The organism is Streptomyces sp. NRRL F-5135 (assembly GCF_000719775.1).
Taxonomy (GTDB): domain Bacteria; phylum Actinomycetota; class Actinomycetes; order Streptomycetales; family Streptomycetaceae; genus Streptomyces; species Streptomyces hebeiensis.
In genome coordinates this window covers 281916-397258 of record NZ_JOHR01000008.1, presented here as the reverse complement: position 1 = coordinate 397258, position 115343 = coordinate 281916, and the positions used below count along the sequence as shown (strand labels likewise).

General features: G+C 71.5%; 92 protein-coding genes, 2 tRNA genes, 2 pseudogenes and 1 riboswitch (1 of these 97 only partly in view). Of the genes and pseudogenes, 53 read left to right on the top strand and 43 right to left on the bottom strand.

Annotation, left to right across the window (positions count from 1 at the left end; all coding sequences use genetic code 11):
* Window positions 1-109 precede the first annotated feature (109 nt).
* Window positions 110-2437, top strand: a complete 2328-nt coding sequence (locus IG02_RS0116850; RefSeq protein WP_030747923.1) for an MMPL family transporter — start codon at window positions 110-112, stop codon at window positions 2435-2437.
* Between the two features lie 83 nt (window positions 2438-2520).
* Here the strand turns inward: IG02_RS0116850 and IG02_RS0116845 are convergent, their stop codons facing one another.
* Window positions 2521-3024: an SsgA family sporulation/cell division regulator gene (locus IG02_RS0116845; protein ID WP_063756791.1), complete on the bottom strand. Its 504-nt coding sequence runs from the start codon at window positions 3022-3024 to the stop codon at window positions 2521-2523.
* A gap of 316 nt (window positions 3025-3340) precedes the next feature.
* On the opposite strand from IG02_RS0116845, the gene IG02_RS0116840 reads away from it, so the two are divergent.
* The 4 genes from IG02_RS0116840 (at window position 3341) to IG02_RS0116825 (ending at window position 7613) form a co-directional block, all read left to right on the top strand.
* Window positions 3341-4609 (top strand): energy-coupling factor ABC transporter permease, encoded by a 1269-nt coding sequence (locus tag IG02_RS0116840; RefSeq protein ID WP_078854529.1) that lies wholly within the window; start codon window positions 3341-3343, stop codon window positions 4607-4609.
* Between the two features lies 1 nt (window position 4610).
* Window positions 4611-5372, top strand: a complete 762-nt coding sequence (gene cbiQ / locus IG02_RS0116835; protein ID WP_030747917.1) for a cobalt ECF transporter T component CbiQ — start codon at window positions 4611-4613, stop codon at window positions 5370-5372.
* Window positions 5369-6172, top strand: a complete 804-nt coding sequence (locus tag IG02_RS0116830; RefSeq protein WP_030747915.1) for an energy-coupling factor ABC transporter ATP-binding protein — start codon at window positions 5369-5371, stop codon at window positions 6170-6172. Before cbiQ ends, IG02_RS0116830 begins: the two co-directional genes overlap by 4 nt.
* Window positions 6173-6284: 112 nt before the next feature.
* The gene (locus tag IG02_RS0116825; protein WP_030747913.1) at window positions 6285-7613 is read left to right on the top strand and encodes a serine hydrolase domain-containing protein; all 1329 of its coding nucleotides are present in this window, start codon (window positions 6285-6287) and stop codon (window positions 7611-7613) included.
* Between the two features lie 236 nt (window positions 7614-7849).
* On the opposite strand, the gene IG02_RS0116820 is transcribed toward IG02_RS0116825, so the two are convergent.
* Entirely contained in the window at window positions 7850-9532 is a 1683-nt protein-coding gene (locus tag IG02_RS0116820; RefSeq protein ID WP_030747911.1) for a penicillin-binding transpeptidase domain-containing protein, read from the bottom strand.
* A gap of 229 nt (window positions 9533-9761) precedes the next feature.
* Window positions 9762-11483, bottom strand: coding sequence for a dolichyl-phosphate-mannose--protein mannosyltransferase (locus tag IG02_RS0116815; RefSeq protein WP_030747905.1), 1722 nt, complete (start codon window positions 11481-11483; stop codon window positions 9762-9764).
* A gap of 311 nt (window positions 11484-11794) precedes the next feature.
* Here IG02_RS0116815 and rsmI point away from each other — a divergent pair, with 311 nt between their 5' ends.
* The 9 genes from rsmI (at window position 11795) to IG02_RS0116770 (ending at window position 22412) form a co-directional block, all read left to right on the top strand.
* Window positions 11795-12682, top strand: a complete 888-nt coding sequence (gene rsmI, locus IG02_RS0116810; RefSeq protein WP_030747904.1) for a 16S rRNA (cytidine(1402)-2'-O)-methyltransferase — start codon at window positions 11795-11797, stop codon at window positions 12680-12682.
* A gap of 129 nt (window positions 12683-12811) precedes the next feature.
* Complete coding sequence (locus tag IG02_RS43895; RefSeq protein ID WP_420707755.1) at window positions 12812-13444, top strand: hypothetical protein; 633 nt, start codon at window positions 12812-12814, stop codon at window positions 13442-13444.
* A 164-nt stretch (window positions 13445-13608) separates the two neighbouring features.
* Entirely contained in the window at window positions 13609-14496 is an 888-nt protein-coding gene (locus IG02_RS0116800) for a TatD family hydrolase (RefSeq protein ID WP_030747900.1), read from the top strand.
* Between the two features lie 440 nt (window positions 14497-14936).
* A complete protein-coding gene (locus IG02_RS0116795; RefSeq protein ID WP_420707757.1) occupies window positions 14937-16568 on the top strand; it encodes a ubiquitin-like domain-containing protein in 1632 nt (543 codons plus the stop codon).
* Between the two features lie 125 nt (window positions 16569-16693).
* On the top strand, window positions 16694-17560 hold the full coding sequence (gene rsmA / locus IG02_RS0116790; RefSeq protein WP_030747894.1) for a 16S rRNA (adenine(1518)-N(6)/adenine(1519)-N(6))-dimethyltransferase RsmA: 867 nt from the start codon (window positions 16694-16696) through the stop codon (window positions 17558-17560).
* 149 nt (window positions 17561-17709) lie between these two features.
* Window positions 17710-18606 carry a 4-(cytidine 5'-diphospho)-2-C-methyl-D-erythritol kinase gene (locus IG02_RS0116785; RefSeq protein WP_030747891.1) on the top strand — a complete coding sequence of 299 codons (897 nt, stop codon included), beginning with the start codon at window positions 17710-17712 and terminating at the stop codon, window positions 18604-18606.
* Between the two features lie 280 nt (window positions 18607-18886).
* Window positions 18887-20167, top strand: coding sequence for a hypothetical protein (locus tag IG02_RS36490; protein ID WP_037803070.1), 1281 nt, complete (start codon window positions 18887-18889; stop codon window positions 20165-20167).
* Window positions 20168-20327: 160 nt separating this feature from the next.
* Window positions 20328-21704 (top strand): hypothetical protein, encoded by a 1377-nt coding sequence (locus IG02_RS0116775; protein ID WP_199814030.1) that lies wholly within the window; start codon window positions 20328-20330, stop codon window positions 21702-21704.
* A gap of 270 nt (window positions 21705-21974) precedes the next feature.
* Window positions 21975-22412: an ATP-binding protein gene (locus tag IG02_RS0116770; protein WP_030747883.1), complete on the top strand. Its 438-nt coding sequence runs from the start codon at window positions 21975-21977 to the stop codon at window positions 22410-22412.
* Window positions 22413-22644: 232 nt separating this feature from the next.
* On the opposite strand, the gene IG02_RS0116765 is transcribed toward IG02_RS0116770, so the two are convergent.
* From IG02_RS0116765 to IG02_RS0116755, 3 genes are all read right to left on the bottom strand, one after another.
* On the bottom strand, window positions 22645-23073 hold the full coding sequence (locus IG02_RS0116765) for a hypothetical protein (RefSeq protein ID WP_234314770.1): 429 nt from the start codon (window positions 23071-23073) through the stop codon (window positions 22645-22647).
* Between the two features lie 116 nt (window positions 23074-23189).
* Complete coding sequence (locus IG02_RS0116760) at window positions 23190-24815, bottom strand: alpha/beta hydrolase (protein WP_030747866.1); 1626 nt, start codon at window positions 24813-24815, stop codon at window positions 23190-23192.
* A gap of 9 nt (window positions 24816-24824) precedes the next feature.
* Entirely contained in the window at window positions 24825-25124 is a 300-nt protein-coding gene (locus IG02_RS0116755; RefSeq protein WP_030747855.1) for a hypothetical protein, read from the bottom strand.
* 196 nt (window positions 25125-25320) lie between these two features.
* On the opposite strand from IG02_RS0116755, the gene IG02_RS0116750 reads away from it, so the two are divergent.
* The 9 genes and pseudogenes from IG02_RS0116750 to IG02_RS43885 all read left to right on the top strand — a co-directional run.
* Window positions 25321-27228 carry an ABC-F family ATP-binding cassette domain-containing protein gene (locus tag IG02_RS0116750; protein WP_030747852.1) on the top strand — a complete coding sequence of 636 codons (1908 nt, stop codon included), beginning with the start codon at window positions 25321-25323 and terminating at the stop codon, window positions 27226-27228.
* 242 nt (window positions 27229-27470) lie between these two features.
* Window positions 27471-29390, top strand: a complete 1920-nt coding sequence (locus tag IG02_RS0116745; RefSeq protein WP_030747850.1) for a PQQ-binding-like beta-propeller repeat protein — start codon at window positions 27471-27473, stop codon at window positions 29388-29390.
* A gap of 149 nt (window positions 29391-29539) precedes the next feature.
* Window positions 29540-31492, top strand: a complete 1953-nt coding sequence (locus tag IG02_RS0116740) for a PQQ-binding-like beta-propeller repeat protein (RefSeq protein ID WP_030747847.1) — start codon at window positions 29540-29542, stop codon at window positions 31490-31492.
* 344 nt (window positions 31493-31836) lie between these two features.
* Window positions 31837-32598 carry a response regulator transcription factor gene (locus IG02_RS0116735; protein WP_078854527.1) on the top strand — a complete coding sequence of 254 codons (762 nt, stop codon included), beginning with the start codon at window positions 31837-31839 and terminating at the stop codon, window positions 32596-32598.
* A 306-nt stretch (window positions 32599-32904) separates the two neighbouring features.
* Entirely contained in the window at window positions 32905-33948 is a 1044-nt protein-coding gene (galT, locus tag IG02_RS0116730) for a galactose-1-phosphate uridylyltransferase (protein ID WP_030747841.1), read from the top strand.
* Window positions 33945-34931: a UDP-glucose 4-epimerase GalE gene (gene galE, locus IG02_RS0116725; RefSeq protein WP_030747838.1), complete on the top strand. Its 987-nt coding sequence runs from the start codon at window positions 33945-33947 to the stop codon at window positions 34929-34931. Before galT ends, galE begins: the two co-directional genes overlap by 4 nt.
* A gap of 111 nt (window positions 34932-35042) precedes the next feature.
* Window positions 35043-36254 carry a galactokinase gene (gene galK, locus IG02_RS0116720; protein ID WP_078854551.1) on the top strand — a complete coding sequence of 404 codons (1212 nt, stop codon included), beginning with the start codon at window positions 35043-35045 and terminating at the stop codon, window positions 36252-36254.
* A gap of 334 nt (window positions 36255-36588) precedes the next feature.
* A pseudogene (locus tag IG02_RS43890) lies at window positions 36589-36816 on the top strand (response regulator); the annotation flags it as partial.
* Between the two features lie 318 nt (window positions 36817-37134).
* A pseudogene (locus tag IG02_RS43885) lies at window positions 37135-37680 on the top strand (LuxR C-terminal-related transcriptional regulator); the annotation flags it as partial.
* Between the two features lie 68 nt (window positions 37681-37748).
* Here the strand turns inward: IG02_RS43885 and IG02_RS0116710 are convergent.
* Complete coding sequence (locus tag IG02_RS0116710) at window positions 37749-38246, bottom strand: MarR family winged helix-turn-helix transcriptional regulator (protein WP_030747828.1); 498 nt, start codon at window positions 38244-38246, stop codon at window positions 37749-37751.
* A gap of 120 nt (window positions 38247-38366) precedes the next feature.
* On the opposite strand from IG02_RS0116710, the gene IG02_RS0116705 reads away from it, so the two are divergent.
* Both IG02_RS0116705 and IG02_RS0116700 read left to right on the top strand, forming a co-directional pair.
* On the top strand, window positions 38367-39320 hold the full coding sequence (locus IG02_RS0116705) for a trans-aconitate 2-methyltransferase (protein WP_078854526.1): 954 nt from the start codon (window positions 38367-38369) through the stop codon (window positions 39318-39320).
* Window positions 39321-39458: 138 nt separating this feature from the next.
* The gene (locus tag IG02_RS0116700; RefSeq protein ID WP_030747822.1) at window positions 39459-40088 is read left to right on the top strand and encodes a Uma2 family endonuclease; all 630 of its coding nucleotides are present in this window, start codon (window positions 39459-39461) and stop codon (window positions 40086-40088) included.
* 22 nt (window positions 40089-40110) lie between these two features.
* Here IG02_RS0116700 and IG02_RS0116695 read toward each other — a convergent pair whose 3' ends face one another.
* Together IG02_RS0116695 and IG02_RS0116690 are read right to left on the bottom strand one after the other, a co-directional pair.
* Window positions 40111-40806 carry a TetR/AcrR family transcriptional regulator gene (locus IG02_RS0116695; protein ID WP_030747819.1) on the bottom strand — a complete coding sequence of 232 codons (696 nt, stop codon included), beginning with the start codon at window positions 40804-40806 and terminating at the stop codon, window positions 40111-40113.
* Window positions 40806-41798: an acyl-CoA desaturase gene (locus IG02_RS0116690; RefSeq protein WP_030747814.1), complete on the bottom strand. Its 993-nt coding sequence runs from the start codon at window positions 41796-41798 to the stop codon at window positions 40806-40808. The genes IG02_RS0116695 and IG02_RS0116690 overlap by 1 nt, the downstream gene beginning before the upstream one ends.
* Before the next feature lie 331 nt (window positions 41799-42129).
* Here IG02_RS0116690 and ppc point away from each other — a divergent pair, with 331 nt between their 5' ends.
* The gene (gene ppc / locus IG02_RS0116685; protein ID WP_030747811.1) at window positions 42130-44859 is read left to right on the top strand and encodes a phosphoenolpyruvate carboxylase; all 2730 of its coding nucleotides are present in this window, start codon (window positions 42130-42132) and stop codon (window positions 44857-44859) included.
* A gap of 163 nt (window positions 44860-45022) precedes the next feature.
* On the opposite strand, the gene IG02_RS0116680 is transcribed toward ppc, so the two are convergent.
* The 7 genes from IG02_RS0116680 to IG02_RS0116645 form a co-directional block, all read right to left on the bottom strand.
* On the bottom strand, window positions 45023-45508 hold the full coding sequence (locus IG02_RS0116680) for a hypothetical protein (protein WP_420707754.1): 486 nt from the start codon (window positions 45506-45508) through the stop codon (window positions 45023-45025).
* Between the two features lie 163 nt (window positions 45509-45671).
* Window positions 45672-46268, bottom strand: a complete 597-nt coding sequence (pth, locus tag IG02_RS0116675) for an aminoacyl-tRNA hydrolase (RefSeq protein ID WP_030747807.1) — start codon at window positions 46266-46268, stop codon at window positions 45672-45674.
* Window positions 46269-46485: 217 nt separating this feature from the next.
* On the bottom strand, window positions 46486-47070 hold the full coding sequence (locus IG02_RS0116665) for a 50S ribosomal protein L25/general stress protein Ctc (protein WP_030747805.1): 585 nt from the start codon (window positions 47068-47070) through the stop codon (window positions 46486-46488).
* A 242-nt stretch (window positions 47071-47312) separates the two neighbouring features.
* Entirely contained in the window at window positions 47313-48290 is a 978-nt protein-coding gene (locus IG02_RS0116660) for a ribose-phosphate diphosphokinase (RefSeq protein WP_030747803.1), read from the bottom strand.
* A gap of 109 nt (window positions 48291-48399) precedes the next feature.
* Window positions 48400-49869, bottom strand: a complete 1470-nt coding sequence (glmU, locus tag IG02_RS0116655; RefSeq protein WP_030747801.1) for a bifunctional UDP-N-acetylglucosamine diphosphorylase/glucosamine-1-phosphate N-acetyltransferase GlmU — start codon at window positions 49867-49869, stop codon at window positions 48400-48402.
* 109 nt (window positions 49870-49978) lie between these two features.
* Window positions 49979-50050, bottom strand: a tRNA-Gln gene (locus tag IG02_RS0116650).
* A gap of 26 nt (window positions 50051-50076) precedes the next feature.
* Window positions 50077-50934 carry a hypothetical protein gene (locus tag IG02_RS0116645; RefSeq protein WP_030747800.1) on the bottom strand — a complete coding sequence of 286 codons (858 nt, stop codon included), beginning with the start codon at window positions 50932-50934 and terminating at the stop codon, window positions 50077-50079.
* Between the two features lie 176 nt (window positions 50935-51110).
* Between IG02_RS0116645 and IG02_RS0116640 the strand changes: the two genes are divergently transcribed.
* Window positions 51111-52547 (top strand): sensor histidine kinase, encoded by a 1437-nt coding sequence (locus IG02_RS0116640; protein ID WP_030747798.1) that lies wholly within the window; start codon window positions 51111-51113, stop codon window positions 52545-52547.
* Between the two features lie 174 nt (window positions 52548-52721).
* Here the strand turns inward: IG02_RS0116640 and IG02_RS0116635 are convergent, their stop codons facing one another.
* Both IG02_RS0116635 and IG02_RS0116630 read right to left on the bottom strand, forming a co-directional pair.
* Window positions 52722-53225, bottom strand: a complete 504-nt coding sequence (locus IG02_RS0116635) for an SUKH-3 domain-containing protein (RefSeq protein ID WP_030747795.1) — start codon at window positions 53223-53225, stop codon at window positions 52722-52724.
* Between the two features lie 3 nt (window positions 53226-53228).
* Entirely contained in the window at window positions 53229-53729 is a 501-nt protein-coding gene (locus IG02_RS0116630; protein WP_030747792.1) for a YwqJ-related putative deaminase, read from the bottom strand.
* Between the two features lie 500 nt (window positions 53730-54229).
* Here IG02_RS0116630 and IG02_RS0116625 point away from each other — a divergent pair, with 500 nt between their 5' ends.
* The 3 genes from IG02_RS0116625 to IG02_RS0116615 all read left to right on the top strand — a co-directional run bounded on the left by IG02_RS0116625 (window position 54230) and on the right by IG02_RS0116615 (window position 59159).
* A complete protein-coding gene (locus IG02_RS0116625) occupies window positions 54230-55207 on the top strand; it encodes an SMI1/KNR4 family protein (protein WP_030747789.1) in 978 nt (325 codons plus the stop codon).
* 5 nt (window positions 55208-55212) lie between these two features.
* Window positions 55213-57981, top strand: a complete 2769-nt coding sequence (locus IG02_RS0116620) for an SUKH-4 family immunity protein (protein WP_030747786.1) — start codon at window positions 55213-55215, stop codon at window positions 57979-57981.
* A gap of 284 nt (window positions 57982-58265) precedes the next feature.
* Window positions 58266-59159 carry a hypothetical protein gene (locus IG02_RS0116615; protein WP_030747783.1) on the top strand — a complete coding sequence of 298 codons (894 nt, stop codon included), beginning with the start codon at window positions 58266-58268 and terminating at the stop codon, window positions 59157-59159.
* Between the two features lie 65 nt (window positions 59160-59224).
* Here the strand turns inward: IG02_RS0116615 and IG02_RS0116610 are convergent, their stop codons facing one another.
* On the bottom strand, window positions 59225-60787 hold the full coding sequence (locus IG02_RS0116610; protein ID WP_078854550.1) for an MFS transporter: 1563 nt from the start codon (window positions 60785-60787) through the stop codon (window positions 59225-59227).
* Between the two features lie 811 nt (window positions 60788-61598).
* Here IG02_RS0116610 and IG02_RS0116605 point away from each other — a divergent pair.
* A complete protein-coding gene (locus tag IG02_RS0116605; protein WP_037803064.1) occupies window positions 61599-62279 on the top strand; it encodes a class I SAM-dependent methyltransferase in 681 nt (226 codons plus the stop codon).
* Between the two features lie 77 nt (window positions 62280-62356).
* On the opposite strand, the gene IG02_RS0116600 is transcribed toward IG02_RS0116605, so the two are convergent.
* Both IG02_RS0116600 and IG02_RS0116595 read right to left on the bottom strand, forming a co-directional pair.
* Window positions 62357-62581: a DUF397 domain-containing protein gene (locus tag IG02_RS0116600; RefSeq protein WP_037803062.1), complete on the bottom strand. Its 225-nt coding sequence runs from the start codon at window positions 62579-62581 to the stop codon at window positions 62357-62359.
* A gap of 14 nt (window positions 62582-62595) precedes the next feature.
* Window positions 62596-63450 (bottom strand): helix-turn-helix domain-containing protein, encoded by an 855-nt coding sequence (locus IG02_RS0116595; RefSeq protein WP_030747770.1) that lies wholly within the window; start codon window positions 63448-63450, stop codon window positions 62596-62598.
* A 173-nt stretch (window positions 63451-63623) separates the two neighbouring features.
* On the opposite strand from IG02_RS0116595, the gene IG02_RS0116590 reads away from it, so the two are divergent.
* Window positions 63624-64013, top strand: coding sequence for a hypothetical protein (locus IG02_RS0116590; RefSeq protein ID WP_051765147.1), 390 nt, complete (start codon window positions 63624-63626; stop codon window positions 64011-64013).
* A gap of 81 nt (window positions 64014-64094) precedes the next feature.
* On the opposite strand, the gene IG02_RS0116585 is transcribed toward IG02_RS0116590, so the two are convergent.
* Window positions 64095-64541, bottom strand: coding sequence for a nitroreductase family deazaflavin-dependent oxidoreductase (locus tag IG02_RS0116585; protein WP_030747765.1), 447 nt, complete (start codon window positions 64539-64541; stop codon window positions 64095-64097).
* Between the two features lie 358 nt (window positions 64542-64899).
* On the opposite strand from IG02_RS0116585, the gene mfd reads away from it, so the two are divergent.
* The 4 genes from mfd (at window position 64900) to IG02_RS0116560 (ending at window position 73174) form a co-directional block, all read left to right on the top strand.
* Complete coding sequence (mfd, locus tag IG02_RS0116580) at window positions 64900-68451, top strand: transcription-repair coupling factor (RefSeq protein WP_030747762.1); 3552 nt, start codon at window positions 64900-64902, stop codon at window positions 68449-68451.
* A 246-nt stretch (window positions 68452-68697) separates the two neighbouring features.
* The gene (locus IG02_RS37855) at window positions 68698-70056 is read left to right on the top strand and encodes a mannose-binding protein (RefSeq protein WP_158712321.1); all 1359 of its coding nucleotides are present in this window, start codon (window positions 68698-68700) and stop codon (window positions 70054-70056) included.
* A gap of 131 nt (window positions 70057-70187) precedes the next feature.
* Window positions 70188-70991, top strand: coding sequence for an HNH endonuclease family protein (locus IG02_RS0116570; protein ID WP_234314769.1), 804 nt, complete (start codon window positions 70188-70190; stop codon window positions 70989-70991).
* Between the two features lie 464 nt (window positions 70992-71455).
* Window positions 71456-73174: a serine/threonine-protein kinase gene (locus IG02_RS0116560; RefSeq protein ID WP_030747753.1), complete on the top strand. Its 1719-nt coding sequence runs from the start codon at window positions 71456-71458 to the stop codon at window positions 73172-73174.
* Window positions 73175-73278: 104 nt separating this feature from the next.
* On the opposite strand, the gene IG02_RS0116555 is transcribed toward IG02_RS0116560, so the two are convergent.
* The gene (locus IG02_RS0116555) at window positions 73279-74211 is read right to left on the bottom strand and encodes a class I SAM-dependent methyltransferase (RefSeq protein WP_030747750.1); all 933 of its coding nucleotides are present in this window, start codon (window positions 74209-74211) and stop codon (window positions 73279-73281) included.
* A gap of 172 nt (window positions 74212-74383) precedes the next feature.
* Here IG02_RS0116555 and IG02_RS0116550 point away from each other — a divergent pair, with 172 nt between their 5' ends.
* The 13 genes from IG02_RS0116550 (at window position 74384) to IG02_RS0116490 (ending at window position 90235) form a co-directional block, all read left to right on the top strand.
* A complete protein-coding gene (locus tag IG02_RS0116550; protein WP_107055614.1) occupies window positions 74384-74875 on the top strand; it encodes a GtrA family protein in 492 nt (163 codons plus the stop codon).
* A gap of 99 nt (window positions 74876-74974) precedes the next feature.
* On the top strand, window positions 74975-75631 hold the full coding sequence (locus IG02_RS0116545) for a SurA N-terminal domain-containing protein (protein ID WP_030747744.1): 657 nt from the start codon (window positions 74975-74977) through the stop codon (window positions 75629-75631).
* A 114-nt stretch (window positions 75632-75745) separates the two neighbouring features.
* The gene (locus IG02_RS0116540; RefSeq protein ID WP_030747741.1) at window positions 75746-76756 is read left to right on the top strand and encodes a nucleoside triphosphate pyrophosphohydrolase; all 1011 of its coding nucleotides are present in this window, start codon (window positions 75746-75748) and stop codon (window positions 76754-76756) included.
* Window positions 76757-76943: 187 nt separating this feature from the next.
* Window positions 76944-78188: a cytochrome P450 family protein gene (locus IG02_RS0116535; protein WP_030747738.1), complete on the top strand. Its 1245-nt coding sequence runs from the start codon at window positions 76944-76946 to the stop codon at window positions 78186-78188.
* 193 nt (window positions 78189-78381) lie between these two features.
* Window positions 78382-79254: a transglycosylase family protein gene (locus tag IG02_RS39395; protein WP_078854525.1), complete on the top strand. Its 873-nt coding sequence runs from the start codon at window positions 78382-78384 to the stop codon at window positions 79252-79254.
* 764 nt (window positions 79255-80018) lie between these two features.
* A riboswitch (cyclic di-AMP (ydaO/yuaA leader) is annotated at window positions 80019-80191 on the top strand.
* A 3-nt stretch (window positions 80192-80194) separates the two neighbouring features.
* Window positions 80195-80935 carry a transglycosylase family protein gene (locus IG02_RS0116525; protein ID WP_030747730.1) on the top strand — a complete coding sequence of 247 codons (741 nt, stop codon included), beginning with the start codon at window positions 80195-80197 and terminating at the stop codon, window positions 80933-80935.
* A gap of 344 nt (window positions 80936-81279) precedes the next feature.
* Window positions 81280-82566 carry a phosphopyruvate hydratase gene (gene eno / locus IG02_RS0116520; protein ID WP_030747727.1) on the top strand — a complete coding sequence of 429 codons (1287 nt, stop codon included), beginning with the start codon at window positions 81280-81282 and terminating at the stop codon, window positions 82564-82566.
* Window positions 82567-82772: 206 nt separating this feature from the next.
* Window positions 82773-83246, top strand: a complete 474-nt coding sequence (locus IG02_RS0116515) for an FtsB family cell division protein (RefSeq protein ID WP_030747724.1) — start codon at window positions 82773-82775, stop codon at window positions 83244-83246.
* 52 nt (window positions 83247-83298) lie between these two features.
* Window positions 83299-83880: a DUF501 domain-containing protein gene (locus IG02_RS0116510; RefSeq protein ID WP_030747721.1), complete on the top strand. Its 582-nt coding sequence runs from the start codon at window positions 83299-83301 to the stop codon at window positions 83878-83880.
* Entirely contained in the window at window positions 83877-84818 is a 942-nt protein-coding gene (locus IG02_RS0116505) for a Ppx/GppA phosphatase family protein (RefSeq protein ID WP_030747719.1), read from the top strand. The genes IG02_RS0116510 and IG02_RS0116505 overlap by 4 nt, the downstream gene beginning before the upstream one ends.
* A gap of 730 nt (window positions 84819-85548) precedes the next feature.
* Complete coding sequence (locus tag IG02_RS0116500; protein ID WP_037803059.1) at window positions 85549-86946, top strand: NAD(P)/FAD-dependent oxidoreductase; 1398 nt, start codon at window positions 85549-85551, stop codon at window positions 86944-86946.
* A gap of 400 nt (window positions 86947-87346) precedes the next feature.
* Window positions 87347-88648 carry an SAM-dependent methyltransferase gene (locus tag IG02_RS0116495; protein ID WP_030747716.1) on the top strand — a complete coding sequence of 434 codons (1302 nt, stop codon included), beginning with the start codon at window positions 87347-87349 and terminating at the stop codon, window positions 88646-88648.
* Between the two features lie 165 nt (window positions 88649-88813).
* Window positions 88814-90235, top strand: coding sequence for a phospholipase D-like domain-containing protein (locus IG02_RS0116490; protein ID WP_234314768.1), 1422 nt, complete (start codon window positions 88814-88816; stop codon window positions 90233-90235).
* Window positions 90236-90419: 184 nt separating this feature from the next.
* Here the strand turns inward: IG02_RS0116490 and IG02_RS0116485 are convergent, their stop codons facing one another.
* Both IG02_RS0116485 and IG02_RS0116480 read right to left on the bottom strand, forming a co-directional pair.
* Window positions 90420-92963, bottom strand: a complete 2544-nt coding sequence (locus IG02_RS0116485) for an ABC transporter permease (protein WP_030747713.1) — start codon at window positions 92961-92963, stop codon at window positions 90420-90422.
* Window positions 92964-93086: 123 nt separating this feature from the next.
* A complete protein-coding gene (locus IG02_RS0116480) occupies window positions 93087-93857 on the bottom strand; it encodes an ABC transporter ATP-binding protein (protein ID WP_030747710.1) in 771 nt (256 codons plus the stop codon).
* Between the two features lie 660 nt (window positions 93858-94517).
* Here IG02_RS0116480 and IG02_RS0116475 point away from each other — a divergent pair.
* A tRNA-Leu gene (locus IG02_RS0116475) sits at window positions 94518-94602 on the top strand.
* A gap of 100 nt (window positions 94603-94702) precedes the next feature.
* On the top strand, window positions 94703-96484 hold the full coding sequence (locus tag IG02_RS0116470) for a site-specific integrase (protein WP_030747703.1): 1782 nt from the start codon (window positions 94703-94705) through the stop codon (window positions 96482-96484).
* A gap of 66 nt (window positions 96485-96550) precedes the next feature.
* Here IG02_RS0116470 and IG02_RS41595 read toward each other — a convergent pair whose 3' ends face one another.
* Together IG02_RS41595 and IG02_RS0116460 are read right to left on the bottom strand one after the other, a co-directional pair.
* Window positions 96551-96709, bottom strand: coding sequence for a hypothetical protein (locus IG02_RS41595; RefSeq protein WP_158712320.1), 159 nt, complete (start codon window positions 96707-96709; stop codon window positions 96551-96553).
* Between the two features lie 76 nt (window positions 96710-96785).
* A complete protein-coding gene (locus IG02_RS0116460; RefSeq protein WP_030747702.1) occupies window positions 96786-96971 on the bottom strand; it encodes a hypothetical protein in 186 nt (61 codons plus the stop codon).
* Window positions 96972-97112: 141 nt separating this feature from the next.
* Here IG02_RS0116460 and IG02_RS0116455 point away from each other — a divergent pair, with 141 nt between their 5' ends.
* Both IG02_RS0116455 and IG02_RS0116450 read left to right on the top strand, forming a co-directional pair.
* A complete protein-coding gene (locus IG02_RS0116455; protein WP_051765141.1) occupies window positions 97113-98072 on the top strand; it encodes a LuxR C-terminal-related transcriptional regulator in 960 nt (319 codons plus the stop codon).
* Window positions 98073-98363: 291 nt separating this feature from the next.
* Window positions 98364-98597, top strand: coding sequence for a helix-turn-helix transcriptional regulator (locus IG02_RS0116450; protein WP_030747696.1), 234 nt, complete (start codon window positions 98364-98366; stop codon window positions 98595-98597).
* Window positions 98598-98709: 112 nt separating this feature from the next.
* On the opposite strand, the gene IG02_RS0116445 is transcribed toward IG02_RS0116450, so the two are convergent.
* The 16 genes from IG02_RS0116445 to IG02_RS0116370 form a co-directional block, all read right to left on the bottom strand.
* Complete coding sequence (locus tag IG02_RS0116445) at window positions 98710-99147, bottom strand: hypothetical protein (protein ID WP_158712319.1); 438 nt, start codon at window positions 99145-99147, stop codon at window positions 98710-98712.
* A gap of 87 nt (window positions 99148-99234) precedes the next feature.
* The gene (locus IG02_RS43470) at window positions 99235-99360 is read right to left on the bottom strand and encodes a hypothetical protein (RefSeq protein WP_267958510.1); all 126 of its coding nucleotides are present in this window, start codon (window positions 99358-99360) and stop codon (window positions 99235-99237) included.
* 117 nt (window positions 99361-99477) lie between these two features.
* A complete protein-coding gene (locus IG02_RS36475) occupies window positions 99478-99684 on the bottom strand; it encodes a hypothetical protein (protein ID WP_037803058.1) in 207 nt (68 codons plus the stop codon).
* Between the two features lie 467 nt (window positions 99685-100151).
* Window positions 100152-100586: a hypothetical protein gene (locus tag IG02_RS37845; RefSeq protein ID WP_158712318.1), complete on the bottom strand. Its 435-nt coding sequence runs from the start codon at window positions 100584-100586 to the stop codon at window positions 100152-100154.
* Window positions 100587-100751: 165 nt separating this feature from the next.
* Entirely contained in the window at window positions 100752-101981 is a 1230-nt protein-coding gene (locus IG02_RS0116420; protein ID WP_030747687.1) for a helix-turn-helix domain-containing protein, read from the bottom strand.
* A gap of 185 nt (window positions 101982-102166) precedes the next feature.
* Complete coding sequence (locus IG02_RS39390; RefSeq protein WP_234314767.1) at window positions 102167-102871, bottom strand: collagen-like protein; 705 nt, start codon at window positions 102869-102871, stop codon at window positions 102167-102169.
* Entirely contained in the window at window positions 102868-103086 is a 219-nt protein-coding gene (locus tag IG02_RS0116415) for a hypothetical protein (protein ID WP_234314766.1), read from the bottom strand. Before IG02_RS0116415 ends, IG02_RS39390 begins: the two co-directional genes overlap by 4 nt.
* Window positions 103087-103173: 87 nt before the next feature.
* On the bottom strand, window positions 103174-103428 hold the full coding sequence (locus IG02_RS36470) for a holin (protein WP_051765137.1): 255 nt from the start codon (window positions 103426-103428) through the stop codon (window positions 103174-103176).
* A gap of 20 nt (window positions 103429-103448) precedes the next feature.
* The gene (locus tag IG02_RS0116405) at window positions 103449-104378 is read right to left on the bottom strand and encodes a LysM peptidoglycan-binding domain-containing protein (RefSeq protein ID WP_030747679.1); all 930 of its coding nucleotides are present in this window, start codon (window positions 104376-104378) and stop codon (window positions 103449-103451) included.
* Window positions 104375-104638 carry a hypothetical protein gene (locus IG02_RS36465; protein WP_037803054.1) on the bottom strand — a complete coding sequence of 88 codons (264 nt, stop codon included), beginning with the start codon at window positions 104636-104638 and terminating at the stop codon, window positions 104375-104377. The genes IG02_RS0116405 and IG02_RS36465 overlap by 4 nt, the downstream gene beginning before the upstream one ends.
* Before the next feature lie 71 nt (window positions 104639-104709).
* Entirely contained in the window at window positions 104710-107373 is a 2664-nt protein-coding gene (locus IG02_RS0116395) for a right-handed parallel beta-helix repeat-containing protein (RefSeq protein WP_030747670.1), read from the bottom strand.
* A 14-nt stretch (window positions 107374-107387) separates the two neighbouring features.
* Window positions 107388-107999, bottom strand: a complete 612-nt coding sequence (locus IG02_RS0116390; RefSeq protein ID WP_030747667.1) for a hypothetical protein — start codon at window positions 107997-107999, stop codon at window positions 107388-107390.
* A gap of 10 nt (window positions 108000-108009) precedes the next feature.
* The gene (locus IG02_RS0116385) at window positions 108010-108945 is read right to left on the bottom strand and encodes a hypothetical protein (RefSeq protein WP_030747664.1); all 936 of its coding nucleotides are present in this window, start codon (window positions 108943-108945) and stop codon (window positions 108010-108012) included.
* Window positions 108942-110093 (bottom strand): hypothetical protein, encoded by a 1152-nt coding sequence (locus IG02_RS0116380; RefSeq protein ID WP_030747662.1) that lies wholly within the window; start codon window positions 110091-110093, stop codon window positions 108942-108944. Before IG02_RS0116380 ends, IG02_RS0116385 begins: the two co-directional genes overlap by 4 nt.
* Window positions 110093-110980 (bottom strand): hypothetical protein, encoded by an 888-nt coding sequence (locus IG02_RS0116375; RefSeq protein ID WP_030747660.1) that lies wholly within the window; start codon window positions 110978-110980, stop codon window positions 110093-110095. The genes IG02_RS0116380 and IG02_RS0116375 overlap by 1 nt, the downstream gene beginning before the upstream one ends.
* A 4-nt stretch (window positions 110981-110984) precedes the next feature.
* Window positions 110985-115343: the 3' portion of a phage tail tape measure protein gene (locus IG02_RS0116370; protein WP_051765135.1), read on the bottom strand. The gene runs 150 nt beyond the window's last position; only the last 4359 of its 4509 coding nucleotides appear in the window; its start codon lies beyond the right edge, outside the window — the gene reads right to left on this strand; its stop codon occupies window positions 110985-110987.

Here is a 115343-nt window from a genome sequence, read left to right as displayed (position 1 = left end):
CCCACGCGTGTTGCCGTGCGCACCGCACCACCCTGACGCGTTCCGCTCTCGCCGTCGGGTCGGCTCCCCATGCCCCTTTCCGTACCGACCACACCGGGAGTACGTCCTCGTGGCCACGTTTCTCTACAAGCTCGGACGGCTCGCCTTCCGGCGCCGCCGCTTCGTCGCACTGATATGGGTGGCGCTGCTCGCGCTCGCCGGAGTGGGCGCGGCGACCGCGTCCACCGCCACCTCCAGTTCGTTCTCCATCCCCGGCACGGAGGCCCAGCGCGCCTTCGATCTGCTGGAGGAACGCTTCCCCGGTGCCAGTGCCGACGGCGCCACCGCCCGGGTCGTCTTCAAGGCGTCCGAGGGCGAGAAGATGACCGACGCCGCCCACAAGGCCGAGGTGCGCGAGATCGTGGACGAGCTGTCGTCCGGGTCGCCGCAGGTGGCCTCGGTGACGGACCCGTACCAGGCGCAGGCCGTCTCCAGGGACGGCTCGACCGCGTACATCCAGGTCTCGTACAAGGTCAGCTCGATGGAGCTGACCGACGAGACCCGGACGGCGCTGGAGGACACGGGCGGGGACGCCCGTGACAGGGGGATGACCGTCGAGATCGGCGGTGACGCGCTCCAGGTGATGCCGGAGACCGGCGCCACCGAGGTCATCGGGGTCGTCGTCGCCGCGATCGTACTCGTCATCACCTTCGGGTCGCTGGTCGCGGCCGGGCTGCCGCTGATCACCGCGCTGATCGGGGTCGGCGTCGGGGTCTCCACGATCACCGCGCTCGGCACGGTCCTCGATCTCGGTTCCACCACCTCGATCCTCGCGATGATGATCGGACTGGCGGTCGGCATCGACTACGCGCTCTTCATCGTCTCGCGCTACCGCGCCGAACTGGCCGAGGGCCGGGAGCGGGAGGAGGCGGCCGGCCGGGCCGTGGGCACGGCCGGGTCCGCCGTGGTGTTCGCCGGGCTCACGGTCGTGATCGCGCTCGCCGGCCTCTCCGTCGTCAACATCCCCATGCTGACCAAGATGGGCCTCGCGGCGGCCGGCACGGTCGTGATCGCCGTCCTCATCGCGCTCACCCTCATCCCGGCGGGCCTCGGCTTCGTCGGCAAGCGGATCCACGGCCGCAAGGCCCGTAAGGCCGCTGAGGCCGATGAGGCCGGTAGGACCGCGGGAGCCGAGGACGCCGCCCGTACGGCAGCCGAGGAGAGCGGCGGCGAGAGCGGCGGCGAGAGCGGTGCGGGCCGCGCCCGGGCCGGGGAGAAGCCCAACATGGGCACCCGCTGGGCCCGTTTCGTGCTGCGCCGTCCCGTCGCCGTCCTGGTCACGGCCGTGGTCGCGCTCGGCGCCGTCGCCGTGCCCGCCGCCTCCCTGGAGATGGGGCTGCCCGACGACGGTTCGCAGCCGACGAGCACCACCCAGCGCAAGGCGTACGACCTGCTCTCCGACGGCTTCGGCCCCGGCTTCAACGGGCCGCTGATGGTCGTCGTCGACGGCAAGGCCGAGCACAACGCCAAGGCGGCGGCCACCCGGCTGACGGACTCCGTCGAGAAGATGGACGGTGTCGTCGCCGTCACCCCCGCCACCCTCGACAAGTCCGGCGACACGGCGACCGTCACCGTCATACCGAAGGAGCGGCCCTCCTCGGTCGCGACGGAGGACCTCGTCCACTCCATCCGGGACACGGGCGGCGAGATCGCGGCGGACGACGGCGCGACGGTGCTCGTCACCGGCGCCACCGCGATGAACATCGACTTCTCCGAGAAGATGAACGACGCGCTGATCCCGTACCTGGCGCTCGTCGTCGGCCTCGCGTTCCTGCTGCTGATCCTGGTGTTCCGGTCCGTGCTGGTGCCGCTGAAGGCCGCGCTCGGCTTCCTGCTCTCCGTCGTCGCCGCCCTCGGCGCGGTCGTCGCGGTGTTCCAGTGGGGCTGGCTGGGCGGGCTGTTCGGGGTCGAGCAGACCGGCCCGGTGATGTCGATGATGCCGATCTTCATGGTGGGTGTCGTCTTCGGCCTGGCCATGGACTACGAGGTCTTCCTGGTCACGCGGATGCGTGAGGCGTACGTCCACGGCGAGCGGCCCGGCGAGGCGATCGTCACCGGCTTCCGGCACGGCGCTCGGGTGGTCACGGCCGCCGCGGTCATCATGATGGCCGTCTTCGCGGGCTTCATCGGCTCCAGCGAATCGATGATCAAGATGATCGGCTTCGGGCTGGCGATCGCGGTCTTCTTCGACGCCTTCGTGGTCCGGATGGCCATCGTGCCCGCCGTGCTCGCGCTGCTCGGACACAAGGCGTGGTGGCTGCCGCGTTGGCTGGACCGGGCGCTGCCGAACGTGGACGTCGAGGGCGAGGCCCTGCGCAAGCACCTCGGTGACGCGTCCGATGACGGGGCCGGGAACGACGGCGGCCCGGGCGGGGAGCGTGAGCTGATCCGGGCGTAGGGGCGTGGGGGCGTAGGTCTTACGGCCGGCCAGCCGGTTTCCGGATGACCGGTTTCCGGTCGGCCGCTCTCCGTATGCGCCGGTCAGCCGACGCCGGAGGCCGCCGCTCGAGTGGAGTGGCCGGCCTTCGGCGTCGCTGCCTCGTCGGTGCCCACGTCGGCGTGGGTGTCGAGACCGCTTCCTGATACTTCCGCGGCTCTGGCTCTGGTTCTGGCTCCGGCCTTGGTCTCGACTTTGGCCGGAGCCGTCGCGGAGCAGCTCCGCAGGAACCGCCGCAGCGGCGCCGAGTCGAACTGGACCACCGCCACTCCGTCCGGCGAGTGGAACTCGACGACGGTCTGCGCCCGGCCGCACGGCCACACCTCAACGTCGCCGTCGCCGCTCGGCAGCCGCAGACCGGCCTCGAGGAGATCGCGGGCGAAGGACCAGACCACCTCGCCCTGGTCGCGCGAGACTTCCGGAGGGAACACGATCCGCAGGGCCAGCGGGTCCTCGCCGTCGTAGCGCAGGAGCACGGAGACGGTCCGGGGCCAAGGGGCGTCAGTGATGAGACGGGCTTTCGCGGGCTGCTCGACGGTGGGAGACATCGGCACGCTCCTTGGCATCCTCGTCCTCGGTGACCTCAACGGACACATGCCCCTCAAGGGTGCAAATTATGTCGATTTATCCATAATCTGTTCGGTTGCGCATGCGCTGGTCCCGGTCGGCTCGGCCGTCCCGGCCCTCCCGGTCGTTCCGGTCCCGGCTGTCGGCGTGGGCGTGGGCGTGGGCGTGGGCGTGGGTGTGGGCGTGAATCGTGCGCGTTCGGCACGCTCTTGCGCATCATTCGCAAGAAGCTCATCATCGAACGGCCCTGTCGGTACGCCCTGCCCGTCGTCCCAGCCCAGGAAGCGGAGCCTTCGTATGCATGTCCCCGACGGATTCATCGACGTGCCCGTGTCGGCCGCCACCGGTGTCGTCGCCGCGGGCGCCGTCGCGGTCGCCCTGCGCGGCGCGCGCCGGGAGCTGGACGAGCGCACCGCGCCGCTCGCCGGGCTGGTCGCCGCATTCGTCTTCGCCGCGCAGATGCTGAACTTCCCGGTCGCGGCCGGGACCAGCGGCCATCTGCTGGGCGGGGCGCTGGCGGCGGTGCTCGTCGGCCCGTACACCGGGGTCCTGTGCGTCTCCGTCGTCCTGTTGATGCAGGGCATCCTCTTCGCGGACGGCGGGCTGACCGCGCTCGGCGTGAACATCACCGACATGGCCGTGGTGACGACCGTCGTCTCGTACGCGCTCTTCCGGGGCCTGGTACGGGTCCTGCCGCGCACCCGCCGCTCGGTGACGGTCTCGTCGTTCGTGGCCGCCCTGGTCTCCGTACCGGCGTCGGCCCTCGCCTTCACGCTGATCTACGCGGTCGGCGGCACCACGGACCTCCCGATCGGCAAGGTGCTGACCGCGATGGTGGGGGTCCACGTGCTGATCGGTGTCGGGGAGGCCGCGATCACCGCGCTGACGGTGGGGGCCGTGATCGCCGTACGGCCCGACCTGGTGTACGGGGCGCGGGGGCTGACGGCGCCGCTGAAGCTCCGGGTCGGCGGTCCCCGCGGTGAACTGGTCGACGTGGCGTCGGCCCCGACGGCAGCCTCCTCGGCGGCCGCCACGGTGACGGCAGACTCCCCGGCGACCGCCACGGCGACGGGGGCCGGGCCCCTCACGGCGTCCGGGGGACCGGCGGGTGCCCGCTCCAACCGGACGGTCTGGGTGACCGGCCTGGTCACCGCCCTCGTCCTGGCCGGCTTCGTCTCCTTCTACGCCTCTGCCAGCCCCGACGGCCTGGAGAAGGTCGCCGCCGACCAGGGCATCGACAAGAAGGCGGAGCCGCACCACGCCGCCGACTCGCCGCTCGCCGACTACGGGGTACGGGACGTCGCCGACGCCAGGCTGTCCGGCGGGCTCGCGGGCGCGATCGGGGTGGGGGCCACGGTCGTGGTCGGCAGCGGGGTGTTCTGGGCGGTGCGCCGGCGTCGTACGTACGCCGCCGGTGCCGTTGGCCGGGCCGCCTCCGCCACCGGGACCGGTGGTTCCGGTGGTTCCGGTGGCTTCGGTGGGTCTGGTGGGTCTGGCGACTCCGCCGATTCCGGGGCCGGGCGCGCCGATGCCACCGGCCGTGCCGTGCCCGGCGAGCGGGGCTGAGGTGGGCGCGGGTCACGCCCACCGGCTCCACCGGCCCGGGAACTCATCCGTCCACACCCTGCCCCCGCACTGCAAGCTCGCCGCCGTCCTGTGCTTCGTCGTCGTGGTGGTCTCCACCCCACGCACGGCGGTCTGGGCGTTCGCGCTCTACGCGGCGCTGCTGGCGGGCGTCGCGGCGGTGGCCCGCACACCGTTCTCCTTCCTGCTGCGGCGGATGCTGATCGAGGTGCCGTTCGTGGCCTTCGCGTTCCTGATGCCGTTCGTGGTCCCGGGGCCCGAGGTGCGGTTCCTGGGGGTGCCGCTGAGCGTGCCGGGGCTCTGGGACGCCTGGAACGTCCTGGCCAAGGGCTCCCTCGGCGTCGCCGCGTCCGTCCTCCTCGCCGCCACGACCGAACTGCGCTCGCTCCTGCTCGGTCTCCAGCGGCTCAGGCTGCCGCCGCTGCTGGTGCAGATCGCCTCCTTCATGATCCGGTACGGCGATGTCATCACCGACGAGATGCGCCGGATGTCCGTCGCGCGGCGCTCGCGCGGCTTCGAGGCCCGGGGCGTACGGCACTGGGGCGTGCTGGCCAAGACCGCCGGCGCGCTGTTCATCCGGTCGTACGAGCGCGGGGAGCGCGTGCACCTGGCGATGGTGAGCCGGGGCTACGTGGGCGCGATGCCGGTCATCGAGGAGGCGACCGCGAGCCGGGCGCAGTGGGCGTACGCGGGCGCGCTCCCGCTGACGGCGCTCGCGGTCTGTCTGCTTGGCTGGCTCCTATGACTGCCGCCACCGCCGCCCGTTCGTCCGCCGAACCCCCGCCGCCGCCCGCGTCCCTGGAGGTCAGCGGGCTCGCGTACGCCTATCCCGACGGCCATCAGGCGCTGTACGGCGTCGACCTCACCGTGGAGCGCGGCGAGCGGGTGGCGCTGCTCGGCCCCAACGGGGCCGGCAAGACCACGCTCGTCCTGCATCTGAACGGGATCCTCGAGCCCGGCGCCGGATCGGTCGCGATCGCCGGACTGCCGGTGGCGAAACGTCACCTCGCGGAGATCAGGCGCCGCGTCGGCATCGTCTTCCAGGACCCGGACGACCAGCTCTTCATGCCGACCGTACGAGAGGACGTGGCCTTCGGTCCGGCGGCTGCCGGAATCCGCGGCCCGGAACTGGCGGCCCGGGTCGGCGCGGCGCTCGACCAGGTCGGCATGGCGGAGTACGCGGACCGGCCGCCCCACCACCTGTCGTTCGGACAGCGGCGCCGGGTCGCGGTGGCGACCGTCCTCGTGATGGAGCCGGAGATCCTCGTACTGGACGAGCCGTCGTCCAACCTGGACCCGGCCTCCCGGCGCGAACTGGCGGATCTCCTGCTCTCGCTGGACGTCACCGTGCTCATGGTCACGCACGACCTGCCGTACGCGCTAGAACTCTGCCCGCGCGCGGTCGTCCTCAGCGAGGGCGTCATCGCCGCGGACGGGCCCACGCCGGAACTGCTGTCCGACGGGGAACTGATGGCGGCACACCGGCTGGAGCTCCCGTTCGGTTTTGACCCGCGTTCTGTGTCGCCGCGCCGCACTGCACCATAGAAGGAGTGCGCGCACGGGCAGGCGGTACGCGGCGCCCGGCACGACGGGCGCGGGTAACCGCGCGGGAACGGCGCCGGAACGACGCGGGATCGACGTGAGAATGACGGGCGGGATGACGGACGTGGACGTCCAGGGCACGGTGGCGGCGGGCTTCGAGCCGGTCAGGGACGCATTCGTACGGAACTTCGAACGGCTCGGTGAACGCGGCGCGGCGGTCGCCGTGTACCGGGACGGGCGGAAGGTCGTCGACCTGTGGGCGGGCACGCGCGACGTGTTCGGGCCGGGGCCGGCGGACGCGTCGGGCACGGAGGCGCCGGGGGCGGGTGGTGCGGGCACGGGCGCGGAGGCACGGGGCTCGCTCTCGCTCTCGGGCTCGGGTTCGGGTTCGGGTTCGGGCTTGGGCTCGGGCGAGGCAGGTGCGGACGCGGCGCCCTGGGCGGTCGACACGGCGCAGGTCGTACGGTCCGCGACCAAGGGCGTGGCCGCGGCCGTACCGCTCCTGCTGCACCAGCGCGGGCAGATCGACCTCGACGCGCCGGTGGGCACGTACTGGCAGGAGTTCAAGGCCGCGGGCAAGGAACGGGTCCTCGTCCGCCATCTCCTCTCGCACCGCGCGGGCCTGCCCGTACTGGACCGGTCGCTGACCCCCGCCGAGGCCGTCGACGGCGAGACGGGCGCCCGGGCGCTGGCGGCCCAGCTGCCCGCCTGGGAGCCGGGCACCGACCACGGCTACCACGCCCACACCTACAGCTGGCTGATCGCGGAACTGGTCCGGCGGGTGACCGGCCGGGGGATCGGCCGCTGGATCGCCGAGGAGATCGCCCGCCCGCTGGGCCTGGACTTCTGGGTCGGGCTGCCGGCCGAGGAAGCCCACCGGGTGGGCCGGATCGGGCGGATCGAGGACGTCACGCCGGGCGCGCCGGCCGGCGGCGAGCTGAAGCTCCGCCCGAAGCGGTCGGTGTCCCAGGCGTACCAGGACCCGGAGTCGCTGACACGGCGGGCGTTCGACGTGATCCAGCCACGGCCCGACGAGAACGACCCGGCCTACCGCGCCGCCGAACTCCCGGGCTCCGGCGGCATATCGACGGCCCGCGCGCTGGCGCGCTGCTACGCGGCGATGATCGGTCCGGTGGACGGCCACCGGCTGTTCGCCCCGGCGACGCTGACCCTGGCCCGTACGGAGGAGTCGGCGGGCCCGGACCGCGTCCTCGTCGTCTCCACCCGCTTCGGCCTCGGCTTCATGCTGCACGGCCCGGCGGCCCCGCTGCTGGGGCCGGGGTCGTTCGGGCACCCGGGGCGCGGCGGTTCCCTGGGCTTCGCGGACCCGGAGTCGGGGATCGCGTTCGGTTATGTGACGAACGGGATGCGCAGGGGAGTTACGGCGGACCCGCGGGCGCAGGCGCTGGTACGGGCGGTACGGGGCGTGGTGTCGGCCACCTGAGTCCCCGTCCGCCCATCCGAGTCGGCTCCTCCGCGTGAGCCGCCGGGGCCGGGTGTCCACGCCCTGGACGGTGGCTGCCCGGAGCGCCACAGCCCGCTCGCCCCCGAAGAGAGTGAACGGGCGAGCGGGCGAGCAGACGTACGGGCGAGCGGGCGTACGGTCAACCGGCCCTACGGCCCACCTGGGTTACGGCCAACCGGCCATGGTGGAGAACCGTACGTATGAGCGGGCGCTCGTCACTCCGCGCCCAGTACCGCCGCCACCAACGGACCGGCCGCGTCGCCGCCGTGGCCGCCGGACTGGACCACCGCCGCCGCGGCGAGGTCGTCCTCGTACCCGGTGAACCAGCTGTTGGACGTCTCCTGGCCGTCCACCTCCGCCGAGCCCGTCTTCGCGCCCTTGTCGCCGCCGAGTCCGGACATCGCCTTGGCGCCGGTGCCGCTCGTGGCGGTCAGCCGCATCATGGAACGCAGCTGGTCCGTCACGCCCGGCGCGAGCGAGCGCGAGGCGGTCGCCACCTCGCGGTCGTCCAGCGAAGGCGACACGATGACCGGCTGCTTGAACGAGCCGGTCTTGGCGGTGGCGGTGACCGAGGCCAGGTTGAGGACGTTCATCTGTACCGTGCCCTGGCCGATGTACTGCGCCGCGGCCTCGCTGCCGGTACCGGCCGGGACGCTGCCGTCGAAGGACGGGACCCCGGTCTGCCAGTTCAGGCCGATGCCAAAGACCTCCTTCGCCTCCTTCGCCAGCGCGCCGTCGTCCCCCGTGTCGTCGATCAGCTTGATGAAGGCGGTGTTGCAGGAGCGCGCGAAGCTCTGCGAGAAGGTGCCGCCCTTGATGTCGAAGCCGTCCAGGTTCTGGAACGTGGCGCCCTGGTACATCGCCTGCTTCGGGCACTCGGCCGGCCTGTCGGCCGCGACCAGGTCCTTCTCCAGCAGCAGCGCCGCCGTCATCACCTTCATCGTGGAGCCGGGCGCCTGCCGGCCCAGCATCGCCGCGTTCCAGCCGTCCTTGCGGTTGTTGGCGACCGCCAGTATCTCGCCCGTGCTGGGCTTGACGGCCACGGCCGACGCCTCGCTGTACTTCTTCACCGCCTTCTCGGCTGCCGCCTGCACGCCCGCGTCCAGCGTCGTCTCCAGCGTGCCGGGCTTCCCCTTGGCGAGCGTCAGCAGCGTCTGGTCGGCCACCGCCCCGGCCTTCGCGTCCGCCGAGGCGTCGCCGGCGCCGTCGTCGCTCCCGCTGCCGTTCTCGCCCCCGCTGTCGCCCTTCAGCACCAGCTCGATCCCCGCCGAGCCGCCCGCCTTGTCGCCGTACCGTTTCCGCAGCTCGCTCAGGAGCGGGGCGAGCGAGGGGTACTGCTCCGCCGTCAGCTCCGCGCCCGAGCGGTCCACGGCCTTGATCGGCGGGTTCGACGCCTCGCCCGTGACCAGGCGGGAGTTGTCCGTCAGCTTCGGATGGACCACGGACGGCGACCAGGCGACCAGCGGCCGGCCGGTGCTCTCCCCGCGCACGACCTTCAGCTCCGACTCGTAACTCCAGGGCTTGCTCTGCCCCTTGAAGGACACCGTGGCCTTGACGGTGAACGGCACCGTGGTCCCCGTCGCCGGCCCCGGAGTGATCACCGCGTCCTGGACGTGGGCCTCCTTGCGGAAGCCGCTGATGACCGGCCCGGCGGCGACGGCGTCGTTGGTCAGCTGCGCGACCTCGGCCGCGTCCGTGCCGTCCGCCCATGCGGTCAGGAAGCCCTTGGCGGCCTCGTCTATCTCGGCCGCGCTCAGCGGCCCGGTCCTGACCTCGCTCTTCGTCGTGGCCGTGATGCCCGATTCGCCGCCGAGGAAGGTGTACGCGCCGTACCCCACCCCGCCCGCGACCACCGCGAACACCCCGCCGATCACGGCGACCTTCGCTCCACTGCGCATCTGTGCGGCCCCCTCCCGGGAACCCCTTTGGCAGGAGCCCCCCTCCTCGAATCTCTGAACACGTTCAAGGGAATCAGTCGACGGGCCGCACTCTACGGGACGACCACGGGCGCGGGTGAAGAGCGTTACAGGACCGGGACGGGCGCCACGGGGCAGGGGCGCGGTCCGGTCGCCGCACCCACGTTCGCGACACCCACGTTCGCCACCGCATTCGCCGCACCCGCATTTCCTAGACCCAGGTGTCGAACCACATCCGGGAGCGCCAGGAGTCGATCGGGATCGGGGTGCCCGTGTACAGCGGCCAGAAATAAATGAAGTTCCACGCGATCAGCAGCACCAGCACACCCGCGCCGACCGCGCCCGCCGTCCTGCGTCTCTCGTCCGAGCCCGCCGGGCCGACCATGGCGCCGATCATCATGGCCACCGCCAGGCAGAGGAACGGCACGAACACGACCGCGTAGAAGAGGAAGATCGTCCGCTCCTGGTACATGAACCACGGCAGCCAGCCCGCCGCCGCCCCGCACGCGATCGCGCCCGCGCGCCAGTCGCGCCGGAAGAACCACCGCCACAGGACGTACACGAGCGCGAACGCCGCCGCCCACCACAGCAACGGGGTGCCGATCGCCAGGACCTCGCGGGCGCACTCGCCGGGCGTCGAGGCCGGGCACCCGTCCTTGCCCGCCGGCGGGTCCTCGTAGAAGTACGAGACCGGGCGGCCCAGGACGATCCAGCTCCACGGGTTCGACTGGTAGGTGTGACCGGAGGTCAGGTTGATGTGGAAGTCGTAGACCTCGTTCTCGTAGTGCCACAGGCTGCGCAGCCAGTCCGGCAGCCAGGTGAAGTAGCCGCCCTTGCCCTGGGTCTCCGCCCAGTTGCGGAAGTACCCCTTGCCGGTGACGATCCAGCCGGTCCACGACGCGACGTACGTGACCACCGCCACCGGCACCGTGGAGACGAACGCCGGCAGGAGGTCGCGCTTGAGCACCGCCAGGTACGGCCGGACCGCGCCCGCCGTCCGGCGCGCGCCGACGTCCCAGAGAACGGTCATCAGCCCGAACGCGGCCAGGATGTAGAGACCGTTCCACTTCGTGGCGAGCGCCAGTCCCAGCATCAGGCCGGCCGCGAGCCGCCAGGGCCGCCACCCCAGGCGCAGCGTCGCGGCCACCGAGTCGTCCGGGCGCAGCACGCCCTCCTCGTCCTCCGGGAGCGCCGCCGCCAGCCGCTGCCGGGCGCGGTCCCGGTCGATCAGCAGACAGCCGAACGCGGCCAGTACGAAGAACATCAGCACCAGGTCGAGCAGCGCGGTCCTGCTCATCACGAAGTGCAGCCCGTCCACGGCGAGCAGCGCGCCCGCCAGGCAGCCCAGGAAGGTCGAGCGGAACAGCCTGCGTCCGATCCGGCACAGCATCAGCACCGACAGCGTGCCGAGCACCGCGACCATGAAGCGCCAGCCGAACGGTGTGAAGCCGAAGATCTGCTCGCCGATCCCGATGACCCATTTGCCCATCGGCGGATGCACGACATAGCCGGGGTCCGTGGGCACAGGCACCGAGGAGGGGTCCTTCAGGATCGCCTTGTCGACGTCTTTGGGCCAGCTGCCCTCGTACCCCTGGTTGACGAGCGCCCACGCGTCCTTCGCGTAGTACGTCTCATCGAATATCAACGCCTTGGGGTTGCCCAGGTTCCAGAACCGCAGCAGCCCCGCGACGAGCGCCACGAGCAGCGGCCCGCCCCACGCCGACCAGCGGACCAGCCGCGCCGCCAGGGCGGGCGGTACGGCGAGCACCGCCCACAGCCTGTCGGAGGGGCGGGTGTACGGCGGTACCAGCCGCTCGCGGAGCCCGATGACCGGCCGGGGCACATGGCCGAACCGGCGCAGCCGCTGGGGCCAGGAGGGTGGTGTGTCGCCGGCGTCGTGCCCCTGGAGGGCTTCTGGCGCAGTACTGGTCACCGCGCCATCGTAGGGAACGAGGCTGTGCGGCGGGCGCCTCGCACCGGATGAGGGCGACGGCCCACGGGTACCCGCGCCCCGCGCGCCACGCCGTGCGGCCGCGCCCTGCGAGGATGGCGGATGTGACTGGCACTGGCACCCACACGGGCACTGACGCGGAAACCGATACGGGCACGGACGCGAGCGCTGATGTCAGCGCTGAGGCGGGTGCTGAGACGAGCACCGGCACGGACACCGGCACGGGGGCCGAAACGGGCACCGACACGGACGCCGAAACGGACCTCGACATGCGCGCCGAAACGGACAGCGACATGGGCGCCGACGTGGGAACCCTCGTCCTCGCCGGGACCCCCATCGGCGACGTCGCGGACGCGCCGCCCCGGCTCGTCACCGAACTGGCGAACGCCGACGTGATCGCCGCCGAGGACACCCGGCGGCTGCGCCGGCTGACCCAGGCGCTCCAGGCGCACACCCGTGGCCGGATCGTGTCGTACTTCGAGGGCAACGAGTCCGCCAGGACGCCCGAGCTGGTCGAGGCACTGGCGGGCGGGGCGCGGGTGCTGCTCGTGACGGACGCGGGCATGCCGTCCGTCTCCGACCCCGGCTACCGGCTGGTGGCGGCGGCCGTCGAGCGCGGTATCCGGGTCACCGCCGTCCCCGGCCCCTCCGCCGTTCTGACCGCGCTCGCGCTCTCCGGTCTGCCCGTGGACCGCTTCTGCTTCGAGGGTTTCCTGCCGCGCAAGCCGGGCGAGCGGCTCGCCCGGCTGCGGGAAGCGGCGGGCGAGCGGCGCACGCTCGTCTACTTCGAGTCCCCCCGCCGGCTCGACGCCACGCTGGCCGCGATGGCCGAGGTCTTCGGCGCGGACCGGCGCGCCGCCGTCTGCCGCGAGCTGACCAAGACGTACGAGGAGGTCAAGCGCGGCGGCCTCGGCGAGCTGGCGGACTGGGCGGCCGACGGCGTGCGCGGCGAGATCACCGTCGTCGTGTCCGGCGCGCCCGAGACCGGCCCCGGGGAGCTGGATCCGGCGGAACTGGTGCGCCGGGTCCGCGACCGGGAGGAGGCGGGGGAGCGGCGCAAGGAGGCCATCGCCGCCGTCGCCGCCGAGGCGGGTCTGCCCAAGCGCGAGGTGTTCGACGCTGTGGTCGCGTCAAAGAACGCCGCACGCGCGGCCTCCGCGAACGGCAAAGGACTATCGTGAAATGCAAAGGCCAGACCGGGTACCGGTCTGGCAGAGCATGAGAAATACCAAAACCACTCCATTTATCGACAGGGGCTGATGCGCTCCCGCCGGCAGAGGCGTCCACTTGGTGGGTGGAGAGGAGCTGGCATGAGTGACACCGCGGGCACGGGCGTGGCCCACGAGGCATATGCCTTTTGTTGCATGCGTTGCGGGCACGGCTGGGAGTCGGCCTATGACATAGAGCACTTCGTCGACGGCTCGGGCCAGAATTTCGTTGTGTACAAGTCGGGTGGCGTGCGGGTGCCCTCACCCCTGTCGAGCCCGACGTGCGGCAACTGCGGGGGCCACGTCGTGCGCATCATGCGCTCCGGGCGCGTCTCGTCCGTGCGGGCGCTGATGGGCATCACCGACCACCCCGCCGGGCTCGCGGGCGGACCGGTGCCCGCGCAGGGGGCCGAGGGCGGGGCCGCCGGAGCGGTGGACGAGATACCCGTCAGCCCGACCGGGCCCTTCGGCGGCGTGTGGAGCGTCCGGAGCGGCACGACGGGCAAGAACGGCACGACAGGCAAGAACGGCTCGAAGGGCAGGAACGGGCGCAACGGTACGACCGTGGCGGGCGGCGCGGGCGGTACGGTGCCCGGCGCCGTGGGCCGGAACGGGACCGACGCCGGGCAGGGCGCCCAGGACTCACGCCAGGACGCCCGGCGGGGCGGGGGCGGCCGGGGGCATCACCAGTGGCACCTGTCCGACCTGCTGCATCCCTTCCAGCACCGCCGCTGAGTCACCGCCGCCGAGTCGTGGCGGCCGAACTGCCGCGGGTGAGCCGCCGCGGCCGGTCTGTCGCCGGGGCACGGCCGAGGGCCGTGGCCCTGGCCGGCGGGTCGCCGGGCGGCCGTCACCACCACGCGTCGGCCCATGGGCGCGGTCCTCGTAGGATCGCGCCCATGAGCGCGCAGAACCGGTCCAGGCAGGACCAGGCCCCGCCCCCGCCGCCCGAGCCCCTCCGGGTGCCGGTCGCGGACTCGCACACCCACCTGGACATGCAGGACGGCACCGTCGAGGAGGGGCTGGCCAGGGCCGCCGCGGTGGGGGTCACGACCGTGATCCAGGTCGGCTGCGACATCAAGGGGTCCCGGTGGGCCGCGGAGACGGCCGCCCGTCACGAGAACGTGCACGCGGCGGTCGCCCTGCACCCCAACGAGGCTCCCCGGATCGTGCACGGCGACCCCGACGGCTGGTCCCGGCAGGGCGCGCGACCGGGCGGCGGCGACCCGGCGCTGGACGACGCCCTGACCGAGATCGACCGGCTGGCGGCCCTGCCGGAGGTGCGGGCCGTCGGGGAGACGGGGCTCGATCACTTCAGGACCGGCCCGGAGGGCATGGCGGCGCAGGAACGGTCCTTCCGCGCCCATATCGAGATCGCCAAGCGGCACGGCAAGACCCTCGTCATTCACGACCGCGAGGCACATGCCGACGTGCTGCGCATCCTCGCCGACGAGGGCGCCCCGGAGCGTACGGTCTTCCATTGCTATTCCGGCGATGCGGAAATGGCCCAGGTGTGCGCCTCCGCCGGCTACTACATGTCCTTCGCGGGCAATGTGACGTTCAAGAACGCTCAATCGTTGCGGGACGCGCTCACCGTAGCGCCGCTGGATCTCGTACTGGTCGAGACGGACGCTCCTTTTCTCACCCCCGCCCCGTTCCGCGGCCGCCCGAATGCGCCGTATCTCATTCCCGTCACACTCCGCGCCATGGCGAATGTGCGGGGTGTCGGGGAGGACGCGATGGCCGAGGCGATTTCCCGGAACACGGCGCGGGCGTTCGGCTATTAGGAACATCGCGGTCCGGGGGCGCTCGGCGGCGCGTGGCAGCGCCCAGGGCGGTTGGCGGCGCGTGGCAGCGCGTGGTGGCGCGCGGCCGGGTGAGAGAGGCGCATTGCGCCGGTTTTCGCGACTGTGGGTAGTTGACCGACTTGGGAGAGTGACGTCTGCTCCGCTAGTCTCCGGGCCCGGCCGCCGTGCGGGTGGGCCGTCGTCGGACCTTGTGGAGCGTCGTGAGCAATGCGCAGGGCAGTCACCGTGCCGCACGCGGCGGGCGCCGCGCCGCCAGGGCCGTGCCCGTCGCCGCGCGGACGCCGTCGCAGTCGCCGCCCCGGCCGTCCTGGCCGCCGTTGTCGTCGCGGTACGAGCCCGCTGCCGGCCTGACGACGATGGCTCTGCCGAGGGCCGAGTCGTACGGGGCGCCCGAGTCGTACGGCGGGGGTGAGGCGTATATCGCCCGCAATCCGTACGCCTCGCACGCGCCGCGAGAGGCGTACGGGCCATACGCTACGCCCGAGCCGTATGGGACGGCATACGGGCCCTCTACGGCGGCGACCGAGCCCCGCCCGGCCGACGCGTACCGCCCGTACAACCCGTACAACCCGTACAACCCGTGCGACCCCTACGAGCAGCCGTACGGCCCCGTCGAGGCCCGCACCTCCTACGCCGCCCACGAGTCCGCAGCCCCGGTCCTCCCGGCTCCCGTTCCCGCAGGTGGCCGCGCACAGGCCCGGCGGGAGAGACGAGCCCGCCAGGGCAAGCACTCCCAGCAGCAGCCGGACCGAGGCCCGGCACAGCCGGCACAGCCTTCACAGCCGGCCGAACTCGAACAGGCTGTCCGCGCGCGGGGATCCCGGCGCCTGCCCCGTGGCGCGGCTCGCGACGCCGTGCGGAGCGCGGCGCGCGAGGCGGCGGCCGGCGGGGGCGGCGCGGGGGTTGTCGGCCGGGCCGCCCGCCGGGCCTCCCGGCGCCGGAAGAGCGCCGCCGTCCCGCCCGACGCCCTGCGCCGAGTCCTCCCGCAGGCCCTCGTCGTCGCCTTCCTGGCCGGCGGCACCTCCGCGTTCGTCGTCCACGACAAGGCCGTACGGCTCGACATCGACGGCGTACCCCGCACCCTGCACACCTTCGCCGACGACGTGACCGAGCTGCTGGCCGACGAAGGCGTGACCGTGGGGGCGCACGACCACATCGCGCCCGCGCCCGGGGCGGAGCTGGCCAACGGGGAGGAGGTCGTCGTCCGCTACGGCCGCCCCCTCGCCCTCACCCTCGACGGCCACCGCCGCAGGGTGTGGACGACCGCCCGCACCGTCGAGGGCGCACTGGGCCGGCTCGGGGTGCGCGCGCAGGGCGCGTACCTCTCGCTCCCGCGCGCCTCGGCCATCCCGCGCGCCGGGCTCTCCCTGGACGTACGGACGGAGCGGACCGTGACCTTCCTGGCCGACGGCCGTGAGCGCACCATCCGTACCAACGCGGCGACCGTCGGCGAGGCGCTCGCGCAGGCGGGCATCGTCCTGCACGGCGACGACACCGCCTCCGTCCCCCTCGGCAGCTTCCCGAGGGACGGCCAGACCGTCACCGTCCTGCGCATCACCGCGCATGAGCAGGTACGCGAGGAGCCCGTCCCGTACGAGACCGTCCGTACCGAGGACCCGGCCCTGTTCCGGGGGACCGAGGTCGTCGATGAGCAGGGCAGACAGGGCGTCCGCCGGATCACCTACGCGGTGCGGACGGTCAACGGCGTCCGGCAGAAGCCGCGCCCGATCCGCGCGGAGACGCTGCGGCGGCCGGTCACCCAGCGGATCAGGGTCGGTACGAAGGCCATGCCCACGTCCGTGGCCGGCGCGGACGGGCTGAACTGGCGTGGACTCGCCGCCTGCGAGTCCGGCGGCCGGCCCGGCGCGGTGGACGCGTCGGGGAACTACGGCGGTCTCTACCAGTTCGACGTGGGCACCTGGCAGGCCCTCGGCGGCAGCGGACGCCCCCAGAACGCCTCGGCCGAGGAACAGACATTCCGCGCGAAGAAGCTGTACGTGCAGCGGGGGGCGAGCCCGTGGCCCCACTGCGGCCGTAGGCTGACCGGGTGAGCACCACTGAGTCCGCGTCCGATTCCGCGTCCGATCCCGAGTCCACGCCCGAGTCCGAGTCCGGGTCCGTGCGCGTGTCGGCTTCCGCGCCCGATGCCGCGCCGGAGCCCCGGCCTCGCCCCGAGGTGTCCGAGGCGTCCGACGCCCTGCTGGGCCCCGCGGACGTGCGGGAGCTGGCGGCGGCCCTGGGCGTCCGGCCCACGAAACAGCGTGGGCAGAACTTCGTCATCGACGCCAACACCGTCCGCCGGATCGTCCGTACCGCCGACGTACGACCTGACGACGTCGTGGTGGAGGTCGGCCCGGGGCTCGGCTCGCTGACGCTGGCGCTGCTGGAGGCGGCGGACCGGGTGACGGCCGTGGAGATCGACGACGTCCTGGCGGGCGCGCTGCCCGCCACGGTCCGGGCCCGGGTGCCCGCGCGCGCCGGCCGCTTCACGCTGGTGCACTCCGACGCGCTGCACGTACGGGACCTGCCGGGCCCGGCGCCGACGGCGCTGGTCGCCAACCTCCCCTACAACGTCGCCGTACCGGTGCTGCTGCACATGCTGGAGCGCTTCCCGACCATCGAGCGGACGCTCGTGATGGTCCAGGCCGAGGTCGCCGACCGGCTGGCCGCGCCGCCGGGCGGCAAGGTGTACGGGGTGCCGTCGGTGAAGGCGGCCTGGTACGCGGAGGTCAGGCGCGCGGGCGCCATCGGCCGTACGGTCTTCTGGCCCGCGCCCAACGTGGACTCCGGTCTCGTCTCGCTGGTGCGCCGGTCCGAACCGGTACGGACGACGGCTTCCCGGGAAGAGGTCTTCGCCGTGGTCGACGCGGCCTTCGCGCAGCGCCGCAAGACGCTGCGCGCGGCCCTCGCCGGGTGGGCGGGCTCGGCCCCGGCGGCGGAGGCGGCGCTGGTGGCGGCGGGGATCTCGCCGCGGGCGCGCGGGGAGTCATTGACGGTCGAGGAGTTCGCGCGGATCGCGGAGTCGAAGGGGGCGGGCGCGTGAGCGCGGTCGAACGGACGGAAACGCAGGCGGCACGGGCACGGGGCGCGTCGTCGACGCAGGCGGCAGGGAAGCAGGGAGCACGGAGGCAGGCCCCGGGGGTACAGGGTGCGGGGGCGCAAGGTGCGGGGGCGCGAGGGGCCGGGGTCCGGGTGCGCGTGCCGGCCAAGGTCAACGTCCAGCTGGCGGTGGGGGCCGCGCGCCCCGACGGCTTCCACGACCTGGCGAACGTCTTTCTGGCGGTGGGCCTGTACGACGAGATCACCGTGACGCCCGCCGACGAACTGCGGATCACCTGCAGCGGCCCGGACGCGCACCAGGTGCCCCTGGACGAGTCGAACCTGGCGGCGCGCGCGGCGATCGCGCTCGGCGCGCGGCACGGCATCGAGCCGCGCGTGCACATCCACATCGACAAGGACATCCCCGTCGCGGGCGGCATGGCCGGTGGCAGCGCGGACGGCGCGGGCGCCCTGCTGGCCTGCGACGCGCTGTGGTCGCTGGGCTCCTCGCGGGAGGAACTGCTCGCGCTCTGCGCGGACTTGGGCAGCGACGTGCCGTTCAGCCTGCTCGGCGGGGCGGCGCTCGGAACCGGCCGGGGCGAGCGGCTCACGCCCCTCGACGTCGGCGGGGCGTTCCACTGGGCCTTCGCGGTCGCGGACGGCGGTCTGTCGACGCCCGCCGTCTACGGGGAGTTCGACCGGCTCACGGAGGGCACGGACGTCCCCGCCCCGGCCGCCGACCCGGCGCTGGTGGAGGCGCTTCGTACGGGAGACGCCGTCGCGCTGGCGGCCACCCTGGCCAACGACCTCCAGCCCGCCGCCCTTTCCCTGCGCCCGTCCCTGGCCGCCACCCTCTCGGCGGGCACGGCGGCCGGCGCCCTGGGCGCCCTGGTCTCGGGGTCGGGCCCGACGACGGCGTTCCTGGCGAAGGACGAGGACGCCGCGACGCGGGTGGCGGAGGCCCTGCTTGCCTCGGGCACCTGCCGTACGGCCCGGGTGGCCCCGGCGCCGGCGCCGGGCGCGACGGTCGTCGGCGCGGAGGACGGCTGAGAGGTGCGGCAGGTGGAGGGCCGGCGAGGGTGGCGGGAGTGGCGAGAGTTGGCGAGAGTTCGCCACTCTGCGTTGAGCGATCGCAGCTCTTGGTAGCGTGAAGTGAGGGCTGGTGCTTCGTGCCGGCCCTCCACCCACGATTCTCACCAACCAGGGAGTTGACGATGGGAGAGCACGGAAAGCCGTCGGCCCCCACCCCGCCGGCCCCTCAGCCCTCGCCGAGCACATCGGACAGCAAGCACCCCGATGTGTCGAAACCCGGCAGCGGTAAGCACAGGAAATGACCACGGATCTCGCCCGGGGCCTGGATGACCTGCGCGCACGCGCCGCCGCCGAGCTCGATGCCGCGGACGGTTTCGCGGAACCCTGGATGCGCGACCTGTTCGTGAGGGTGTCCCGCCACGCGTTCGTCCCCGAACGGGTGTGGGAGTGGTCCGTCGAAGCGGGCTCGTACCAGCCACTGGACCGCGCGGACGACCCGGACGGCTGGGCCCGGCGCGTCCACGACATGACCCGGCCCGTGGTGACCCAGGTCGACGACGGGCGCCCCGGCCCGGCCGGGGGAGTGCTCTCCACCAGTTCGATCAGCGCGCCCGACGCCGTCTTCGCCATGCTCGCCGCCCTCGACGTGCGGCCGGGGCAACGGGTTCTGGAGATCGGTACGGGCACCGGGTACAACGCGGCCCTGCTGTGCGAGAGGACGGGAGAGGGCACGGGCGAGGCACCCGGCGAGGGCGAGGGCGAGGGCAAGGGCACGGCGCTTGGCACGGGCAAGAGCACGGGCGAGGCGCCCGGCATGGGCACTGGCGAGTGGAACGTCACGACCGTGGAGATCGATGCCGAGGTGGCCCGGGCCGCCGCTGAGGCCCTGCGCGCCGCCGGATACCACCCCACACTCGTGATCGGTGACGGCGAGGACGGCCATCGCCGCAAGGCGCCCTATGACCGGATCATCTCGACGGCCGCCCTGTCCCGGGTCCCCGGTGCGTGGATCACCCAGACCCGGCCGGGCGGTCTGATCGTCGCACCCTGGCGCACCACCCTCCAGCCCCGAGGCCTGGCGGTTCTCCGGGTGACCGCCGAAGGCGACCGGGCCGAGGGGCACTTCGGCCACCCCATGGCCTTCATGGACCTGCGCGGCCAGCGCCGCGCCGGCCGCTCACCGCTGCACGCGCTCTACACGCCCGACGCGTGGGAGACAGCGCGGCGCGGCACGACAGATCTCGAACCGGACTGGCTCACCGACGACTTCCACGCCCGGTTCGCCGTCGGCCTGATGCTTCCCGGGATGTACGCGGAGCGGCAGGACACCGATGCGGGACCGGCGTGGTGGCTCTCCACCGCCACCTCCTGGGCGCATCTGGCCGGGAGGTCCGTCAGGCAGTGGGGTCCGCGCGATCTCGTCGCCGACCTCGAAGAGGCGTACCGGCGTTGGAGCAAGGCCGGTGAGCCGGAGCTGTACGACTACGGGCTCACGGTGACGGCGGACGGCGGCCAGTATCCGTGGCTCCACGACCCTGAACAGCCGGTCTGGCAGCCGGATACGGACAGCCCGCCGTGAAGGTGAACTCCGCGCCGACCCGCGCGCGCAACTGCGTACGGAACCCGCGCGGGCGACCGCTGCCGACCGGCTCGAGCGCCCGCTCGGGGGTGATCGGCCGGACAAGGGCCGACACCGCGACGGGGGCAGAGGCTGCCGGGAGGGACGCTAGCATCGGCCGATGCCCGGACAGCGATCAGCAGCACATCAGGTACTCCGGCGGTCGCGCCTGGTGGTGGCGATCGCGGTCAGCGTGTGCGCACTGCTGGGAACGGTACGGCTGGTGGCACCGGCCACCGGCGGGCCGGACGGCGAACCGCCCGGCGTGCAGCGGCAGTTGGCTTTCCAGCGCGCGGCGCTGGACGACGGCGCGGGTGAAGAGGCGCAACAGCTCTTCCCGGAGGGGTACTTCTTCTCGTACGTGCTGTACGGCCTGAGCCGGGCCGAGTCCGGGATGCGCCGGCCCGTCGGCGAGCGGTCGACGGCGCTGCGCGAGGCACGGTGGGCGCTGGAGCGACTGGAATCCCCGTCGGGCCGCGCCCCGTTCAGCCCGGACCTCACCCCCTCGCACGGAGTCTTCCACCGGGGCTGGAGCAACTGGCTGCGAGGCGGGGTGCTGAGCCTCCAGCCGGCCGGGGAGCGCGACCCCGCCGAGGTACGCAGGTTCGCCGCCGACTCCGCCGCGCTCGCGGCGGCGTTCGACGCCTCGGACTCCCCGTACCTGGCGGCGTACCCGGGGCAGGCGTGGCCCGTCGACTCGACCGTGGCGATCGCCTCGCTGCGGCTGCACGACACGCTGCTGCCGGCCCGCTTCGACGGCACCGCCACCCGATGGCTCCGGGCGGCGCGCGCACGGACCGACCCGGGGACCGGTTTGCTGCCGCACCGGGCCGATCCGGACACCGGCGAACCGCTGGAGTCGGCCAGGGGCAGCTCGCAGAGCCTCATCCAGCGCTTCCTCGTCGATATCGACCCGGAGTTCGCGGATGAGCAGTACCGGCGTTTCCGTGACCGGTTCGTCGACTCCCCGCTGGCCCTCGGACCGGCGGTACGGGAGTACCCGAAAGGCACGGACGGCCCGGCCGACGTCGACTCCGGCCCGCTGCCCCTGGGCGTGAGCGCGTCGGCGACCGTGGTCACCATCGGGGCGGCCCAGGTCCATGGCGACGACCGGCTCGCGTCGGCGCTGGCGGCCTACTGCGAGTTGCTGGGACTGCCGCTCGACACCCCGTGGACCAAGCGGTACGCCTTCGGGCTCGTCCCGATCGGTGACGCGTTCCTGGCCTGGTCGAAGACCGCCCGGCCCTGGGTCGCGGATCCACCGCCGCCGTCCGCGCCGCCCTCCTCCGTCTCGGCGTGGTGGCGGCTGCCGCTGTTGTCCCTGCTGACGATCCTCGGCGTCGCACCCTGGCTGCCGACCCTGGTGCGCCGCTGTCGGCACCGTTACAGCCGGTCCGGTGCCGTATCCGGCCACGTGGCGGCGGACGTGCCTGCCGCAGATGGCGCTGCGCCGGGTCGGGACCGGCTCGGAGACGTCACACGATCGGACCGGCGCTGACCACGCGGCCGGCGCGAAGCGGCCGGGCCGCCGTCATGGCCGAGCCCCCCGGCGCCGGGGGCCTCTTTTGCGTGCGCTGTTGCGTATACGGCGCCCTCAGACGCTGAAGGCGCGATTCTTGGTGCTGGTGAGGAAGGTGTGCCACTGGGCGGGGGTGAAGTGGAGGGGGGCCTGGTGCGGTCCTTGCTGTCGCGTATGGCGCGGCCACCGTTGCGTGAGTAGTTCGCTACGCGGCGCAACTTCGGCCATGTCTCAGCCAGGAGGCACGTCATGCCCGCAGCCCACACGGACGACCTGTTCCGGGACACGTTCCGTATCCCCAAGCGCAAGGCACAGGTGCCGGCCGCCCGAGCGCGGGTCAGAGGCGTGCTGGAGAAGTGGGGGTTCAACTGCATCGCATCGGACGTTGAGTTGGTCGCTTGTGAGCTCGTCACCAACGCCGTCGTTCACTGCCGCGTCCCCCTCGCAGAGATTCAGGTGGCGGTCCATCTCGACGGCGGAGCTGTCGTGTTGGAGATCTCTGATCCCGACGGGGAGAGGCTCCCCCTCGTGCGCATGGCCTGCTCGCCCGACGAGGTGGAGGGAGGGCGCGGGCTGCTTCTCGTCGCTGCCCTGTCCGATTCCTGGGGCTGCCGCAAGTTGGAGTACGGCAAGTGCGTGTGGGCGCGGTTCGCCGTGGCGGGGGACCGGCCCGGGGGGCTGGCGTGATGGCCTGGGCGGGGCGCCTGCGCCAGGTCTTCGCGCGGCGCCGCCCGTCCGGCGACTCACGGGCGCCGGGTATTGCGTCCCCTGTACCGCTTACCGCAACGGCGCACCCCACAGTCGGGACATCGCTGGAGATGTGGGGCGCACTTCTCGTCCTGGCCCGCCTCCGCCGTGCTCGGCGGGCCGGGGGGCAGGGCGGTGACTGTCCTCGGCCCGGGCGGGCGTGGTGCCGGAGTCAGAACTGCTGCTGCTTGGCACCGGGTGGGAGGAGGCAGGGGGTGCTGACGGTCAGAAGGATGAGTTCGTCGTTAAGGTCTTCGACCGAGACGAACTGGTGATCGTTCGGATGTTTTGCATCCACCAGGTTCACAGGATTCATGGTTGGGTCGGAGCGATAGCCCTGGATCTCGAATCCCTTCGCCTTGAGGGTGTCCCTGATCGCCCGGATGCCCTCCGTCTGCCGGTTTCTGGCCAGATAGGCGTGCACGTCATAGCGGAGTGTGAAACGGCCGTCGTCAGCAATCTCGTTGTTCTCTCCCACGCAGTCGGTGAATTTGGCTGCTGGTGCATCGGGTTCAGTTTCAGTTCTGATCTCGGCGCCGGCCGTTCGGGCCATGGACTCGATCCAGTGCTTTGCCCACTCCTCCGCCTTCTTCTTGCTCATGCGAGGCAAAGGGTCATTGATTTCACTGTCCGACATGCAGCCTCCGAGGAGCAAGGTCAGGGCTAGAGTCATAGCGCTCAGGCGTATGGGTGAGGAGTGAAGGCGTTTTCGAGGCATTAGCCTATGCTTCCGTTCTTGGGGGTCTTGCCGACGATGATGCGCCCTTGATTCTCCAGACTTTGACTGCCGTCATTCCAGTAGCCGTTGTGTCCGCTCGTGTCTACGTACATTCTTTGCGCGCCGAATTCCGGTTTCTTTGGATCGGCGCCCAGTGAGAGGTCGGATGCCCAGTTGGAGACACGGTCGTCAGCAGCGGCACCAACCCACAAGCGGGTCGGGTCGATTTGAAGCTCGTCCGCTCGCTTAACTGTCAGTCCTGGACTGCCAAGGACGACCATGTCGTCAGCGTCCAAGCCATTGCCGCCCGCGTCGGCGGCACCGGCGGTTGTGGAGCCGTAACTGTGAGCCAGGACGGTTAGGTGTGTGCGCTCGCCTTGATGGGCTGCGCGAAGACCATGTGTGAAGCCGCGCAGGTCTTCGGCTCCGTCTGCAGCACGTCCGTCAGTAGCGATACCAAGGTTCATCTCGAACTCACGCGGTCTCGAGACGTTGAGCTCCGGAGCGTTGTAGTCCAGCCACGAAATGACCGAGACGTCATTGTCTCCCCCCGTGGCGCGTGCTTTCGCCGCGTCCTGCAACTTGCTGGCACGCTCGATCTGACCGCCAAAGTTGTCCAATTGGTTTGCTGTACCCGGTACTTGGACCGCAGTGTGCTTGGCCGTGTCCGGGTTGCCGATCGCGACGATTGCCCGGCCGTCCCCTTCCATACTTATGCCGAGCAGATACAGCTGTTTGTAGGCGGGCCCGGTTTCCGCTCTCTCCAAGCGGTCTTTGAGAGTGCTGAGTGATCGGTAGCTGCTGCGGTCGTGGAATCCGAGACCGCTCTCTCGCATCGCGTAGTCGTTGAGTTGGATGTCGAGTGTCGTCCGGTTGGCCTGGTCCCGGGCTGTCGCAGGAAGCCCGTCCAGCGCGCCGATCTGATCAGGGAACGCGGCGAGGTAGAAATTCTGCCTGTCATCGTCCAGGCGCGCCCACCACTCGGCAGCCTCCTTTGGGTTTTTCCCGTCCGGGATGTCTTTCTTGTTGATCCCGGCGAATTCGGCGACCCGCCCCGCGTCCTCCTGGGCGCTCGTGCCGCCGTGTCGCTTGTCGAGGTCGAACGGATCGATCTGGTGGAGTAGTTCGGCCGCTTCGTAACTCGCCGTATCGGCGTCGGAGAGGGCGTCCTCGATGCGGGCGCGGAAGCCGCCCAGGCCCGCGTTGGCCTGCTGTTGCAGGTCTTCGTAGTCCCCATCGTTGTGGTACTTGGCATCCACGGCCTGCTTCGGCTCCACCCAGCCGTCGTCTCGGACCTTGTGCCCCGCTTCTTCGGCGTCGGCCACGGCGTTGCGCAGCTTGCGCTTCGCCGCCTGCATCTTGGTTTGCAAGGCGGCCAAGGTGGTGGCGATCAGCTGGACGTTCAGCCGTGCCGTGCCGAGCTTGCTCTCGGTCGCTTCCATCGCCTCGAAGCCGTACGTGGCGCTGACTCCGGACCAGCCGGCCTTCCGGAGCGGTCCCGTCACTCGCTTACCGCTGTCGGTCTGGGTCGTGCCCAGAGCTTCGGCGAGCTTCTTCCAAGAAGAAATCGCAGCATCGAGATCGGAGAAGTCCTGGTTGAACAGGCGTGTGAAGTTCTTCGGCATTCTTCGGTCTCACCAGCCTCTGAAACAGCTGATGACATCCTGTTCCATGATGTCGCGACCGTCAGCGAGCATGCGCATACCCACCGCGTGCAGCGACAGGTCGTCGCGGAGGGTGCCGAGTGCGCTGCCCCAGCCGTCGCTCGTCTCCGCCATCCGAGGGCCTGCCGTCCAGTCGCGGAATGTCACGGACGCGTCCGTCAGATCGGCGAGTGCCTTCCGCAGGAACGGCTGCAGATCCGTTACCAGGCTGTCCGCCGCCCCCGCCGACGCCCTGAGTTCGCCTGCGGAGATGTTGAGGTCCCAGCCCATTCGGCCCCCATGTCGGTCCGTAGCGTCTTGAATACTCTGCGCCAATCCTACTGGTCAGTCGGTTTCGCCGGGCAAGGGACCACGGGGAGGGCGGGGGAGCCAGGGGGTGAAGCGCCCGACATTTCGCCCAAGACCAACGCTCCGCTCACGGCGACTACGCTGGGACGCTGACCGATCCCCCCGTACAGGAGCGTTGATGGCCGTCAATCTGGTCAATGTCGAGACAGTCACCAAGGTGTACGGCACTCGTGCGCTGCTCGACGGCGTTTCTCTCGGCGTCTCCGAGGGCGACCGGATCGGTGTCGTGGGCCGCAACGGGGACGGCAAGACGACCCTCATCCGTCTCCTCGCCAAGCTGGAGGAGGCCGACACCGGGCGCGTCACGCACAGTGGCGGGCTGCGGCTCGGGGTGCTGACCCAGCATGACTCGCTCGATCCCGCGGCCACCGTCCGGCACGAGGTCATCGGGGATCTCGCCGACCACGAGTGGGCCGGCAGCGCGCGGATCCGGGACGTGCTCACCGGGCTGTTCGGCGGGCTCGACCTGCCCGGGTTCCCCCAGGGGCTCGACACCGTCATCGGCCCGCTCTCCGGCGGCGAGCGGCGCCGGATCGCGCTCGCCAAGCTACTCATCGGCGAGCCCGACCTGATCGTGCTGGACGAGCCCACCAACCACCTCGACGTCGAGGGCATCGCCTGGCTGGCGGGGCACCTGCGGGCCCGCCGGTCCGCCCTCGTCTGTGTGACGCACGACCGGTGGTTCCTCGACCAGGTCTGTACGCGCATGTGGGACGTCCAGCGCGGCGTGGTGCACGAGTACGAGGGCGGCTACTCCGACTACGTCTTCGCCCGCGCCGAGCGCGAGCGCATCGCCGCGACGGAGGAGGCCAAGCGGCAGAACCTGGTGCGCAAGGAGCTGGCCTGGCTGCGCCGGGGCGCGCCCGCCCGTACGTCCAAGCCGCGGTTCCGGGTGGAGGCGGCCAACGACCTGATCGCAGACGTCCCCCCGCCCCGTGACACCTCCGAGCTGATGAGGTTCGCGAACGCGCGGCTCGGCAAGACCGTCTTCGACCTGGAGGACGTGACCGTCCAGGCCGGGCCGAAGGTACTGCTCCGTCACCTCACCTGGCAGCTCGGCCCCGGCGACCGGATCGGCCTGGTCGGGGTGAACGGCGCGGGCAAGACCTCGCTGCTGAGCGCGCTCGCCGAGGCCGCCCGTAGCCAGGGCGACGCGCAGCCGGCGGCCGGCCGGGTCGTCGTCGGCAAGACGGTCCGGCTCGCGTACCTCTCCCAGGAGGTGGCCGAGCTCGACCCGGCGCTGCGGGTCCTCGAAGCGGTTCAGCGGGTACGGGACCGGGTCGACCTGGGCAAGGGCCGGGAGATGACCGCGGGCCAGCTGTGTGAGCAGTTCGGTTTCACGAAGGAGAAGCAGTGGACGCCCGTCGGGGACCTCTCCGGCGGTGAGCGGCGCCGGCTCCAGCTGCTGCGGCTGCTGATGGACGAGCCGAACGTCCTCTTCCTGGACGAGCCGACCAACGACCTCGACATCGAGACGCTCACCCAGCTCGAGGACCTGCTCGACGGCTGGCCGGGCTCGTTGGTCGTGATCTCCCACGACCGGTTCTTCATCGAGCGCACCACCGACAAGGTGATGGCCCTGCTCGGGGACATGACCCTGCGGATGCTGCCGCGCGGGATCGAGGAGTACCTGGAACGGCGCGCGAAGCAGGCCGAGGCGCCGGCCGCTTCCGCTTCGTCGGTCGCCTCGCCCGCGGGCTCCTCGTCGCCCGCCCGGGCCGGGCAGGCCGGCCAGTCGTCCGGCGCGCGTTCCGCCGCGGGGGGCGGGGTCGGTTCAGGGGCCGGCTCGGGAGCCGGGGCCGGCGTGTCCTCCGCCAAGGACAGCCGCGCCGCGAAGAAGGAGCTCCAGAAGATCGAGCGGCAGCTGGACAAGCTCTCCGACCGGGAGGCGGCCCTTCACCAGGAGATCGCCGACAACCCCACGGATTTCGAGAAAGTGGCGAAACTGGACGGTGAGCTCCGTGAACTCGCGGGCACCCGGGAAGAGTTGGAAACGCGGTGGCTGGAGCTGGCGGAGAGCGCCTGAGCCGACCTGTAGAGACCGCGTGCAGAGGCCATAACGACCGCATCACGGGCCGGTCCTCCCTTGGGTACAGGGGCGGGACCGGCCCTCCTGTAGTGGGGTCCGAGTGATACAAAGAAGCCCCGCTCGACTGATGTGACGATGCGGAAACCACCGCCCGAATCGCTCCATTCCGGAGGTCATCCACCGGAATCGCGGGGGAGGCCGACCGGGCGGCGGTCCGTATGAAAAAGGGGGAAGCGCTGATGACCCAGCCGCCCGAACAGCAACCGCCGCAGGGAGGCTTCGGCGCTCCGCAGGATCCGCCGCCGCAGGCCCCGACCGGCCCGCCGCAGGCCCCGCAGGGCCCGCCGCCCCAGAGCCCACCGCCCCCGCAGGGGGCGCCCCAGATGCCGCCCCAGACTCCGCCGGGGTCGCCCCAGACTCCGCCGGGGTCGCCCCAGACCCCGCCGGGGCAGCCGGGGTACGGATATCCGCAACAGCCGCCCGCACAGCCCGGGTACGGCTACCCCCAGGCCCCGCAGCCGGGACCGTACGGCCAGCAGCCGGGCCCCTACGCCCAGCCCGGACCGTACGGCCAGCAGCCCGGTACCTATGGTCAGCAGGCAGGGCCGTACGCCCAGCAGGCCGGACCGTACGGCGGCGGCTACCCGCCCCAGCAGTACCCCGGCGCCCCGACACCCCCGCCCGGCGGCGGCAGCGGCAGTGGCGGCGGCAAGGACTTCTTCAAGGGCAAGCCCGGCATCATCGTCGCCTCGGCCGCCGCCGCGCTGCTCGTCATAGGCGGCGGAACGTGGTTCGCCCTCAGCGGCGACGACGAGGGCGGCTCCAAGCCCGTAGCGGGCGAGAGCGGGGACGCCAAGCGCAAGGGTTCGTCCGGCATCGACAAGGGTGACGGGACCGGCGGCGGCCGCGCGGCGGAGGACGACCTCAACGCCGGGCGCAAGGACGGCGAGTCCAAGATCTCCTGGCTCCAGACCAACGACGTGGACCTGCCGCGCAACGGCGCGGACGTGTACGGCCCGTGGATCGTCGGGGACACCGTCGTGAAGGCCATGTTCAAGAGCATCGCGGGCTACTCGGCCGCCGACGGCAAGAAGAAGTGGACGCTGACGCTGCCCGCCGAGGTGTGCGCGGCCCCCCAGACGCCCACGGCCGACGGCAAGCTCGTCATCGCGTACAAGAGCGGGACCAGCGACAAGGCCAAGTGCAACCAGTTGCAGATGGTGGACGCCACGAACGGCAAGGGCGGCTGGAAGAAGGAGGTCGCCGAGCGCGGCAACTTCGACATGCTGGGCGACATCACGCTGGCCATCAGCGGGGACACGGTCACCGCCGCCCGCACCGGCAACTCCGACGCCTACCGGGTGAGCGACGGCACGGAACTGTTCGGCAAACTGCCGGGCGAGTGCCAGCCCTACGCGTTCGCCGGCGGCGCCAAGCTCATAGCCGCCGAGAGCTGCCCCACGGCCGACTACGACACCGAGCAGAACCAGATACAGGAGCTTGACCCCGCCACCGGCAAGGCCAAGTGGACGTACAAGCTCAAGGAGAACTGGACCGTCGACAAGGCCTACTCGGTCAACCCGCTCGTCGTCTCCGTCAAGAACGACGACGAGAAGAGCTGGAGCATCCTCGCGCTCAACGCGGACGGCTCGGCGCGCTCGCAGATCGACGGCGGCGACGACAAGTTCGCGCCGCGCTGCGTGGGTTCCTTCGTCGTGTTCGGCGAGAACCTGGAGGGCTGCACCGGCGTCGCCGCCGACGCGAACACCTTCTACATGTCGACCGAGCCCGACGAGAGCGGCAGTTCGGCGACCAACGAGGTCGTCGCCTTCAACCTCGACACCGGCAAGGCGAAGTGGCGCTCCAAGGCGCCCGAGGGCCGCGAGATGGAGCCGATGGGCATGGAGGACGGCAAGGTCCTCGTCTACATGGGCGCCTCGTACAACGAGGGCGGCTCGGTCGCGACGATCGCCCCGACCGGTGGCGCGCCCAAGGTGATCCAGCGGCACCCGGCCTCCACGTCCGAGATCGAGTCGTCGTTCTACTCGCCGAAGATGCTGTACGCGGACGGCCGGTTCTACCTGGCCAGCGGCCGGGTCAGCGCGAGCAGCGACGAGGAGGAGAAGCAGACGAAGACGATGATGGCCTTCGAGGACTGATCAGGTCCCGGGCGCGTCCTCGCCTTCTCTTCTTCTCTTCCCGTTCCTTCCCTCCTCCCGCAGTACCGGGAGGGGCACTGGCCCTGTGCGCGGGTTCCAGACGCGCGCTTCCCTTTCCGTGACTTCTTCTCCGAGGTACGACGTACGCCATGACGCAGCCGCCCCAGCCACCTCAACCTCCACAGCAGCCACCGAGTGAACCGCACAAGTCCCCGCAGGGAGGGTTCGGCGCTCCGCAGGACCCGCCGCCGGGCGGGTACGGCACCCCGCCGCCTCCGGCGGGACAGCCCCCTGCCGGGCCACCCCCTGCCGGACCGCCTCCGCAGCCTCCGGCGCAGCCGCCGTCCGCGCCGCAGGGCCCGCCGGTCCAGCCGGGCCGGCCGGTCGAGCCGGGATACGGCTACCCGCAGCAGCAACCGGGTCAGCCGGCCCAGCCCGGCCAGCCGGGGTACGGATATCCGCAGCAGCAACCGGGCTACGGCTACCCGGGTCAGCCCGGCCAGCCCGGTCAGCAGCCGCCGGGCCCGTACGGTCAGCCTGGTCCCTACGCCCAGCCCGGCCCGTACGGTCAGCCCGGTCCGTACGGCCCGCAGGGCCCGTACACGCAGCCGCTCCAACAGGGCGGTGGCCCCGGCGGCGGGGGCGGCAAGAAGCTGACCGCCCAGATGCAGATCATCATCGCCGCGGCCGTCGCCGTCGTGCTGATCATCGGCGGCGGCATCTGGTTCGCCTCGTCCGACGGCGGCGACGACCCGAAGAACGAGGCGAAGGGCGGCTCGTCGGACTCCTCCGAGGGCGGCGGCAAGGCCCCGGACGGGCCCGGCAAGGAGAAGGCCCCGGACAACCCCGCGGCCAAGGTCGGCTTCCAGCTGCCCGTGCCCAAGGTCACCGACGTGACCGCGGTGGACGGCTCCTGGCTGACCGACACGGCGTACGTGAAGACCGGTGTCAACCAGGTCGTCGGCTACGACATCAAGACGGGCAGTCAGCTCTGGACGATTCCGCTGCCCGGCCAGGTCTGCGCCGCGACGAAGCACGTCACCGACGACGACAAGACGGCGATCGCCTTCGAGGCGGCCAAGGTCACCAAGGGCAAGAGCTACCAGCCGTGCACCGAGGTCGGCGTCATCGACCTCGCGGCCGGGAAGCTGGCCTGGAGCACGTCCGTCAAGGCGTCCAACGCCGGTGACGACAAGGTCAAGTACGACGAGATCACCCTGAGCGGGAAGACCGTCGCGGCCGGCGGCACGGACGGCGGCGCCGCCTTCGACATCGCCGACGGAACGGTCCGCTGGAAGCCCGAGGTCACCGCCGACGGCTGCTACGACCAGGGGTACGCCGGCGGCCCGGCCCTGGTCGCGATCCGCAAGTGCGGTACGTACGACGACCCGCAGCTCACCGTCCAGTACATGAACCCGGAGACCGGCGCCCCGATCTCCTCGTTCAAGATGCCCGCGGGTGTCGAGTGGACGGCTGTCGTCTCGACCAAGCCGCTGGTGGTGGCCGCCAACGTCGGTGACGTCGCGGAGGACGGCAGCAGCATCTCGGACTACTTCTCGATCGACGAGAAGACCGGCAAGCTACGGGCCAAGATCCCGGCCGACGCCGACAAGTACGGCGGCCGGTGCGGATCCACCGAGGTCGAGCAGTGCCAGCAGCTGGCCGTCGGCAACGGCCGGCTCTACGTTCCGACCGAGGCGCACGAGGGCAGCAGCGCGACGGGCGACACGAACGAGATCGTCTCCTTCGACCTGGCCACCGGCAAGTCCACCTCGGACCGGGCGGACGCGGGCGACCGCTACTCGATGGTTCCGCTGCGGATGGACGGCGGCAACATCATCGCGTACAAGGTGCCCCCGTACGACAAGGGCGGCCAGATCGTCTCGATCGACGGCAGCACGTTCAAGCAGACGGTGCTGATGGAGAATCCGGCGGACGAGGCGGTCCGGGACGCGGAGACCAGCTTCTCGCTGGAGTACTCCGAGATCCTTTACGGGAAGGGCCGGATGTTCATCTCCGACAAGATGCTGAGCAAGCCGACCGAGACCTCGCTGGACGACAAGTCGTATCTCGCGGTCGCGTTCACGACGGCCGGGGACTGACGCGGCGCGGCCCGTGCGCCGCGCCGATGCGCCGCGCCCATGTGCCGCGCCCGTGCGCCGCGCCCGTGCGCCGCGCGATCGGGGCCCCGGGCCCGTGCCGTTCCGCCGGACATCGTCCGCCGGTCCGGCACGGGCCCGGGGCCCTTCCGCGTCTCCGACCGGGGCCCTTCCATATCTCTTCCTCCCGCCCAACGCGGGCTGAACGGCGGGGAATTCGGCAATCCGAGGGGCTTCTGACCATTAGGGGGCGCGCGACGTCGAACAAGCGTGTAGCTTGCCGGGGCAGGAGGCCGGGGGGCCGGGGTCCAGCACGGAACGGGACCGGCGGGGAGGGGGATTGTTCGATGGGCGTGCGGCTCATGGTGGTCGACGACCACAGGCTGCTGGCGGAGGCGCTCGCCTCGGCGCTCAAACTGCGCGGGCACCGGGTGCTCGCGGCGGCGGCGCCCACGGCGGGCGCCGCGGAGCTGGTGGTGAGCAGGGCGCCCGAGGTGTGCCTGATGGGCACGGCGGCGCCGGCGGAGCCGGGCGTCTTCGACCCGGTCGTACGGATCAAGCGGGAGCGCCCGCAGGTGGCGGTGGTGGTGCTCGGGCCGGTGCCGAGCCCGCGCGGGATCGCAGCGGCCTTCGCGGCCGGCGCCTCCGGTTACGTACGCCACGACGAGCGCATCGAGGGCGTCGAGCGCGCCATGGTGAAGGCGCGGGCGGGGGAGGCGGCGGTGGCGCCGCAGCTGCTCCAGGGCGCGTTCACCGAACTGCTCAACCCGGCGGCCCAGCCGGACGACGAGGGCCAGCGCCTGCTGCGGCTGCTCACTCCGCGCGAGGTCGAGGTACTGGTACGGGTCGCGGAGGGCGAGGACACGCGGTTGATCGCGGCCGGTATGGGCATCGCGCCCAGTACGGCGCGGACGCATGTGCAGCGGGTGCTGATGAAGCTCGGTGTGGGGTCGCGGCTGGAGGCGGCGGCCCTGGCGGCACGGACGGGGCTGCTGGAGCGCGCGGTGCTGATCAGGCGGCGCGGCGCCGGGGGCGCGGAGGCGGGGAACGGCGCGGGGCCCGGTACGGGGTCCGGCGCGGGACCGCGTGAGGGGCGCGCGCGTCCTTAGCCCGCGTCCGCCGATCCGCGCCACGAGCCCAGGTCGCCCAGCCGGCCGCCACGACCCCGAGACGCCCGGACAACCGGCACGCCCCCGCGGACACAGGCACGCCCCCAGGCGACCGCCGCCACGCCCCCGGGGCAACCCGCGGCAGCTCGGGTCTCCCCGCCTCCCCGCCTCTCTGCCCCACTGCCCCACTGCCCCACTGCCCCACTGCCCCACCCATCACCTCGGCGTTGACCGGACTGTTGGGTTATGATTTCTTGTGTTCGGTTCTGTTGGGTGAGTGGGTAAGCGGTTCGGAGGCATCGACCGATGAAGAAGACGGTGACGAGGCTCGCCGACGGTCGCGAGCTGGTCTATTACGACTCCCGCGACGACGCCGTGCGCGGCGCCGTCGACCAGCGGCCCCTCGGGCCCACCTCCACCACCTCCGAGGTGCGCCACGACGTCCTGCTCGGTGACTCGGTCGCCATCGCCTCGCACCGCCAGGGCCGTACGTACCACCCGCCCGCCGACGAGTGCCCGCTCTGCCCCTCCCGGGACGGCCGGCTCAGCGAGATCCCGGCGGACGACTACGACGTCGTCGTCTTCGAGAATCGTTTCCCCTCCCTCGCCGGGGACACCGGCCGCTGTGAGGTGGTCTGCTTCACCTCCGACCACGACACCTCCTTCAAGGACCTCACCGAGGAGCAGGCCGGGACGGTCCTGGAGGTGTGGACCGACCGCACCGCGGAACTGGCCGAGCTGCCGCAGGTCGAGCACGTCTTCCCGTTCGAGAACCGCGGCGCCGAGATCGGCGTGACGCTCGGCCATCCGCACGGGCAGATCTACGCGTACCCCTTCGCCACCCCGCGCGCGAACCTGATGCTGCGCTCCCTGCGCGAACACCGCGAGAAGACCGGCCGCAACCTCTTCGACGACATCGTCGAGCGCGAGCGCGCCGAGGGCACGCGGGTGGTGCTGGAGGGCGCGCACTGGATCGCCTTCGTGCCGTACGCCGCGCACTGGCCCTACGAAGCGCACCTCTACCCCAAGCGCCGGGTCCCCGACCTGCGCGGGCTGGACGAGGAGGCGCGCACAGAGTTTCCACAGATCTATCTGGAACTGTTGAGGCGCTTCGACCGGATCTTCGGTGAAGGTGAACCGCCCACGCCGTACGTCGCGGCCTGGCACCAGGCGCCCTTCCGGGCGGCCGGACGCGCGGACTTCGCGCTCCACCTCGAGCTTTTCACCATCCGCCGCACTTCCGGCAAGCTGAAATTCCTCGCGGGTTCCGAATCCGGCATGAGTGTGTTCATCAACGACGTGCCGCCGGAGGCCGCGGCCGAGCGACTGCGAGAGGTAGCGAGCGAGTGAGCAAGAAGTACCTGGTCACGGGCGGTGCGGGATACGTCGGCAGCGTGGTCGCCGCGCATCTGCTGGAGGCCGGCCACGAGGTGACCGTCCTCGACGACCTCTCCACCGGCTTCCGCGAGGGCGTGCCCGAGGGCGCCGAGTTCATCGAGGGCCGGGTCCAGGACGCGGCCAAGTGGGTGGACTCGTCGTACGACGCGGTGCTGCACTTCGCCGCCTCCTCGCAGGTCGGCGAGTCCGTCGCCAGGCCCGAGAAGTACTGGGACAACAACGTCGGCGGTTCCATGGCGCTGCTCGCCGCCATGCGCGACGCCGGTGTGCGCACGCTGGTCTTCTCCTCCACCGCCGCGACCTACGGCGAGCCCGTCTCCACCCCGATCACGGAGACCGACCCGACCGCGCCCACCAATCCGTACGGCGCGACGAAGCTCGCCGTGGACCACATGATCGGCGGCGAGTGCGCGGCGCACGGCCTCGCCGCCGTCTCGCTGCGGTACTTCAACGTGGCGGGCGCGTACCGCACGCGCTCCGGAGCCACCGCCGGCGAACGCCACGACCCCGAGTCGCACCTGATCCCGCTGGTCCTCCAGGTCGCCCTCGGCAAGCGCGAGTCGATCTCCGTCTACGGCGAGGACTACCCGACGCCCGACGGCACCTGCGTGCGCGACTACATCCACGTCGCGGACCTGGCCGAGGCCCATCTGCGCGCGCTGGACGCGGCGGTGGCCGGCGAGCACCTGATCTGCAACCTCGGCAACGGCAACGGCTTCTCGGTCCGCGAGGTCATCGAGACCGTGCGCGAGGTCACCGGGCACCCCGTGCCGGAGGTCGTCGCGGAGCGCCGGGCCGGTGACCCCGCCGTCCTGGTTGCGTCCGCCGGGACGGCCCACCGCCGCCTGGGCTGGACCCCGAGCCGCGCCGACCTGGCGGGCATCGTCGCGGACGCGTGGGCGTTCGCGCGCGGCGGGGAGGAGAACGAAGCGTGAGGAGAGACACGGGTGAGTGAGGCACGGCAGGGCGCGGCGGTCACGGGTACGGAGGCCGAGGGTACGGCTGAGGGTACGGCGGCAGCGGACCCGGCTGTCTCCGGTGCGGAGGTGGCCGGCGCGGAGGTCGCGGACGCCGGGCCGGAGAGCGGGGACGCGGTCGCCGCCCGGCGCGTCGCCGAGGAGTTCCGGGAGCTGTACGGTGCCGATCCGGACGGCGTCTGGGCGGCGCCCGGCCGGGTCAACCTGATCGGCGAGTACACCGACTTCAACGACGGTTTCGTGCTGCCGCTGGCGCTGCCGCACACCGCGCTCGCCGCCGTCGCCCGCCGCGCCGACGGCGTCCTCCGCCTGCACTCCGCCGATGTCTCCCAGGGCGTGGTCGAACTCGGCCCGGACGGGCTCGTGCCGGGCTCCGGCACCGGCTGGGCCGCGTACCCGGCGGGCGTCGTGCACGTCCTGCGCGACGCGGGGCACGAGATACCCGGCGCGGACATCCACCTGTCCTCGACCGTCCCCACGGGCGCGGGACTGTCGTCCTCGGCGGCCCTGGAGGTCGTCACGGCGCTGGCCCTGAACGACCTGTACGGACTCGGTCTGCCGGCCGCCGAGCTGGCGGTCCTCGCGCAGCGCGCCGAGAACGAGTTCGTCGGCGTCCCCTGCGGGATCATGGACCAGATGGCCTCGGCGTGCGCCACCGCCGGGCACGCGCTGTACCTGGACACCCGGGACCTGGGCAGGCGTCAGGTCCCCTTCGACCTGGCCGCCCACGGTCTGCGGCTCCTGGTGGTCGACACCCGGGTCAAGCACGCGCTGGGCGACGGCGCGTACGCCGAGCGGCGCGCGGGGTGCGAGGCGGGCGCGCGGGCGCTCGGGGTGCGCGCGCTGCGCGACGTGCCGTACGGGGAACTGCCCGCGGCGCTCGACCGGCTCGCCGAGGCGGGCGAGAGCGACGACGTCCGCGCGTTCGTACGGCACGTCGTGAGCGACGACCACCGCGTGGAACAGGTCATCGCCCTCCTGGACGCCGGCGACGTGCGCGCCGTCGGACCGGTCCTGACCGAGGGGCACGCGTCCCTCCGCGACGACCTGCGTGTCTCCTGCCCCGAACTGGACCTGGTGGTCTCCGCGGCCACGGCGGCTGGTGCCCTGGGGGCACGGATGACGGGCGGCGGCTTCGGCGGGTCGGCGATCGTCCTGGTCGAGGAGACGGAAGCGGCGGCGGTGACGAAATCGGTGGAGGAGGCGTTCGCCGCGGCGGGGTACACGGCACCGAGGGTCTTCCCGGCGACCGCGTCGAAGGGCGCGCACCGGGTGCTCTGAGAGCGTTTTGAAATGGCCGTTCTCAACCATTCACAACACTCTCCATGTCATTTATTGTCGACTTCTGTCTTATTCGAAACGTCAGACGCACGATAAACGGCCAGGCCATTCGAGTTCCGCGAATTACCTTCGGCTCCGCCCCCACGCCCGTACGCTGATGGACAGCACCGGTGGGGGCCGGTGCTGTTTCAGGGGTGGAGACAAGTCGGGTACGGCGCCCGGGGCGGGGTGTTGGTCGGCAGGACGGCGGCGGCCGGACTGGTGACGGGACACCCAACCGTTTCCCGGGCGCCGTGCCCCGCGCAGTCCGCTCCCCGCCGTCAGGGGGTTTGCGTTGGTACGTATCCGGGTTCTCGTGGTGGACGACCACCGCATCTTCGCCGAGTCACTGGCCGCCGCGCTCGCGGCCGAGCCCGACGTGGACGTCGCGGCGGCCGGCAGCGGCCCCGCCGCGCTGCGCTGCCTGGACCGGGCGGCCGCGGAGGGGCGCAGATTCGACGTGATGCTGGTCGACGCGGATCTCGGCGCGACGGCGGGGCCCGCGGGCGCGCCGTCGGCGCCGGGGCCGGCCGCGGGCCTGAACGGCGCGGCGGTCATCGGCGCGACGCGGGCCGCACCGGGAGGACCGTTCGCCGGGCACGGCACGGGTCCGCTCGGCGGCCCGGGCGCGGGCCCCGGTGGGAGCCGCGGCGCGGGGTACGGCCCCGGACCGGTCGTCGGCCACCGGGCGGCGTACGGTACGGGCCCGGCGGCGGCGTCGTACGGCGCCGGACACGCCACGGGGCAGGCGGGCGGGCAGCTCCCGGCCGCGGCCGGCGGTCCGGTCGTCGGGGCACCGGTCGGCGGCGGTCCGGTCGTCGGCGGACCGGTCAGGATGCCCGTCGCGCGGGCCGTCCCGGACGGCGGTGAACAGGCTCTGGTCGACGGCATCTCGCTCGTCGTCGGCGTCCGCTCCGCGCAGCCCTCCGTCCGGTCGGTCGTCCTCGCCGAGAAGGACGACCCGCGCCGGGCCGCCCTGGCCCTTCAGGCGGGAGCCTCCGGCTGGGTCGCCAAGGACTGCTCGCTCCAGCGGCTGCTCACCGTCGTGCGGGGCGTGCTGCGCGACGAGACCCACCTGCCGCCCGCCCTGCTCACCGGCGTCCTGCGGGAACTGACGGCCGCCCGCAAGCACCGCACCGACAGCGAGCGGCTGGTCGAGTCGCTCACCCCGCGCGAGCGCGAGGTCCTGCGCTGCATGGTGGCGGGGCTGGGGCGCAAGGCCGTCGCCGAGCGCCTGTTCCTCTCGCCCCACACGGTCCGAACGCACATGCAGAACGTGCTCGGCAAGCTGGGGGTGCACTCGACCCTGGCCGCCGTCGCACTGGCCCGCCGGGCCGGCGTGGGCCCCGCCGAGGCGCCGGAGCAGCCCCTGAGGTCAGTCCCGTGATCGTCGGCGGGCTCCCGGCGCCGGGCATCCGGGCGGGGATCCGGGCGTACTCACGGTCCCGCCGGCCCTCAGCCGGGAATGTTGTCGAACGGGGCGGTCAACTGCCGTAGCAGCGAGGCAAGTTCGCCGCGCTGCTGGCGGGAGAGCTCGGCGAGGATCGCGCGCTCCTGCTCCAGCAGCCCGGCGAGCGCCTGGTCCGCGCGGTCCCGCCCCTCGGCGGTCAGCCGGACCAGTACACCGCGCCGGTCGCTCGGGTCGGGCTCCCGCTCGACCAGGCCCTTCTTGGTGAGCCGGTCGATGCGGTTCGTCATCGTGCCCGAGGTGACCAGGGTCTGGGTCAGCAACTGGCCGGGGGAGAGCTGATACGGGTCGCCCGCGCGCCGCAGCGCGGTCAGGACGTCGAACTCCCACGGCTCCAGGCCGTGCTCGGAGAACGCGATCCGCCGCGCGCGGTCGAGGTGGCGGGCCAGCCTGCTGACCCGGCTGAGCACTTCGAGCGGCTCCACGTCGAGGTCCGGGCGCTCCCGGCGCCAAGCCGCGACCAGACGGTCGACCTCGTCCTCCATGACGATCAGTGTAGAGGGTCTGTCGACATGAAGTCTCTTGACGTCAAGAGATGTGGGCGGCATGGTGGTCGACGCCGGGCGCCCGCCCGGCCGCGCCGTACCCGCGACAGGGGCAAGACCATGCGTTCCGCGCCGCGTTCCACACCGCCGTCAGGCCCGAACCCAGGCCCGTCCGCGGGTCCGTCGGGCCGCCCGGACACCACTCCGGCCGCCGGAGCCGGCCGGGACACCGGGGCCCCGGGCGCCGCGGCGCCCGCCGCGGCCACCTGGGACCCGCACCAGTACCTGCGCCACTCCGGCCACCGGGCACGCCCCTTCCTGGACCTCCTCTCCCGCGTCCCCGAGCCCCCGCGCGGCGCCGACGGCACCGTCAGGATCGCCGACATCGGCTGCGGCCCCGGCAACGTCACCGCGCTCCTCGCGGACCGCTGGCCGGCCGCCCGCATCACCGGCTTCGACAACTCCCCGGAGATGCTCGACAAGGCGAGGAAGGACTACGAGGGCCCCACGGCCGGCGGCGGCACCATGGACTTCCGGGCCGCCGACGCGACGGCCTGGACCCCCGACGAGCCGTACGGCCTGATCGTCTCGAACGCCGCGCTCCAGTGGGTCCCCGGCCACGCCGACTCCTTCCCCCGCTGGATCGAGGCCCTGGCGCCCGGCGGCACGTTCGCCTTCCAGGTCCCCGGCAACTTCGCCGCCCCCAGCCACGCCCTCCTCGCCGACCTGTGCGCCGCCCCGCGCTGGCGCGACCGCCTGGCCACCGCCGTCCGTAACCGGGCGGCCGTCCTGGAGCCCGCGGACTACCTCGCCCGCCTGCTGGACCTCGGCTGCGCGGTGGAGGTCTGGGAGACCACCTACCTCCAGCTGCTCACCGGCGAGGACGCGGTCCTCGACTGGACCAAGGGCACGGCCCTGCGCCCGGTCCTCACCGCGCTCGCGGACGACGAGCAGGCGGCGGCGGACTTCACCGAGGAGTACCGGGCCCTCCTCCGCACCGCCTACCCCCCGACCCCGCACGGCACGGTCTTCCCCTTCCGCCGCGTCTTCGCGGTGGCCGGCACGGCGGCCTGACAGCCGCGACGCGACCGTCACTCATTTTGGTGATAGTCGGTCGATCCGCCCTCGGTGACGCGACGGATCCGTAGCGTCACGGTGTCGCTTGTGCCGTAGTGGTGCCTGCGCCCAAACTGATGGAGGAGGTGCTTCACGATGACCGCTCTCGCACATGAGGTGATGCCGGTGACGGACAACACGCCCACGCCGGTCCCCGAACTGGACGAGATCCTGTGGCAGACGTGGAAGACCATGGAACTCCCCGAGGGCTACCGGGCCGAGATCATCGAGGGAACCATCGAAGTGTCGCCAACCGGTCGTCGTCGTCATACCGTGCTCATCAACCGTCTCCGCAGGGCGCTGGAGGCCCACCTTGAGGGCGGTGACCACGCGGTGTGGCATGACGGCAACGTCATCCACCGCCGGAAGGTCTGGATCCCCGACCTGTTCGTCGCCCCAAGGGACCTGGATGAGATCCCCGACGAGGAAAACCTCGGCGTCGACGCGGCCGGCGTCGCCATGGTCATCGAGGTCGTCTCGCCCGGGCAGCGCAACACCGAGCGTGACCGGGCCCGCAAACGCCGGGAGTACGCCCGCGCGGGTATTCCGCTGTACGTCCTCATCGACGACTTCGACGAGGACGGCACGGTCGTCGTGCTGGCGGGCCCCGACACCCGGAAGGGCATCTACGCCGACGAACACCGCGTCTCCTATGGCACGGACGCCGTGATCCCGGAGGGCCCCGCCAAGGGTTTCGCCATCGACGAGGCGATCACCCGGGCCTGACAGGGCCGCGGACTGCCCGGCGTCAGATCTTCCGGTGCCCTATCAGCCGCGGCCTCGGCTCCAGGTTCTCCAGCCCGTGCCACGCCAGGTTCACCAGGTGCGCCGCCACCTCCGACTTCTTCGGGCGGCGCGCGTCCACCCACCACTGGCCCGTCAGCGCCACCATGCCCACCAGGGCCTGCGCGTACAGCGGCGCCAGCTTCGGGTCGAAGCCGCGGGCCTTGAACTCCATGCCCAGGATGTCCTCCACCTGCGTGGCGATATCGCTGATGAGCGACGCGAACGTGCCCGTCGACTGGGCCACCGGCGAGTCCCGGACCAGGATGCGGAAGCCGTCCGTGTACCTCTCGATGTAGTCGAGGAGCGCGAACGCCGCCTGCTCCAGCAGCTCACGGGGGTGGCCCGCGGTCAGCGCGCTGGTGACCATGTCCAGCAGCTGGCGCATCTCGCGGTCCACCACCACCGCGTACAGCCCCTCCTTGCCGCCGAAGTGCTCGTACACCACCGGCTTGGAGACCCCCGCCTTCGACGCGATCTCCTCGACCGACGTCGCCTCGAAACCCTTCTCCGCGAAGACCTTGCGGCCGATGTCCAGCAGTTGCTCGCGGCGTTCCGCGCCGGTCATGCGGACCCGGCGGGCGCGCCTGCCGCCCGGGGTCCGGGTCATCTCGGGGCCGCTCTTGCCGCTCGTACCGCCTTCTATCGCCACGGTGCCCATCATGCCGGGTGCGACGACGTGGCCTTGCGCCGGGAGTCGAGACGTGCCTCGCTCGGCCAGCGGACGTCCGTCGCCCAGCCCAGCAGCTCGAACCAGCGGATCAGCCGCGCGCTGGAGTCCAGCTGGCCCCTGAGCACGCCGTGCCGGGCGCTCGTCGGGTCCGCGTGGTGCAGGTTGTGCCACGACTCGCCGCAGGAGAGCACCGCCAGCCACCACACATTGCCCGACCGGTCCCGGGACTTGAAGGGCCGCTTGCCCACCGCGTGACAGATCGAATTGATCGACCACGTCACGTGGTGCAGCAACGCCACCCGAACCAGTGACCCCCAGAAGAACGCCGTGAACGCGCCCCACCACGACATCGTCACCAGCCCGCCCACCAGGGGCGGCACGGCGAGCGACACGGCCGTCCACAGCGCGAACTGGCGCGAGACGGCGCGCAGGGCCGGGTCCCTGACCAGATCCGGCGCGTACTTGTGCTGGGGCGTCTGCTCCTCGTCGAAGAGCCAGCCGATGTGCGCCCACCACAACCCCTTCATCAGGGCCGGCAGTGTCTCCCCGAACCGCCACGGCGAGTGCGGGTCGCCCTCCGCGTCCGAGAACTTGTGGTGCTTGCGGTGATCCGCCACCCACCGCACCAGCGGGCCCTCGACAGCCAGCGACCCGGCCACCGCGAGCGCGATCCGCAGGGGCCGCTTCGCCTTGAACGAGCCGTGCGTGAAATGGCGGTGGTAGCCGATCGTCACGCCATGACAGCCGATGAAGTACATCCCCGCCATCAGCCCCAGGTCGAGCCAGCTCACACCCCCCCAGCGCCAGGCCAGCGGGACGGCCGCCAGCAGCGCCAGGAAGGGCACGGCGATGAACAGCATCAGCGCGATCTGCTCCACCGACCCCTTGCTGTCGGCCCCCAGTGTCGCCGAAGGTGTCGATCCGGACTCGTTGGGTGACGGGGTGGAGGAGTCGTCGAGTACGTCGGGAGGTGTGGTCATGAGATCCCCTGGGGACGGTGAAGAGGGTGGTGATGAAGGTGATGAAGGGGAGCGGTGTGGGCGGCGGGCGAACGAGTGGGGCGAGGCGTGGGCAGGACCGGAGAGATGACGCCCAAGCGGGCGGATACCAGGATGTCGTGATACGGGTGCGTAACCTACGGCATCGTAAGTATGGCAGCGTGCGGCGTCGCGGCAACCAGCCTGTGGATAACGTCCGGCGAAGGGCGCCTATCCTTGGTGCGTCGGACAGCGCGGTCCGCCCAGACCGCCGGACGGTCTGAACTCTCCAGAAACCTCCAGACGTGCTCAAACACTGCAAGGAGCCGCACCTGTGAGCAGTGCCGACCAGACCCCATCCGCCAGCGCGGAGCTGCGCTCCGACATCCGCCGTCTAGGTGACCTGCTGGGCGAGACGCTCGTCCGCCAGGAGGGATCCGAACTGCTGGACCTCGTCGAGCGGGTACGCGCCCTCACGCGCGAGGACGGCGAAGCCGCCGCCGACCTGCTCGGCCACACCGATCTGGAGACCGCGGCCAAGCTGGTCCGCGCCTTCTCCACCTACTTCCACCTGGCCAACGTCACCGAACAGGTGCACCGAGGCCGCGAGATGCGCGAGCGGCGCGCCGCCGAGGGCGGCCTCCTGGCCCGTACCGCCGACCGGCTCAAGGACGCCGACCCCGAGCACCTGCGGGAGACCGTCAAGAACCTCAACGTGCGCCCCGTCTTCACCGCGCACCCCACCGAAGCCGCCCGCCGCTCCGTCCTCAACAAGCTCCGCCGGATCGCCGAACTCCTCGAAGCACCCGTCATCCCCTCCGACCGGCGCCGCCACGACCTGCGGCTCGCCGAGTGCATCGACCTGATCTGGCAGACCGACGAACTGCGCGTCGTCCGCCCCGAACCGGCCGACGAGGCCCGCAACGCCATCTACTACCTGGACGAACTCCACGTGGGCGCGGTCGGCGACGTCCTGGAGGACCTCGTCGGCGAGCTGGCCCGCGTCGGCGTCGAGCTGCCCCCCGGCACCCGCCCCCTCACCTTCGGCACCTGGATCGGCGGCGACCGCGACGGCAACCCCAACGTGACCCCCCAGGTCACCGGCGACGTGCTCATACTCCAGCACGAACACGGCATCACCGACGCCCTCGAACTCGTCGACCACCTGCGCGGACAGCTCTCCAACTCCATCCGCTACACCGGCGCCACCGACGAACTGCTCGCCTCCCTGCGCGGCGACCTCGACCAGCTGCCCGAGATCAGCCCCCGCTACAAGCGCCTCAACGCCGAGGAGCCCTACCGCCTCAAGGCCACCTGCATCCGCCAGAAGCTCGTCAACACCCGCGAACGCCTCGCCAAGGGCACCCCGCACCAGAGCGGCCGCGACTACCTCGGCACCGCCGAACTCCTCGACGACCTCACCCTCATCCAGACCTCCCTGCGCGAACACCGGGGCGGCCTCTTCGCCGACGGCCGCATGGACCGTACGATCCGCACCCTCGCCGCGTTCGGCCTCCAGCTCGCCACCATGGACGTGCGGGAACACGCCGACGCCCACCACCACGCCCTCGGTCAGCTCTTCGACCGGCTCGGCGAGGAGTCCTGGCGCTACACCGACATGCCGCGCGAGTACCGGCAGAAGCTCCTCGCCAAGGAACTCCGCTCACGCCGCCCGCTCGCCCCCACCCCCGCGCCCCTCGACGCGGCGGGCGAGAAGACCCTCGGCGTCTTCCACACCATCCGCCAGGCATTCGAACGCTTCGGCCCCGAAGTCATCGAGTCCTACATCATCTCCATGTGCCAGGGCGCCGACGACGTCTTCGCCGCCGCCGTCCTCGCCCGCGAAGCCGGCCTGATCGACCTGCACGGCGGCTGGGCCAAGATCGGCATCGTTCCGCTCCTCGAGACCACGGACGAACTGCGCGCCGCCGACGTCATCCTCGACGAGATGCTCGCCGACCCGTCCTACCGCCGGCTCGTCTCCCTGCGCGGCGACGTCCAGGAGGTCATGCTCGGCTACTCGGACTCCTCCAAGTTCGGCGGCATCACCACCTCCCAGTGGGAGATCCACCGCGCCCAGCGGCGGCTGCGCGACGTCGCCCACCGCCACGGCGTACGGCTGCGCCTCTTCCACGGCCGGGGCGGCACCGTCGGCCGCGGCGGCGGCCCCTCGCACGACGCGATCCTCGCCCAGCCCTGGGGCACGCTGGAGGGCGAGATCAAGGTGACCGAGCAGGGCGAGGTCATCTCCGACAAGTACCTGATCCCCTCCCTCGCCCGGGAGAACCTGGAACTCACCGTCGCCGCCACCCTCCAGGCATCCGCCCTGCACACCGCGCCACGCCAGTCCGACGAGGCGCTCGCCCGCTGGGACGCGGCCATGGACACGGTCTCCGACGCCGCGCACGCCGCGTACCGTCGGCTGGTGGAGGACCCGGACCTGCCCGCGTACTTCTTCGCCGCCACCCCCGTCGACCAGCTCGCCGACCTGCACCTCGGGTCCCGCCCCTCCCGCCGGCCCGACTCCGGTGCCGGACTCGACGGGCTGCGGGCCATCCCGTGGGTCTTCGGCTGGACGCAGTCCCGGCAGATCGTGCCCGGCTGGTTCGGCGTCGGCTCCGGCCTCAAGGCGCTGCGCGAGGCCGGCCCCGCCGCCGTCCTCGACGAGATGCACGAGCACTGGCACTTCTTCCGGAACTTCATCTCCAACGTCGAGATGACGCTGGCCAAGACCGACCTGCGGATCGCCCGCCACTACGTGGAAACGCTGGTCCCCGAGGAACTGCGGCACGTCTTCCACACCATCGAGGCCGAGCACGAACTGACCGTGCGGGAAGTCCTGCGGATCACCGGCGGCGAGAAGCTGCTCGACTCCAACCCCGTCCTCCAGCAGACATTCGCCATCCGGGACGCCTACCTGGACCCGATCTCCTACCTCCAGGTCTCGCTGCTGGCCAGGCAGCGCGCGGCGGCGGAGCGGGCCGAGGCCCCGGACCCGCTGCTGGCACGGGCGCTGCTGCTGACGGTCAACGGCGTGGCGGCGGGCCTGCGCAACACCGGCTGACCAGGGTCCCCCGCGCGGGCCGGGCCGATGCCGGGCCCGCGCGGGGACGGCCGACGTTCAACCCCACCGGATCCGCGACACCGCCCCCCGGAGTCCGGGTCCGGGGGCCGCACCGGGAAACGGGGGGCGTTCGCGCACCTTTCGTCCACGGGCGCACGGCCTCCTACAGCGCGAGGAACGACGCCAGCAGCAGCGCCCCGCCCGCCACGGCCGCGCCCCACCCCGTACGCGTCAGACGCATACCCCCGCCGATCACCACCGAGGCCAGCAGCAGCGCCCCGCCGAGCGGCACCCACGCGTACAGCAGCCCCGCCGTTCCGGTACGGACCAGCTCGTCCGTGTCCGGCTTGCGCACCACCGCGAACCGCTCGCCCTTCTTCACGGCGACCGACTCCTCGATCCGCATCCCGTCGCGGGGGCCGCCGGGCCCCTCCGGGGCGTACGGACCGGTGCAGACACCCTCCGCGCAGGACGCGACCGTGAGCGTGCCGTGCTCACGGCCCTTGGACAGCACCACATGCTGGGCGTCACTCCACGACGACCAGACACCCGCGATCAGCAGCGCGAGGGCCACGCACCCCATCAGGACTCGGCGGCCGAACGACAGCACCCGACGGGAGGACCCCCGCCCCCGCTTCATCCGCTTCATAGCCGGGGATCCTTGGCCATGGGGATGCGCTCGGTCAACTCATGGCCGGCACATGTGCGGACATGTAAGACGTTGTACGGACGGCCGCCGTATACGGCGGCCGTCCGCACCACGTCCACGACCTCCGGTACGCGCCGATGGCCGCACCGCAGCCCGCACCCGCTCAGGAGTTGTACGCGCTCTGCGCGCGCTCCAGCCCCTCCGTCACCAGGGCCTCCACCGCGTCCGCCGCCCGGTCGACGAAGTACGCCAGCTCCTTGCGCTCCACCGACGAGAAATCCCTCAGCACGAAGTCCGCGACCTGCATCCGGCCCGGCGGCCGGCCGATACCGAACCGCACCCGGTGGTAGCCCGGCCCCATCGCCTTCGTCATCGACTTCAGACCGTTGTGACCGTTGTCGCCGCCGCCCAGCTTCAGCCGCAGCGTGCCGTAGTCGATGTCCAGCTCGTCATGGACCGCGACGATCCGCTCCACCGGCACCTTGTAGAAGTCCCGCAACGCCACGACCGGACCACCGGACAAGTTCATGTACGAGGACGGCTTGGCCAGCACGACCCGACGGCCCGCCGGCCCCGGCGGCCCGATCCGGCCCTCGATCACCTGCGCCTGCGCCTTCTGCGCCCGCTTGAAGGAGCCGCCGACACGCTCCGCGAGCAGGTCGGCCACCATGAAACCCACATTGTGGCGATTGTCCGCGTAACCGGGGCCCGGGTTCCCCAGCCCCACGACCAGCCACGGGGCACTGGCATCCGTCGTCATCCGCGCCGCTTCTCCTCGCGTGATCGCGTACCGGCCTGCCGGCCGGCCGTCCTACTGGCGTACTCGTACCCGCGGACGCGGCTCGAGGAGCGCGTCCGCGCCGATGGGCGACGCCCGTACCGCGACGGCGGCGAGCACCGCGGGGACACGAGCGATGTACAGCAACGGGGTGGCGGACCGGCACCGGCCCGCCACCCCGTGGGGCACAGCGCGAGGATCAGGCCTCGGCGCCCTCGCCCGCACCCTCCGCGGCCGGCTCCTCCGCCTGCGCGGCCAGGACCTGGAGGACGACCGCGTCCTCGTCCGTGACCAGCGTGGTGCCGGACGGCAGCGGGACGTCCTTCGCGAGAACCGAGTCACCGGCGTCCAGGCCCGCGATGGAGACCGTCACCGACTCGGGGATGTGCGTGGCCTCGGTCTCCACGGTCACGGTGTTGAGCACGTGCTCCAGCAGGTTCGCACCCGGCGCCAGGTCACCCTCGGTCTGCACGGCCACCTCGACCGTGACCTTCTCGCCGCGCTTCACCGCGAGCAGGTCGATGTGCTCCACGAAGCCCTTCAGCGGGTCACGCTGCACGGCCTTCGGGATGACCAGCTCGTTGCGGCCCTCGATGTCCAGGGAGATCAGGGCGTTCGACGTCTTGAGCGCCATCATCAGGTCGTAGCCCGGCAGCGTCACGTGCACGGTGTCGGCGCCGTGGCCGTACACCACCGCGGGCACCTTGTTGGCGCGACGGGCACGGCGCGCGGCGCCCTTGCCGAACTCGGTACGGATCTCGGCGCTGATCTTGACTTCAGCCATGGCTGCACTCCTCGTAGAAGGTGACGGTGGACAACGGTCACCCGGCCACGACCGGCCTGCTACGAAGAGCGCGTCGATAACGGACCGCCGCACACACGGGTGCGGCCTCCCTCGCCGAGCAACTCCATGAGTCTACCCGGCGGGGGAGGCCGCCCAGAAATCGATCATTCCCACCCGGTGCCGGGGCGGAAAAGCCAGGTCCGGAGGCCGGAGCCGGGGCTACGCCCGGACCCGGCCCGCGGCTACGCCTCCTCGTCGAAGAGGCTGGTCACCGAGCCGTCCTCGAACACCTCACGCACCGCACGCGCGATCGTCGGCGCGATCGACAGCACCGTGATCTTGTCCAGGTCCAGCGTGACCGGATCGGGCAGCGTGTTCGTGAACACGAACTCACTGACCTGCGAGTTCTTCAGACGATCGGCAGCGGGCCCGGACAGCACCCCGTGCGTCGCCGTCACTATGACGTCCTCGGCCCCGTGCGCGAACAGCGCCTCCGCCGCCGCACAGATCGTGCCACCGGTGTCGATCATGTCGTCCACCAGCACACAGACCCGGCCGTTCACATTGCCCACGACCTCATGGACGGTGACCTGGTTCGCCACGTCCTTGTCCCGCCGCTTGTGCACGATCGCCAGCGGCGCGCCCAGCCGGTCGCACCAGCGGTCCGCGACCCGGACCCGGCCCGCGTCCGGGGAGACGACCGTCAGCTTGGAGCGGTCCACCTTCGCCGCCACGTAGTCCGCCAGGACCGGCAGCGCGAACAGGTGGTCCACCGGGCCGTCGAAGAAGCCCTGGATCTGGTCCGTGTGCAGATCCACCGTCAGGATCCGGTCGGCGCCGGCCGTCTTCATCAGATCGGCCACCAGCCTGGCCGAAATCGGCTCCCGCCCCCGGTGCTTCTTGTCCTGCCGCGCATATCCGTAGAAGGGAACGATCACCGTGATACTCCGAGCGGAAGCCCGCTTGAGAGCATCGATCATGATCAACTGCTCCATGATCCACTTATTGATCGGAGCGGTGTGGCTCTGGATCAGGAAACAGTCCGCACCGCGGGCCGACTCCTGATAGCGCACATAGATCTCACCGTTGGCGAAGTCGAAAGCCTTGGTCGGAACTATGCCGACACCCAGCTGATGCGCGACCTCCTCGGCCAGCTCGGGGTGGGCGCGGCCGGAGAAGAGCATCAACTTCTTCTCGCCGGTCGTCTTGATCCCGGTCACAGCACTGTCTCCTCGGACGTGTTGATGGCCGCTGCACCCGCGCGTCCCTGCGAGCCAGCCGAATCGTGCAGATATCACGGTACGCCGAGAATGGCGCGCCCGTTTTCGGTCAGTCTTCCGCGGCGACGCTGCCGGGAGCTGAACCAGACGCGGACCGGGCGGCCTCGGCGGCCTGCGCGGCGGCGCTGCCCGGACGCTTCCGGGCCACCCAACCCTCGATATTCCGCTGCTGCCCCCGGGCGACGGCCAACGAACCCGGCGGGACGTCCTTCGTGATGACCGAGCCGGCCGCCGTGTACGCACCGTCCCCCACCGTGACAGGAGCCACAAACATATTGTCCGACCCCGTCTTGCAGTGTGAACCGATCGTCGTGTGATGCTTCGACTCACCGTCGTAGTTCACGAAAACACTCGCCGCGCCGATGTTCGTGTACTCACCGATCGTCGCGTCGCCGACGTACGACAGATGGGGCACCTTCGTCCCCTCACCGATCGACGCGTTCTTCATCTCGACGAACGTGCCCGCCTTCGCCCGCACGCCCAGCCGCGTACCCGGCCGCAGATAGGCGTACGGGCCGACCGACGCACCCTCGCCCACCACCGCGCCGTCCGCCACCGTGTTGTCCACCCGGGCGCCCGCACCCACCGACGTGTCCCGCAACCGCGAATTCGGCCCCACCTCGGCACCCTCGGCGAGATGAGTCGACCCCAGCAACTGCGTCCCCGGGTGCACCGTCACGTCCTGCTCGAACGTCACCGTCACATCCACCCGCACCGACGCCGGATCCACCACCGTCACACCGGCCAGCATCGCCCGCTCCAGCAACCGCCCGTTCAGCAGCCGCGACGCCTCCGCCAACTGCACCCGGTTGTTGATCCCCACGATCTCCCGGTGATCACCCGCCACACAGGCTCCCACCCGGTGCCCGGCCTCCCGCAGAATGCCCAGCACATCCGTCAGGTACTCCTCACCCTGACTGTTGTCCGTACGGACCTTCCCCAGCGCATCCGCCAGCAGCCGCCCGTCGAACGCGAACACCCCCGAATTGATCTCCCGGATCGCCCGCTGCGCCTCCGACGCGTCCTTGTGCTCCACGATCGCCGTCACCGCACCGGACACCTCGTCCCGCACGATCCGCCCGTACCCCGTCGAATCCGGCACCTCGGCCGTCAGCACGGTCACCGCGTTCCCGTCGGCCGCGTGCGCCCCGGCCAGCGCCCTCAGCGTCCCGCCCGACAGCAGCGGGGTGTCACCGCACACGACGACCACGGTCCCGTCCGGCGCGCTCCCCAACTCCTGCAACGCGATCCGCACCGCGTGCCCGGTGCCCCGCTGCTCCGCCTGGTACACCGTGCGCACGCCCTCGTACGAGGCGGTCACATGCCCCTCGACCTGCTCCCGCGCATGCCCGACGACCACGACGAGCCGCTCCGGATCGAGCTCCCCGGCGGCGGTCACGACATGGCCGACGAGCGAACGCCCGCAGACCTCGTGCAGGACCTTGGGGGTCTTCGACTTCATGCGGGTTCCTTCACCCGCTGCGAGGACGACTACGGCTGCCGGGCGGTTGGCGCTCACGGGAATGCCCTTCGGCTTCGGGTGGTGGACAACCGCAGGATACCGGGGGGGTTCGGGGCGGAAACGTGTACGGGTCCCGACCGGTGAGGTCGGGACCCGCGATGACGAGCTCCCCCGCCAGGACTCGAACCTGGACAGATGCCACCAAAAGACACAGTGCTGCCAATTACACCACGGGGGATTAAAGCCGACGAAACGGACATTTGGTTAAGCTGTCCGCTCCGCCCCCAACACTATGCCGTACCAAGCGCCCTCCACGCGACGGTAGAGTTCGGCGCTCTTGGTGACGTAGATGATCAAGCAGCCCCTGTACGCGTCGGCGGTGTTCTTTCTCAGGGTCTTCGCGTTGTGCCTCTTGAGTGTCGCCTTGTAGAAGACCTGAGGGTCGACGCCCGCCAGGTCCGCCCAGAACTTCTCGGCCTCGGTGACATCGGCCGACTCGTGAATGCTGACGCGGAAGTGCAGGCGCTCGCGCGGGATCTCGAGCAGGTCGAGCCAGTGGAGATACAACGTGATCACGTTGGGGTCGCTGTTGATGAACTGGAGTGATTCACGTCGCGAGTACGGCTTGTCCTTGGCGCCCTCCGCCCAGTAGAGCGTGACTCCGGCGAGGAACAGCTCCCGGTCGGAGAGTCGGCCGACCGCCTCGCGCGCCAATCGTTTCGTTTCCTGTCGTTCCTGATCCCGCGACATGCGCAAACGGGCGAGTCCGGCATTCATGCGGTCGCGTCGCTCCTCCTCCGTGTACCGGGGCTCAGGCTTCGGCAGGTCCCGCACCCACAGTGAGATCGAACTCTTCGAGCACCCCAGCTCCACCTGGATCTGGTCGTACGTGAGCCCCTTCAGGCGCAGCTCCCGCGCTCGCTCGCGTAAGTCGTCCTTCGCGCGCGGGCGTTTTGTCCATTCCGGGGGCGGCTCGCCCTCCAGGAGGCGGTTGAGGAGGTCGTTGTTGTCGACGTGCATGCGGTCGCGGATCTGGCGTCGGCTCAGGCCCGCCCGGCGCAGGGCCACCGCCTGTTCCCGGAGGTGCTCGAAGTCCGCGTACTTGCTGTGGACGGATCGCATGGGGCGATCCTCATCCGAAATGCGGTCGAACGGGCCGAATGGATGCGCTATTCACCAGTTCGAGCGATTGACACGTGTTCCGGGCGTGTCATGGCGTGTTCTGTGCTGTGGCTGTCTCCTTTTGTGGCGTGGCGCTCGCCCGAAAACGAGTCGCGGGCGCCTTTAGGCTGGGAGACATGACCACAACGGGGGCACACCAGGACGGTGCGGGCGCGACCACCCGCGGCGTGTGGTGGTGGGAACGGCGACGCGGTGCCGCGCTGGATGTGGGGCTGGCGCTCGTGTCGGCCCTGGAGTGTGCGCTGGAAGGCGCCGCGTTCGCGGGTTCGACCGGTTTGTTCGTGCCGGTGGGTGTCCTCTTCGGGCTGTTCGCCGGCGGGCTGCTGGTGGTGCGGCGGCGGTGGCCGTTCGCCGTGGTGCTCGTCTCGATCGCCGTCACGCCGGCCGAGATGGGGTACCTGCTGGGCCTGGTCGGGCTGTACACGCTGGCCGCTTCGGAGATCCCGCGCCGGATCATCGGCTCGCTGGTGGGGATGGCGTTCCTCGGCACGCTGATCGTCACGTATGTACGGACGCAGCAGAACGTGATCAACACGGGGATCGATTCGGGCCGCTGGTACGTGCCCACGGTGGCGATCCTGATGTCGGTGGGACTGACCGCGCCGCCGCTGTTCCTGGGGTTGTACGTCGGGGCGAGGCGGCGGCTGATGGAGAGCCTGCGGGAGCGGGCGGACAGTCTGGAGCAGGAGCTGTCGCTCCTGGCCGACCGGGCGGAGCAGCGGGCCGAGTGGGCGCGTACGGAGGAGCGGACGCGGATCGCGCGGGAGATGCACGACGTGGTCGCGCACCGGGTGAGTCTGATGGTGGTGCACGCGGCGGCGTTGCAGGCGGTGGCGTTGAAGGATCCGCCCAAGGCGGTGCGGAACGCGGAGCTGGTGGGGGAGCTGGGCCGGCAGGCGCTGACGGAGTTGCGCGAGATGCTCGGGGTGCTGCGGTCCGGTGAGCAGGCGGCGGCGCGCAAGGTGGCGGGCGCGGGCGGTGGCGCGAGTGCGGTCGGTGTGGCGGGTGCGGCGGGTGGTGTGGCCGCCGGCGCGTCCGGTGGCGCGTCCGCGGGCGGCTCGGGGGCGGGGGTGGCGGGCTCGGCGGTGCCGCTCGCGGCCGTGGGTGCCGCCGCCGCGGCTGCCGCGGCGGCGGCAGCCGAGGACGGTGGTCCGGGGCTGGGGGACATCGAGGCGCTGGTGGGGGAGTCCCGGGACACCGGCATGGTGGTGGAGCTGTCGGTGATGGGGGAGTCGCGTCCGTACCCGCCGGAGGTGGAGCAGACGGCGTACCGGGTGGTGCAGGAGGCGCTGACGAACGTTCTCAAGCACGCGTCGGGGGCGAAGGTCATGGTGCGTCTCGCGCATCGTGACGACGAGGTCGCGATGCAGGTGGAGAACGGTCCGTCGGACGACGGTGCGCGGGACGCGGGTCTGCGTCTGCCGAGCGGGGGCAACGGGCTGGTGGGCATGCGGGAACGGGTGGTGGCGCTGGGCGGGGTCTTCGTCTCGGGGGAGACGGAGTCGGGGGGCTTCAGGGTCTCGGCGGTCCTGCCGGACCGGGGCGCGGCGTAGCGTTCGGTCCGGCTGGTCGGGTTCGGGCGAGTGCGGTTCGCTCGGTTCGGCCGGGGCGGTTTCAGCCGGTCGGGGCCCGGTGCGGTCGGTCCGGTCGGTCCGGTCGGTTCCGCCGGGTCGGGGTCCGGCCGGGTGCGGCTCGGTGCTCGGCACTCGGCGCCCCGGCACTCGGCGTCAGGCCTGTGTCGGTCGTTCCGGCGTCAGTCGTTCCGGTTCCATGCCCGTCAGCAAGGTGCCCAGTGCCTGGTCGAAGGTCGCGCCGAGGTACCAGTCGCCGGTGTGGTCGACGCTGTAGACGCGTCCTTCGGCGTCGATGGCGAGGACCGCCTGGCCGTCGCCTTCCTCGCCGAGCGGGCTGAGCTCCGTGTCCAGGGACCGGCCGAGGTCGGCGAGCGTGCGGGCGAGGTGGAGTCCGGCGGTCGGGTCGATCCGTACGGTGGCCGGGGCGATCTGGCGGCCCGGGCCCTTGGCGGTGACGCGCAGGCCGCCGAATTCGGCCCAGGCCTCGACCGCGGTGGGGAGGACGGTCAGCCGGTGTCCGGCGGGGGTGGTGTGTGCGCGGAGCGTGTCGGCCCACTCCTCCGCCTGGTGTATGACCCAGCGCCCCGGCTGCCAGCCTGCCTCGCGGAGCGCGGCGTCGACGGGGACGGGGAAACGGGTGGTGTTGAGGTCGGGCATCGCTCAGCCGTTCTGGGTGGGGTCGACGGAGCGTACGCCGAAATGGGCGAGCAGCGCGGTGCAGGAGCGGCAGGGCGGGGCGTAGCTGCCGTGCAGCGGATCGCCGTCCTCGCGGATGCGGCGGGCGGTCAGTTTCGCCTGTTTGAGGGCACGGCGTGCCTCGCCGTGCGTCATGGGTTTTCGTCTGGCCCGTTTGGAGCGGACGGCGTCGGCGGCGGTGAGGTGGCGGGAGAGCAGGATCGCTTCGGGGCAGCGGCCGGTGAACCGTTCGCGCTGGCCGCTGGTGAGGGTGTCGAGGAAATCCTGTACGAGGGGGTGGAGGGCGGGTGGCCGGTCGCCTTTGCCCGCGGTGGAGGTGAGGGTCTCGCCGCGTACGGAGAGTGCCGCCGCGACGGCGGGCAGGATGCCGTCGCGGCGGTGCAGGAGGGTCGGGGCACGGTGGGTGTCGGGGGCGCTCCAGCTCAGGCGTGGGTCGCCGGTGGTGTCCGTCGGTGCTGCGTGCAAGGTGCTTGCTCCCCTCCCCGTACCGGCTGTGCTCAGCCGCTGGTCGACGTCGTCGCGTCAGAAATGTGCCAGGTGTACACGCCCCCGTGCTCCCGTGTTGGGGGTGACAGCCTGCCAAATGTGACGGGCTGTGGGGAAGCTGGGGCGGTGATGTGCGGGTGGTGTCGGCGCTGGGTCACTCGTACGTGACCGTTGGTCACGGCAGGGCGACGTCTGTGCTGACGCGGGGGCGCGGGTGGCCGGGGGGCCGCCGGTCGTCGCCGGGGCCGCCGGGGCGGGCCGGTCGCCCCGCGGGCGGGGGAGCGTGTGGTGGCGCGGGTCGTGGCGGGGGAACGTGCGACGGCGTGGGACGTGGCGGGGGAGCGCACGAGGGCGCGTGCCGTGGTGGGAAGCGTGCGGCGGCTGCCGGGGAGGAGCCTCCGATCCCCTCTTGCCCCACCGCATAGGCTGTGCTGAACCAGGGCTGTGGAACCAGCCGGAAGCAGCAGGGGGCAAACGCCATGACGACAGGTCGGCTCGGGCAGCAAGCCGCGCCACCGAACGCGGCCTATGCCGGGCAGGTCGTGAACTTCCCGGACCCGGTCCGGGCCGCCCGCCACCCCAGAGGTGTGCGCGTGGACGACAACGGCTACCCGGACTTCTCGCCGTACGCGCGTGCCGCCGTGGAGATCGCCGAGCCCCCGGAGGGCTTCGGCGTGGACGAGCTGCGGCTCACGGATTACGTGTCGGCCAACGCCGCGCTGCACGCGACCGGCCATGAGCTGTGGGACACGATTCCCGCGGTGGCCACTCCGCACGGCTGGACCTGGCACCACGTGCCGGCCTCCCGCCGGCTGATGCTGGTGCCGGCGGAGGTGAAGGCGTTGCTGCGGCACCATGGCGGTCTGGCCACGGCGGAGGTGGACCACGGCAAACGGGGTACGCGTCCGCTCCAGGAGACCCGGCCGGTGCACGTGCGGCTGCCGAAGGGATCGGTGGCGGTCACGGAGCAGCAGGTGCTGGGTGTGGAGGAGGACCTGGGTTACCGGCTGCCGGGGGCGTACCGTTCCTTCTTGAAGGCGGCGGGCGGCTGCGCGCCGGTGGGCGCGGCGCTGGATCCCGAGCTGGGGCTGTTGGTGGACCAGCCGTTCTTCACCGTGCGGGACGAGGCCGCGGTCAATGACCTGGTGTACGTCAACAAGTGTCTGCGCGACCACCTGACCAAGGACTTTCTGGGTGTCGCGTTCGTCCAGGGCGGCATCCTGGCGGTCAAGGTCAAGGGTGAGCGGGTCGGTTCGGTCTGGTTCTGCGCGTACGACGACGCCGGGGACCGGGACGGCTGGAGCGTGCGGGAGCGCGTGGAGCGGTTGCTGCTGCCGTGCGGTGACGACTTCGACGCGTTCCTGCTGCGGCTGGCGGGCAGTCCGCCGGAGCTGGAGACCGTGGCGAACCTGATGGTGGACGGCGGCTTCGTGCGCGTCGTCCCGGTGGAGGGGTGAGCGCGATGGTGACCTTCGCGCAGGCGCAGGAGCGCGCGGAAGAGTGGGTGAACGGCGATCTGCCCGGCTACCAGCAGCGTGAGGTGCGGGTACGGGAGTTCGAGCTGGGCTTCGTGGTGTGGGCGGAGGACCGCGAGGGCGGTCCGACGTCGTCGGACGGCGGCCGGCAGCGGCTGGTGATCGCCCGGGACAGCGGTGAGGCCACGCTGTGGCCCGGGCTGCCGGTGGGTGAGGTGATCCGGCGGTACGAGGAGGAGTACGGGACGCCGGCGGTGCCGGCGCAGCCGGCCGCGCCGGAGACGCCGCAGCGCGTCGACCTGAACCAGACGTCGTTCCTGCTGACGCCGCCGGAGTGGTTGCAGGATGCGGCGGACAAGATGGGTATTCCGGATCGGAGGACATCGGCCGGCGCGTCGGCCGGCGCGTCGACGGGATCCTCGGCGGGATCGCCTTCGGATGCGGAAGGCTCGTCGGCCGGTTCGCCGGCGGGGGCCTCCCTGGGGAACTCGTCTCTGGGGGGCGCGTCTTCCGGCGGTCACGGCTCGGGTACGGGTACGGGTACGGGTACGAGCGCGGGCGGGGCCGCCGGTGCGGCCGGCGGTGCGTCGCGGGGTGGTTCGGCCTCGACGCCCGGCGCCGCCTCCGCCTGGCCGGAACCGGCCGGTGGCGGTGACAGCAGCGGTGGCAACAGCATGGGCAGCGGCGTCGCCGGGGGTGCCGCTGATCCGGCCGGGGCCACGCCGTGGGCCGGGACCGATACGAACGCGTCGTCCGGCTCGGCGCAGGACGGCTCCGTACCCCTGCCGATGACGGTGTTCGCGCCGCCGATCTCCGGCACGGACGACGACACACCGCCGCCCGCGGTCAGCGCCGACGCGCCGACCGCGCTGATGTCCGGCGGCAGTCAGTTGCCGCGGACGACGGTCTCGCCCGCGCTGGACGAGCAGGGCGCGGGGTCGGGGACCGGCGCGGGGACGGGTTCCGGAGCGGGTGCCGGCTCCGCTTCCGGTGCCGGCTCCGCCTCTTCTTCCGGCGTCGGTACGGGCCCGGCCGCGGCGATAGCCGATGCCGAGACGGACAAGTCGCCCGTATCACCGCATGGCTCATCCGGTTCGCAGGGCTCGCCCGGTTCGCACGGTGCCGGACTCGCGCCTCCGCCGCCTCCCGGCCCCCCGGGCCCTCCGGGCCCTTCGGCGTCGGGCCCCGGCGCTCCGGGGGCTCCGGGCGCTCCGGCGGGTGGCTACCTGCCCACGCAACTGGCGCCCCAGCTCGACCAGGACGGGCCGCGCCCGCCCGGTCCTCCCGGGCCGCCCGGTCCTCCGCAGCCCCCGGCTCCGCCCGGTCCTCCCGGGCCGCCGAAGCCGAGTGCCGGTACGCCTCCGGGGGGAGTGCACCACGCGGCGACGATGCTCGCCGACCCGAGCATGGGGGGCCGGCCGTCGCGGCCTCCGCAGCCCCCGGGCCCGCCCGGCGCGCCTCGGCCTCCCGGTCCTCCTGGCTCGCCCGGCGCCCCGCAGCCTCCCGGTCCGCCCGGTCCTCCGGGTGGTATGCCTCCGGGCGGGGTGCACCAGGCCGCGACCATGCTGGCCGGGCCCGGCCAGGTCGGTCCGCAGCCGCCGACGGCTCAGCCGCCCGGCCCGCCCGGTCCACCCAATCCGCCGGGGCCGCCCGGTCCGCCTCCGGGTATGCCGCCGGGCGCCCCCGGGCCCGTACCGCCGGGGCCTCCTCCGCCCGCTCAGCCGCACGCGCCGCAGCAGCCGCCGCCCCAGGCGTACGGCTATCCGGGGCCGCAGTCCGGTCTGCCGACCGTCGGCCCCGGCTACCAGGCCGTGCTGCGCTACCGCGCGCCCGACGGCTCGGAGGCACAGCTCATCCGGCGCTCCGCGCCTGGGACCCCGCATCCCGAGTGGCAGATCCTGCATGAGCTGCGCGCCATGAACGTGCCGCCGCAGCAGGTGCTCGAACTGCACACCGAGCTGGAGTCGTGCGAACTGCCCGGTGGTTACTGCGCGCGGATGATCCGGGAGACGTGGCCGCAGGTGCGGATCACGAGTGTCGCCCCGTACGGTCAGGACCACGCCAGCAGGCAGCAGGGCATGCGTCATCTGCTCACCCACCAGGGGGAGTTGCACCAGGTGGCGGACGGCCCCGCCCGGCCCGCGCCGGTGCGGGCGCCGTTGCCGCAGATGGCGCCGGCGCCGCCGGTGCCTCCCGAGGGGGTGGCGCAGGAGCTGGTGGCGGCGTTCGGGCCACAGGCCCTGTGCCGGTTCGACCAGCGGGCGGTGTCCCGGCAGGGTGTGCCGGAGGTCGTGGCGCGCACGCTCGTGTGGGCGGGGCTGCCGGCGGACTTCGGGCCGTTCTTCTGGGCGCAGCCCGCGCAGCCGGTGGTGCCGACGCTGGCCGAACTGGCGGCGCAGCGGCAGGTGCAGCCGGCGGCCGACGCGGGTTCGTACTTGGTGCTGGGCAGCGACTTCGGCCGTGCGCTGTGTGTTCAGTACGGTACGGCGCACATCATGGCCGTCCCGGTGGAGGCGGGCCCTGGTGGGCAGTCGGTGCCGCCGCAGTTCGTCAACACCGGACTGCCGGAGTTCACGCGGTCGCTGGCGTTGCTGGGGCGCATGTGGCGGCTGAGGTTCGGGCTCAATCCCGAGCAGGCGGGCCGCTGGACGGTGGACTTCCAGGCGCAGCTCGCGGCGCTGGATCCGGCGGCGCTGTCGTCGCCGGAGAGTTGGTGGTCGGTGCTGTTGGAACAGATGTGGGACGGACTGCTCTGACGGGCCGTCGGCTCTGACTACCCGACTGTCCGACCGTCCGACTGCCTGGCTGTCTGACTGTTCATGTCCGCCCTGGTGCGGCCAGTTCATATGACTGGGTGATCTGAGGCGCCCTTCGTGATCCACGAAGGGCGCCTCTTTTCATGACCGGCCCGGGTGACGGCTTTTGTCGCATCTTTGATCGTGACGGCACGCCGGAGTGTCGCATTGTGATCGCTTTGCTCTGATTCGACAGGATTAAGGCGTATGTCATCTGTCGTTCGTGTCGGAGAGAGGCGTCAAAGATGGGTACTGCACCGCTGTCGGTTCATGGCTTCGTCTCCGTAAAGGGCCGGGGCTACCGCCCCGAACAGGTCGATCTGCGTGTGTCCGTGCTCTGCCGTCAGCGGGACGAGTTGTGGGAGCGCGCGGCGCGACTCACCGTGCTCGCCCGGGACATGGAGGGAGAGGCCGAGGTGCTCCGGGCGCGGGTGGCGGCGCTCGTACCGCAGACCTACGAGAGCCTGGGGCCCGGCGCCCAGCGCGTACTGGCCGCGGCGGTGGAGGAGGAGGCGGCACTGCGGGCGAGGACCCGCGAGGAGTGCCGGGCGCTGGTCGCCGCGGGCGAGGCGGCCGGGCGGCGGGTCACCGAGGCGGCCCGCGAACAGGCCGATGCCGTACGGGCGGAGGCCGAGGCGTGCGCCGGGCGGGTGCTGGCCGCCGCGCGGGAGTCGGCCGAGGCGGAGCGGGCGGAGGCCGTGCGCGGTATCGAGGAACAGCGCGGCGAGGTGCTCGCCTCGGTCGAGGAGGTGCGGCGGCGTACGCAGGCGGTGATCGACGAACTGGAGCGTGGCCGGGCGGAACGGCTGGCCGCCCAGGACCGCGAGTTCGCCGACCGCAAGCAGGGGGTGCAGGCCACGAACGCCGAACGGGAGACGTACGCGGAGGGCGCGCTCGTGGACGCCCAGCGGCTCTTCTCCGAGGCGCGTGAGCAGGCGCGGCGCGTACAGGAGGAGTCCCAGGAGCGGGCGGCCGAACTGCTGGCGCAGGCGCGGGCCCGGGCGGAGGGCATCGCCCGGGAGACCGAACGGCTGCTGGCGGAGCACGCGCGGACGCGGGACGAGGTGCGGGCGCACATGGCGCGGGTGCAGCAGAGCCTGTCGGCTCTGACGGGCGGACGGGCACCGGCGGAGAACTGATTCGCCGCGGCCGGGCGACCGGGCTCTGTGGCGCGGGGGCCGTCAGGCTGGAGCGCGTCGCGGCACTACGGCGTGCCCGGTCGCTCAGGGCTGCTCGGTCGCTCAGGGCTGCTCGGCTCGTCCCGGTTGTCCTCTGTGTCGTCCGGGATGACCGGGAAGCGGCGTGGGGCTACGAAGACGAGCACCAGGACGGCCACGGCCGCCGCGCACGCCGCGCCGACGTAGACGTGGTCCACCGCCGTGTCCACCGCGCGGCGCAGGTAGTCCGCCGCGTCGGCGGTGAGGGCGGCCGGATTCTCCAGGGCGTGGGAGACCGAGTCCAGATCGTCCGGCAGGTCCGGATCGGGCGCGTGGGCGAGGCGGGCGGCGAGCACGCCGTTGGCGACGGCGCCGAAGAGGGCGGCGCCCACGCTCTGGCCCACCTGGCGGTAGAAGAGTATGGACGCGGTGGCCGTACCGCGTTCCGACCAGCCGACGCTCGCCTGGACTCCGATGATCAGGGGCAGTTGGAACAGCCCGAGCGCGGCGCCGAGCAGCAGCATGATCAGCGCGGGGTGCCAGGGGCTGCCGGGATAGGGGAGCAGGGGGAAGGCGAGCAGGACGAGCAGGGCGAGGGACATGCCGGTGATGGCGGTCCTGCGGAAACCGATGCGGTTGTAGACGCGGTTGGCGAACGCGGCGCTGACCGGCCAGCTCAGGGTCATGGCGGAGAGGACGAACCCGGCCGCTATGGGGCCGAGGCCGAGCACGGACTGGGCGTACGTCGGCAGGAAGACGGTGGGCGCGATCATCAGCAGGCCGAGGGCGCCGAGCGCGAGGTTGACGGCGGCGATGGTGCGGCGCCGCCAGACCCAGCCCGGAATGATCGGCTCCGCCGCGCGGCGCTCGATGACGACGGTGACGGCGGCGAGGACGGCGCTCGCGCCGAGGAGGGCGAGGGAGGGCGCGGAGAGCCAGGGCCAGGCGACGCCGCCCTGGACCAGCGCGGCCAGGAGCAGGGCGCCGGTGGCGAAGACGGCGAGCGCGCCGGCCCAGTCGACACGGGGGCGGGGCGCGGGTGCCGGTTCCTTGGGCGAGGCTCCGTGCGCCCGAGCCGTCGCTGCCCTACGTCCGGGCTCGTACAGGTACCGGACCACCAGCCACAGCGCCAGCGCGCCCACCGGCAGGTTGATCAGGAAGATCCACCGCCAGTCCGCGTACCCGGCGAGCAGCCCGCCGAGCGCCGGCCCCGCCACCGACGAGGTCGCCCAGACCGTGGACAACTTGGCCTGGATTTTGGGGCGCTGGGCGAGGGGGTAGAGGTCGGCCGCGATGACCTGCACCGTGCCTTGCAGCGCACCGCCGCCGAGGCCCTGGAGGACGCGGAAGGCGATCAGGGAGGCCATGTTCCAGGCGGTCGCGCAGAGGAGCGAGCCGACGAGGAAGATCACGATGCCGGCGATCAGGACGGGTTTGCGGCCGAAGGTGTCGGAGAGCTTCCCGTACACCGGCAGCGTGACGGTCACGGCCAGCAGATAGCCGGAGAACAACCAGGAGAAGACGGCGAACCCGCCGAGGTCGCCGACGATCTGCGGGACGGCCGTGGACACGATGGTGCCGTCGAGCGCGGCGAGCGCCGTGCCGAGCATCAGACCGGCGACGACGGGCCCGCGCTTCTGCCCGTGCGCCCGCCCGGCCCGTGCGTCGCGTCCGCCCGGGGCCTTCGCGTCCGGACCGGGCGCGTCCGGGCGGCCCGCATGAGCCGCGTATGCGTCGCGTCCACGGCCACCTACCGGCCCGGCTCCGGCCCCGCCGGGGGAGCCGGCAGACCCGGGGGAGTCGGGGGAGCCGGCCGGGGCCTCGGGTATCGCTTCCGTTTCCGTCTGTCCGGTGTCCTCGGAACTGCCGTCGGCGCTGCTCACGGGATCCCTTCCCTATGCACCTACCGTCGGGTGACACCTTCTCACCCACGTCTGCGCGACGGGAGACCGCGAACAGGCCCGTCGGGCTCCGCGTCCGCTGTGACGAGTGCTGACAGGTGCGGGTGCCGGGGCGTGCGCGGTAGGGTGAGTGTTCCGGCCTCGGTGGATGTCCTCCAACATCCATCGAGGCCGTATTGCGTCGCCGTCCTGTTTCCGGTCGTCGGCGCGTGTACGAGGTCGGGTCGTTGGCCTTGGCGTACGGAGGCGGTGGCCGTCGCTTCGGGTGTTTCGCGTCCGGTGGCCGACAGCTCTCGGGTCCGTTCCCTCGCGTATCGCAACACCGGACGCAAAAGACGGTGGCCACCCATCGGAGTGTGACCGTTCGGCCCGGATCCGGGGGTCGTGGGGCTGGGCGCGTGCGGCTGGGGATGCCGCGGGGGCCGCGGGGGCCGCCGGGTTTGCCGACCTGGCAAGAAGGCTTTTCGATCCCGTGGAGGGCGCCGCAGGCTTCGCGTACACACACCGAAGGAGGCCGATCATGACGGACACCTCGACCACCGCCACCGATGCCCTCGCCGCGAAAGCCACCACCGACACCGTCGCGCAGCAGTACTGGGAGGGTTTCTACGGGGAACGGGACAGCGTCTGGAGCGGCAGGCCCAACGAGTTGCTGGTACGCGAAGTCGAAGCCCTCACCCCCGGAACCGCGCTGGACCTCGGCTGCGCCGAGGGCGGCGACGCCATCTGGCTGGCCCGGCGGGGCTGGCGGGTCACCGGCGCCGACGCGTCCGCGACCGCGCTGCGCCGCGCCGCCGCCCGCGCGGAGGCGGAGGGGCTCGGCGAGCGGATCGACTTCCAGCGGCACGACCTGTCACAGGACTTCCCCACGGGGAGCTTCGACCTGGTGTCCGCCCAGTACCTGCACTCGCCGGTCGAACAGGACGGAGAGCGGACCGGGATCCTCCGGAAGGCGGCCCGAGCCGTGGCACCGGGCGGGGTGCTGCTGATCGTCGGCCACGCCGGCTGGCCGTCGTGGGAGGCCGAGCCGCCCTTCGACTACCACTTCCCCACCACGGCCGAGGTGCTCGACTCCCTCGGCCTCGAACCGGGGCAGTGGCACGTGGAGGTGGAGGAACTGGTCACCCGCGACGTGACCGACCCCGAGGGCCGGCCGGCCACCCGGCAGGACAACGTCCTGAAGGTCCGTCGGGGGCGCTGAGCCCGTGGTGCCGGGCGTCGGACGGGGCGGGCGGGCGGACGGGACGCCCGGACGGGGTATGGTCCCGCGCCGCCCGCTCAGGCGGTGTCCGGCGCGGGCGCGGGTGTAGCGGCGAAGTGGTCGAACTCGCCTGCTTTGACGCCGAGGATGAAGGCGCGGAGTTTTTCGGGGGTGGTGGTGACGATGGTGGCGGGGTCGTCGCTTTCGTGGATCTTGATGGTGCCGTCGTCTGCGGCGGCGATGTGAACGCAGTTGGCCGCGTTTCCACTGAAAGAAGACTTCTGCCAGTTGAGGGTGGACACGAGCGTCGCCTTTCTCAGATGTCTGCCGCGATGCGACGGATCAAGTCCCGGGACTTCGCTGGTTCGAGGCTACAGCCCTCCATCCGGTCCAAAACGGTCCGGTACATCGTCAAGTGCGGTTGGGTGTCAAGGAAGGCAGCCCCGTGGTCCGTGTCGAGTTCGACGGTGTCCAAGGCGGGAATGGCCCCTGCCAAGTAGTGGATGCTCTGTCCGGAACCTGGGAAGGTGCCCGCGCCGAAGGGGACCACCAGGACTGTGATGTGCTCCCGCTCGCTCATGGCGAGAAGGTGCTCCAGTTGCGCGCGTGCCGCATCCCGTCCGCCGAAACCCATGCGCAGGGCTGCCTCATGAATGATCGCTGTCAGGCGAGCTGGGCTGTCTCGGTAGAGCACCGCTTGCCGCTTGAGCCGGTACGAGACCCGGTGCTCCACCTCCGGTGGTGAGAGCGCCGGGACGACATCGCTGATGACCGCGTGCGCATGAGCTCGGGTCTGGAGGAGCCCCGGGAGGTGGATCACCGACGCGGTACGCATCGCGGCCGTGTGGTGTTCCAGTTCAGCGAGATCGAGGGCGTCCGGCGGAAGGATCTCGCGGTACTCCTCCCACCAGCCGCGTGTACGCCCGCCCGTCATCTCGGCGAGCGCGTCGATATGGGCCTCGTCCGCGCACGTGTAGCTACGGGCCATGGCCCGCACCCGGTCGGCGCTCACCGCGAAACGCCCCGTTTCGATGCTGCTGACCTGCGGCTGGGAGAAGCCGAGGAGTGCGGCCGCCTTTGTCACTGACAGATCCGCTTGCTCGCGCAGTCTGCGCAGCTCAGTGCCCAGGCGTCGTTGCCGTGCCGACGGCGGGAGGTTCTTCCGGGCCATGGCCGCCCTTCACTCGTTATGATGTATTGGGTGATTCGATGTCATGAATCATAGCGTCGCGGCTATCGTGTGAAGCACGCCACATCCGCTGGCCCGCGCCCCACGGCGCCCCTCCACCGCCATGCCCGGCCCCCGTCGGCGTGCGCGTGTGCTTCTTCCGACAGGGGATTTCGATGACCGTATCGCCGCAGAACCCTGCCCAGGAGCTGTTCGACCGCGACCCGTTCGACGCGTTCGACCCGCTCGATCAGGAGGCGTACGAGCGCGAGGTGCGCGAGCTCGTGCGTGACACCGCGCCCCGGCTGTTCGCCGTCGTCGTGGAGTACCGCGCCGGTACGGCGGACGCGGACGCCGTCGTCGCCGCGTGGGGGATCGCGCACGAGGACGGGAAAGCCGAGGTCAGCGGCGCCGAGGTCGGTGACGGCGGGTGCGGGCGGCGGTGGAGTCTCGCCTCGGCGGAGGGTGCTCTGCGGCACTTCGGGCGGGCCGAAGGCTGTTCGGCCCGGCTCGTCTGGCTCATGGCGGCCGACGTGGACCGCCGTACCCCCGCGCGGGACGCCTGATCAGCAGCCGCGTCGGGCTGCGCTGTGCCCCGGGCGCGGCCCGGGGCACAAGAGGGAAGCTCAGAACGCAGAATCTCCCGGTCAGTGCGGGGTCGGGGACGGCTCCAGGACGAAGAGGGGGATCTCGCGGTCCGTCTTCTCCTGGTACTCCGCGTACGGCGGGAACGCCTCGACCGCGCGCGCCCACCACACGGCCTTCTCCTCGCCCGTCGCCTCGTGGGCGATCATGTCCTGGCGCACGGGGCCGTCCTGGAGCTCCACCCGGGGATCCGCCACGACGTTGTGGTACCAGACCGGATTCTTCGGGGCGCCGCCCAGCGAGGCGACCACCGCGTACCTGCCCTCGTGCTCCACCCGCATCAGCGGACTCTTGCGGATCTTGCCGCTCTTCGCGCCCAGGGTCGTCAGGAGGATGACGGGCAGGCCGTTCAACGTCGTCCCCTCCGTGCCGCCGGAGCTCTCGTACAGCTCGGCCTGTTCCCGGGCCATCGTCATCGAGCTGGGCTCGTACTCACCCTCAAGAGGCATGCCGTTCCATCCCGTCGTCGGAATCTCGCGTCGTACCGGTCATGAGTCGTACCGGTCATGACTGGTTCTGTCCCCCGTGCCTGTCCCCCGTGTGCATCTCAAGGATCGGTACGGGGCGATCATTCCCGCATATGGCGTTCCCGCGTACGGCGTTTCCGCGCACCACGGGGAGGCGGCCGCCCCGCCCCGGTGCTCTCGGCTCCGGCGCTCCCCGCCGCGTTGTCACTGGGGCGTCGTAGTCTGGAAGACCCCCGGCCCGTGTGACGTGTCGGGCCCTTCGCGTTGTCCGTCGCTCGAATCGCCGGCGCTCGCGTTGTCAGTCACTGCCAAGCCCCAGGACCCGGACGGAAAACCCTTCATGAGCCTGCACGGTCTGCTGGACGCCGTAAGTCGTGACCCGGCGCTCGCCGAAGCGGTGAAGACCGCCCGCGACGGGCGCCGGCCGTATGTCGATCTGGTCGGGCCGCCCGCCGCGCGGCCCTTCGCGGTGGCCGCGCTGGCGCGTGAGGCCGGGCGGCCGGTGCTGGCCGTGACCGCGACCGGGCGGGAGGCGGAGGACCTGGCGGCGGCGCTGCGGTCGCTGCTGGACCCGGACGGCGTGGTGGAGTTCCCGTCCTGGGAGACGCTGCCGCACGAGCGGCTCTCGCCCCGTTCCGACACCGTGGGGCGGCGTCTGGCCGTGCTGCGGCGGCTCGCGCACCCGGTGGCGGACGATCCGGCGGCCGGGCCGGTCTCCGTCGTGGTCGCGCCCGTACGCTCCGTGCTCCAGCCGCAGGTCAAGGGGCTCGGCGACCTGGTCCCCGTCGAGCTGCGCACGGGCGCCACCGCCGATCTGAACGAGGTGACCGAGGCCCTGGCGGCAGCCGCGTACGCGCGGGTCGAGCTGGTCGAGAAGCGTGGCGAGTTCGCCGTGCGCGGCGGCATCCTCGATGTCTTCCCGCCCACCGAGGAGCACCCCCTGCGGGTGGAGTTCTGGGGCGACGACATCGAGGAGATCCGCTATTTCAAGGTCGCGGACCAGCGCTCGCTGGAGGTCGCCGAGCACGGCCTGTGGGCGCCGCCCTGCCGGGAGCTGCTGCTGACGGACGAGGTACGGGAGCGGGCCGCCGCGCTCGCCGAGGCGCACCCGGAGCTGGGCGAGCTGCTGGGCAAGATCGCGGAGGGCATCGCGGTCGAGGGCATGGAGTCCCTGGCGCCGGTCCTGGTGGACGACATGGAGCTGCTGCTGGACGTCCTGCCGGCCGGGTCCATGGCGCTGGTCTGCGACCCGGAGCGGGTCAGGACGCGGGCGGCTGACCTGGTGGCGACCAGCCAGGAGTTCCTCCAGGCGTCGTGGGCGGCCACCGCCGGCGGCGGCGAGGCACCCATCGACGTCGGCGCGGCCTCCCTCTGGGGCATCGCCGACGTCCGGGAGCGGGCGCGCGAGCTGGGGATGATGTGGTGGTCGGTCTCCCCGTTCGCCGTGGACGAGGAGCTGGGCGACGAGGCCATCACGCTGGGGATGCACGCCCCGGAGTCGTACCGGGGCGACACGGCGCGCGCCCTCGCCGACACCAAGGGCTGGCTGGCGGACGGCTGGCGCACGGTGTACGTCACGGAGGGCCACGGCACGGCGTCCCGTACGGTCGAGGTGCTCGGCGGCGAGGGCATCCCCGCCCGGCTCGACACCCCCGGCGCCCGTACGGCGGGCGGCCTGGCGGAGCTCACCCCGTCCGTGGTCCAGGTGGCGTGCGGCTCCCTCGACCACGGCTTCGTGGCCCCGGAGCTCAAGCTGGCGGTGCTGACCGAGACCGACCTGTCCGGCCAGAAGGCGGCGGGCCGGGACGGCGCGCGGATGCCGGCCAAGCGCCGCAAGACCATCGACCCGCTCACGCTGGAGGCGGGCGACTACATCGTGCACGAGCAGCACGGCGTGGGCCGCTACGTGGAGATGGTGCAGCGCACGGTCCAGGGCGCGACCCGCGAGTACCTGCTCGTGGAGTACGCGCCCGCCAAGCGCGGCCAGCCGGGCGACCGGCTCTACATCCCCACCGACCAGCTCGAACAGGTCACCAAGTACGTCGGTGGCGAGGCCCCCACCCTGCACCGCCTCGGCGGCGCCGACTGGACGAAGACCAAGCAGCGCGCCAAGAAGGCGGTCAAGGAGATCGCCGCCGACCTGATCAAGCTCTACTCGGCGCGGATGGCGGCGCCCGGCCACGCCTTCGGCCCGGACACGCCCTGGCAGCGGGAGCTGGAGGACGCGTTCCCGTACGTGGAGACGCCCGACCAGCTCTCCACCATCGCCGAGGTCAAGGAGGACATGGAGAAGACGGTCCCGATGGACCGGCTGATCTGTGGTGACGTCGGGTACGGCAAGACGGAGATCGCCGTGCGGGCGGCGTTCAAGGCGGTCCAGGACGGCAAGCAGGTAGCGGTCCTGGTGCCCACGACGCTGCTGGTGCAGCAGCACTTCGGGACGTTCACCGAGCGGTACGGGCAGTTCCCCGTCTCCGTGAAGGCGCTCTCCCGCTTCCAGAGCGAGACGGAGGCGAAGGCCACCCTCCAGGGGCTCACGGAGGGCGCGGTCGACATCGTCATCGGCACGCACCGGCTGTTCTCCTCCGAGACGCGGTTCAAGGACCTCGGCCTGGTCATCGTGGACGAGGAGCAGCGCTTCGGCGTGGAGCACAAGGAGCAGCTGAAGAAGCTCCGGGCCAACGTCGACGTCCTGACCATGTCGGCGACCCCCATCCCCCGGACGCTGGAGATGGCCGTCACCGGCATCCGCGAGATGTCGACCATCACCACCCCGCCGGAGGAGCGCCACCCGGTCCTGACCTTCGTCGGGCCGTACGAGCAGAAGCAGATCGGCGCGGCCATCCGGCGCGAGCTGCTGCGCGAGGGCCAGGTCTTCTACATCCACAACCGGGTGGAGTCGATCGACCGTGCCGCCGCCCGGCTGCGCGAGATCGTCCCCGAGGCGCGGATCGCGACGGCGCACGGCCAGATGTCGGAGGGCGCGCTGGAGCAGGTGGTCGTGGACTTCTGGGAGAAGAAGTTCGACGTGCTGGTCTCCACGACGATCGTGGAGTCCGGCATCGACATCTCCAACGCGAACACGCTGATCGTGGAGCGCGGCGACAACTTCGGCCTCTCGCAGCTGCACCAGCTGCGCGGCCGGGTCGGCCGGGGCCGGGAGCGTGGCTACGCGTACTTCCTCTACCCGCCGGAGAAGCCGCTCACCGAGACCGCGCACGAACGCCTCGCGACGATCGCCCAGCACACGGAGATGGGCGCGGGCATGTACGTGGCGATGAAGGACCTGGAGATCCGGGGCGCGGGCAACCTGCTCGGCGGAGAGCAGTCGGGCCATATCGCGGGCGTCGGCTTCGACCTGTACGTACGGATGGTGGGCGAGGCGGTCGCCGACTACCGGGCGTCCCTGGAGGGCGGCGTGGAGGAGGAGCCGCCCCTGGAGGTCAAGATCGAGCTGCCGGTCGACGCGCACGTCCCGCACGACTACGCGCCGGGCGAGCGGCTGCGCCTCCAGGCGTACCGCGCCATCGCGTCGGCGACCACGGAGGAGGACATCGCGGCGGTCCGCGAGGAGCTGACCGACCGTTACGGCAAACTGCCGGAGCCGGTGGAGAACCTGCTGCTGGTGGCGGGGCTGCGGATGCTCGCGCGGGCGTGCGGGGTGGGGGAGATCGTGCTCCAGGGGTCGAACGTCCGCTTCGCGCCGGTGGAGCTGCGGGAGTCGCAGGAGCTGCGGCTGAAGCGGCTGTACCCCCGTACGGTGATCAAGGCGCCGACGCGGCAGATCCTGGTGCCGCGCCCGACGGCCGGGAAGATCGGCGGGAAGCCGGTGGTGGGGCGCGAACTGCTGGCGTGGACGGGGGAGTTCCTGACGACGATCCTCGGGTCGTAGCCGGGGGTGGCGGCTTTGCGGCGGGGCGTAATAGGGCGTGGTGGCGAGGTGTTCGCGAGGTGCGGCGGCCTCCGGCCGTCAGAGGTTTACGCAGGTGTAGGCAGCGGAATGCGCGGATCCCGATGCTGATGGGCCCTATGTCGGGTGACCAACTCCTCGTAGCGGAGATCCAGTTGTCCGCGTCTTCAACTCTGCGGTAGACCTTGGTGCTGCCGGAATGACTTCTCGCCATAAGGGGAAAACTGAATGGTCGTGCAGCGCAATCCGGAAGGCGGGAAGGGGCCCGATCCTGCTTCCGACTCGCCCCGTGTGCGAGTGGCGGTCACCCTGTCGGGCGCCGCGGAGGCCCCTGCTGACGCTCTGAAGCCCGGACGGTCCGCGGCGGCCGGGCCGCCCGCGACCGCGGGGCGCGAGGGCCCGGCGCGTGCCGGTGCGGAGAAAGCGGGGAAAACCGCCAGGGAGGAGAGGGAGGGGACCGCCGCCCCTGAAGGCGGCGAAGACGCGAAGGGCGCCTCGGGCGCGAAGGGCGCCGACGGGGCGGCGGCCGGAAAGGCCGGGAAGGGCGGCAAGGACGACAAGGGCGCGCAGGCGACCCGCGACGCGGGGTCCGCAGCCAGGGCCGGCACCGGGGCAGGGTCTGTTCCCGGGTCCGAAGCCGACACCGAGGCCGGGCCCCGGAAGGGCGGGGCCAAGGCCGCGACGGCGGAAGGCGACGCGGCCACGGAGAGCGGCGCGGCGGCGCTCCTGGGTACGAGGTCGAGGACGAGGTCCGCGGGAGCGGCGGCACCGGCCGGCAACGCGGATGGCGCGAGCGGTCCGAGCGGTGCGGCGGACACGGGCGGCCACGGCGGCTCGGTGGCCGCCACGGCCGCGGACGCCGGCTCGCCGCCCGACCGCCCCGACAAGGACGTGACCCCGTCCGGCCGGCCGCAGAAGCCGATGCTGGCCGCGGCGGCCATCGTGGGGGCCGTGCTCATAGCCGTACCGTTCCTGCTCATAGGCGGCGACAAGGACGACGACAAACGGCCGGTGGCGTCCCAGAGCGTGATGGAGAAGGACGCCGACACCGTGCTGGACGCCGACGCGCCGGGCGGGCCGGTGGAGTACACCCCCGAACCGCCGCCCAAGCCGAGCGTCAAGCCCTCCCGTACGCGGGAGGCTCCGCCCGTGCCGGCCGCACCGCCCCCGCCGAAGCCGTCGGACAAGCCCTCCCCGTCCGCCGAGCCCACGAAGCCGGCGGAGGAGAAGAAGCCCGAGAAGCCCGCCGAACCGGCCAAGCCCAAGTGGACCCGGACCGTCATCACGGCGCCGAGCGTGCTCACCGTCGGCCAGTCCTGGAGCACGAACCGGATCACGATGACCATGCAGGAGGACGGCAACCTCGTCGTCTACAACAAGGAGAAGAAGGCGCTCTGGGCTTCCATGATCTTCGGGAAGACCCACTACACCAGGTTCCAGGCGGACGGCAATCTCGTCGTCTACAACGCCGAGGACCGGCCCGTCTGGGCCAGCCGCACCGACGGCCACGGAGGCGCGAAGCTGGTCCTGCGGGAGGACGGCAAGGTGGCGATCATGGAGGGTGACAAGGCGCTGTGGACCACCTGACGCGGCGTCGGCGGACCGTGGCCGCAGGCCGTAACCCCCGTCGGCCCGCCGCGCGTTGAGGTGAGTGTTTTCAGCCGGGGCCGGGGACGTACTCGTCCCCGGCCCCGGCCGTTCGTCGTAGAGTTGCGCATGTGCGCAAACTTGAAACACACATATCGCGAACCGCCCTCCGGGGCGGGGCACTTGTTCTGTCCGCCGCGGTCCTGACCGGCTGCGGCGGCGGGTCCGGCACCGACTCCAAGCCGTCCGCGTCGGCCTCCGCCTCCTCCACCGCGTCCGCGTCCGCGTCGGCGGGCAACGGCCAGGGTGTCAGCCCGCTCGTCAACCCCGACGGTACGAAGCCGGGCCTCGCGCCCCTCACCTCGGAAGCGGACCGGAAGGCCGGCCGTGAGCTCATCGAGAAGGTGCGCACCGCGGGCCGAGGGCCCAAGACCGGTTACGACCGGGACGAGTTCGGCCACGCCTGGCTGGACACGGCGGACGGCGTGCCCCTCGCCCGTAACGGCTGCGACACCCGGAACGACCTGCTGGCCAGGGACGGGCGGCAACTGCGGTTCCGGTCCGGCTCCGACTGCGTGGTCGTGTCGATGAACCTGCACGACCCGTACACCGGAAAGGACATCGCCTGGCGCAAGGAGCAGGCGACGGAGGTGCAGATCGACCATGTGATGCCGCTGTCGTACGACTGGCAGATGGGCGCCGCGCACTGGAACGAGGCCAAGCGGAAGCAGATCGCCAACGATCCCCTCAACCTCCTCCCCGTCGACGGGCCGGCCAACAACGCCAAGCGGGACTCGGGCCCCGCGTCCTGGCTGCCGCCCGACAAGAAGATCCGCTGCTCCTACGCGGTGCGGTTCGCGCAGGTGGCGCTGAAGTACGAGCTGCCGGTGACGGCTCCGGACAAGACGACCATGCTGGAGCAGTGCGGCGGCTGACCGCTCGTCCGGGCCCGATGGCGAGTGGCGCGGGCCCGTCCTGACGGACGCGGCCCGTGGCTGTTCCGGCCGGTGAGCGCGCTGCTCACGCTCGGACCGACGGCCGTGCTCATGGCCGTCCTGTGACGGGTGCGAGCACGGCCGAAGACTTGGAAGACGTGCGGGGAACGGCCGTCGGAACGCGCGGCGGGAGCGACGTGATCAAGACGATGTTCGTCGGGGGACAACTGTTCGGCGCAACCCGGTCCCGTTGTCGGTGGCGATGTATAACCTCGGATTCGCACGCCACCTCTGTGTCCGTCCATTCCAGGAGCAGCCATGCACGGCACCGGCCCCGGCTCCGGCTTCCCGCTGCCGGTGCTCCGGCCCTCCGGACCGTCTCCCCATAGGCCGGAAGAGTCCGAGGAACCGGAGGCGTCCGAGGAGCCGGAAGCGTCTGGGGAGCCGGAAGCGCGGTCCGGCCGGTGAACGGCCGTGTCGTCGCCAAGCGTTACGAGCTGTCGGCCGACATCGGCCGCGGCGGCATGGGGCAGGTCTGGACGGCGTACGACCAGCGGCTGGACCGGCGCGTGGCCGTGAAGCTGCTGCGCCCCGACCACATGGCCGGCGCCACGGCGGCCGACGAGATGCGCCGTCGCTTCGTCCGCGAGTGCCGGGTCACCGCCCAGGTCGACCACCCCGGCCTGGTCACGGTCCACGACGCGGGCCGCGACGGCGAGGACCTCTACCTGGTCATGCAGTACGTGGACGGCGCCGACCTCGCCGACCACCTCGCCGCGCACGACCCGTACCCCTGGCCGTGGGCGGCGGCCGTCGCCGCGCAGCTGTGTGCCGTCCTCGCCGCGGTGCACGCCGTGCCCATCGTCCACCGCGACCTCAAGCCGCGGAACGTGATGGTCGGACCCGACGGCACGGTCACCGTGCTGGACCTCGGCATCGCCGCCGTCATCGACACCGACACCACCCGCCTCACCCACACCGGCTCGCCGGTCGGCAGCCCGGCCTACATGGCCCCCGAACAGGCCATGGGCGGCGTCGTCGGGCCGTACACCGACCTCTACGCGCTCGGGGTGCTCCTGCACGAACTGCTCAGCGGGAACGTGCCGTTCGCGGGCACCACCGCCCTCGGGGTGCTGCACCGCCATCTGCACGAGCCGCCGCTGCCCATCCGCCGGTACCGGCCGGAGGTCCCCGCCCCGCTGGAGGAGCTGGTCCTGCGGCTGCTCGCCAAGGACCCGCAGGACCGTCCGGCCGGGGCGCGGGAGGTGTACGAGGCGCTCGTCCCGCTGCTGCCCGCGCGCGGCGGCCCCGTGACCGGCCCGCTGGATCCGACGCGCCCCTTCGTCCGCCCGTACGCGCCCTGGCCGGACCGGGCCGGCGCGGCGCCGCAGCCCTTCCCCGTACCGCCGCCCTTCCCCGTACCGCCCCGGGTGCCGCTCCCGGCGGCCCGTACGGATGTCACGGCGGCCCTCGACGAGGTCAAGCGGCTGCTCGCCGAGGGCAGCATCACCCGGGCCGTGGACATACTCGGCGGCGTCCTGCCCGCCGCCGCGGCCGAGCACGGCGAGCACTCCCCGGTCGTCCGCACGCTGCGGGAGAGCTACGCGGCGACGCTGCTGGACGACGGGCAGTACCGAAGGGCGCTGCCGGAGCTGCGCCGGCTCGCGGACGACCGGGCGGCCGGGGCCGGGCCGGGCGACGCGCTGACGCTCACGTACCGCTACGACGCGGCGCTGTGCCTGGAGCAGCTGGGCGAGGCGGCGGCGGCCCTCGCCGAGTACCGCGCGCTGCTGCCGTACCACGAGAGCGACCAGTACGGCGAGACCGGCGCGTACGGCGAGACCGGTGCCTACGCGGAGAGCGGCGCGTACGCGGAGAGCGGCACGTATGGGGAGACCGGCGGCGCGTACGGGGAAGGCAGCGCTTACGGGGAGAGCGGCGCGCACCGCAAGGGCGGCACGCACCGCAAGGGCGGCCCGGCGGCCGGTGGTGGCCCCGGCCGGGCCTTCGAGATCCGGCAGCGCATCGCGCACCTGCTGCTGTCGATGGGCGACCACACCGAGGCGCGGCAGCAGCTGGGGGACCTGCTGTGGGACACGGAGCGGGTCTACGGTCCGTACCACCCGCTCCCGACCGAGATCCGCCGGGCCCTGGACAGGCAGCGGCAGTTCCGGGGCCTGTGACGGCCCGCGCCGGCACGGGTCGGCCTGTGTCGGCCCGCGCCGGCCTGTGCCGGCCTGGGTCGCCGGAACCACCTCCGCCGGGTCGGTGGGACCGGTCGCCGGGATCAGTCGGTTCTGGCCCGCAGGAAGGCCGAGGTGGAGACCTTCCCCAGCATCTCCAGCCGGGACGTGCCGCGTGCCAGGTACTCGTCCGTGGACTGCTGGACCCCCGGCCAGTGAGCGTCGCCGTAGTCGTCGAGGACGACGATGCCTCCGGGGGCCACGATCTCCTCGGCCCATTCCAGATCGGCCAGGACGCCCTCCGCCGAGTGGTCGCCGTCCACGACGATCACCCCGTAACGCCGGTCGGACACCGCTGCCCGCACCTCCGGATCGCCGGAGAAGCCCCGCTCGACGCGGGCCTCGGCGCCCGTACGGCCGCCGAGGGCGAGGTTCGCGCGGACGACGTCCATCCGCACGGGCGTGCCCGTCGGTTCCGTGCCCTGCGTCGCACCGGGCTGGAGCTGGCTGCCCACCAGCGGGTCGACGATCGTCAGCCGGGCCTCGACACCGGCGCGGTGCAGCATGCGCGCCAGCGTGGCGGAGAAGAGGCCGTAGAGCGTGCCGATCTCGAGCACGTCCTCGTTCGGCGGGCGGAGCAGGGGCACGGTCGCCAGCTTGCCGCACACGTTCGAGGTCGAGCCGGCCAGCCGTCCGACGGCCAGCGCCTCCAGCGCGATCACGTTGCGGAAGGCGATGGTGACGTTCCGGCGGGCCTGGACCTCGTCCTCCCCCGTCACCCGCGCGATCTCGCGCACCAGCGTGTCGATCTGGGCGGGGGAGGGCACGCGGTGGCCGCTGCGCCCCGTCCGGTCGAAGAGCAGACCGAACGCGTAACTCTGTTTCCGCAGCTCGGCCACCTCCCGCCGGAGCGCTTCGAGATCGGTGCGCAGCGGGGAGGTCGAGCGGTTGATCCGTCGGTCCGTCAGGGCCGCCGCGGGTCGCAGCAGGCGTCTCGTCAGTCGGTTGTGGATGAGTGGCGACGTGAGAGAGGACATGCGTGGACGCTAGGGGGAACCCGGCCGAGGCGGGCCACCGGAGCGTGCTCTTCAGATGAACGGTGGGTGCAGCGTGGGTGACCGTTCCGGGGCCGCCGCCCGCGGGGGACGGCTGTGCCAGACTCACACTCCTGACGGTATGAGCCGGGGGAGCCAGGGAGTTCGTACGCCTATGACGGTCCGGGGCCAGCTGGCGAGGTTCGCCGTGGTCGGTGTGGTCAACACCGGTACGTATTACGCCTGCTACCTGTCGCTGCTGTACCGGCTGCCGTACGTGGTCTCGCACGTCGTCGCGTTCGCGCTGAGCATGACCGGTTCGTTCTTCCTGAACAGCAGGTTCACCTACCGGACCCGTCCGACCTGGCGCAAGTTCCTGCTGTTCCCGCTCACCAACGCCGCGAACTTCGTGGTGTCGACCACCGGGGTGTACCTGCTGGTGGACGTGGCGCGGTACGACAGCCGCTACGCGCCGCTGCTCGCGACGGCGGCGGCCGTTCCCATCACCTTCCTGGTCTCGCGCGCGATCCTGCTGCGCCCGGACCGCCGCGGGGCCGGGACCACCGGCGGGCGGGACGGGACCGCGGGCGGGACAGGGCCGCGGGAGGGGCGGGGGCGCGAACGGGAGCGGGGGCGCGAGCGGACGGGGCCACCGATTCCCCGGTGAATCGTTGGTCGTGGGTGTGGCCCGGGACCACGCCGACTGCCTACCATCGATCACCGCAAGGTCTTGTGCATCGCCGCACAATCACCCCGGGAGGCCCCTTTGCACCGCAGCCGTCGCACCGCGCTCCTCCTCTCCACCGCGCTCCTCGGCGCGGCGCCCCTGCTCACCGCCTGCGGCAACGACTCCCACCCCGGAGCCGCGGCCGTCGTCGGCGGGCAGCGGATCGAGGTGTCCCAGCTCCAGGCGCAGGTACGGGACGTCCGCGCGGCGCAGGACAAATCGCCGCAGGCGGCGCAGCTGATCAAGAACACGGGGCAGCTCGGCCAGGCGAAGCTGAACAGCATGATCTTCGACCGGGTGCTCGAACGCGCCGCAGCCGACACCGGTGTCACGGTCAGCCGCAAGGAGGTGCAGACCGCCCGGCAGCAGGCGGCGGCGCAGTCGGGCGGGGACGAGCGGTTCGCCGAGATGCTGCTGCAGCAGGGCGCGCTCTCCGCCGGACAGATCGACGGCGCGATCCGCCGTGAGGTGCTGCTGAACAAGCTGTCGCAGACGCTCGGCGCCGACACCACGACGCCCCAGGGCCAGCAGAAGGTGCTCGGGGAGCTGACGCGTACGTCGAAGGATCTCGGCATCGACGTCAATCCGCGCTACGGGAACTGGGACTACCGGCAGGTGCGGCTGGGCGAGGCGAAGACGCCGTGGATCACACAGGTGACGCGGCAGGCGCCGGAACAGGAACCGGCGGGCGCGTAGCGCCCGGCCGGCGGGGGAGACGAGGCGCCGGGGCCGGCCGCGACGGTGCGTACGGTCCCGAGCCCGCCACCGCCCGGCGGCGGCCCGGTCCGTGGTCGGCGGTAGGTTCGAGGTGTGACTGATGAGGTTTCCGCCGCGCCCGGCCGTATCGTCCTGCTGACCGCCAGCCACCGGGTGGCGCCCGGACTGCTGTCCTGGCCCGCCTGGCAGACGCTGCGCTCGGCCGACCGGGTGCTGTGCGCCGATCCGGACCACCCCCAGCTGCCGTACCTGCGCGAGGCCGGCATCACCGTCGAGCACGACGTGCCCGCCGCGCGCGAGCTGGTCGACGAGTGCGCCGGCGGCCGTACGGTCGTGGTCCTTCCCTCCGGCGCGGGCGACGGGAGCGACGAGCGCGACGGGACGGGCGGCGGTCTCACCGACGGCCTCGCCCGGCTCGCCGGGTCCGGCCGGGTCCGGATGCCGGACCTGGAGCTGCTGCCCGGCTCGTACGACCTGCCGGGGGCCCGGCTCCTCGACCTCGTGCAGGTCATGGACCGGATCCGCCGCGAGTGCCCGTGGACGTCGGGCAGAACACACAAGGAGCTGGCCAAGTACGCCATCGAGGAGGCGTACGAACTGGTCGAGGCGATCGAGGCCGGCGACGGCGACGAACTGCGGGAGGAACTGGGGGACGTGCTCCTCCAGGTGGTCTTCCACGCCCGGATCGCCCAGGACGGCCTGGAAGAGGGGATCGAGCCGTTCTCGATCGACGACGTCGCGGGCACGATCGTGGAGAAGCTGATCCACCGGCATCCCCATGTCTTCGGCACCGAGACCGCCGAGACACCGGAGGACGTCAAGGCGCACTGGCTCCGGACGAAGGCGATCGAGAAGCAGCGCACCTCGGTCACGGACGGCGTTCCGCTGACCCAGCCCGGCCTGGCGCTCGCCGCGAAGCTCGGGGCCCGTACCCGTACCGCCGGCCTCGACGTCCCGCTGCCGGACGGCGAGGGCATCGGTGACGAACTGCTCGCCCTGGCGGTACGGGCGGAGGCGGCCGGGGTGGACCCGGAGACGGCACTGCGCGCGGCGGCCCGTGCGTACCGGGACGCGATCCGGGCGGCGGAGGGCCACGAGGAGTAGTCCCGCGAGCCCGAGCCCGAGCCCGAGCCCGATGGCCGTGCCCGATGGCCGTGCCCGAGCTTCATCGCCGTGCCCGTGCCCGATGGCCGTGCCCGAGCTCGATGGCCGTGCCCGAGCCCCACGAGGCCCCGCCCCGGCGCATGAGCCCGCGGCCCCGTCCCGTCGGCGCGCGGATTAATGTCGAGGCATGTCATCGACCGCCGCCCCCACCCTTTTCACCTGGGAGTTCGCCACCGATCCGTACCCCGCGTACGCCTGGTTGCGCGAACACGCCCCCGTACACCGGGCCACCCTGCCCAGCGGGGTCGACGCGTGGCTCGTGACGCGGTACGAGGACGCCAAGCAGGCCCTCGCCGACTCCCGGCTGTCCAAGAACCCCGTTCACCACGCCGAGCCGGCGCACGCGCGGGGGAAGACGGGGATCCCGGGGGAGCGGAACGCGGATCTCATGACGCATCTGCTCAACATCGACCCGCCCGACCACACCCGGCTGCGCCGGCTCGTGTCCAAGGCGTTCACCCCGCGCCGGGTCGCGCTGTTCGCGCCCCGCGTCCAGGAGTTGACGGACCAGCTCATCGACGACTTCGCCGGCAGCGGCGAGGCGGACCTGATCCACGACTTCGCCTTCCCCCTCCCCATCTACGCGATCTGCGACCTCCTCGGGGTGCCGCGCGAGGACCAGGACGACTTCCGGGACTGGGCCGGGATGATGATCCGCCACGGCGGCGGCCCGCGCGGAGGGGTGGCCCGCTCGGTCAAGAAGATGCGCGGGTACCTGGCCGAGCTCATCCACCGCAAGAGGGAGAACCCCGGCGAGGACCTGATCTCCGGACTGATCCGGGCCAGTGACCACGGCGAGCACCTCACCGAGAACGAGGCCGCGGCGATGGCCTTCATCCTTCTGTTCGCGGGTTTCGAGACGACCATCAACCTGATCGGCAACGGGATGTACGCCCTGCTCCGCAACCCGGACCAGAAGGCGCTGCTCCAGCAGGCGCTCGAGCGCGGCGACTCCCGGCTGCTCGAGACGGCGGTCGAGGAACTGCTCCGGTACGACGGGCCCGTGGAACTGGCGACCTGGCGCTACGCCACCCGGCCCCTGCGCATCGGCGGGCAGGACATCGGCCAGGGCGAGCCCGTCCTCGTCGTCCTCGCCGCCGCCGACCGGGACCCGGACCGGTTCGCCGATCCCGACAGGCTCGACCTCGGGCGGCGGGACAACCAGCACCTCGGCTACGGACACGGGATTCACTACTGCCTCGGTGCGCCCCTTGCGCGCCTGGAGGCACAAACGGCACTCGCGACCCTGCTGACCCGGCTGCCCGATATACGTCTTGCCCAGGATCCGGCCGATTTGCGGTGGCGGGGAGGGCTCATCATGCGCGGCTTGCGGACGCTCCCCGTGTGCTTCACACCGCCGCCCGGCCTGTGATGTTCGCCATGGCCGCCTGCCCGTATCCGACCGTTTTTCCCTCCGCTTCTTACTGACGCTCCGTCAAAACCGTGACTTTCACGTGATCTGCGCTGCATCCGCTTGTGACAGACGTTCGAGTCCCGCTACTTTCACGGAGACTCCGGCCGCAACATGCCCGAGTTGTAATATCAGTCACACGGAAGGCAATCGCATGCGCTCCGGGAACGGCCGACACAGGCGACCTCGTCAAGCACCCGCTCTGTTCGTCACGGCGGGGGTGACCGGCTCGGCGATCGCCATTCCGCTGCTCGGCGCGTCCGGCGCGAGCGCGGCCGAGACGTCCACGTGGGACCGGGTCGCGGAGTGCGAGAGCGGCGGCACGTGGAGCGCCAACCTCGGGAACGGCTTCTACGGCGGACTCCAGATGTCCCAGAAGACCTGGGACGAGTTCGGCGGCGGTGCCTACGCGGAGCGGCCCGACCTCGCCAGCCGCTCCCAGCAGATCGCGGTCGCCGAGAAGGTCCTCGCCAAGCAGGGGCCCGCGGCCTGGCTGAGCTGTGCGGTGGTCTCCGGGCTGACGGGCGGCGGGGCGCTGACGCCCGGCGGCGACGGTGACGACTCCGCCTCCTCCGACGCGGGCACGGGCGGCGGTGCGACGGAGGGCTCGCCCTCCCCGAGCGGCTCGACCGGCTCCTCCGACGGGCGGTCGGGCGACGCGTCGACGCCTTCCCACTCGCCCGACGCGCCGACGCCCGGAGCCACCGGTTCCGCCGACACCGAGGGCTCGGACCCGGGTTCGGCGTCCGGCTCCGGGGACGAGACGGGCGTGTCCAAGGGCAAGCACCGCGGCACCGCGGCCGACGAGAGCCCGGCCGAGGACGGCGCGGACACGGAGCGCGAGGTGACCGACCGGGCCTCGCGGGACGCCGGTTACGGGCGTGACCTCGGCGCCGGGTCGGAGGGCGCCTCGACGGGCCCGGACATCATCAGCGGCGCCGGGCTCGTCGGCCCGTACGCCCCCGACTACAGCGGCGACTTCACGGTGCGCCCGGGCGCGCAGAAGGTCGTCGGCGGCTGGCTGTGAGGCCGGCCCTCGGCTGACGCCGGGGCAGGGGCGGAACGGGCGCGTACGAGGCGGGGCTGTACGTGGCCGGCCCGTACGTGGTCGGCCTGTACGGGACGGGCCCGTACGAGGCGGGCTCGGTGGGGCCTGTGGGCCGTGCGACGTCGTGCGACGCGTCGTGTGCCCCGCAGGCCCCTTGTCGCGTTCCGGGGGTGCGGCCCGGCGTGGTTGTGCCCGGCCGCGCTCGGCCGCACTCCTCCGCGCTCGTCGGCCTTCGACGGCCTTCGTCGGGCTTCGTCGGGCTCCGCCACGCCCGGCAGGGCCGCTTCGGGCTCCTCCGTGCTCGTCAAGGCTCCTCCGCGCTCCTCCGTGCTCCTGTCCGCGCCGCCCCGCGCCGTCGCCGTACCGCGTCCCGGCTCGCCTCGCCGCCACCGGTCGCCGCCGGCCTCGTCGCGTGCCGGCGGACGGCTTCGGCAGAGGCCCCGAGTGGCTGCTCAGAGCCGTGATCTGACAGGCCGCCAGGGGGACTTCGAGATCGTTTGTCCACTTTCGCGAAAGTGAGACAAGCATCTCTTTGCCGCACCAGTTCCTCCATGGCCCGCCTGTTGGTCTCGTTCGTCTCTCACCTGCGGAAATGCGGCGTTCCTGAAGGGCAGTTAGGGCGTTTTCTCCCTGATGTACTTCTTTGAACAAGCGGCGGGCCTGTGTTTACGGTCTGAACCGCTCGCACCGCGGGCCTCGTCGACCGAAACGCCGAATCCTGCCGTCGGTCGGGGGGAGAGTCGTCGCGTCAAGCGCCGAAGGCAGGAGCGGGGGACCCAAGGTTTCGTGCCGGGCCCGGCCGTCGAGAGACGGCCGAGGGCCGGCTTGGGGTGAAGCCGCGTTGCGAGAGCACGCGGCCGGGCCACTCACAGCCCGAACCCGACAGCTGACCTCGCAGGCGTCGGTGAGGAGATGACCCATGCTGTTTTCCGGCAAGGCCAAGCACCGCCGCCCGTCCAAGGCCGTTCGCTACGCCACGCTCGCCGGGATCACCGGCGCCGCCGTCGCGGCCCCGCTGATCGGTGCGACCTCCGCCTCCGCCGCCAGCACCTCCGAGTGGGACCAGGTCGCCCAGTGCGAGTCCGGCGGCAACTGGTCCATCAACACCGGCAACGGCTACTACGGCGGCCTCCAGTTCTCGTCGTCCACCTGGGCGGCGTACGGCGGTACCTCCTACGCCTCGACCGCCGACAAGGCCTCCAAGTCCCAGCAGATCGCCATCGCGGAGAAGGTCCTCGCGGGTCAGGGCAAGGGCGCCTGGCCGAACTGCGGCGTGAACCTGTCCGGCGCGTCGAGCGGCTCCGGCTCTGCGTCGGGCTCCGGCTCGGGCAGCGGCTCCAGCGCCTCGAGCTCCGGTTCGAGCTCCGGCGAGCAGCAGTCGCAGCAGTCGCGGCAGACCCAGCCGCGTCAGTACCAGCAGCAGGCTCAGCCCGAGAAGCAGGAGCGCACGTACAGCCAGTCCGCCTCGCGCGGCGAGAGCCGTCCGGCCACGATCAAGAAGGGGGACGGCGAGTACAAGGTCAAGTCCGGTGACACCCTCTCCAAGATCGCCGACGCGAAGAAGGTCAAGGGCGGCTGGAAGAAGGTCTTCGACCTGAACAAGGACGTCATCAGCGATGCCGATGTCATCTACCCGGGCCAGCGGCTCCACCTGAGCTGACCCGAGCCGTCCCCGGCGGGTCGCGCCCCCGAAGCGGCGGCCATCCGGCGGGCCGGTTCCGTACCTCCGCTCCCCGTACTCCCCGGCCCGCCTCCGCGCCGGTCCCCGCCCCTCTCCGTCCCCAGCGGCCACCACCCCGTCCCCCGGTGCTCCCCGGTCCGGCGCTTTTCCCCCGTACGCGCCGGGCCGGGGTTTCACGTCTCCCGGGCCGAAACCCGCATTCCACGGTCTCTTTCGTCCCAGCGGGCGGGCGCGGGGCGGGGCGGTCACGCCCGGCCGGTTAGGCTCTTGTCGCAAGGCCAAGAGACCCTGCGCCTACAGCGTCACACCAGAAGGAGATGCTCGTGCCGTCCATCGACGTCGTCGTAGCCCGGGAAATCCTTGACTCCCGAGGGAACCCCACGGTCGAGGTCGAGGTCGGCCTCGACGACGGCAGCACCGGCCGTGCTGCCGTACCCTCCGGTGCGTCCACCGGTGCGTTCGAGGCCCTGGAGCTCCGCGACGGAGACCAGAACCGCTACCAGGGCAAGGGCGTCGAGAAGGCCGTCCTCGCCGTCATCGAGCAGATCGGCCCGGAGCTCGTCGGGTACGACGCCACCGAGCAGCGCCTGATCGACCAGGCGATGTTCGACCTGGACGCCACCCCGGACAAGTCGTCGCTCGGCGCCAACGCCATCCTCGGCGTCTCCCTCGCCGTCGCGCACGCCGCCTCCGAGGCGTCCGACCTGCCCCTCTTCCGCTACCTGGGCGGTCCGAACGCGCACCTGCTGCCGGTGCCGATGATGAACATCCTGAACGGCGGCTCGCACGCCGACTCCAATGTCGACATCCAGGAGTTCATGATCGCCCCGATCGGCGCGGAGTCCTTCTCCGAGGCCCTGCGCTGGGGTGCCGAGGTCTACCACACGCTCAAGAAGGTCCTGAAGCAGAAGGGCCTCGCCACCGGCCTCGGCGACGAGGGCGGCTTCGCGCCGAACCTGGACTCCAACCGCGCCGCGCTGGACCTCATCCTCGAAGCGATCAAGGAGGCCGGCTACGTGCCGGGCCGCGACATCGCGCTCGCGCTCGACGTGGCCGCGTCCGAGTTCTACAAGGACGGCTCCTACGAGTTCGAGGGCAAGTCGCGTACGGCGGCCGAGATGACCGCGTACTACGAGGAGCTGGTCGACGCCTATCCGCTGGTCTCCATCGAGGACCCGCTCTTCGAGGACGACTGGGAGGGCTGGAAGACCATCACCGACAAGCTGGGCGCGAAGGTGCAGCTCGTCGGCGACGACCTGTTCGTCACCAACCCCGAGCGCCTCGCCCGCGGCATCGAGGACGGCGCCGCGAACGCGCTGCTCGTCAAGGTGAACCAGATCGGTTCGCTGACCGAGACCCTGGACGCCGTCGAGCTGGCCCAGCGCAACGGTTTCAAGTGCATGATGTCCCACCGTTCCGGCGAGACCGAGGACGTCACCATCGCCGACCTGGCCGTCGCCACGAACTGCGGCCAGATCAAGACCGGTGCGCCGGCCCGCTCCGAGCGCGTCGCCAAGTACAACCAGCTGCTGCGCATCGAGGAGATCCTCGACGACGCGGCGGTGTACGCGGGCCGGAGCGCGTTCCCGCGTTTCCGTACCGCGCAGTAAGTCCCGCGGTAAGTCCCCGAGGTAAGTCCCCGCACCGCGGTGACCCCTGCGGCACGTCGCCGCGGCAAGCCCCGCGGTGAGCGCCGCCCGCCCGTCGTCCGTACGTCTCCGGCCGTGGTCCCGTACCGTGTGCCGGGGACGCGCGGCGGCGTGACGTGAAGCCGAAGGCACACGGGCCGGAGGCCTGAGGCAAGGGGAGGCGAGCCATGGCAGGGAACCGCGACCGGTTCTCCACCGCGACCAGGCTGCGGCTGCTCGGTGAGCAGACCGCGGCCCGGGTCTACCGCTCGCAGACCCGCAGACAGGACCGCCGCTCCCGGCTCACCGGCCGGGCGGCCTTCCTCGCGCTGATCGTCTGCACCCTGGTCGTGGCGCTGGCGTACCCGATGCGGCAGTACGTGTCGCAGCGCAACGAGATCGCGGAGCAGGAACGGCTGGCCCGCGAGGCGAAGCAACGCGTCGAACAGCTGCGGGACGAGAAGGAACGCCTCCAGGACGACGCGTACATCGAGCGGCTGGCCCGTGAGCACCTGCACTACGTGAAGCCGGGTGAGACCGGCTACACCGTGACCGACCAGGGGACACGGGAGCGGGAGCACGACGAGGAGGAGGGGGCGGACCGCCCCTGGTACTCGAACGTCATGGACGGCGTGGACACGGCGGACCGCCGGGACGACTGACCACTCCATCTCACCTCATCTCATCGCATCATCGGAATCGGCTTAGGCAGGCATGGAACACCCCCCTCCGCAGACCGGACGCACCGAGCCCACCGCGGCGGACGTCGAGGCATTCGAGCAGCAGCTCGGCCGGCCCCCGCGCGGACTGCGGGCCGTCGCGCACCGCTGCCCCTGCGGCCGGCCGGACGTCGTCGAGACCGCCCCGCGGCTGCCCGACGGCACGCCCTTCCCGACGACGTACTACCTGACCTGCCCGCGTGCGGCCTCGGCCATCGGCACGCTGGAGGCGAACGGCGTCATGAAGGAGATGACCGAGCGCCTGGCGACCGACCCCGAGCTGGCCGCCGCGTACCGCCGGGCGCACGAGGACTACATCGCGCGCCGGGACGCCATCGAGGTGCTGGAGGGTTTCCCGAGCGCGGGCGGTATGCCGGACCGGGTGAAGTGCCTGCACGTGCTGGTCGGCCACTCGCTGGCGGCGGGCCCGGGGGTGAACCCGCTGGGGGACGAGGCGCTGGCGATGCTGCCGGAGTGGTGGCGCAAGGGCCCGTGCGTCACACCGTGCGCGGACTCGGCCCCGGGCGCGGACGCCGCCTCGGCCTCCGACACCGACGAGGACGGGGAGACGGCGTGACCAGGGTCGCCGCCGTCGACTGCGGTACGAACTCGATCCGGCTGCTGGTGGCCGACGCCCACCCCGGGACCGGCGAACTGGTCGATCTCGACCGGCGGATGAAGATCGTCCGGCTGGGCCAGGGCGTGGACCGTACCGGCCGGCTCGCGTCCGAGGCGCTGGAGCGCACGTTCGCGGCCTGCCGCGAGTACGCCGAGGTCATCGAGGAACACGGTGCGCGGCACGTCCGCTTCGTGGCGACCTCCGCCTCGCGCGACGCGGACAACCGCGACGAGTTCGTACGGGGTGTCGTGGACATCCTGGGCGTCGAGCCCGAAGTGATCACCGGCGACCAGGAGGCCGAGTTCTCCTTCACCGGCGCCACCAGGGAACTGGGCGGCCGGGACAGCTATCTGGTCGTGGACATCGGCGGCGGCTCGACGGAGTTCGTCGTCGGTGACGACCGGGTCCGGGCCGCGCGCTCGGTGGACATCGGCTGCGTGCGCCTCACCGAACGCCACCTGGCCCACGACGGCGAGGCCGTCGACCCGCCGACCGCCGACCGGATCGCCGCGATACGCGCGGACGTCGAAGCCGCCCTTGACCTGGTCGAGCACACCGTCCCCCTCCGCGATCCCGGCACTCTGGTCGGCCTCGCGGGCTCGGTGACGACGGTGGCCGGCATCGCCCTGGACCTGCCGGCCTACGACTCCACCGCGATCCACCACGCCCGGATCACGTACGAGCAGGTCAAGCGGATCACCGATCGCCTCCTGACCAGCACCCACGCCGAACGCGCCGCGATCCCGGTCCTCCACCCGGGCCGGGTCGACGTCATCGGCGCGGGAGCCCTGATCCTCCTGGCGATCATGGAACGGACGGGCGCGCGGGAGGTCGTGGTCAGCGAACACGACATCCTGGACGGGATCGCCTGGGCGGCGGCGCTCGACGACGCGTGAGCCGCTGGGGTCAGCGGCCGCCCGGGCGCGCGTGCGGCGGGGCCGGTCCCCCACGTGCTGCGGGGGCCACGAGCGGCGGGCGAGCGTGGGGGCGTGGAGATCGCCGGTGCGGGACGACTGTCTCTTGCGTCCGCCGTGGCTTTCCCCGCAACCGCCCGCACAGCGGCCGGATGTTCGCCGGGCTCTCGCACGCCTTCGCGCTGATACGGAACAGGGCGTCAGTGCGGAACCGCTGGTGCCATGCCTCCGCCTGATGGCCCGTCGCCTGGCCGACGGGCGCCCCGACGAGGGCTCCACAGGCGTCGTTGACCTGCTCATTCGATGAGCCCGGCCATCCGTTGAGCGGGCCAAGGGTGAGGTGTGGCGCGCATGTGGAGCCCCTCCGCCAAGAACTTCGTGAAGTTCTTCACAAGGAATTCCTCGCTCGGGCCCGCCGTCGCGGCCCAAGTGGGCCGTTCGGCCCTAGCGGTACGGCGTCGCGCGCTGGTGTCCTGGGGTGCGAGGCGGTGTGCCGGTGTATGGGGCGAGTGGCCCGTTCGCCCCGTACCGGAGGACGGAGGTCCAGCTCAAGCGGGGTGGACAAGCGATGATCAACGCTCGGGAAGTCCGTCCGGTTCCCCGGGTGACCATGAGCTGGGTCACGTGGGCCGGGCAGTGTAGCACGGGGGGACCATAACCTTGTGAAGGGGCTCACGAGCACCCCCTCCGAGGGGGGTGGATACTCGATGGCATGAGCACCACGGAGCGTCCCAGGATCCTCGTTGTAGGCGGTGGGTACGTAGGCCTGTACGCAGCTCGTCGCATTCTGAAGAAGATGCGCTACGGGGAGGCGACCGTCACGGTCGTCGACCCCCGCTCGTACATGACGTACCAGCCCTTTCTCCCCGAAGCCGCCGCCGGCAGCATTTCGCCTCGGCATGTCGTCGTCCCGCTGCGACGCGTGCTGCCCAAGGCTGAGGTGCTCACCGGCCGGGTCACCACCATCGACCAGGACCGCAAGGTCGCCACGGTCGCGCCGCTCGTCGGCGACGCCTACGAGCTGCCCTTCGACTACCTCGTCGTCGCGCTCGGCGCGGTGTCCCGTACCTTCCCGATCCCCGGACTCGCCGAGCAGGGCATCGGTATGAAGGGGATCGAGGAGGCCATCGGGCTGCGGAACCACGTTCTGGAGCAGCTCGACAAGGCCGACTCGACGGCCGACGAGGAGGTCCGCCGCAAGGCGCTGACCTTCGTCTTCGTGGGTGGCGGCTTCGCCGGTGCGGAGACCGTCGGTGAGGTCGAGGACATGGCCCGCGACGCGGCCAAGTACTACACGAACGTCAAGCGCGAGGACATGCGCTTCATCCTCGTGGACGTCGCGGACAAGATCCTGCCCGAGGTCGGCCCGAAGCTGGGCACATGGGGCAAGGAGCACCTGGAGAGCCGGGGGGTCGAGGTCTACCTGAAGACCGGCATGGACTCCTGCGTCGACGGTCACGTCGTGCTCAACAACGGCCTCGAGGTCGACTCCGACACCATCGTGTGGACGGCCGGCGTCAAGCCGAACCCGGCGCTCGCCCGCTACGGTCTGCCCCTCGGCCCGCGCGGTCACGTGGACACCAGCGAGAAGCTCCAGGTGCAGGGCACGGACTACATCTGGGCCGCGGGCGACAACGCCCAGGTGCCGGACATGGTCTCCCGCCGCGCCGGTGTCGAGAACGCCTGGTGCCCGCCCAACGCCCAGCACGCGCTGCGTCAGGCGAAGGTCCTCGGCGACAACGTGATCTCCGGTATGCGGGGCTTCCCGCAGAAGGAGTACAGCCACGCCAACAAGGGCGCGGTCGCCGGGCTCGGCCTGCACAAGGGCGTCGCGCTGATCGCCATGGGCAAGATGAAGATCAAGCTCAAGGGGCGGCTGGCCTGGTACATGCACCGTGGCTACCACGGTCTGGCCATGCCGACCTGGAACCGCAAGATCCGGGTCATCGCCGACTGGACGCTGGCCGTCTTCCTCAAGCGCGAGGTCGTCTCGCTGGGCGCCATGGAGACGCCGCGCGAGGAGTTCTACGAGGCCGCCAAGCCGGCCCCGGCGCCCGCCGCCGCTGCCGCCTCCCCCGCTACGACGGGTGAGAAGGCCAAGGCCTCCTGACCCTCCGTAAGGCCCGGGGGCGTGAGCTCCCGGCCGGGAGGGCGCGTCGTACCGGAGCCGCGCGGCGGCAGGACGACCGCACGACAACGGCACAACTTCATACGTCATACCGAAGAGCCGTCCGCCATCCGTGGTGCGGGCGGCTCCTTCGCGTGCCCGCACGGCGCACCTGTGCGCCCCGCCCGCGCACGCCCTTGTGCGCGCGGGTGGTTTTTCGTACTCATTTGCCCATGCCTGTACGGCTGATCTTTCGCGCCGGCCTCCGTGCGGCACCGTAAAGTCCATGGTGAATGCAGGTATTTTACTGTCCCATTGCGTGCATTGGGGACTGCTCCGAACACACCCGGTGTTTACGTGGTGTCGAGCATGTCGGTAACCACCCTTTACGGAGGTGTACGCCATGGCCAACGCCGCGCTGCGGCTGACCACTCTTGCCGAGGAACTGCTGGGGGCCCCGCTCCCGGTCCGGCTCCGCGCCTGGGACGGCAGCGAGTCGGGCCCGCCGGACGCGCCGACCCTGATCATCCGCAACCGCCGTGCTCTGCGCCGCCTTCTGTGGAAGCCGGGCGAGCTGGGGCTGGCGCGAGGGTGGGTGGCCGGGGAGATCGATGTGGAGGGGGACCTCTACGCGGCCCTCGACCGGCTCGCCGGCTTCATCTGGGAGCGCGGTGACGACGACCCCGAGGGCCGGGTCCACCCACTGCGCGACCCCCGAATGCGGTCCGTCGGCCGGAAGCTGGTCGAGATCGCGGGACCGTGGCCGCCGCCCCCGCCGCCGCCCGAGGAGACCCGCCGCCGGCGCGGCACGTCGCACACCAAGCGGCGTGACAAGCAGGCGATCAGTCATCACTACGACGTCGGCAACGACTTCTACGAACTCGTCCTCGGACCGTCCATGGTCTACTCGTGCGCCTATTGGGACGACATCCCCGGCTTCACGCTGGAGGACGCGCAGAGGGACAAACTCGACCTCGTCTGCCGCAAGCTCGCCCTTCGCGAGGGCGACCGGCTGCTCGACGTCGGGTGCGGGTGGGGGTCCATGGCGATCCACGCCGCCCGGGAGTACGGGGCCCGGGTCGTCGGTGTCACGCTCTCCCGCGAACAGGCCGCCTTCGCGCGCAAGCGCATCGCGGAGGAGGGCCTGACCGACCGTATCGAGATCCGCGTACAGGACTACCGGGACGTCAGGGACGGCCCGTTCGACGCGATCTCCTCCATCGGCATGGCCGAGCACGTCGGCTCGGTGCGCTACCGCGAGTACGCCGACGACCTGCACGCCCTGCTCAAGGAGGGCGGACGGCTGCTCAACCACCAGATCGCCCGGCGCCCGGAGAAGGACGAGGACCAGTACCGCATCGACGAGTTCATCGACGCGTACGTCTTCCCCGACGGCGAACTGGCGCCGGTCGGGCGGACCGTTTCCATCCTGGAGGAGGCCGGGTTCGAGGTCCGCGACGTCGAGTCGATCCGCGAGCACTACGCCCTGACGCTGCGCCGCTGGGTGGCGAACCTGGAGTCGCGCTGGGCCGAGGCGGTCCGCGCCACCTCGCCCGGCCGCGCGCGCGTCTGGCGGCTGTACATGGCCGCCTCGGCCGTCTCATTCGAACGGAACAGGATCGGCGTCAACCAGGTCCTGGCGGTGAAGACCCCGGAGGGCGGGGCGTCGGGGCTGCCGGCCCGCTCCCGTACCTGGAAGGGCTGAGGGGTTTCGCGGGGGAGCCGATCGCGAAAGAGTGACACCGAAGAGTGACACGGGGGAACGAGCCGTCGGGCGGCGTGTCCGGCGGCTCCTTCGTCTGTTGTCAGGGAAAGGCATCGCGACCGAACTGCCCCGCGCACCGGGGCAATTCGGAATATGGGGGGAATCATGTACCGTCGCCGCCACCATCAGCACCACGGACGTCCCAACGGGCATCAGCAGGAACAGCACCACCAGCACGAACAGCACCACCAGCGGCAGGACCACCATGAGCCGCAGGACCAGCGCCGGCAGAACGCACGTCAGCAGAACCGGCGTCAGCATCGGCGCGGGCGCGGGGCCTGGGTGACGGCCCTCGGTATCGGTCTGCTGGCCGTCGGCGTTCCCGGCCCCGCGGCGGCCACGGAAGCCACGGAAGCCACCGATGTCATGCGGGCCGCGGCGGTCACTCCTGGCGCGATCTTCAACGACCCGGCCGGCGCCACCACCGCGCAGAACCGGATCCGCGATCACGTCATCTCGCTCATCCAGGGCGCGCCCGCGGGCAGTTCGATCACCCTCTCGCTGTACACCTTCACCGACAACGACGTCAGGACGGCTCTCGTCGCCGCCAACGACCGCGGGGTGGGCGTACGGGCCATCCTCGACCACAAGTCGCGCGAGAGCCGGACGCCCGGCGGCGAGTACGAGAACCTGGCGGCGAAGCTGGGCACCGACCGCACCCAGAAGTCGTGGGTGATGACCTGTCCGCAGACGCGGTCGTGCATCGGCAACCGCACGATCGGCCAGGCGGCCATCAACCACAACAAGTTCTTCCTCTTCTCCAGCACGGGAGGGGCCGACGACGTCGTGGTGCAGACGTCGGCCAACATGACGGGCGTCCAGCGCACGGACCTGTTCAACAACGCCGTGACGCTGGTGGACTCGGGTCTGTACGCCAACTACCTCGCCTACTTCGCCGACCAGGAGAAGTACGGCACCTCGGGGGACGGGCTCGCGTCGTACTACAAGACGCCGAGCAGCCCGACCAACGCCGCGTACAAGACGTACTTCTTCCCTCGCCAGGAATCCTCCGGCAAGGCGTACAACACGGACCCCGCGACCGACACCGTCAAGCTGATCCTCGACAACGTCACCTGCTCGTCCTCGCAACCGACCGAGGTACGGATGGCCGCGAACCTGTTCTACCGCGACCACATCGCCACCAAGCTCGTCGCCATGGCCGACGCGGGCTGCAAGGTCTACCTGGCGGCCGACGGCAATCCGAACGGCGGCCGGGAGGGCGTGCCGTCGATGGGCAGGACCGTCGAGTCCATCGTCTCGGGCAAGCTGACCCAGCGCGTGGCGTGCTGGGAGAACCCGCCCGCGGGCCGGACGGCCAACATCGGGCTGCACTCCAAGTACCTGCTGGTGAAGGGCGTGTACGCGGGTGCGGCCAACGAGAAGATCGTCTTCACCGGCAGCCACAACTACTCGTGGCAGGCGCTGCGGTCCAACGACGAGACGCTGCTGAAGATCAATGACGACGCGGTCTACGACCAGTTCAAGGCGGACCACGACCACCTGATGGACTACTGCGCCGGCATCTGACGGGCCGTACGAGGTGCCGGACCTCGTACGGGCCGCGCCTCACACGCGTGCGGGCCGGGCCCCCGGTCGGGGATCCGGCCCGCATACGTCTTCCGGTTGTACGACGGCTCCGTCGCGACGTCGCGGTGTCATGCCGTCATGAGGTCACGCCTTCATGAGGTCACGCCGTCATCTCGACGGCCGGCTACTCCGTCTTGATCGCCGTCAGCATGTTCAGCTTGGCGGCGCTGCGGGCCGGCCACAGGGCGGCGAGCACGCCGACCAGTCCGGCCAGCACCAGGAAGAGCGCGATCCGGTCCCACGGGAGCACCAGCGCGTAGCCCGGGATGGAGGACTTGATGGTCTCGCCGATCGCCCAGGCCAGGAAGGTGCCCAGGGCCACACCGACCACCGCGCCGAAGACCGAGATCACCACGGCCTCCAGCCGGATGGTCCGCTTCACCTTGGTGCGGTCCAGGCCGATCGCCCGCAGCATGCCGATCTCCTGCTGCCGTTCGAAGACGGACATCGCCAGGGTGTTGACGACTCCGAGGACCGCGATGATCAGGGCCATCGCGAGCAGGCCGTACATGATGTAGAGCGCGGTGTTGATGAATCCGCTGTACGCGTTCCTGATGGCGTCGTGGTCCATGATGGTGACGGCGGGGTTCTTGCCCAGGGCGTCCACCAGGGCCTGCTCGTTGGCGTCGCTCGCGCCGCCCTCGGTCTTGACCAGCATGTCACGGATGTACGCCTCGGGCTCGTGCGGCCCGGCCAGCTCCGTGGACATCGTGACGGGGGAGAGCAGCTCGTTGTCCTCGTAGATCGCCCCGATCCTCAGATCGGCCTTCTTCCCGTCGTCGAAGGTGACCGGCAGGGTGTCCCCGACCTTCCACTTCTTGGACTCGGCCGTCTTCTCGGCGACGGCTATCCCGCCCTCCGCGAGCGTCTTCGTCGAACCGGAGACCGTCTTGATGTTCAGGACCTGGTCGATGTCGATCGCGGTGACCGCGGAGCCCGCGACCCAGTCGTCCTTGATCGTCAGTGAGACGGGCTGCTGCGGCGAGACGGCGGTCACGACGGATGCCTTCTCCAGCGCCCGCAGTGACTCCGGGCTGAAGGACTCGGCGCCGGCCATCGTCAGCAGGTAGTCGGCCTTGATGTTGGCCGTGGTCGCCTTGTCGACGGCCTGGCCGATCGTGACACCGAGGACCGAGAGACCGGTGACGAGCGTGAGCCCGATGGCCAGCGCGGAGGCGGTGGCTCCGGTACGCCGCGGATTGCGGACCGCGTTCAGCCCCGCCAGCTTGCCGGACACCCCGAAGACGCCGATCAGCAGCGGCCGTACGAGCGCGATCACCGGCCGGGAGAGCAGCGGGATCAGGATGATGATGCCGACCATCGCCAGGAAGGCGCCCGCACCGATCATGATGCGCCCGTCGGAGCCGGCCGCGGCACCGGCGACGATGGCCCCGGCGCCGAGCAGCGTCAGGATCCCGCCGATGGAGTTCCGCACGACCAGCGACTTGGTGGTCGCGACGGCGTGCACGCTGCTCATCGCCGCCACCGGCGGGATCTTCGCGGCGCGCCGGGCGGGCAGCCAGGCGGCGAACACGGTGATCAGCACACCGACGGCGAAGGCGGCGCCGACCGCGGTCGGCGAGACGACCAGCGGGCCCGCGGGGATCTTCGCGCCGGTCAGGCCCATGGCGGAACGGAGGGCGACCGCGAGCCCGATCCCGCCGGCGAAGCCGGCCACGGAGGCGAACACGCCGACCACCGCGGCCTCGATCAGCACCGAACGCTTGACCTGGCGGCGGGAGGCGCCGACGGCGCGCATCAGCGCCAGTTCCTTGGTGCGCTGGGCGACCAGCATGGTGAAGGTGTTGGAGATGAGGAAGACGCCGACGAACAGGGCGATGGCGGCGAACGCCAGCAGCATCTGGTTGAGGCTGGAGAGCTGCGTCTCGATCGCCTTCGCCTGCTTGGCGGCGAGCTCCTGACCGGTCTCGGCCTCGGCGTTCGCCGGCAGGATCTTCTCGGTCTCGCGGAGGATCTTCTCCTGGGAGGCGCCGGCGTCGGCGCTGAGCGTGGCGGTGCCGAAGAGGCCCGGCTCCCGGTACAGCTTCTGGGCGGTCGCGGTGTCGAAGAGGGTCAGGGTGCCGCCCGCGTTCACCTCGCCGTCCTCGGTGGTGAAGATGCCGGCGAGGGTGTACTCCCGTGCTGTTCCGTCGGCGGCGACGCGCACGCGGTCGCCGACCTCGTACCCGCCCTTGGCCGCCGTCGCCTTGTCGAGCGCGATCTGGCCGGCCCGGGCGGGACCGGTCCCGTCGGTGAACGTGTAGTCGCGGTCCTTGCCGTCCTCGCCGGGCTGGAAGTTGCCACCGTTGGTGGCCCACTCGGTGCCGATCAGCTTGCCGTTGGCGTCGGCGACCCCGGCGAAGCCGGTGACGCGCGGCGTCACCGAGGCGACCCCGTCGAGGGCGCCGAGCTTGTCGAGGGTCTTGTCGTCCAGGCCGGAGGGGAGCTTGCGCTCCTCCGGGTCGTCGCTGTGGCTCGTGTCGAAGACGTCGATGCTGACGGCCACGTCGTCGTAGTTCTTGGCCGACTGCTTGTGGAAGGCGTTGCCGAGGGTGTCGGTGAAGACCAGGGTGCCGGAGACGAAGGCCACGCCGAGCAGGACGGCGAGGACGGTCATCAGCAGCCTGGCCTTGTGCGCGAGCACATTGCGCAGGGCGGTACGGAACATGGTGGAAGTCCTGATGGGAGGCGCCCGGAGCGGTGGCCGGGCGGAAGAGAGGGAGGGCGGGCGGCCGGCTCGGGCCGTCGGTTCGCGCGGCGCGGGTCCGGGGCGCACGCCGACGGCCGCGGATCAGCTGGTGCGGCCCTTGGCGTCGAACGCCTTCATACGGTCCAGCACGCCGTCGGCGGTCGGGTCGAGCATCTCGTCGACGATCCGGCCGTCGGCGAGGAAGATCACACGGTCCGCGTAGGAGGCGGCCGCCGGGTCGTGCGTCACCATGACGACCGTCTGACCAAGCTCCCGAACAGAATTGCGAAGGAAGCCCAGTACCTCCGCGCCGGAGCGCGAGTCGAGGTTTCCTGTCGGCTCGTCACCGAAGATGATTTCCGGCTGCGAGGCCAGCGCGCGGGCGACGGCGACGCGCTGCTGCTGACCGCCGGAGAGCTGGGTGGGCCGGTGGCCGAGGCGGCCGGAAAGGCCGATCAGGTCGATGATCCGGTTGAGCCACTGCTGGTCGGGCTTGCGGCCCGCGATGTCCATGGGGAGCGTGATGTTCTCCAGGGCCGTCAGCGTGGGCAGCAGGTTGAACGCCTGGAAGATGAAGCCGATCTTGTCCCGTCGCAGCTTCGTCAGCTGCTTGTCCTTGAGGGTGGAGAGCTCGGTGTCACCGATGCGCGCGGAGCCGCTGCTGAAGCTGTCCAGCCCGGCGACGCAGTGCATCAGCGTGGACTTGCCGGAGCCGGAGGGGCCCATGATCGCGGTGAACTCGCCCTGGCGGAAGTCCACGCTGACCCGGTCGAGGGCGACCACCTGGGTCTCGCCCTGCCCGTAGACCTTGGAGAGGTCGGTGGCGCGGGCGGCCACGGCGGTTGCTTGGTAGGCGAGCGGGGTGGTGGTCACGTGGACAACTCCTGTCGGACGTCGTTGGGAACTCCTCCATCCTCACGGCCGTTTCCACCGCGGGGCGTCCGTCCCGTTGTCGGTTCCCGGGGCCCTCTTCGGGCTGACGGACCCGACCCGTTGTCCTCCTGCGGTATGACACCGTCCCCGAGACCGCTCCCCCCTCGGTATGCCCGGACGAGGTGCCGTCGCGGTCGGTGCCCCGGCCTCGCGGCCCGACGGCGCCCGGCCCGGCGGCGGCTCTTCCGGCGCCGCGCGCCCTGCGGTGCGAATCCGGCGCCGCGCGCTCCGCGATGCGCACCCTGCGATGCGAACCCTGCGCGCCGGGGCCGCCGGTGTCCCGCCGTCGCCCCCCCGCCCCCTACGGGGACCCCCGGCTCCGGAGAGCCGGTCGGGCCCGCCAGGGCCCCAGTCCGACCGGCCGTCGCCGCGCGCGGCGCTTGCATGCTCGTGTCACCTGAGTAACCGGACGACGACTTTTCGTCATTCCTGCGGACCTCGGTACGGATGCCCATCCGCGCCCGGCATGTGCCGATGGCCCGCTCCCTGTGCTGACGCACCCTCAGACGTCAATAAAATAAGACAACATCGGGTTGTTGCTCGGCTGTTCGAGTGGTGTGTCCCGATAGGCTCGTGTGCCAACGCGGCGTCGCGTGCCCTGCCCGGATGGTGGAATGCAGACACGGCGAGCTTAAACCTCGCTGCCCCTCGGGGCGTACCGGTTCAAGTCCGGTTCCGGGCACCACCCTCGTCCCGCGTTGTGACCTGCGGAAACAGGCGAAATCTGGGTCAGCCCTGTGCACTCACGGGAACACCGTGGGAACACAGGGCTTAGTCTGCGTTCCATGGCGAGCGTAGTACCGCGCAAAGACAAGTTCGGCCAGGTGGTCAGCTACCAGGTGAAGTGGCGCCTGGGCGGCGGCCGCACGGCACCGTGGCAGACGGAGCGCTTCGACGACGAGATCGCGGCAGAGGTCTTCAAGGGCGCCGTCACCGAGGCCGGCCAGCAGTGGCCTCCCGGCTGGGTGAAGGGCCAGGGGTACATCGACCCCACGGCCGCCGCCCCCGACGACGAGCGCTACCAATTCCGCGCCTACGCCCTCGAGTCGGTGAAGAACCGCACGGGCGTCGAGGAGCGGTACCGCCGCGACTGCGTGCGCGACCTCGAGAACTACCTCTTCCCCACCTTCGGCAACTGCGACGTCCGCAGCACCGAGCACTTCAGCAAGGCCACCGTCGCGGCCTGGGTGAACAAGATGGCCAAGACCAAGGTCTGGCGCGGCTCCAAGCACAAACTGATGAGCCCCAAGACCCTGAAGAACCTTCACGGACTGCTCAGCAGCGTCCTGAACGAGGCCGTGGAGGCCGAACCGCCCCTGCGGGCCCGAAACCCCTGCCCGCTCGTCAGACTGCCGCGTACGGACGATGACGGCGTGGACGACGACGGCGAAGACATGGAGTTCATGACGCCGGAGGAGATCGCCGGCATCGTGGACTGCCTGAAGCGCCCCGAGGACAAGACGTTCGTACGCGTCGCCTACGGCACCGGCCTGCGGTGGGGCGAGATCACGGCGCTCGCCAAACGGCACGCGCGCACCCGGCACGGCGAGTACGAGATCAGAGTCTCCCGGGCCTGGAAAATCCATCCGGACGACGGACCGTATCTCGGCACCCCGAAGACCAAGGCGGCCCGGCGCACCGTCGACATCAGCGCCGGCCTCTGGGACGAGCTCCAAGAGGCCGGCCTGAACGGCCTGGCGAGCGGTGACCTGATCTTCCACAACGGGCGCGGCGGCCGGCTGGTGTACAGCACGTTCTACGACCGGTGGACGGCCGCCGTCGCCGCCGCCCAGGAGCAGGGACTGCTCCCCGACTTCAAGCACCCCACGTTCCACGACGTACGGCACTCGCACGTCGCGGCGCTGCTGTCCGACGGGCACAGCCTCACCTACGTTCAGCGCCGCCTCGGACACGAATCGATCAAGACAACTTCCGACCGGTACGGACACCTCCTCAAGGGCGCCTACAAGGCCGCGCTGGGCACCATCGACCGCGCCCTGGGCATCGCGGAGGCCGGCGCCGCCGCCGAGGAAGAGATCCCGGAGAACACGCCGCTGAAGGACCCGGGGAAGGCCGTGTACGTCGCCCACGTCGGAAGCACCGTGCTCGGGTTCTGGACTGTCACGCACGCCGAGGAGACGGCCGAGAGGTGGGCAACCGAACGCGGCGGCGCGGTCCGGGTCGAGAAGTGGGGACTCGACTGGTGGATCCGGTGCGTGGGAAACGGGGAGAAGGAGATCCGGGACCGCGTTCCGCACCGCGCCTACGTCTGGTCCATGGGCCCGGCCGTCTACGCCACGGACGGCACCGAGCGCGTCACCGAGCCGGCCGCACACGAGCCGCGGGGCCAGTGGGTGTGGGACTGGGAAGAGCTCTACACGGAGGAGCCGGCGCACGCGAGCACGGAATGGCGTCCAGGGCCACAGGCGGAGACGGAGGCGAGCGCCTGGGGAACGACCCAGGGAGCCGTCCGCGCGGCCTTCTCGCGGGCCCGTACGGACGCTCTGAGGATCTGCGGGCTGCATCCAGCCCGTCGGGCACAGGACGGACAGCCCATCACGGGATAGACGGGGCGGGGGCCTCTGGTGGGGGAGCCCAGATGGGACAGGACCCCGGCCGTTTCCGTCTCCCTGCTACTGGTGCCTGTTGCCGTCCTTGCTGCGGCACACTCCCTCAATGCGCGCCAGCGCCAGCTCGGCGCGCAGCGCGTCCACCTGCCGGCGCAGCGACACGTGCAGCGCGGCCACGGTAGCGACGCCAGCGAGGCTGACGGCCGTGAGCATTCTCAACATTTGTTCGTCCCCCTTGGATGGCCGGGCCGGCGTGCCGGATCACGGACGCCGACCCGCGTCGTGCGCATGCGGTGGTTCAGCCCCAGCCGAGATCGTCCGTGTCGGCGTACTGTGAGAGCGAAGCGGTGCCCCATCCAAGGTCGGCGGTCACCGGCGCCTGGGGCGTCTGGGGTTCCTGCTGAGCGGTTGCGGCCGGCGCGGTGACGAGAGCGGCGAAGAACGCCAGCGCCGCGGACGCGACCGCCAGGGATGTCGTACGCATGGGTGTCCCCTCTGTGTCCACTGTGTGATGGCTACGTGCCTTACGGTTACACGAGTGACAAGCGCGCACCAGGGGATAGGCGATGCGAGTTTTTGCAATTGCAAGTTCTTGCATTCCGTCAAAACGGAAGTAGGGGGATGAATGTCCGGAGTGGCCCTGTCGCGGGAGGCCATCGCGGCGTACCGGGCGCTCACGCAGGGCGAGCCGCCACCGGAAGGCAGCGATCTCCAGCCGCTTATCGACCTCGGGCTGGTTACTGCCGACCCCGGCGACCCCGAGCGGGTCATCGCCGCCGACCCCCGCGGTATCGGGCAGGCGCTGATGACGGCCGCCCGCACCGAAATGGCGTCGCTGCTCGAGGATATGGCGCTGGTGCCGAGCATCGAGGCCACGCTGACGGCCGCCTACGATGCCGACCGTCTCTACAGCGGGCCCGGCGGCGAATATTTGCCGACCCGGAAGTTGATGAACGCGCGGATCGAGGAGGTCAGTCGACGGGCCGACCGGGAGATCCTGACCGCGCAGCCCGGCGAGCCGGCCGACCGTGATCCGGAGATACTGCGCCAGGGTGTGGGGCGTGTCTGGCGCGCCCTCGGCAACGGCGTGGAGGTCAAGAGCCTCTATACGACGCTGGCGTACTCCCACGCGCAGACCAGGGCCTACGTGGAGGAGATCGCGAACGCCGGCGCTGGCGTCCGGGCGTATCGACACACCTTCCCCCGGATGATGATCATCGACGGCGTGCACCTTTTCATTGACGATCACCTCGCGCGCGACGACGGAACCGACCGGGACGCCGGATGGCACATCTTCGACCGGGCCGTAGTCGCGTGGGCACGGTCCATTTTCCTGCTGATGTGGGGACGGGCCGTCCGCTGGTCTGAACTCGGCGAGCCCGAGGACAGCATCGTCACAGACCGCCAGGCCGCGATCCTGGGCGAACTCGCCGCCGGGCTGACGCAGGCCCGGGTCGGGCCACGCCTCGGCCTCGCGCCGCGGACCGTCGCCGCCGAGCTGTCGGCGCTGAAAGAGCAGCTCGGAGCGGCCACGGTCTACCAGGTCATGGCGTGGTGGGGTCGGGTCGACCGGTCCCGTCACTGAAGACCGCCGCGACCTCCGCCGGTGTTGCCGCCCGGACGCACTCCAGGGGTGCGCTCCATGCCGGGCCGCCGCCGAGCGGCTCCAGGCAGCACGCGTTAGTGCGCCGGGAAAGGAGGTAGCCGATGGCGCCCGTACGGGTATCCACGGCCATGTGGTGGCTGGTCTGGCTGCGCCACGGCTCGGGCACGAACTCCTCCTGTGGGATGCGGCGGCCGCCGCGGGTCGCCATTGATCACAAAATTTCCCCAGCCAGGGAAAGACAATCAGCCATGATCATCAGAATGTGGCTGGGTGCCAGATCCCCCGCCCGCTTGGGAGCTTTCCCGCCGTCAGGAGATCGGTGCTCGAGTGCGTGAGGCCCGGCTGGACGCAGATCTGACGCAGATACGTCTCGGTGAGATCGTCGGGCTCAGCCACAAAACGATCCACGGAATTGAGTACGCGACGACGAATCCGACTCTGGGGATGCTGATCAGGATCGCGCGCGCCGTAGGGCGGCCGCTGTCAGACCTCGTCGGAGACTAAGCAGTCGTATCGCATGGCTGATTCCTAACATGGTCAGAGCATCTGGTCGAGACCGCGGGCCCCGGCCGGCGTCTACGGGGGATGACGCGGGGCCGGGGCGGTAGGGGTCCGGTCAGGTGACTGGGGCGAGATCGGGGAGGAGGCTGCGGGCCTGTTCCATCAGCTCTTGGTCGTCCAGCTCGAACCGGCCGACATGCAGTCGGCCGTGCCCGTACTTCATGCCGCCGGTGGGCTCGCTGGTGGCGTCGACCTCCAGTGACCATGCGGCCTCGGCCAGGTCGAGCGTGCCCGGCTTGGGTACGAGCCGGGAACTCCAGCCCGTGCACAGCGCCCAGTCCGTGTGATCAGACCGGTTTCCCGAGGCCATGTGACGGGCGGCGACGTCCAGAATGTAGACGTCGGGGACGTGGGGCAAGGGGATGTAGCCCATGGCCGCCTCGATTCCGAACCGCCCGGTTGTCGTGTAGGCGACGAGGCCGCGGACGTTCGGCCAGGTGTGGAGCAGCGGGAAGATCGTCACTCTGCTGGTGCCGTTGATCATGCGTGCCAAAGCGTTCTCCTCTGGTGGGCGGCCCCACCAGTTTTCCAGGGCGGGGCCGCCGCGTGCGCCAATCCTCAAATGGACGGGGTCAGTTGATCAGTTGTCGCCGCAGCCCTGGCTGGGGTTGCCCTCCCCGCCGTCCGACCCGGAGCCCGTCTCACCCTGGCTGTTCTCCTCGTCGCCCTGGACTACCGCCCAGCGCGCCTGTGCCTGCTTTTTCATGCCGTTCCCTTTCTCTCGATCGGGTGGTGCATGGACCCGCCCTGTGACAAGGCGGGGGCGGAGGCCCGACGCGGTCCGGCTCCCTCTCCTCGAGGGCGCACCGGCCGTGGCGGAAGTTCAGCGCTGCGGTGCCGGCGTCGGCGCGTAGGGGTCTGGGAGCGGCTCTGTCACGGTGAGCCGGGCCGCTTCCAGGGCGGTCCACTGGCAGACGCCGTGGAGCGCGCGCAGCACGTACCGGCCGCTCTGCACGTCCGTGATGATGGCGGTCCGTCCCGTGGCCTCATCGCGGACCTGATCGCCCACCCATGGGGCACCGTTCTTCATGAGTCCTCCGTCAGCATGGGTGGCCGGCGGTCACGTAGGGCCGGGCCGGGTTGGCGTGCGCGGTGTGGTGTATCAGCGTGAGGTGTCCGAGGCAGCTGCGGCAGGCGAACAGTGGCGTCTCGTACGCGCGGTGCCCGGGGCCGCCGGGGCTGGACATCGTTCCGACCCGGACCGTGGCGAGCTCGGGTCGGCGGCAGACGAAGCAGGCGCCGAGCTCCCAGTGGAGTGCTCCGGGAAGCGGGAGCCGGAAGGAGATCACGGGCAGGCCCAGACTTCGGCGTCCATGACGTGCGCGCCCTGCGAGCCGCGGGCCCACCCGGCTTCTACGGCGCCGGATGTGAGCCGGACCCCACACGCGAAACAGTTCCAGCCGCGCGCCTGCCCGTACTTCAGCTCGTGCACGGGTGGGATCGGCGCCTCGCGACAAGGGGACGGTGTGACCGCTGCTGGCGGCTGCGCGGCCCCGGTCACCGCGCGGCACCTTCAAGCTGATGCTGCCCGGCGCGCAGCAACTCGGCGACGTCTTCGGGGTCGCACAGCCGTCGCGGCCAGCGAGGCGTCACGATCCAGTGGGGGTGCACGGGATGGGTCTGGTGCGTCCGGTCGAGGGCTGGCACGCCGATCCAGGCGCCGCGGCCTCGGATTGTGCCGAGCGCCGACCGCCAGGACGTCGTCGTCCCCGGCGGTACGAGCGCGTAATACCAGATGCCGCGATCGCAGATCACCGGCCCTGCCGACAGGCGCCTCGCGAGGGATGTGGCGACGTCGGCCGGTGTGCTGCTGCCGACGGCGGCGTGCACCAGCTCCGGCTGCACGCGTACCGCGTCGAAGATCTGCCCTCCGCGTAGCAGTGCCGGGCGCCCCAGCCACCAGTCGTCGTATGCATCCTTCGGCGTAGGCACTGCTGACGCCAGCCAGCTGGAAATCGCATCCGCGTCTGAAGGGTGAGTGCGGGCGTGCTGGGCGGGAGGCTCGGGCATGGGGTCCCTCGATCCGTAGCGGTGATCTGTGTCACTGACACTACGAATCGAGGGGTGACACAAGGGCTACAGAATGTGTCCCTTCTGTCAGACGACGCCCAGGCGAATGCCGAACTCAGCCAGCGCTCCGCGTTTCTGAGTGCGGATCATGGTGCCGACGGTCTCTCGGACCCCCGCGTGCATGCGGGTCGCTTGCGGGGCCTGCCGCTCGGCCTTGAGGAAGGCTTTCAGCGCTTCCTCGCGCTGGCCGTTGTAGAAGTGGGCCCGGCCCACGTCAATGAAGTGGTGGCTGCGCCGCTCGGGGGCGTAGTCCTTCGGTAGCGTGACCTTCTCCGCCCGTTCGACTGCAAGGCGTCCTTTGCCCATTTCCACCGGCAGGGAGACGCTCCAGATTGCGACGTTGGTGGGGCCGAAGTGGAGTTCGAAATCGTTGCGGTCCCGGCCGAGTTCGTCGGCTGCCTTGCGGGCGCGCTCCAAGTGCCGTTCCGCTGCCTTGCCGTCGGTCGAGCGCGCGAAGTTGAGCGACGCCTTCAGTTCGAACGCGCCCTTGAGTGAGACAACCTCGGGCACAGAGGCGTTGATGGACCCGAGTTCTGCGAGGGCGTCATCGATGATGGCCCCGGCCTCGTCGTGCTCTCCGATCGAGAGGAACTCACCGGCGTCGTACCAGGACGCGGCCACGATGCGGAGCGGGTCCTCTGTCTCCTTGGCGGCCCAGACCACGCGCTCGGTAGCGAGGGTCGCGTCGCTGACGTGACCGAGCTTGTAGAGGTACTGCATTGCGCACTCGTACGCGCTGGTGAGCAGCCCGAATGCGGAGCGGCGGTCGTCCCCGTAGGTGACCTGCGTGGCCACCTGGAGGTCACGAAGCAGGGCCGGCAGTGTGCTGCTGGCATCTGCGAACCGGGCTGCCGCACGTTGCCGGTTGGCCTCGTTCGTCCGCTGCCGCAGCTCCACCAGGTCAACGGCGGCGACTTCCTGATCGGTCGGCCGGGTGGGACGACCGTGGCGGAGCAGCGCGCGGCGGACTGCGGCTACGCCTGCGACGGCGTCCTGGCCGTCGTGGTCGCTTTGCAGAGGGATGACAGGTCCTCCTGTGATCTCGGTGGGGTGGCAGTCGAGCGCCCGGCAGAACGGCAGTATGACGGCGGGCCGGTCGAGGGCACGTCGTCCCTGCTCGAATGCCTTGACGGCAGAGAGGCTGTAGCCGGTTTCGGTGGCGAGTCGTTGTTGAGTCCAGCGGCGGCGCATACGGAGGCGCGCGAGGCGCTGTCCGTTGTTGTCTGCGCCCCCCTGGATGTCGCTGTAGTGGGGCATACTGGCTCCATTCCTAGCGTCCACTGGGAAATGTACCCCCGCCGTCGTAGGGGCTACTCGAAAGGGCCTCACGGCCGTACGCCGTGAGGCCCTTTTCTCCGCTCAGCACGAGTAGCCGGGGCGGGGGACGGACAGACGAAAGGCGCCCCTGTACCGGCCCGTAGGCCGGTACAGGGGCGCTGTTGTCAGGGGCGGCGTCGTTCTGGGAGGCCGGGCACAGCCGGGCTGGGCGCCGGTCCGGAGGGCTGCGGCTCGGGGTCCGGGGCGTTGTCGCGGCGGCAGACCAGCGCGGCGGGGTCGTCCGCTGGCCGCAGGCTGTACCCGGCGGGGCACGTCTGCCCGTCGCGCCCTGCCGGTCCCGCTGGACCGGCGGGGCCCGTCTTGCCGTCGGTGCCGGCGGGCCCTGCTGGACCGGCCGGGCCCGCGGGTCCAGCAGGGCCCGGTGGGCCGGTGACCGTCGCCCCGGGCGGTCCGGTCACCGCGGCCCCCGGCGGCCCGGGAACCGCGTCCGGTGTCCGGCCGTCCCGCCCAGGCGGCCCCGTAGCCCCTCGCTCGCCCGAAGGGCCCGGCGGGCCAGGCGGCCCGGGGACGGGGACCGGGACCTGGGATCGGTCCGGCAGGTCCTCTACCGCGTGGGTCGGGTCCGGTGCCGCCGGTGTGCCGCCCCGTGCGGTGATCTGCGCGCGCAGGACCCGCACATCACCGGCCAGCGTGCTGACCGCGGTTCCGCGCCGGTTGGCCTCGTCTGCCAGGTCGGCCGCGCGCCGATCGGCCGCGTTGATCCGCAGCCACACCAGCACCACCGCCCCGGACAGCACGAGCAGCACGGACGTCAGCGCGAGCGGGCGCCAGCGGCGGGCGAAAATGTCGGCTCGGCGATGCGTCGTCACTGCGGGTCCCCTCCCAGGGCCGTGATCCGGGCGCGCAGCTGCGTGTTCTCTGCGGTCAGCGTGTTGATCTCGCCCTGCAACGCGGCCTTGTCGGCCCGTTCGCGGGCGAGCTCGGCGTACGCGGCAGCCAACTGCCGTTCGTTCTCGGCGAGCTTCGTACGGAGGTCGGCGCGCTCCTCCTGGAGCTCGTTGACGAGTCCGCCGTACCCGGTCATGACCGCACCGCTGTGGTTGACGCGCTGTTGGCCGCGGTGCCCGTACACGGCTGCGGCCGCTGCTGCGAGCCCGCGCCGGGCCGGTCATCAGATGCTGGTCGGGCCGCGCGGGGTGTCCGTGGTGGCGACGGTCTCGGTGATGCCCGGGCCCTCCGTGCCACCGCTGGTGACTATCGCCGTCAGCAGGGCGAGCACGGCGGCCAGTCCGCCGACGGACAGGGCCTGTCCCCAGTCGACATCCACGATGCCGAGACCGTCGCCGCCGGCGACCGCCAGGACCGCTTGCGCGTACGTGCGGATCATCCGCTCGGCAGTGGCTTTCCAGAATGCTGCGGTGGTCATGATGGACCTCTTTCTGCTGGTCAGGTGGTGACGGTGAAGCCGTGCATACGGCCGAGGGCGGTCAGGGTGGCCTTGCCGGGGATGCCATCGGCGTCGCGGCCGCGGTATCCGCGCCGCTGCTGGTACAGCGCGTACGCGGACTTGGTGGCGGTCCCGAAGTGCCCGTCCGCGTAGCCCGGCGCCAGGAGCCCCTCGGCGACCAGCGCGTCCTCGAGGACACGGACACCCGCGTACGACACGGGGGTGCCCTTCTTCGGCGGGTCGGTCTTCGCCGCCGAGATCACCTTCGACAGGGACACCACCGTGGTCGCGGCCGCGCCCGTCGGTAGCTTCAGCACCTGCCCCGCACCGATCCGGTCGTCCTTGATGCCGTTCAGCTCCACCAGCACGGCGACGCTGGTCTTGTGCGCGGCGGCGATCTCGGAGAGGGAATCCCCGTCCCGCACCGTGTACGTCCCGCTCCCGGCCGCCGGCGGCGTGGCCGCCTTGTACTTGGGGCGGCCGAACCCGGCGATCTGCCCGACCGTACGGACACGCCGCGCGCACACCGACGCCGTGTTCCCCTCGATCGTGTAGACGTACTGGCCCTTGACGTCGGTGATGATCCCGACGTGGTCGATCGCGGCGATCGAGGAGGTGCCCGCCCAGTCGAAGAACACGATGTCTCCGCGCCGGATGCCGCTCCGGGCGATGCCGTTGGTCATCGCCGTCCACTGGCCGGCCGTCTTGAAGCGCTGCGCGTGGGCGACGGTGTACGCGTAGTCAGTGCCGAACAGGACGCTCTCGCGCTCCCCGGCCTGCGTCGCCCAGTACGTGATCGCGGCGTTGCACCAGGGGAAGTTGTAGGCGAACGTCGCCCCGTTCCGCTCCCGGTACCACTGCTGTATCGCGTTGGGGGTCCGCAGCCCGATCGACTTTTCAGCCTGCGTGATCATCCCTTCGAGGCTCATGCGCTCTCGCTCCCCTCGGCACTGGCCGGCGCCTGGGTGGGCGGCTGCTCCTGGTCGTCGTTCTCGTCCGGTTCGGCGGCCGCGGTGTCGGCCTGGCCGGTTCCGGTGTAGTAGCCGGCCATGTCCGGCGGCCCGTACTGCGCGGCGAGCAGCTGCTCCTCGTCGGTGACGGTCGGCCCGTTCCCGGTCGCCGCCAGGTGCTGGGCTTGTTCGGTCTGGTCCTCGGGCCGGTCAGGGACCGGCCGTTCGGTGTCACCCATGGGTGAGCCTCCTTCTGGGCATGGAAATGGCCCCGGGCCGGGTGGCTCGGGGCCTGCGGGTGTGGTGTGCGTCAGCCGGTGTAGGCGTAGGCGAGGATCGCGGCGCCGGAGAACACGGCGGCGGTGAACACGGAGCCGGTGACGGTGGGCGGCGTGGTCTGACCGCTGTTGGTGGCGCCGAGCCCGGGCGCGGTCGCGCCGCCGGCGATGAGCCGCCCCTCACCCATCAGGGACGGGGGCGTGGTTCCGGCGATCATCACGCCGAGGTAGTGCAGCCCGGTGTACGTGGTGGTGTACGACGTGGCGGTGCCGGCCGTGGTCTGCGCGATCGCCAGAGTCTTGGTGGTGGCCGCCGCCCAGGCCGCCGTTGTCGCGTCGGCCGTCCTGGCGAGCGCCACCCGGTTGGAGTCGTGCAGGGTGAACCACTGGTTCGTCAGACCACTGCCGCTCGTGTTGCCGGCGACGAACGACAGGTTCGCGACGACGAGGCCCTTCGGGAGCCAGATCGGGACCAGGTAGAGCCATCCCGTGGCGGGCTGTGCCTCACCGCCGCACCGCAGGCGCGAGGTGGTCTCGTACCGTCCCGGCGGCGTCATCGCCGCCTCGAGCGCCGGGACAGGGGTGATGTCCCGGTCCACCACGTTGTTGCCGGGCAGCGCGGTCATGCCGCCGGGCCCGGTGACCGGCGCGGCGGTAGAGGTGACGATCGCCGCGGTGGTCGACCAGCTGTTGCCGGAGAGGTCGTTGTTCGTGATGGTGCAGTCCGTCGCCGTGCCGGTCAGCGACACCCCGTTGGCCGTCGTGCCGCCGCCTTTGAGGACCTTGTTGCTGGTGATGTGGCAACCGGCCTGCGAGACGCGGATGCCGGCGACGGCGGCCGCGCGGATCCGGTTGCCGGAGACGAGCGCGGACGACCCGGTACGGCCGTCCGTACCGCCGCCCACGACGATGCCGTGGTTGCTGCCGGTCGTGTCAACCACGTTGTCCGTAACCGATGCAGCTGTGCACCCCGCGACGTTGATCCCGTTGGACGACGTGCCGCGGATGGTGTTCCCGGTGAGGCTGGCACCGTCGGAGTACTGAGGGAACAGGCCCGTCGATTGCACGCCGTCGACTAGGTTCCCGGCCACGACAACCCCGGGGGTGTTCTGGGCCTGGATGCCGTTCGCCGTGCTGCCGGCCGTCCCCCGGATCACGTTGTCGCTGATGACGACGTCGGTGATCGGCGCGGTGTCGTAGCCGAGGACACGGATCCCGCTGTCCGCCTGCGCGCCCTCAACAATGTTGTCGCTGATGGTGATGGCGTAGGAGGTGTAGACGGTGCCGGGGCTCGGCACCGACACGTAGATCCCGCTGTTCGTGGTGTTCCGGATGATGTTGCCGCTGATGATGGCCCGCCGCCAGCACCACCCCTGGATCCCGCTCTCCAGCGCGCCTTCGATCACGTTGTCGCGGATGACGATGTTCTCGAAGTAGTTTCCGGCGACCTCGGCGTGCGAGCCGATCGCCCGGCCGAACGTCCCGAGCCTGGCAGACGGCCCGAACCAACAGTCGCTGACGATGATGTTCTTGCACGGGGTCCCGTCGTAGGCGGGGATGCTGGAGGATCCGGACTTGGCGATGTCGATCTGGATCGCCTCGGACGAGAGCCGGGAGCCGTTGCCGGAGTTGTCGCGGAACCCCTCGAAACGGCAGTTCAACGCGCGGCCGCCGTCGACTGCGTTGAACTCCAGGGCGTGCGCGGAGCTCGTGTCGAGGAACACGGCGTCGCGGACCAGGACGTCCTTGCAGTGGATGAAGCATGCGATGTTGGTGGTGCCGGTGACCAGCCCGGAGCCCGCGCCGTCGGCCGCGTTGCCGTCCCAGACGCCGCCGTACACGGCGATGCGGGAGTGGCCGGCGTAGCCGGTGAACGAGTCGTCCGGCATGAAATTCCGGAGCACGCCCCTGTTCGGGTGGATGGACCGGATGGTCGCTCCGTACGCCCAGACCGTCGTCTTCGCCTTCACCACGAGGAAGATTCCGACGCCGTAGGTGTAGCCGCCGGGCATGAGGACGATGCCGCCGCCGGCCGCGTAGGCGGCGTCCAGGGCGGCCTGGATGGCCGGGGCGTCATCCGTTACCCCGTCGCCCTTCGCCCCGTACGTCAGCACGTTGAAGATGCGCTGACCGGAGAGGTCGACCTGGCCGGCTCTCAGGGTGCCGGGGGTGGACAGGACACCGCGCCCGGTGCGCTCGAGGAAGGTGTCACCTGGTCCTGATCCGGGGCCCCAGGTCTGGCGGCCGTCGGCGGTGATCCGCCATCGGTCGTCTGCCTCTCCGGCGACGCCCGACGCGACCGCGAGCGTGTCGGAGGTGGCCGCGGACACCCGGACAGCCCCGGTAAGCGTCCCGCCCGTCTTGTCGAATTTTCCTTCGAGTTGGTCGAGTGCTCCGGTGGCTGCCTCGCGTGCGGCCTGGTACCAGCGGACCGGTTGCCCGGCGGCGTCCAGGTACTCGTACTCGATCGCTGTTGGCCCGTCGGCCTTGAACGTGCGGATCGCGCCCGGGGTGGGGCTGCTGGCCGGGTTGGAGCGGAGCTGGCCGACCGGCGTGACCCCGTCCGCCTCATACAGTGCCGTGATGAGCTCGCCGGTGCCGGCGACGCGGACGAGGACGGGCCAGTCGGGGACAACGTCGCCGGTGACGGTGGTCAGGACGTCGGACGGTGTCCCGCCGTAGGTGTACATCGCCATGGTCGCGTCCTTCGTCAGTCGAGCCAGTAGTAGCCGGACAGGTCGATCCAGGGGACGCCTGTGCCGTCCTGCGAGTACCACAAGATGTCGCCTATCCCGCCGGTGGAGGTGTTGGACGCGGGGCCGAGGCATTCCAGGCGGCCGGCGCCGACGACTGGGTCACCGGTCAGGCCGGATCCGCCTACCCACGAGCCGTACACGGTGGGGCGGCAGTCCTCCGGGACGGAGGCCACTTTGACACCAGAGACGGGGAAGACTCCGCCGTCGACGCGCTGCAATCGGCCGCGTAGGTGGACCTGTTTGCCGACGATGCGGCACTGGGGTGCGAACTCCGCTCCCTGGTAACCGGCTGCCGGTGTGACCGCGCGCCACGCGGCCAGCGGTTCGGAGATCGTGGCCCAGGTGTTGGCGGTGGCGGAGGTCTTGAGCCAGAGGGATCCGTCCTCGGCGGACACCGCGGTGTGGAGGGCGGCCCCGGCGTAGAGACTGTCCCGCTGGGCGCGGTTGGTGACGTGCTGGATCAGGTGCGGGTCGATCGCGCCGGCGAGGTCGGCGAGCGCTCCCGGCCCGACGGGCGCGTCGCCTCCGGCCGGGACGGGCAGCTGGGCGTATCCGATGGTCGGCATCGGTCCTCTTTCAGGCTGAGTAGCGGATGGTGATCGCGCCGCCGGTGACGGACATGTAGTCGGTGCGGCCGGAGGCGGAGATGGCCAGGCCGCGCGCGGTTCCGTTGGCCAGGGCTGTGCGCCAGGCGGCGGGCAGCGTCGCCGTCCCCCGGGCCCCGACCGACAGGCGCAGCAGTTCCTCCGGTCCGGCGCCGAGGGCGAGCTGCCCGGACGGCTCCGTCGCAAAGCTGTGCAGGTACAGGTGCAGCGGTCTCTTCGCGTTGAAGCCGGAGCCGCGCGCCCGGGTGAACTGGACGGTCATCGAGGAGACGGTCTTGCCGGCGCAGGCGGCGGCGATCCGCATGCCGTAGAACCAGCCACCGCGCCGGTCGCCGCGGCCGTTCCAGTCGCCTTGGGTGGGGTTGGCGGCGTAGTCGTCGGGGCGGCCCGCGCGCCAGGACCCGGCCGAGGTGGGGGTGATGGTGACCGGGCTCGGTGCGCGCGCCGGCGGCACGGGCGGCGGCGGGTCGGTGACCGTGCCGAGCTGGAGGTACAACTCCACCTTGCCGTCTGCGGTCTTGCGGGCGTGGAGGGTGGTGCCGGTCTGCCAGCCGGGCCCGTCGGGTGCGGTGGTGCCCCAGGTGACCGCGCGCACGACCTGGAGGTCGGCGGCGACGTCCCCGGCGATGTCCCGGACCTCGGCCTCGGACGCGCCGCCCGGGTCGTCACCGAGGCGCCAGACGACGACCGGGCGGGATCCCTGGGTGACGGCGACCCAGTCGCCGGCGGCGCGGTTGCGGTAGGAGTCGGCGCACGGGATGTCGAGCAGCAGTTCGTCCCCGACGCGGAGGTTGACGCCGCGGTCGGTGACGCCGTCGATCTGAGCGGAGCGAGTACGGATCCCGCCCGGGGTGTTGCTGGTGGCGGCCAGGGCGGCGCCGAGATCGGCGGCCGGATCGGACGTCATGTGAGCCTCCTGGCGGTCGTCCGGGTGGTGCAGGACTGCGTGGCGGCTCCGAGGGTGTAGGGGCAGGAGTCCACGACGTGCCGCTGCCACTCGCCGGGCCGCACCTCCACCTCCACCACGTCCCCCGGCTCCAGAGCCGGATTGCATGCCGCGGTGAAGCTGAGCGACGCCTGGATGCCGAGGGAGTCGGCGAGGCGGGCGCGGCCGACGTCGTAGCCCTGCCCGGTGGAGGTGATGAGCGGGGAGGCGTAGCGGGCCGAGCGGATCCGCACCCCCGTCAGGCCCTCGCGCTGCGGCGCGAGCGGGTCACCGACCGGATCGGGCCCGGCGTAGGTGAGGCTGCCTGGGTCGGAGTCCCAGACGTAGACCGGGCCGACCGCCGGCGCCCCGTCCCCACCATCCCCGCTGATACTCCACAGGTTCACCAGGCCCTCGGCGGACTCCTGCTCGGCGGGCTCCACCAGGGCGGTGCCGTAGGGGATGCGCCAGACGACCGGAGCGTTCAGCGTCGGCACCGGCCCGTAGGTCGGGATACCGGCGGCGTCGGCGTACAGTTCGGCGGCGAGCGCCGCGGCGATCCCGGTGTCCGTACCGGAGGAGTCCGTCCCCCCGGCCAGGGCCGCCCACCGGTCCTCGTCCACCACCCACCCCGGCAGCGGCGTGTCCGGCGCGATCCCGGCCAGCCACGCCACCGGCACCCCCGGCAGCGCCTCCCCGATCAGCGTCTCGGCCAGGGCCCGGGCGGTGTCCGGGCCGACCGTGCGCGGCGTCGGCAGCCGCGCCGCCCGCAGCACGTCCTCCCGCCCCAGCAGCTCGAGGGTGGCGCCGTGCCGGGTGCGGGTAAGCCGGTCCACCACGTACACCCCGGCCTGGATCCACTCCACGTCCGCGCGTGGCGCCTGGATCCCCTGGAACAGCCTGACCTGCGTGGAGACGGTGTTGATGCCGCTCCGGCCGAGGGGGATACCGATCAGGTCGACGCCGGCGGAGTAGCGGCACTCCGCGGTACGGTCCGGCCGCACCTCGCCCCCAGCCACCGCCGGCACGGGCAGCCACGTCCGCCCGCCGTCCGGTGACCAGTCCGCCCGGGCCGGCCGCCGCGCCGCCCCCGCGCACGCGGCCAGCGCGGCCGGAGAGATCGGCAGCATCAGGTGATCCCGTCCGTCGACAACGCCGCCCAGCTGCTGTAGCTCGCCGCGACCGCGTCCCACGTCGCGAAACGGCGTGCGACCTCGTCCCAGGACCAGCCCGGCATCCGCATCGGCGCACCGCCGGTCGCCGGCCGGGCGATCGGCTGGATGGTCCAGGAGAACTGGTAGCCCTCGGAGGATCCGAGCCGCCCCGTGGGTGTGGGGCCGGTGATGTCGCCGGGCACGAAGTACGCGTCCGGGGCCAGGTAGCCGGGCCGTGTCTGGGCCAGCAGCACCCCGGAGCGCAGCAGCGCGCGTACCCGGTCGACCTGCTCGGGCGGTACGTCGATCGTGACCGGGTAGGTTTCCGCGGCGTGTTCGTCGTAGGCCACGACCCGGTACGGGCTGCCGGGGATCTCGGCGATGTCCTGGCGGCCGGCGGCGGCCGGGCCTGGCCACTCCACGAGCATGGCGCGCAGCGACAGGCCGGGCTGGTCGAGGCTCTTGATCCACAGGTCGCGGTCGTCGCCCGGCTCCGGGGCGGGCACGGTCACGGCCAGCGCCGATGACGGGCCGGTCGTGCCGTCGGCGTACTCGGGGACGGCTGTGTACACCACCGGCACCCCCAGTGGTGCCTCATGGTCGTACGCCGTCCCGGCCCCGCCGAGCGCCCACGCCGGATCGGCTGAGCGCACCGGGACCGGTCCGGCCGCGCCGGGGTCGGTGCGGGTGATCCGTACCCGGCGCACGTCCGCTGCCCCGGGAAGGGGTGTCCCGGCCCGGTAGTCGACGGCCAGCACCACCCCGGCCCACTCGTCCTGCACGGCGGCGAGCCACTGGTCCGGGCTGGTCACCCGCACCGGCGGCTCCACCTGCGGCGCCGACGGATCCACGATCAGCGGCATCCGGTTACCCCCTTGCTCCTGCGCGCTTGCGACTGATGACCTTGCTCAGGCCCTTGTCGACCCGCAGGTCGATCCGGGTATCGAGCTGTGTGCCGTCCTCGAGGACCAGGGCGACCGTCCGGCCGTCGAGCGCGGCCAGCACCGCGGCGATCACATCCGCGATGTCGGTCCGTCGCGAGGACACCGGCACGACCGCACCGGAGGGGACCGCGGCCGCGCCGACACGGGCGGCGGTCCGGCCGACGGCGGGCAGCGTGCTCGCCATCCCCGCGACCACCCCCGCCCCCACATCCGCGCCCGCCGCCTCACCCTTCCGGGAGGGCGAGTGAGCGTCGATGCCCTTCTTCGACCGGATCGCTTTGATCGCCTTGTCGCCCAGCCGGGTCATCGCGGCCTGGATGGCTTTCTCCTGGCCGATCAGGCCGGTCAGGAAGCCCTTGGCGGCCATGGTCCCGGAGTCATACATCAGGTCGGCCATGGCGTTGCCGTAGCCGGTGGCGAGCTTCCCGCCCGAGGCGACCAGAGCGTTCAACTGCTTGATGTCCCCGCCAGTCGCCCGCGACACCAGCCCGGCCAGCTCCGACTCCGGACCCAGCTCGGCCAGTTGACTGATCAGCGCTTTCGACGCGCCCCGCTTCTGCGCGGTGGCGATCGCCGACTGGAAGGCTTTCACCGTGTCCTGCCGGGACTTCAGCCCGGCGATCACGTCCCCGACCGAGGTCGCGCCGTTCACGGTGGACAGGGCCAGGAAGTCGTTCACCGACTTGGTTTTGTCCGCCGCGTAGCCCTTCGCGGCCGTGATCTTCGAGCTGATCGCGTCGCGCTGCTTCGCCATCGCCTGAAGCTGCGTGGACGCCTTCGACGTCGCGGCGACCATGGACTGGCCGGCCTTCCCCGCCGCCCGCAGATCCTTGGTCAGCTCCCCGGCGGCCTTCGCGATGTCAGCCGCGCTACCGGTCAGCGACTTCTTGAACGCCGTGAGGTCCGCGGGGAGCTCGCTGCGGGCCTTGGCCTGAGACTTGGCCAGCGCGGCCGCGCGAGCTTTCGCGCCGCTGGTGCCGGAGGCGAAGCCGCGCAGCAGCCCCATGCCGGCGGCCATCCGCATCGAGGTGGGCGAGTCCCACACCGTGGCCCCGCCCGCCCCGAACCTCACCAGCTCGGGGCCGCGTTCGCCGACCCACGCGACCTCGCCCGCGCGGGGCCGGCCGCCGTCGGCGTACCCGCCGGGCCGGTTGTACGCCGCGGACAGGCTGCCGTACCGCGCGAGTGCGTACCGCATGGACGCGTAGATGTTGGCGAGCGGGTCGTAGATGCCTCGTGAGCGGAGCGAGCCGGCGTAGGCGTTGAACGTCGCTCCGATGGTCTGCATCAATCCGCGTGACGGGTCGCCGTTCTTGGCGTTGATGTCCCAGTTGTTGATCGCGCGCGGGTTGCCGCCACTCTCCTGGTTCATGCGCCGCAGCACGGTCTGGAGGAGTGAGGCGGGCTGGCCGACCATGCGGAGGGCCTGGAGGACGACGGGCGCCCACCGTTGGACGCCGGAGCCGCCGATGTTCCCGCTGCCGCCGGAGCCTTCGCCGATCAGCTTGGTGACCATGGACTTGATGCCGTCCACGGCCAGGTGCGGCACCCGCGCGATCGCCTTGCCCCACTTCCCGCCGGTGATCCCGGAGAGTTTGCCGAGGACCGGCTTGAACAGGCTGGTCATGGCCTTGCCGGGGTTGGTCAGGAAGTCGACCGCCCCGCTGACCGCTCCGGTGACCTTGCTGACGGCCTTGCCGCCGAGGTCGCGCAGGGAGCCGATCACGCCGCCGTCCGCCATCAGCTGTGTGCCGGCCGCCGCGTGAAGGGCGAGTGCGCGCCGCCGGTAGCGGGGGTCGGTCGGGATGACGTACTCGGGGTGCGCGGGGTTACCCTCACCGACGATCGCTGTGGGCCGGTTGTAGATGCCCGGCTCGGTGCCAACGGTCCCGCCGCGCGCGAGCAGCTTGACCTTCTTCAGCTTGTGCTCGTCCAGCCCCACCCACCCGGCGATGCTGTTCCACGCCTTGAGTAGACCGTTATTCCAGACGGTCCCCAACACGAAGTTGACCGGTGTCTTGGCCGCGTCCTTGATGCCCGCCCAGGCTTTCTCCACAGCCTCCTTGGCGACGCGGAACGAGTTCCCGATGGTGCCGACCACGGACTTGAGCCGGTCGAAGATGGGCCGGATGCCGTTGTTCCAGACGCCGGCGATTGTCGACTTGATGCCGTTCCAGACCGGGCTGATGACCTTGTCTCGCAGCCAGGTGAACACTGGCCCGAGGGTGGAGCGCAGAAACGAGCTGACGGTCACCAGGACGGGCCGGATCCCGGCCGTCCACGCCACGGAGATCGCCGTCTTGATCCCGTTCCACACGGGCTTGACGATCGTGTTGTAGAGCCAGGAGAACGCGAGCCCGAGGGTCTTGCGGATGACGGCGGCGCCGACCTCGAGGACCGGGCGGATCACCGACCACGCGGCGGTGATCGCCGTGCGGATCCCCGACATCGCCGGACTCACGGCGTTGGTCCACAGCCACATGAACGCGGATCCGACCGCGCTGGCGACGGTGCCGACCGCGCGGCCGAACGAGACGACCCCGCCGACAACGGACGTCAGCACGCCGATCGCCGTGCCGAGCACGGAGAACACCGTGGAGAAGACGGGCCCGACGAAACGGATGAGGGCGGGCACGACGAATCCGATGATCTTGGCGGCCATCTGGCCGAGCCAGGACACCACCGTCGTCACCACGGAGATCACCGGCTGTGCGCGTGTGACGAGTTCGGAGAGCTTGGCGCCGATCATCTGGACGGCCGGCACGACCCGCTGCTGCACGAAGTCGGCGACGGACCGCAGGATGGGTTGCAGCGCGGTCATGAACGCGGAGTGCACTTTGATGATGGCGGGCCAGACGGTGCCGCCCAGGATGGACGCGATCCGCCCGAACAGCCCGAAGATCGTGGTCAGGACGCCGCCGGCCAGGTTGGTGAACGCGGGCAGCAGCCGCGTCGACACGACGTTCCACACGCCGGACAGGGCGGGCACGAGGCGGGCCTGCACCAGGTCGGCCAGACTGCGTGCGGTCAGCCCGATCCGCTCCATCACCCCGGCGAACCCGGACGAGGTGACGTCGTCGCCACCGGCCTTGAACGCCGCGAACATCGCCTTCACGCCGCCGCCGACCTCGTCGGACACGACGCGCGCGGCGAGCCCGATCCGCTCGAACACACCGGCCAGCCCGGACGAGGTGACGTCGTTTCCGCCGGCCTTGAAGGCCGCGCCCATCGCGGTGACCGCGCCGCGCACGATCTTCAGCGGTGGGGCGACGGCGGTACGGACGATGCCGCCGAATTTGGTGAGGGCGGGGATGACGTAGGTGCCGACGACGCCGACCAGGCCCTGCATCGCCGTGCGCTTGAACTGGTCGATCCTCGAGCTGGCGTTGTCGCGGAGGGACTTGCCGGCCTGGTCGGCGGCGCCTCCGATCTTGCCCAGCCCCTGGGCGGCGGTGTCCAGGTCCATGGAGTACAACGCGCGACCCATGTCCTCGGCCTTGGTACCGAACAGGCCGACGGCCGCGGCCTCTCTGGCCACGGGGTCTTTGATGGCGCGGAGGCCGTCGAGGACCTGGCCGAGACCTTCGCGAGCGGACGAACCGCCGCGGGCGATTTTCGCGGTCATCTGCTCGGCGTTGAGGCCGATCGCCTGGTACGCGGTCGCCGATGTCTTCGACCCGTCGACCGCCCGGATCGAGAACTCCTTCAAGGTGTCGGCGGCGGTGTCGGCGTCGCGGGCGCCGCCCTTGAGTGCCTGCGACAGCAGCCCCATGGACGACGACGCGTCCAGGCCGAGCTTGCGGAACTGGGTCGGGTACTCCGAGTACGTGTCGAGGAGGTCTCCGGCGACGTTGACACCGGCCTGCGTGCCCTTGGTGAGGACGTCCAACGCTCCGCCGGCGTCTTTCACCAGACCGGTTTTGATCATGGTGCCGACGGCGCGGCTCGTCTTGCCGAGGTCCTCGCCGAGGATGTTCGCGACGTCCGCGATCCGCGTGCCGAGCTGCGTGATCTGCTTGTCCGTCGCGCCGGTCGGCAGCAGCCCCTGCTGCATGATGTTCTTGATGGCGTCCGCGCCGGACTGCACATCGTCCACCACCGCCGTGGTGTACAGCTTCCCGGCGAGGCGTCCGTAGCGCTGCGCGTCCTTGCCGCTGGCGCCGAGCTGCGCGGCGAGACGGCCCTGGATCTTCCCCTGGTCCAGGGAGTCGGTGAACGCCTTGGTGAACAGAGCGGCTCCGGCGATGGCGACGCCGGCGATGCCGGCCTTGACGGCGCCGCC

Coding starts and splice junctions, on each gene's coding strand:
- IG02_RS0116845 (WP_063756791.1), bottom strand. CDS start 3,024: ATGTCTCCCACCGTCGAGCAGCCCGCGAAAGCCCGTCTCATCACTGAC.
- IG02_RS0116840 (WP_078854529.1), top strand. CDS start 3,341: ATGCATGTCCCCGACGGATTCATCGACGTGCCCGTGTCGGCCGCCACC.
- IG02_RS0116830 (WP_030747915.1), top strand. CDS start 5,369: ATGACTGCCGCCACCGCCGCCCGTTCGTCCGCCGAACCCCCGCCGCCG.
- IG02_RS0116825 (WP_030747913.1), top strand. CDS start 6,285: ATGACGGACGTGGACGTCCAGGGCACGGTGGCGGCGGGCTTCGAGCCG.
- IG02_RS0116820 (WP_030747911.1), bottom strand. CDS start 9,532: ATGCGCAGTGGAGCGAAGGTCGCCGTGATCGGCGGGGTGTTCGCGGTG.
- rsmI (WP_030747904.1), top strand. CDS start 11,795: ATGGGCGCCGACGTGGGAACCCTCGTCCTCGCCGGGACCCCCATCGGC.
- IG02_RS43895 (WP_420707755.1), top strand. CDS start 12,812: ATGAGTGACACCGCGGGCACGGGCGTGGCCCACGAGGCATATGCCTTT.
- IG02_RS0116800 (WP_030747900.1), top strand. CDS start 13,609: ATGAGCGCGCAGAACCGGTCCAGGCAGGACCAGGCCCCGCCCCCGCCG.
- IG02_RS36490 (WP_037803070.1), top strand. CDS start 18,887: ATGACCACGGATCTCGCCCGGGGCCTGGATGACCTGCGCGCACGCGCC.
- IG02_RS0116775 (WP_199814030.1), top strand. CDS start 20,328: ATGCCCGGACAGCGATCAGCAGCACATCAGGTACTCCGGCGGTCGCGC.
- IG02_RS0116770 (WP_030747883.1), top strand. CDS start 21,975: ATGCCCGCAGCCCACACGGACGACCTGTTCCGGGACACGTTCCGTATC.
- IG02_RS0116765 (WP_234314770.1), bottom strand. CDS start 23,073: ATGAGCAAGAAGAAGGCGGAGGAGTGGGCAAAGCACTGGATCGAGTCC.
- IG02_RS0116760 (WP_030747866.1), bottom strand. CDS start 24,815: ATGCCGAAGAACTTCACACGCCTGTTCAACCAGGACTTCTCCGATCTC.
- IG02_RS0116755 (WP_030747855.1), bottom strand. CDS start 25,124: ATGGGCTGGGACCTCAACATCTCCGCAGGCGAACTCAGGGCGTCGGCG.
- IG02_RS0116750 (WP_030747852.1), top strand. CDS start 25,321: ATGGCCGTCAATCTGGTCAATGTCGAGACAGTCACCAAGGTGTACGGC.
- IG02_RS0116745 (WP_030747850.1), top strand. CDS start 27,471: ATGACCCAGCCGCCCGAACAGCAACCGCCGCAGGGAGGCTTCGGCGCT.
- IG02_RS0116740 (WP_030747847.1), top strand. CDS start 29,540: ATGACGCAGCCGCCCCAGCCACCTCAACCTCCACAGCAGCCACCGAGT.
- IG02_RS0116735 (WP_078854527.1), top strand. CDS start 31,837: ATGGGCGTGCGGCTCATGGTGGTCGACGACCACAGGCTGCTGGCGGAG.
- galT (WP_030747841.1), top strand. CDS start 32,905: ATGAAGAAGACGGTGACGAGGCTCGCCGACGGTCGCGAGCTGGTCTAT.
- IG02_RS0116710 (WP_030747828.1), bottom strand. CDS start 38,246: ATGGAGGACGAGGTCGACCGTCTGGTCGCGGCTTGGCGCCGGGAGCGC.
- IG02_RS0116705 (WP_078854526.1), top strand. CDS start 38,367: ATGCGTTCCGCGCCGCGTTCCACACCGCCGTCAGGCCCGAACCCAGGC.
- IG02_RS0116700 (WP_030747822.1), top strand. CDS start 39,459: ATGACCGCTCTCGCACATGAGGTGATGCCGGTGACGGACAACACGCCC.
- IG02_RS0116695 (WP_030747819.1), bottom strand. CDS start 40,806: ATGGGCACCGTGGCGATAGAAGGCGGTACGAGCGGCAAGAGCGGCCCC.
- IG02_RS0116690 (WP_030747814.1), bottom strand. CDS start 41,798: ATGACCACACCTCCCGACGTACTCGACGACTCCTCCACCCCGTCACCC.
- IG02_RS0116680 (WP_420707754.1), bottom strand. CDS start 45,508: ATGAAGCGGATGAAGCGGGGGCGGGGGTCCTCCCGTCGGGTGCTGTCG.
- pth (WP_030747807.1), bottom strand. CDS start 46,268: ATGACGACGGATGCCAGTGCCCCGTGGCTGGTCGTGGGGCTGGGGAAC.
- IG02_RS0116665 (WP_030747805.1), bottom strand. CDS start 47,070: ATGGCTGAAGTCAAGATCAGCGCCGAGATCCGTACCGAGTTCGGCAAG.
- IG02_RS0116645 (WP_030747800.1), bottom strand. CDS start 50,934: ATGCGATCCGTCCACAGCAAGTACGCGGACTTCGAGCACCTCCGGGAA.
- IG02_RS0116640 (WP_030747798.1), top strand. CDS start 51,111: ATGACCACAACGGGGGCACACCAGGACGGTGCGGGCGCGACCACCCGC.
- IG02_RS0116635 (WP_030747795.1), bottom strand. CDS start 53,225: ATGCCCGACCTCAACACCACCCGTTTCCCCGTCCCCGTCGACGCCGCG.
- IG02_RS0116625 (WP_030747789.1), top strand. CDS start 54,230: ATGACGACAGGTCGGCTCGGGCAGCAAGCCGCGCCACCGAACGCGGCC.
- IG02_RS0116620 (WP_030747786.1), top strand. CDS start 55,213: ATGGTGACCTTCGCGCAGGCGCAGGAGCGCGCGGAAGAGTGGGTGAAC.
- IG02_RS0116615 (WP_030747783.1), top strand. CDS start 58,266: ATGGGTACTGCACCGCTGTCGGTTCATGGCTTCGTCTCCGTAAAGGGC.
- IG02_RS0116610 (WP_078854550.1), bottom strand. CDS start 60,787: ATGCTCGGCACGGCGCTCGCCGCGCTCGACGGCACCATCGTGTCCACG.
- IG02_RS0116605 (WP_037803064.1), top strand. CDS start 61,599: ATGACGGACACCTCGACCACCGCCACCGATGCCCTCGCCGCGAAAGCC.
- IG02_RS0116595 (WP_030747770.1), bottom strand. CDS start 63,450: ATGGCCCGGAAGAACCTCCCGCCGTCGGCACGGCAACGACGCCTGGGC.
- IG02_RS0116590 (WP_051765147.1), top strand. CDS start 63,624: ATGACCGTATCGCCGCAGAACCCTGCCCAGGAGCTGTTCGACCGCGAC.
- IG02_RS0116585 (WP_030747765.1), bottom strand. CDS start 64,541: ATGCCTCTTGAGGGTGAGTACGAGCCCAGCTCGATGACGATGGCCCGG.
- mfd (WP_030747762.1), top strand. CDS start 64,900: ATGAGCCTGCACGGTCTGCTGGACGCCGTAAGTCGTGACCCGGCGCTC.
- IG02_RS37855 (WP_158712321.1), top strand. CDS start 68,698: ATGGTCGTGCAGCGCAATCCGGAAGGCGGGAAGGGGCCCGATCCTGCT.
- IG02_RS0116555 (WP_030747750.1), bottom strand. CDS start 74,211: ATGTCCTCTCTCACGTCGCCACTCATCCACAACCGACTGACGAGACGC.
- IG02_RS0116550 (WP_107055614.1), top strand. CDS start 74,384: ATGACGGTCCGGGGCCAGCTGGCGAGGTTCGCCGTGGTCGGTGTGGTC.
- IG02_RS0116535 (WP_030747738.1), top strand. CDS start 76,944: ATGTCATCGACCGCCGCCCCCACCCTTTTCACCTGGGAGTTCGCCACC.
- IG02_RS39395 (WP_078854525.1), top strand. CDS start 78,382: ATGCGCTCCGGGAACGGCCGACACAGGCGACCTCGTCAAGCACCCGCT.
- IG02_RS0116525 (WP_030747730.1), top strand. CDS start 80,195: ATGCTGTTTTCCGGCAAGGCCAAGCACCGCCGCCCGTCCAAGGCCGTT.
- IG02_RS0116515 (WP_030747724.1), top strand. CDS start 82,773: ATGGCAGGGAACCGCGACCGGTTCTCCACCGCGACCAGGCTGCGGCTG.
- IG02_RS0116510 (WP_030747721.1), top strand. CDS start 83,299: ATGGAACACCCCCCTCCGCAGACCGGACGCACCGAGCCCACCGCGGCG.
- IG02_RS0116500 (WP_037803059.1), top strand. CDS start 85,549: ATGAGCACCACGGAGCGTCCCAGGATCCTCGTTGTAGGCGGTGGGTAC.
- IG02_RS0116495 (WP_030747716.1), top strand. CDS start 87,347: ATGGCCAACGCCGCGCTGCGGCTGACCACTCTTGCCGAGGAACTGCTG.
- IG02_RS0116490 (WP_234314768.1), top strand. CDS start 88,814: ATGTACCGTCGCCGCCACCATCAGCACCACGGACGTCCCAACGGGCAT.
- IG02_RS0116485 (WP_030747713.1), bottom strand. CDS start 92,963: ATGTTCCGTACCGCCCTGCGCAATGTGCTCGCGCACAAGGCCAGGCTG.
- IG02_RS0116470 (WP_030747703.1), top strand. CDS start 94,703: ATGGCGAGCGTAGTACCGCGCAAAGACAAGTTCGGCCAGGTGGTCAGC.
- IG02_RS41595 (WP_158712320.1), bottom strand. CDS start 96,709: ATGTTGAGAATGCTCACGGCCGTCAGCCTCGCTGGCGTCGCTACCGTG.
- IG02_RS0116460 (WP_030747702.1), bottom strand. CDS start 96,971: ATGCGTACGACATCCCTGGCGGTCGCGTCCGCGGCGCTGGCGTTCTTC.
- IG02_RS0116455 (WP_051765141.1), top strand. CDS start 97,113: ATGTCCGGAGTGGCCCTGTCGCGGGAGGCCATCGCGGCGTACCGGGCG.
- IG02_RS43470 (WP_267958510.1), bottom strand. CDS start 99,360: ATGAAAAAGCAGGCACAGGCGCGCTGGGCGGTAGTCCAGGGCGACGAG.
- IG02_RS36475 (WP_037803058.1), bottom strand. CDS start 99,684: ATGAAGAACGGTGCCCCATGGGTGGGCGATCAGGTCCGCGATGAGGCC.
- IG02_RS0116420 (WP_030747687.1), bottom strand. CDS start 101,981: ATGCCCCACTACAGCGACATCCAGGGGGGCGCAGACAACAACGGACAG.
- IG02_RS0116415 (WP_234314766.1), bottom strand. CDS start 103,086: ATGACCGGGTACGGCGGACTCGTCAACGAGCTCCAGGAGGAGCGCGCC.
- IG02_RS36470 (WP_051765137.1), bottom strand. CDS start 103,428: ATGACCACCGCAGCATTCTGGAAAGCCACTGCCGAGCGGATGATCCGC.
- IG02_RS0116405 (WP_030747679.1), bottom strand. CDS start 104,378: ATGAGCCTCGAAGGGATGATCACGCAGGCTGAAAAGTCGATCGGGCTG.
- IG02_RS36465 (WP_037803054.1), bottom strand. CDS start 104,638: ATGGGTGACACCGAACGGCCGGTCCCTGACCGGCCCGAGGACCAGACC.
- IG02_RS0116395 (WP_030747670.1), bottom strand. CDS start 107,373: ATGGCGATGTACACCTACGGCGGGACACCGTCCGACGTCCTGACCACC.
- IG02_RS0116390 (WP_030747667.1), bottom strand. CDS start 107,999: ATGCCGACCATCGGATACGCCCAGCTGCCCGTCCCGGCCGGAGGCGAC.
- IG02_RS0116385 (WP_030747664.1), bottom strand. CDS start 108,945: ATGACGTCCGATCCGGCCGCCGATCTCGGCGCCGCCCTGGCCGCCACC.
- IG02_RS0116380 (WP_030747662.1), bottom strand. CDS start 110,093: ATGCTGCCGATCTCTCCGGCCGCGCTGGCCGCGTGCGCGGGGGCGGCG.
- IG02_RS0116375 (WP_030747660.1), bottom strand. CDS start 110,980: ATGCCGCTGATCGTGGATCCGTCGGCGCCGCAGGTGGAGCCGCCGGTG.